Genomic DNA, 115,343 nt, shown 5'->3' on the forward strand with positions numbered 1-115,343 from the left:
TTTCACAGTTGTAGAACCAACATCGATTCCTGCTCTTAAAGTCATAGGTTTGCGCTCCTTAAATTTCTTATCCTTTTATTTCACAACACTTTGTTGATTATACTACGAAGTGTCTGATATAATACTTATGTATATTTTAGAAAGATTCTAATTTAATTGCAACAGGCAAAACGCCCTAATTTGTGAGATAAGCAACAAACTTTTTAAAACTGTTGATTATTTCGAAAGGAATTTTTTATGTCAAAGAAAACGGACCTTCGGGTAATGCGAACACGCAAAATGATTATCGAAGCTTTCTTTCACTTAGTGGAAGAAAAAGGATATGATGGTATAACGATCCAAGACATTGCAGATGAGGCAATGATCAATCGCGCGACTTTCTATGCTCATTTCAAAGACAAACAAGACCTTTATGAACAAATTTTTGATTTTGCGATCAATGCCTTTACTTCTGTGATCGATACGGAACAGATTATTGTCAGCAATCGAATCAAAGTCAAACAAATTGAATTTCTATTAACCAATATTTATATCAACATTCAAAAGAATAAAAATTTCTTTTTGACGATCATGGATGGCAGTTCAAATGAACTTTTGCGTAAGAAGCTGGCAGATATTATTTATGAAAAATACGCGGATATTTTTTCTAAGCTTAAAATCACAGAGAATGATATTGAAGTGCCAATTGATTTTATCATTGAGTATATGACGTCCATCTTTATAGGAACCCTTCATTGGTGGATCACAAGTGACACGGACATGTCTCCCAACCATTTAGCCAGACTTGTTATTAAACTTGTTGGAAACGGTCATTTGACTGTTCTAGGGCTTGAAATCGATAAATAATCCCTGTATAAATAAAAAAAGAACGTGTGACAAAACTGAAGATCAGTCTTGTTTCACGTTCTTAATTCGAATAAACGGCGAGAAAAAAGCAGCTCTTTTCTCGGAGCTAAACACTTTTGTCTCGGCCTCGTTCTTATTTATTAAATAATTTTAACGATTTTTCGCACGCCATTTCTTTGTATGCGCCGTATCTCTAGCTGTTACAACATGAATACCTTTTACTTTATCATCCGTGTCTTTTTTAGAAAAAAGATTCACTTTTACATCATATTTACCATCACGTGCTAAGTCATAAACTTTTTCAGCTGTTTCAGTTATTTTCTCTTTAATATTCATCCAATTCACTCCTCATGCTTTTTCATTCACTTTATCACATATTTCAAAAAAAGAGAACAAAAGTTACTATCGATATTTTAGTCAAAAAAAAGAACAACTCCATATGAGTTGCTCAAATTAAACTGGGGTAGCTGGATTCGAACCAACGCATGACAGGATCAAAACCTGTTGCCTTACCGCTTGGCTATACCCCAATAAGTTAAAAATGGAGGAAAGTGGATTCGAACCACTGAACCCTAAGGAACGGATTTACAGTCCGTCGCGTTTAGCCACTTCGCTATTCCTCCAAAAGGTTTTAGTAAAAAACCTGACTTAGTTATAATACAAAACTTTCGAGAAAAATGCAAGTCTTTTTCTAAAAAAAATTGTTATTTATTTTAATCGTTTAAATTCCATTGACGGATAATATATTCGATCGCTTCATCAAGCGTTTTCACAGTCGCTTCATTGCGACCATCAATTACTACAGCAAATTTTTTTGTGTCTTGTGCTAAGACTTGACCAATTTCCTTTTTGCCAATCATCAAGGTACTCACCGTGATCGTTTCACCATTTATTTTTTTTTCTGCTTCTTCTATTTTGACTTCTATATCTTTATTTTTTTTTGACATCTTCATCCCTCCAAAGCTATATGTTATCACGTTACGTAAAAAAAAGAAAGTGGGCAAAACTTGGTGAGGTTTGCGCCACTTTCCTTTTTTCTAATAAATGTAAGACTTTTTTATCAATTAAACACTAAATAGTCGTTTTCTCTTGACCTCGCTAAGTACGCTACAGAAAATGCCTACTATGATCGAAATCATACCAATAATAATAAACAACCATAAAAAACTCGACAAATAGGTTTGAATAAAATCATACATTGCTTTGGATTGAATACCGAGTTTCTTTAAAAAACCCTGCATTAAAATGATTGTAGGAACGACTATCATCATTAATCCACTGCCTGTCCAAATATATGACCAATACCTCAATAAACGATGGAAATAACCTCTCAATGAAGAATAGAGGGCAAAACTTAACAAAGCCCATAAAACACCGCAAATAACCATAAAAATGACTAATTTTGACTTATAGTTCATGACTTTCCGTCCATAAGAAACTAAAAAAGGCAGCTCGATATAGCCTTTGTAGACTGTTATAGCATTATCTGAAAGGCTTGTTACAGCTTTCTCAGATTCTGGTGTTATCTCGATATTTTTTTCACTCATATACTCTTTGATTGCTTTAGAGACAGCATCATGGATCTCTTTTTCGTTAGAGATCGAATATTTTGTCCCTGTATTGTACATTGCTTCGAAATATGCATCTACGTCTGTCTTCACTAATTCTTTCCTGACTGATCGATTCAAAACACCTTCTGGAATATTGCTTCCCAAAGCACTATTTTCAATTTGACGATTAATTTCTTTTGTTAATTCAGAATAATAATCTGCTTTTGCTGCTTGCTTTGCAATATAATTCTCACTAAAAAGAGTGAGTCTCAATGTCAATAAAATCAAAAATGCAAATAGAAATACAGAGGATAAAAAAGCAATAAAAAAGCGAGAGATTATTTTTACTAAATGACTGCGATTTTTCATCTGACTGATTCTCCTCCTTTATGACTTCTCATCAATGATTGGTCCAGATACATAATCAGCTGAAACAAAAACACGTTCTGGTGTTAAACCGATCGCATCTAATGGATAACAAGTATAAAGAATCAGTGATCTTTTAGAGCGGTCACCTAATTTTGTATTGATTGTTGAATCTTTGTAATCAGCAACTTTCACTTCGGTCACTTGATACAGATAGTCCCCATAATGGGTATTGATCGTCACTTCATCTCCAGGTTCTAGGTAATAAATTTTTCCAAAAGATGGCAAATTATGCCCACCAATCAACGTTGTTCCAAGATCTCCTGGAATCATACTACCGATATATTGTCCTGCGCCTAAACGTAAAATATCTTCACTATCGCCATAATATAATGGTTCATTAATTCCGACTTTGTCGATCACAACCTCACCAAATTGGTCTCCTCCAACTGGATAGACCATATTTGAAGAAGATAACTCGCCTTTTTCAGACACTTCCATCCCAGCTTTACCTGCATCAGTCGACTTTCCGTCTGAGGATGCTTGCTTTGTTTTATCCGTTCTTTTTTCGAAAAGGTTTGTCCCTTTTTGATCAAACGATGGAGCATCATTCAACGAGATCAATTCCACTGCTGAAGATGCGAAGTTAATGACAGGTGCACCAATTATATAAATTATGAAGTAGCCAAAAAACATAAAGAGAAGAGGCACGTAAATAAATGCCCCTACTCTTTTTAATTGTTTCATATTATGCTAATTTGCTCTTTCTGCTCATGAATACTGCACCTGCTGCAGCTACGATCAATGAGCCAAAAGTAATTCCGCTTAATGCGTAATTTGATCCTGTATTTTTAACTGGTGTTCCAGTTTTGTAGACAGGTGCACCTTTAGTGTCAGTAATCGTCACTGTAGAATACGTTCCACCCGCTCCAAACGTAATTTTCACGCCAACAGCATTTCCAGCAGCAACAACATAATTTTGTAATTGAGAAATTACGTTAGCTGGTAATAGCTTGATCGCAGCGCCAAGTGAATTAGCCCCTGAAGTATCAACAGATACCCCTCCGACTAAAGTACGGGCTGCTTGAATGTTTTTAACTGCTTCATCCGCTTGAGCTTGTGTTAAATCAACACGTTTCAAGTGATTAGAAGCTGCATTCATCTCAGCTGCACCGAAACTGAATTTTTTACCGCCGATTGTTACGCCAGCATTCAATTCATCAAGTACAGTCTGCTCAGTTGCTGAAATTGCTCCGTCAGCAGACGCTGATGTTGCAAAACTCAACACTGCTACAGTCGCAATGATAAATCCGATAACTTTTTTCATTTTTCATTCCTCCTACCTTAATATTTATAATCAATTACAAACTATTATGTAATAATTATACCAACAACAACCTCTATCGTTTAGAGGATACGACGTAAGAATATCAAAGGAGTAAAACACTCTACTATTCTAAGATGATTATAGATACAAATTCTTTACTATATAAAATTATCATACGCTCATCTAATAGTCAAACTGTTTTCAAAAAAAATATCTTCTATCTCTTGCTATTATTCACATTTTATAATTTTTTTGAAATAAATGTTGCTTCAAACACATCATATTCTGCTTCTTTCAATATTTTTCCAATTTGTTGCGTTTCGCGGCTTTCTATCTGCAACTCAATTACTGTTTCTAGCTCTTTGCGATTTACCACAACGGTTAAAATACTAAAATCATTGTCTGACAATAATTTTGTGATATCCGCTAAAATCCCCTTGTGGTCTTCTAGAATACGTAATTGAATTCTAGTACCGCCGTCATTGTAGCCGGTGATTTTTAAAAATGCATCGAAAATATCATTATTGGTTATAATGCCAACGAGCTTCTCATTTGCATCAACGACAGGCAATACACCTATATTGTTTTGACGCATTAAGAATATGCCATCTTCCAAAGAAGATTCTGGTTTGATTGTTCGAACTTCTTTTACCATCACGTCTGCCACTGTAGTCTTGTTTAATAAATAATTTGCTTCATAGACACTTAAACTTGTAGCTTTTGATGGCATTGCTGATTGGATCGTTCCTTCTGTGATCAAACCGATAACTTGCTCTTTTTTGACAACAGGCAAACGATGAATATTATTTTTTTTCATCAAATCTACAGCATCAAAGATTTTCATTTCTGGTTGAGCAACGACTAAATTTTTTGTCATAAAATCACTTACACTCATGTTGTTACCCTCCTAAATATGCTTTTTTAACTTCTTCACTTTCTAATAATTCCTTACCAGGACCAGTTAAAACAACTTCACCTGTTTCAAGCACATACCCTCGATCAGCAATTGACAACGCCATTTTTGCATTTTGTTCGATCAATAAAACAGTCGTTCCTTGTTTGTTGATTTCTTGGATGATATTAAATATTTCTTGAATAAAGATTGGCGCGAGTCCCATGGACGGCTCATCTAATAATAGTAATTTTGGTTTGGACATGAGTGCTCTGCCCATCGCCAGCATCTGTTGCTCTCCGCCGGATAAAGTTGACGCATCTTGATTTTTACGTTCCTTTAAAATTGGGAAGCGTTCAAAAATCATATCGTACTCTTTTTTTAAGTCTCTGTCTTTACGTAAAAATGCACCCATTTCTAAATTTTCTTGAACAGTCAAACCAGCAAAAACATGTCGCCCTTCTGGGACTTGACATAAACCGGAGGCTACAATTTTTTGCGGGACCATTTTGTGAATTTGTTGTCCTTCAAATGTAATTGTTCCCTTTGAGGGACGATTCAGACCTGAAATTGTTCTCAAAATCGTCGTTTTCCCAGCACCATTGGCTCCAATCAGCGAAACGATTTCTCCTTGTTCAACATTAAAACTTACATCCCGCACTGCTTGAATCACACCATAATGAACAGATAAATTTTCAATTGCGAGCACTATAGTTCACCTCCAAGATAAGCTTCGATCACACGAGGATCGTTTTTGATTGCTTCTGGTTTGCCTTCAGCAATAATTCTGCCATACTCTAAAACATAAATTCTTTGACAAACATCCATGACCAAACTCATATCATGTTCGATCAAAACGATCGTGATTTGAAATTCTTTTTGGATTTTTCTAATTAGTTCAGTTAAATCTGCTGTTTCCTGTGGGTTCATACCTGCTGCCGGCTCATCCAAAAATAATACTTTTGGCTGTGTCGCCAAAGCACGTACAATTTCCAAACGCCGTTGTTCACCATATGGGAGATTTTTCGCTACCGTTTGCACTTTTTCTTCTAAACCAAAGATTGCTAAAAGTTCAAGTACCTTCTTTTCCATCTCTTCTTCTTTTTTATAAAAAGTTGGTAAACGTAAGATACTAGCTAGAATTCCTTCTTTGTTTTTACTATTCATGGCAATCAACACGTTGTCCATCACCGTTAAATCTTTAAACAAACGAATATTTTGAAATGTTCTACTTAAGCCCATATCCGCAATTTTATAAGGTTTTAAGCCATTTAATACTTTTTCTTCACCTAAAACATCTAATGTCACAGTGCCTTCACTTGGCTCGTAAACCCCTGTTAAAAGGTTAAACAGAGTTGTTTTTCCAGCACCATTTGGCCCAATTAATCCAATCAATTCATTATTTTCTAATGAAAGATTGACATTGGAAACAGCTGCAAGTCCGCCGAAGTTTTTTGTTAAATTACTAACGTTTAATAGAGGCATTTGAGTTGTCCTCCTTTTTATTAAATAATTTTTTTACGGAAAATTCCCACGTTCCAAGTAATCCGCCTGGTTTAAAAATCATGATAATAATCAATGCTAATGCGTAGATGATCATTCTAAGTGCACCAGCATCTTGTAAGAACATATTCAATATCCCCAATACAATCGCTGAAATGAATGTTCCAGTAACACTCCCGATTCCGCCAAATACTACGATAATCAAAATATCGATTGACTTCATAAAACCAAAGTCTTTTGGCGCAATCGTTTGGACATAACTTGAATAAATTGCTCCTGCGACACTGGCTGTAACAGCACCGATAATAAATGCTGCAACTTTATACTTTGTCGTGTTCACGCCCATTGATTCAGCAGCGATCTCATCTTCTCTGATCGCCATTGTCGCACGTCCTGGACCACTATGAATAAAATTAACAATAATCAATGTTACAATAACCACAAAGCCAAAAACCATTGGCCAGCTGACCATTGGCGGAATACCAAAGATTCCTGCTGGACCATTTGTAATATCTTTCATATTGATAATAACAATTCGAATAATCTCAGAAATTCCGAGCGTTGCAATCGCTAAATAATCGCCTTTTAATCTCAAAGTTGGAATACCGACTAATAAGGCTACGAGTCCGGATAACACGATTCCCAGTAAAATCCCACTGAAAAAACCACCCATCGTCGGATACTTAACAAGCATGATCGCTGCACTATAAGCACCGATTGCCATAAATCCCGCGTGTCCTAAAGAAAACTGACCTGAAAAACCGATAATCAAATTCAACCCTAGTGCCAACATAATATTGATTCCGATCGTAATCAACGTATATTCAGTAAATGGCGTGATCACACCTGTTATATACAATACGTAAATAAAAGCATAAGCTAAAGCAGCAATCAGAAGCCAAACAACGTTGTATTTTAAATTCTTTTTCATGTTTGCCACCTACACTTTCTCTTTGATGTTCTTGCCGAGAATTCCAGCAGGACGAATCAATAAAATAATAATCAACAATGCATAGACCACCGCATCTTTATAATCTGAAAAACCAAGTGCAATCGTAATCGTCTCTAATAGACCGATCACAAAACCACCCAGTGCGGCACCCGGTATGATCCCAATCCCACCTAAAACAGCCGCAACGAACGATTTAAGTCCTGGAACTACGCCCATCATCGGATCAATGGAATTATAATAAAGTCCAATTAGCATACCAGCAGCTGCTGCTAAAGCAGAACCTAATGCAAACGTAAATGAAATTGTGCGATTGACATTGATCCCCATTAGTTGTGCAGCGTCCGCATCTACAGAAACAGCACGCATTGCTTTTCCCATTTTTGTCTTTTTGACAATCAGTTGTAACGCAATCATCAATACTAATGAGATAACTAAAATGAGAACTTGAATATTTGAGATTTGAATAAACCCTAATTGATAATTTTTAAATTCAATTGCTTGTGGAAATGATTTTTTTTCTGGTCCTAACCAATAAATCATTCCGTTTTGCAGTAAAAATGACACCCCTATTGCGGTGATCAAGGCTGCGATTCTTGTTGATTTTCTTAGAGGTCTGTATGCTAAAAATTCAATTACCACACCAATCACCGCAGCTCCTGCCATTGATAAAATCAGCGCTGGGAAAAACCCTAAGTTTAATTTGTTGATAAAGAAATACCCCATAAATCCGCCCAACATGTAGATTTCTCCATGGGCAAAGTTGATCAATTTGATAATGCCATAAACCATTGTATACCCTAAAGCTAATAGTGCATAAATACTCCCTAAAAAGAGCCCATTTACTAGTTGTTGGATTACTACTTCCATGATTATCACTTCCAATATTTTAGAATAATTGCTATTTCATTAAAGTAAAAAGAGGACGGACAAAACGTGGAACCTTGTCTCACCCTCTTTAAGTTACTTATACAGCTTACTTTTTAAGGATTTACCGCATCCGCAGATGTTTCTTTTCCTTCTGTTAATCCTAGTACTACAGCTGACTTTTCAGGATTGTGGTCTTTGTCCATCGTCATTTTTCCTGTAACACCAACAAAGTCTTTCAATGAAGCTAAGCCTTCTGTAATATCTTTTGAATCAGCTGAATCTTTGTCTTCCATCGCTTGTTTTAACATGTAAACTGAATCATAGCCTAAAGCATTAAACGCCGATGGTTGTTTATTGTATTTTTTCTTAAATGCTTCTACAAATGGTTTTACTTTGTCTGTAGCAGGTGCTTTTTCTGAGAAGTGTCCTGTGTAATAGACTTTAGAAACATTTTTTGCGCCAGCGATTTCAACTAATTTTTCATCACCGAATCCGTCAGCACCAAGAATTGGTTTGTCGATCCCCATCTCGCGTGCTTGCTTGATGATCAATCCTGCTTCTGCATAGTATCCTGGAATGTAGATTGCATCGTAATCAAGGTCTTTGATTTTCGTTAAGATTGCTTGGAAATCTTTATCACCAGCTGTAAAGGTTTCTTCTTTAACGATTTTTCCTTTAAACGTATCTTTAAATGACTTCGTCAACCCAATTGCGTAGTCACTCGAATTATCGCCGATGATCACAACATCTTCAGCTTTCAAATTATCTTGTGCAAAGTTTGCTAAGATAACTCCTTGGAACGTATCTTGGAAACACGCTCTGAAAATATATTCTTGTACTTTATCGTTTACAACAGTGATGCTATCATCTGTACCTGAAGGTGTGATCACAGGAACTGCTGCTTTTGTCATATTTGGAATTGTTGCTTTTGTTGCGCCTGATGTCGCTGGTCCAACGACTGCAACAACTTTATCTTTGGCTGTTAAATTAGCTGCTACTGATGTCGCTTCGCCATTTTCAGATTTGTTGTCTTTTTCGATCAATTCTAATTTTTTCCCTAACACACCACCAGCTTTGTTGATTTCTTCAACAGCTAAGGTAATTCCTTCTTTTTCAGCATTCCCATATGCTGAAACATCGCCGGAAAGTTCCATGTTCATCCCAATTTTGATCGTATCGCCTTCAACCTTATTTCCACCACCGCTTGCGCCTCCGCCAGCTTGTGGACCACACGCTGCTAGTAAAAATAGACTAGCAAATAAAAAGCTAAATTTTTTCATTTTTGTTTCCTCCCTAGTTTTAAAGCTGAACGAGTTCGTAAAGCCAGATAATTTTCTTTGTATATATAATTATTAAAGAAGTATGTATACAAATATAATCAATAACGAAAGAAATGTCAACGAATTTTCTGAAAATTCCTATAATTCAAATTATTAAACTTGATTTTCCTGATTTCACTACAGAATCTCTCCATATCAACTTGTAGAAAAAATTTAATAAAGGATCAACTTATCCCCTATTTTCTGCCATAATAAAACTGACGAAAGTGGCTTGTAAGTCGATCCATTATAATTTTATTCTGTTTCAAAAACAGTTAGCCTTCATGAGTATTTCTAAATTTTTCTCTCACTCAAAATCATTTACTGTCTTTTTGTTATATCAAGTTGACAGTTCTTATTGAGAAATACTAACAGGCTAGAGTAACATTTCAACACCTTGTTCATTTAGTAATGCTACTTCTACTTTATCTGTAACAGAAAGAATTTCCACGCCTAACAAGTTGAATGTACCATCTTCAGCCATTTTTACTGTTTCTTGACGTCTTCGATTGACGTACAAACGAACACTCTTTGCTGATTTCGCTGTCACTTTTCCTGTTACATACGGCGTATCCAACTTATAGATATCCAGTGTCATTTCCGCCTTAACTGGCTTGATATTCACCTTTTGGCGTGTGACTTCGGTACTATAACGATACCCAACAACTTCAACTTTATCACTTTCTTGTTTAATTAGACCATCTACATCAAATGTAAATTGTCGATTTGAGGTTAATAATTTCCGTTCAATTTCTTTTCCATCAATTTCCAAAATATTTTTTCATTCCTTTACCTCCTTCTTATTTTATAATTATTATTTATATATAATAAAAAAATAGTAATTATAACTTATTTAACAACTAAATATCAATTATATAATCTAAATAATAATAAATTATTTGTTTAAAGTTTTTCATTATTTACATAAAGAATTGAAATAAAAAAGAGGCTAGGGCATAACTCTACGAGTTATATCCTAGCCTTAAGGAATTCGAATAAATGGTTGGAACTGAAGCAACTCCTCTTCTTTCTAGGAGTTAAACGCTTTTGTCCCAACCTATGCCTTTCTTATTCACATGCTTTGCGTTTCTTTTCATTAGGTAAAACTTGACTAACGCAACGTTTCCCGTTGAATGTCAGAAAAATAGTATGAAACTCCAGCTATACCTAATAGATCTTAGCTATTTTTTTGGATCGTTACAAAATTAGCAGCTGCCCCAATCAGATTGGCATCATTTTTGTATTTACAGGTCACTAGTTGCGGGATGAAATCATTCAATTCAAAATACGCCAATTTTTCTTTCATTCGACGATTGATTTCCTCTAGTAAGCCTTTTTTAGCAGAAACGCCACCGCCTAAAACGATCATCTCTGGATCAAGAGAAAATTGAATACTAAACAAACCTTGTGTTAAATACTCATAGAAATTATTGACCTCTTCAATCGCTACTTCATCACCAGACTCTGCCAAAGCAAATACGTCTTCCCCAGAAAACGCTTCTTTTTCCAGACCTTTACGTTTACAATAACGCCAAGCCATTTGAACGGCGGTTCCAAGCTTACTAAAGGTCTGTCCACCACTTAGGTACATCAACCCAAATTCTCCGCCATAAAGGTGCGCTCCTTTAACGATTTCCCCCTTGCGGAAAATGGCGCCACCAATACCCGTTCCAATAACCACGAACGCTACTTCTTGTTTCCCTTTGGCAGCACCTTCGTATATTTCTGCCATTCCTGCACAATTCGCATCGTTTTCGATTGTTACTGGAAGATTAAATAGCTCTTCTAATTCTTTAAATATATTGAAGCCATGAATATATGGAATCGCTGAAATTCCATTGATCATTTGCTTTTCAACATCTACTACTCCTGGAGCACTTAAGGCGACACCTGCTAGTTTTTGATTGATCCCTTCAAAGACAGCGATTAATGACGCTTTCATTTCATCCCATGTTTTCGGTGTTTTAAATTGTCCTTTGTCCGTCATTTCTTGTCCGTTCCAAACCCCATATTTGACTGCTGAACCGCCAAAATCAAATGCTAAAATCTCCATCCAAAAGTCCACCTTCATCTATTTATTTTCTTTATTTCTTCTATAGTTATAGGGACCATGATATTCTTGATCCAGATTTCTTTTTAAGCTAAATTTCAAGGGTACATAGTCGATTCCACCCTTTGTCAGCGGATGGCAGCGTAAAAAGCGCGCCGTTCCCATCGTTACCCCTTTGATGCTGCCATGTGTCTGGATGGCATCGATCATATATTGTGAACACGTTGGATGATAGCGGCAACTAGCTGGCAGTCCAGGGGAAATAAAACGCTGATACCCACGAACCATTCCAATAAAAATATTTCCTGCCATTTCGTCCCTCTTTTCTCTATTCGAAGAAACTATACCTTTTTTTATAATTGAATGCAAGCTTACCAACCGAACATAAAAGTATTTTTATAAAAATTAGTAATAGTTGGAAAAGAAAACTATTCAAATTTCCAAAAGGATGCTAAACTAAAGAAAAGAAGTTGTACCACACAGCTTCTACTCAATCTAAAAAGAAATGGAGTAGATACACAATGGGCTTAAAATTTGAAAGTACCAATGACTTAGATAAATTATTCGATTCTTTTGCGTCAGATCCAAAAAAAGTGGAGATGCCAAAAGAAGAACTAGAAAAACAAGCAGCAAAAGCACAACAAAAAGAAGACAAGAAAAAAGAAAAATAAAAACTAGCATTGACAGCTCTCTAAAGGTTGTCAATGCTAGTTTTTATTAGGCTCTATACTTTTTGATGTTGGTGAACAATCACCGGCATCTTTTTTAATGCAAAATAATAGAAAAGACACCCTGATATCCTTTAGAATTAAGTCGTCTAAAACCAATCAAAAGGGGAAATCAAGATGTCCTATACAAATCTTACCAAAGAAACCTTAGATATTCTAGACTTAAACATTACTTTTAATGAAAATTCTTTAAAAAAAGAACGCATTAAAGGACGGATCTGCCAGGAATTTTCTGGTACGTTGGACTATTTAGCGCACTCCTGTCCTCATTGTGGTGCCCATGAAGACGGATCGATTATTCGTTGGAGCTTTACAACCTGTCTGATTTTACTGAATGATGTTTCTGAATACCAAACATACTTACGCTTGAAGAAACGTCGTTTCTTCTGTCATTCTTGTGATAGAACTTTTGTCGCTGAAACAAGTCTTATCGAAAAGTGTTGCTCGATCTCTAAGAAAGTTAAGCTTTCGATTGCCGAGCGTCTACGAAACACTTCGTCTATGACCGAAATTGCCCGTCAAAAGAAGGTCTCTGTTTCCTCTGTTTATCGCGTATTGAAACAGTTTTACGAACCCCAAAAAATCAATCGACTCATCTTGCCAGAAGTTCTTTGTTTTGATGAATTTAAATCAGTGAAACAAGTCGCTGCCTCTATGAGTTTCATTATGATGGATCGACAAACAACGCAATTACTCGATGTCGTTGAAAACCGCCAGTTGCCTTTTTTAGAACGCTATTTCTCACGATTTTCTTTATCTGTTCGTGAAGGTGTAAAATACATTGTTTGCGATATGTATGCGCCTTATTTTTCTTTAATTAAGAAACTATTTCCCAAGTCTCAGATTGTTCTTGATCGCTTTCATATTGTGCAACACATTGGGCGAACGTTCTTAAAACACCGCATTCAACGAATGAATACCTTTCTCCATCAAGGATCTGTAGAAGCAAAAAAATACCGTCACTTGAAGAAATACTGGAAACTACTTCAAAAGAATCAATCGAAGCTCCATTTTGAAAAACGCCAATGGCGTCCTTCCTTCCGTGCTTATTTAACAGAAACCGAACTCGTGGATCGATTACTTGCCTATGATGAAGAATTAAAAGCTGGCTATACCTGTTATCAGGATTTTCTCTATGCCATACAAACAAGAGATTACACACGGTTTCACGTGTTATTAGAACAAGATTATTCTAGGCTTCCAGCTTATTATCAAACAACAATTACTACCTTTAAAAAAGTTCAAACGGGCATTAAAAATGCGTTGGATTTGCCTTATTCCAACGGACCGTTAGAATGCTTGAATAACCATATCAAAGTATTAAAGAGAAATGCCTACGGCTTCCGTAACTTCTATAATTTTAAATTGAGAATTACTTTATGCTTTGGGTCTGTTCTTTTTCAACCAAATAGAAAAACCTAGAGGCATTTCCCTCTAGGCTTCATCATTGATTTAATTCTTTGGATTTTCTTCACCAACATTAGTTGACAAAGAGCCTTTTATTATAAATACTTCTCAATGGCTTGCCAGGCTTCCTCTTTTCCTTCTTTCGTTTGTGAAGAGAAGAGTATGAAGTCATCGGATTTATCAAAGTTCAGCGCTTTTTTGATGACACTTTCGTGCTTGTTCCATTTGCCTCTTGGGATTTTATCTTTTTTAGTTGCGACAACGATCACAGGGATTTCGTAGTATTTCAAAAATTCATACATTTGAATATCTTCTTGTGTTGGCGCATGACGTAAATCGACCAAAGAAACAACAGCTTTCAATTGCTCTCTTGTGGTCATATACGTTTCGATCATCTCGCCCCATTTAGCTCGTTCTGTCTTAGATACTTTTGCATAACCATATCCTGGAACATCAACAAAATGCAACGCATCTTCGATCAGATAAAAATTTAGTGTTTGAGTCTTACCTGGCTTGCCTGAGGTTCTAGCTAGATTCTTCCGATTGATCAATGTGTTGATAAATGAAGATTTACCCACATTTGAACGACCGGCTAAGGCGATTTCTGGAAGTTCTGTCTCAGGATATTGTTTGGGTGAAACCGCACTAATAATAATTTCTGCGTTATGAACATTCATATTTTGACCTCTAATCTTATTGATTTCACTAAAAAACAGTGGGACAAAAGCAGCGCCATCAGAAATAAGCTAAAATTAACAAAAAGTTGAAACGCTCTTTTCATCAATTCTCTCTTAACTCTCGGAGCTAAAGCTTCTGTCCCAACTTTAATTATCCAGCTTTTTTGTCTTTTTTATTATAAACAATCGCTGGTTTGCCTGTACCTTCCACAGCCATTTCAGTAATAATGACTTTTTCGATTGTCTCATCAGATGGTACATCGAACATTACATCCATCATGATTTCTTCGATGATTGAACGTAAGCCGCGAGCACCTGTATTACGTTCAATTGCTTTATCCGCAATCGCACGAAGCGCATCTGGTTCAAATTCTAATTCTGTATCATCTAAAGACAATAGTTTTTGATATTGTTTTACCAAAGCATTTTTTGGTTCAGTCAAGATACGAACCAAATCATCTGTCGTCAACTTCTCTAACGCGGCTGTCACTGGTAAGCGTCCGATGAACTCAGGAATCAGACCGAATTTCAACAAATCTTCTGGAATGATTTGTTGCATAATACTTTCTTCTTCGTTAAGTTTGCTATTTTTCGTACCGAAACCAATTGTTTTTTCGCCTAGGCGATTTTTGACAATGTTTTCGATTCCATCAAAAGCTCCACCCACAATAAATAGAACATTCGTTGTATCGATTTGGATAAATTCTTGATGTGGATGTTTGCGTCCGCCTTGCGGTGGCACACTGGCAACCGTTCCTTCTAAGATTTTAAGCAACGCTTGTTGGACACCTTCACCTGACACATCTCTTGTGATGGAAACATTTTCGCTTTTGCGTGCAATTTTATCGATTTCATCGATATAAATAATCCCTTTTTCAGCGCGTTCCACATTAAAATCAGCAGATTGTAGCAGCTTCAATAGAATATTCTCTACATCTTCCCCTACATATCCCGCTTCTGTCAAACTAGTCGCATCTGCAATTGCAAATGGGACATTCAGTGTTTTAGCTAATGTTTGGGCTAAAAAGGTTTTCCCAGAACCCGTTGATCCAATTAAACAAATATTGCTCTTTTGTAGTTCCACTTCTTCAGAGCTTGAATTTTCTGATTGATTTACACGTTTATAGTGATTATAGACCGCAACTGCTAATGAGCGCTTTGCCTGATCTTGTCCAATTACATATTCGTTTAGGGCTTCCAAAATTTCTTGGGGTTTTGGAACATCCGTTAATTCACGTACAGCTTCGTCGTAAAATTCTTCATCAATAATCTCTTTGCATAAGTCGATACATTCATTACAAATATAGACACCTGGTCCAGCAACGATTTTTTTCACTTCTTCTTGTGTTTTACCACAGAAAGAACAGCGAACTGCATCATTGTTGCTATTTGTGTTATCGTACATGCGTGTCACCCCTCTAAAATTAAAAATGACTGTCGTTACAGTCTTAAGATATGATAGCATATATCAAGTGAAAATGCGAACATTGGATTTATAAAGTTTTACTGATTCAATGAATTCTTATGGTATACTAAAAGAGTTAAATCAACTGCTGCTTCTTTTAAATCAGCAGTAAAAAATGGAGGGAATTTCATGCTAGAACAAATTTTATTAGGAACTTATACACGTAGAGAAAGTAAAGGAATCTATCAGATCGCACTAGATACTGAGAAAGAGACACTTACTGACGCAACGTTATTAGTAGAAGAAACTAGCCCAACATACTTAGCACTTAATCAAAAAGGTGACTTATTCAACGTTACTTCTGTTGATGGTGAGGGTGGAATGGCCGCTTATAAAAACAATGAACAGTTTGACTTGATCAATAAAGTAACAGAAGCCGGCGCTCCTCCATGTTATGTTGCTATTGACGAAGAGAAACAATTGGTTTTTGGTGCGAATTATCATCAAGGAATCATTCATGTGTATCGTATTTTGGCTGATGGCAGCTTAGAAGATACAGATAAAATCGTTCATGATGAAGCAACTGGTCCTCATGACAATCAAGACAATGCGCATGTTCATTATACTGATTTAACGCCTGATCGTCGTTTAGCTGTTTGTGATTTGGGTACGGACCGAGTTTACACCTATGATGTTAGTGCAGAGGGAAAATTATCTGAGGTGGCGCAATATGTTGCAGAACCTGGAACGGGTCCTCGTCATTTAGTTTTCCATCCAATGAATCAATTTGCTTACCTTTTTGGTGAATTAGATAGTACAGTTACTGTATTAGCTTATAATGAAAAAGATGGTTCATTTGAACAAGTTCAAAAAGTATCGACTTTACCTGATGGATTCAATGAATTTAACGGTGGTGCTGCGATCCGTATTTCAGCTGATGGCCGATTTGTCTATGCATCAAACCGTGGCCATGATTCAATTGCTGTTTTTGCAACAGCAGATGATGGCAGTAAAATAGAACGTGTGCAATTGATTTCTACAGAAGGTGAAATCCCAAGAGATTTTGATTTAGATCCAACAGGCAAATTTGTGGTTGCGGCAAATCAAAATACGGATAATCTCACTCTTTATCGTCGTGATGAAGAAACTGGACTTTTAGAAATGATCCAAAAAGATATTTATGCACCAGAATGCGTCTGTGTTTATTTTAAATAAACACTAAAGTGAGTGGTTCAAGGGTTTAAACATCTCACTGAACAGCCAAATAAATAGTATGATTTATCAAAAAACCGCACAATGCCTATAGCGCATTTGTGCGGTTTTTGATCCAATTTTTCATGCCTCTTTTAATTTTCATATTTCTTCACTTCAGCTTTTGACTCCTGGATTTTTTCGATGGTTTGATCAAAGTTTCTGGAGGCATAGGCATAGAATAAAACATCTACCACGATAAACTGATCATGTAATGAGGTAGTTGCTGCACTTCTTAGCACGGCTTCATTCGAACGAACAGTTTGCAGCGTATATTCGGCTTTGTTGGTCAGTGTATTATTGCCAAATTGTGAGAGCCCAATCGTTTTTAATTGGTGCTTTTGCGCTACATCAAGTAACCTCAACACTTCTTTCGTTTCACCTGAATGAGAGATACAGAAAAATACCGCCTCTTTCGGTGCAGATACTAAGATCGTTACTAAAACATGGGAATCCTGTACACAGACAACTGTTTTACCGATTCGATTCCATTTTTGTGCAATATTTTCTGCTACTAGATATGAGGCTCCGATACCAAACACATAAATAATCGGTGCTGCAACTAGCACATCTACGATCGTTTCAACTCGTTGATTGTTGAGTAGAGCAACTGTCTCTTGCATAGATTGGTAAGCATTGCCTAATAGTTTTTTCTTGATCTCATCCACTGATTCGTTTGCGGTAATATCTGAGTATCCTTCATGAACAGGTACTTCGATTTCAGCTGATAAACGAACTTTTAATTGTGTGAAACTTTGCACATCTATCCTTTTACAAAAACGAATCACCGTTGCCGGACTTGTACCTGCATAGGTCGACAGCTCTGATGCTGTCATTTCAATTACTATTGAAGGGTTATCCAAAATAACTTGACCGATCTTCCGCTCAGAATTTGGTAGCAGATCCAATATACTTATAATTCTTCCTTGAATATTTTCTCCGCTCATTGTTTCATCTCCATTTTTTTATTTCCCACTACTCTTAAACAAATCACATAAAGATAAACGTACCCAAAAGAGTAGTCAAAAGTAGTCATTTTGTAGAGTAAAGTACTGTTTTCTATAATCATAATACCATTCTCTACTCAATTTTCAAATACCTATAGATACTTTTAATGTGTTAAAACAATAAAATGTATACTCGTTATTCGTAATACGTAATACTTCCCAGTGGAACAGATTTTTTTGCTCCAGTCGCACTTGGAACATTGCCCGTACCGTGTTGCACTGTCTGATTGGCTAAAATCACCATTGCGATTGCTTCTTTCGCTTCAGATGAATAACCAATATCTTCTTGGATCATCACTTGAACGTCTGGCAGTTCAGCTTTGATCATCGAGGTCAAGGTTTGATTATAGCTGCCACCGCCTCCGATGATCAGCTCTGTTTTGCCTTGAATAAATGGTTTTACTGCAATAGCAATCGACTTAGCTGTAAACATCGTCGCCGTTGCCAACAGATTTTTGGGGTCTATGGCCCAATTTTCAATCAACATTTGTGTATACTGTTTGCCAAATTCTTCACGACCCGTTGTTTTTGGATATGGTTTTTTGATGTACGGATGTGCCATCATCTCAGCTAATAGCGCTGGATCAACCGTTCCTTGTTTAGCATATGCACCATTTTTATCATATTCTTCGTCAAAAAAGTGTAAACATATTTCGTTCATAATAACATTTCCTGGCCCAGTATCGAATGCCACCATGTCTTCTAATTTACTATTCTTTGGAATTACCGTTAAATTACCAATACCACCAATATTTTGTAAAATACGCGTTGTATCCTCACTTCGATAAATAACATATTCAGAATATGGAACAATCGGCGCACCTTGTCCACCAACAGCCATATCCCGTTCTCTAAAATTCGATACCACTGTTGTTTTTGTCCGCTCACAAATCACTGCTGGATCACCAATTTGGAGCGTCGATGCTGAAAATTCTTCTCTAGCAAATGGAATATGAAAAATTGTTTGGCCATGACTGCCGACAAAAGCTAACTCATCAGAAGAAATACCTGCTTTTTTACAAATTGCTAAAACGGCTTGTGCAAATGCTTCTCCTAATTCAACATTCAATGAACAAATTTTTTCTACATTGGAGGACTCAAGTGAAAGCGATTCTCGAATCCTACTCAACGTCTTTTTTGCTAAAGGGATCGTTACAAAATCAATCAACGTTACCGACGTTTTTTCGTCTTTGCCTGAAATATCGACTAACGCTGCATCGATACCATCTAAAGATGTACCAGACATTAATCCTACTGCGTATACCATAGTAATTCCTCCTTCTTGTCTTTATTTCTCCTGAAACTTATTTGACTTCGTTGAAAGCAAATTTTTGCCATGGTCGTAAATAAGGTAGTAAAATTCGATCTGCTTCAGTAATTTTCCCAACAACATTGGTTTTTCCTGAATTTTGCATTGGCAATAGTGCGATTTGCAGCTCTCCTGCGTAATGAGCATATAGTGACGTCTCTACAATAATATCTCCAACCGTCATGTCTGCCGTGTTAAAAGGTTCAAATTTGTGTCCTTTGTATTTTACCCGACTTTGTGTTGAACGAACAACGTAATCAGAAATGTCTCCACGGTTAAAGTGAAACTCCTCTAAAATAATCGTTCTTTCCAGTTCTGGCGTTGCTTCTTCAATTGTGCAGTCAAAGGTTAATTTGTATGGATCGATGTTACTCAATGCCTTTAATTCTTCTTCTGTTGCGAATGAATTTGCAATGATCACGTCATCAATCAAATCAGTGGCCCATAAATGTTTGGCTTGTGTTGTTATCGGCCACTCGCGATGCATTTCTAACGTACACAATCCTTCTTCAACTGGCCAAGGTCCAATAGAAGCGGATGGTGAACTTACAAAAGCTGCTGTATGGATGCCATTCTCTTTGTAAACTTTTGTTGTTTCGATAAAATGATCGTAACTTAATCCTGTGTAACGATGTGGATAAAAATTATGACAGCCTAATAACTTATCTGGATTTGCCTGATAACTCAAAATATTTTCTAAATAACGTGTTCCAGAGCTAATGTTTAATTCTATCGCTAAATCTTGCGGATTAAATGTCATAATCGATTCTTCATTTCCAGTAAACCCTAAGTCTAAACGAATCCCATCTGCGCCAATTTCTTTGAAAAAAGATAAGTCATTATAACTAATTTCTAACTCACCAAAGACTTTTGGGCTAACGTCTGCTATGACTTCCATTCCTAATGACTTTGCAAATGTAATAGTTTCGGTAAAATCTTTTACGATCTTTTCTTTTCCCTCTTCAACAGATAGCAGGCAAGTAAAGACTCTTTTAAAATTATATTTTGCCGCTAATGTCATATACTCCTTGATCTCTTCCACACTGCTATGGTTTGGATATACTGAAATACCTAATCTTCTCATTGGTTTGACTCTCCATTCTTTTTATAAAAATAATATGCTCCTTTTGCACTTGAATGTTCTTTTTCTACAATTTGTTCCTCAAATGAACAATGCCTCAAATAAGAGAAAAAAGAGCGCCGTACAACTTCGTTTTTTTCAATAACACTACCGTTCAACGCAATATTGACTGGTTGATTGTTTACGTGCATTTTCGTTACAACTTTTTCTACTTCTAGCGCAAGCTGCGTTCCAGCTTCTGTTAAAATAGTCGCAGCTATCGACTCTTTTTCCGATAATTCACTAACCATTTGGGCTAATCCAGCAATTTCGTCTTTTTTTGCTTGATACGCTTTTTTAACTAATTCAAGAACTGTAGAAACCTGAAAATAGGCAAATAATTCTTGTGTGAGTATGCTATATTGGCTTCCTAAATCATATTCTGAGAGTGCTTGTTGTATTGCACGTTTTCCGATATAATATGCGCTTCCTTCATCTCCAAATAAATGACCCCAGCCACCAACTCGATACCATTCGCTCATTTTCATGCCCAGACAAACCGAACCAGTGCCAGCAATGACTAACACTCCTGATTCTCCCTTAAGCATCGCATAATGAGCCAATTGGCCGTCATTCAATAAAACGATAGGAATATTAAATTCAGCTAATTCTTTTGTTAAGATATCTCGTAAATCTCCACTATCGATCCCGGCCAAACCTAATACTAATACTTGGCAATCTTCGGGCTTACGAGAATCGAATATGGTTTGAACTGCTGATTTTATATTGGAAAGTCCTTCATTATAATCAACCAACATATTACCAAAACCTGTAATGGTTTGTTGCAGTTCATTCCCCGCTAAATCATAAACAATTGCTTCTGTTTTTGTACCACCACTGTCGATACCAATAATATACTTCATGATTTAATTCGCTACTTTCTTTAGGTTTGCGTCTTGGTTACTTTGTCTATTTAATAAAATTAATAGCAAGTATCCATCCTCGATATTGTCATTCATCTTACATAAATTGAGGCTAGGACATAACTCGACGAGTTATACCCTAGCCTTAAGAAATCCGAATAAACGGTGAGAGCAGAAGCAATGTCTTCTTATTTCTCGGAGTGAAAGACTTCTGTCCCAACTTCTACAAAATAAAGGGTTTATTCAAATCCCTACTTTGGCTGATTTCTTTTCTCTAACTGTAGCCGACTACTTTCAAAAAATATAACGGATAAAACGCCACTAACTAAATAGAGGCCTTGTTTGATTGCCGGCGAAAGGTTTGGGAGCAGTAACAGTGGAATTAAAATAACTAAAAACACCAATAACCCAATTATCCAACGATTTGGTAATAAACACTTTTTTTTCAAATAATGAGTCAAGGCTATACCTGCTAGAAGAAATAGTATGCTAATCAATAAAAATTGAATTTTCATCATCGTTATCACCTTACCTTTTATTCTACAACTAGATTTTCTTTTTCCAATTCATTGTTGTCATAAATTTTTACAAATGGATAGTAGATGAACACTGAAATAATAATTAAAAGAATATTTAAAACAGCTGCTCTCCAATCTCCTCCAGTTGCTAGATACGCACCGATTGGACCAGGCAGTGTCCATGGAGCAGTAAAAATAACGCGATTCACTAAACCAAATTGTGTAGCAAACCATGCAATCGTTCCTGTAACCATTGGTGTTAAAATAAATGGAATGATCAAGATCGGATTCAAGACGATTGGTGTACCAAAAATAAGTGGTTCATTGATATTGAATATTGCTGGTGCCAATGTCGCTTTTCCTAATTTTGAAGCAAATTGAGATTTTGTGCTAAACGCTAACAAAAGAGCTAAACCAATTGTACAGCCTGAACCACCAATCCAAATGAACCATTGATAAAACGGTTCTGCCGCAATATTTGGTAATTCTTTTCCAGCTGCCATCGCCGCTGTATTTCCGTCTAATAATTGTAACCACAATGGTCGTGCTAATGAACCCACGATCGAAACTCCGTGAATCCCGAATGACCAAAAGAATGTAACTAAGAAAATCAATAACAACATACTTGGTAAACTATCTGCAGCACTAACTAGCGGGCTTACAACTTTAGAAACAGTTGAATGCCAGTCAAAACCGATAAAATAAGTCAGCGTAGATATTCCTAAAATAACAATCAAGGTTGGTGTTAATGTTTCAAACGATCTAGCAACTGCTGGCGGTACTTGATCTGGCATCGTAATTTTAAATTTTGATTTATCTGTAATACGATAGATTTCAACTGCTAGAATCGAAGTGATGATTCCAACAAACATTCCACCACCGCCTAAATTGGCCATCGGCAACACAAATCCTGCAGTTCCAGCAGCATCAAGCGCTTCCACTGGAATGTTGACAGGAACAAACGTTAATAAAAATGCAATCGTCGATAAAATACCGCCTGAAATGACATCTAAATTATATGTTTTCGATAAACTTGCCCCAATTCCAAATGTTGCGTAAAGTGTCATAATGTACATTGTCATACGGTATGGCATCAAAATAGTTGCAGCATTTGATGTTAAAAACTCTGTTATACCCCAATCAGCTGGAAGTGGCGGAAAAGCGATGATCAAGAAAAATGATCCAATAATAATCAATGGTAATGTTGCTATAATCCCATCTCTGATCGCTCGTAAATGGCATTGATTTGCTAATTTTGCCATTGGTCCAGCTAGATGTTCTTCAATAAATTCGGTAAACTTTTTCACTGTTTTTCATCTCCTAATTTTACATTCATAATTTTAACCGCTTTCAAAAAATAAGAAAATAAGTGCATCTTTGATGTTATAACTTTAATCATTTTATTGCGTTCTCCTTTTAAATCCTCCCCCGATATCCTATTTTCGTATTATTTATACATCAAAATGTCATTAAGAAAAAAAGCATCTCTCTTTGACATTCTTATAATACAACTAAAGAACTTTTTTTTCAACATTTTTTATTAAAAAAAGAAATAAAATTTCATTCAACTCAGAAAAGAAAGTGAAATTAAATTACGATAAAAATTATTTCAGTTTGAAATAATATTTCTTTAATGATATATTACTATTTATAAAATGATAACGTTTTATTTTGAAGGAGGAGTTTTGTTTCATGATGATGAAAAAGAGATTTGTACTTTTATTTTTATTGGGGTTATGTTTCATTAGCTTGTTTTTACGTCCATCGACTGGTTTAGCTCAAAACCAAACACTGTTTAAATTTGAACAAGGAATTGATGGTCGTCTTGGTTATAATTCTGAGCAACCTGTTCATTTTTATAATGGTTCTAACGAAATAGTCACCATTCCAACAGAATACAAACAACCCAAAAGTCAATTTCAAAGTGCTTGGGTTGCAACAATCAGTAACTTGAATATGGCAAAATCAGCATCAGAATCAGAATTTAAGGAAAATTATTTAAAAACACTCGGAACGTTCGAAGAATGGAATATGAATGCTATGATTTTTCAAGTTCGTCCATTGTTAGATGCTTGGTATCCCTCTGAATTAAATCCGTGGTCCGAATTTCTAAGTGGTACTCAAGGCAAAGATCCAGGGTATGATCCTCTAGCTTGGATGGTGGATGTCACACACCAAGCTGGTATGGAATACCACGCGTGGTTTAATCCTTATCGGGTATCAAACACAAAATATTCTGCCCAAAGTGTGTTAGATAAGACCAAACTTTCCAAAGAACAAATGCTAGACTTGTCGATTCCAGAACAAATCAAAGCTTTTTCTGATGCTGGAATTTTAGACTCGACTAATTATGCTGTAAAACATCCTGAACATGTTTTAATGTTTGATGAAAAATTCTTTTTAAATCCAGGCATTCCTGAGGTTCAAGCATACGTTATCGCTTCTATGAAAGAAGTGGTCGAAAATTATGATATTGATGCGATTCACTTTGATGACTATTTTTATCCTTATCGTCTATCTGAAACGAACTATTTTGGGATGAACAACGAAGACGAAGCAACGTTTAAAATATACGGCTCTGGCTATACTGATATTGAAGAATGGCGCCGAGACAACATTACTAATTTAGTCAGCGGCATAAAATCAATGCTGGACACACACAATCAAGAACATCAAAAAGCCGTTCAATTTGGCATCAGTCCTTTCGGTATTTGGGAGCACAAAGCGATTGATCCTCGTGGCTCTAATACACCATTGGGTTCTTCAAAATCCTATTCTAATAGTATTTTTGCTGATACTTATAAGTGGATGAAAGAGGGATTGATCGATTATGTTACCCCTCAAATATATTGGAGTTTTGATCAGGCCGCTGCGCCTTATGGTGAGTTGACACGTTGGTGGGATAATGTAGCTGAAGGGACAAATACGCAAGTCTATATTGGTCACGCAAACTATAAACATGTCAGTAACGGCGGCTGGGACGCTTCTTGGCTGAATCCTGAAGAAATTCCTAATCAAATGAAATTTAATCAACAATATGCAAATATCAAAGGAAGCACGTTGTTTAGTTATAATGATATTCTTCCTTCAAATATCAATAGTCTAGATCCTACTTTAAAAGAACGTCATCAAGCTAAAAATGATGCAATTGACTTATTGAAATCTGAGTATTTTAACACGCCAACTTTGATTCCAGAAAAACCATGGTTAAGTCAACAACCGATTCACGCACCGCTCTCATTAAGTCAGGTTTCTGAAAATTCTGGTACGACGCTTTCTTGGCAAGATACACGAGAAAATAGCACTCGTTATTTCGTTCTTTACAAAGGTACAGGTCCAAAAAATGAAATCATTGAGGATCCCAATAACATCGTCAAACGAATTTGGAAAGACCAAGAAAAAACAATATTCTCATACATTGATTCGCAGACTGCAAGAAATGAATCTGCTGAGACGAAGTATGTTGTAACCGCTATTGATGCAGCTGGAGTCGAATCTGAACCAACACAAGTAGAGGATGCACTTGAAACGCCAGGCAAATCTGTTACGGTCATCTATCAAACAAAAGACCAGCAGTCACTAAGCGAAAACGTTGTACTTGAAGGCGCTATTGGAGAAGCTTTTACAACTGAAGAAAAAGAATTTGAAGGGTATAAATTACTTGAGCGACCTACAAATAGTACGGGGACATTTACGGATCAACCACAAACCGTAACATACGTTTATGAATCCAGCACGTCTACGACTACTAGTGAAAGTGAAACAATCAATTCTTCTGACTCTTCACAAGACAGCTCAATAGAATCTAGCAGTACGACACATGAAACAAAAGCGACAGATTCCACGGTAAAACCAGTTGGGAAAAGCAATCTTCCTTCCGCAGGAGAATTTGTTTCTTATTCCGTTAGTATAATCGGTGTTTTACTGTTAGTCATGATTGGAAGATATGTCTTCTTACGTTATCGTTAATAGAAAATAAAACCACAGGGTCCAGCTCGATGTATGAGCTTTGGACTCTGTGGTTTTATTTTCATGATTTTTTCAAATGAATTTCTTCGATCATATCACGGAAAGCTAAATCAAAGTATGTCACGACTGGACCAAATAAAGTAACATCATCTGAGAACACTAAATCGGAAACCACTCTAAAATTATCCATTAAATATAATCTATCATAATATTTTTGTTTGATGTTTGCTATTTTATTACTTAACACGAATATCATATCCCTCTGATTTTATCTGCCGGTTTCGTATGATCTAACTCTGTTTCTTCCTGATGTTTTCTTTGCCTAGTACCCTTTTCAATTCGTCCATGTTATGTCTCGAAGGAATGATGCTCTCCATCTTCGTTTGCAACTTCATCTGCTTTTTCACTAACTTTTGCAACACGTTCGTTAGGAGATAAATCAACGATTTCTTTTTGCATCTCTGCCTTTCTAATCGTATCAAATTTCTTCTGTCGTTTATCCCAAGCCCTATCTATCGGCTTTGTCCAAGACAAATTCATCCGTGACAACTCAAATGTTCCTACAGCTGGATTCCAAGCCGCACCTCTTTCTACTTCCGCCAATCCTACATCAAAATTAGCTAATTGTGCTTCAAATTCCGCAAATAAACTGGGTGAACTTGCATTAAACTCATACAATTTCTGCAGTTTTTCTTCATTCTTTTGAATCGTGCTTTGTACGCCCAGATAACGTTGTTCCATTCGTGGATTGCGTTCTTTTTCTTTATCCATCGTGCGTGCCATATTTTGCAACAGCGCTTGTCCTTGGGCGATCTCCGCTTTTACTTGTTCTTCGATCACATCACAAGTGTCTACAGATGACTGAAATTCTTCAGGAAATTGATCATGCGCTTCAACTAGAGCCTCACATGCTAGTATAAATCCACTTGCCAAAGATGGATAAACTACTGAGAAATAAAGTTTCGCTGAATCATACGTTTTACTAGAAAGCGGCGCATTCATAAAGGCATTCACGCTATCTTTTAGCGTGCCGCAAAACTGAGTATATTCAGTTGCCATTTGCTTAGCAGCGGCGCTTTGGGCTTTTACTTCACCTACATAAAAGTCAATAGCCATAAGAAGTGTCCTCCACTTCTTCCACAAATAATTGCTTGCGTGCATGATATAGCTCTTCTTCTTTATTTTGTAATTGGACTTCTTCACTGACTAAACGTTCGGCTATCTCTTCTAAACGTTGGCGGTCATATTGGTGTAACCGATTGGCTTCTTCTTCTAATTCCATAAACTGTCCGACATAGTGCGATCCCTGATTATTCCCAATCAATTCTTGATAATAGCGTTGCTCTTGATGGTGGATCGAAAAATAATCCGCTTCCAATTCTTCTAATTCACGAATCTCACGAGATTTATCATCTTGCTCATGATTTATTTGTTGAAGTTGTTGATTGATTTTCAATTCTTTTGATTCTACACTCATCGTTTGATTCTTCCAAGTGAGGGAGAAAATAGTGGTAACTCAAAGTCTTTTTTGATTTTTTGGTCGATCAGACTAAATTCTTTGGCTACGGAATGGATTGCATTGCCATCTCGAGTGATTGCATTTGAGATCCGTTGTCCTCGACTATGAAGATTCGTTAGGCTGTTTTTGGCATTGTTATTGCCATTTACAGTCGTGCGTTCGGCTTTGCTGGTTTGATTTACGGATAAAAAACCACTTGCTGCCTGACTAAACTGCGCCGAAATACTCTCTGCCACGGATAGACTGCTTTTGATTCTTGTCATTTTATAAACCCCTTTTCCTTATGTTTACATTCTTATAACTTTAAACTCCTTAAGATTCTATTTTGACATATTTATTCATCTTATAGTTATCATAATTTTCTTTATGAAGTAAAAAATTTGCGAATTTGGAAATAAAAAAATTAATTAAAAAGAATTTCTGTGTATATAAATAAAAAGTATAATCAAAATTAAGTACGCTACCAATTAACTAAAGTTTAAATTTTACTTTGAGACGAAAATATCAAACTTTTTTTACTTTTAAACAAAAAACTACCGCTATTTCACGACAATTTTTTTCATTTCTTATGATTGCAAATAGATCACTTTATTTGACAGTTCATTTACTGAAAACTGATTCATTTCAAAAAAACCTTTGATTATTTTTTCGTTTTTTAGACGAATCACAATATGTGGTGACTTCCGAAAGGAGATAATACTTGTACTGGCAATCGTAAAATAGCGGATATCTGCATACATTAGTACCTGCTTTTTATTAAAATGAACTAGTGCTAAGCCATTTTCATACAAATACAATCCATCTTTTCTAAAAACAAATTCAATGATTGCTAATACTGTATAGAATATTCCACCAATTAACCCTATTTGCATGCCAAGTCGACCAACATCTGCAAAAATAATTAGTCCAAAACAAATTACTGCTGGTAGTATAAAAAATAATCCCAGCTTGATTCCTCTACGATAGGTATCGGAATGTAATTTTCCCAACTCCATTTTATTCTCCCTTTTTACATTATTTTACCCCTTTTATCGTATCATTTTTGAGTAGATAGAAAAAGAACGAAATTATTGACACACTTACCCTTCTATGAATTATCCTTATTTACTGAAAAAAGTAGTAGGGAAAAACTTAATACTAAGCTCTTCTCTGCTACTTTTTCATCAAGTTAATGACAATAGTTAATGTTTATCTTTTTTTCTTTGTTCTAACTTTCTCAACATAACTATCACTAACATGGCCAATCCAATAAATACGGCTGAATTCGATAATGCTTCTCCCGCCTTTGGAAAATCTCGTTTTATCGGAACTTCCTTTTCAGGCACTACAGGAACTTCGGGTTTATCTGGCGGAACGATGTGGTCATCAACGATCGCTATATTCTTGATTTGTTGGCCTGTAACGGCTTCTTTATTGATTTTAGCTTTAAAAATGATTGTACGAATTTTCGTGTCACTGATTGTTGAGTATTCAGCGATCACTTTTCCATTTTTTACGGTCAAACTTGTTGGTTTGGGATCATCACCTTCATTTTTTAGACTATTTTCTACATAAGTCAATTCTTTTGGTAGATCATCGGTGACTGTTACTTGATTCAACAGGCTATTTTCTATTGTATTGCGGAAACTGATACGGTATTCAACTTCTTCACCGATTTTAACTGTCTTTTTATTGACTGTTTTCTCGCTTTCTAGTTTTCCTACAGGTTGTTTTGGTGTGACCGGGACTTCTGGTTCGTCTGGCGGATTTGTATGATCATCGATTTTCGCTTTATTGATGATTGCTTGTCCAGAGACGGCTTCTTTGTTGATTTTAACTTTGAATATGATCGAACGGATTTTGGTGTCGCTGATTTTGGGATATTCTGCGATTAGTTTGCCATTTTCCATCGTTAAATTTGTTGGTTTCGGATCGTCCCCTTCGCTAGTTAAACTATCATCCACATAGGTTACCTCTTTTGGTAAAACATCGGTTACGGTAACTTGGTTTAAAGTCCCTTTCGAAATTTTGTTACGGAACGTGATACGGTATTCGATCTCTTCATCAATTTTTGGTGCTTGGTTATTGACTGTTTTCGTACTTTCCAGCTCTCCCAGTGTTTCTACTGGTATCGCTGGGACTTCTGGTTCATCGGGCGGATTTGTATGATCATCGATTTTGGCTTTATTGATGATTGGCTGTCCGATAACAGCTTCTTCGTTGACGATCACTTTGAATACGATCGAACGAATTTTAGTGTCGATGATTTTCGGGTATTCTGCGACCAACTGACCATTTTCCATGGTTAAGCTTGTTGGTTTGGGATCATCGCCTTCACTGGTTAAGCTGCCTTCTACGTACATTATCCCTTTTGGTAGAGTATCTGTGACTGTGACTTGGTTTAAGACACCATTTGGAATTTTATTGTTGAAATTGATTCGATATTCGATTTCATCCCCGATTTTTGGTGCTTGATTGTTCACCGTTTTTGTACTTTCTAGTTCGCCTGGTGTTTCGACTGGTCTTACAGGTACTTCTGGTTCATTTGGTGGATTCGTATGATCGTCGATCTTGGCTTTGTTTACGATTAGTTCGCCGACTTTTGCCTCTTCGTTTACTTTGACTTTAAAGACAATCGAACGGATTTTGTTGTCACTGATTTTGGGATATTCAGCGACTAGTTTGCAATTTTCCATCGTTAAACTTGTTGGTTTTGGCTCATCACCTTCGCTTGTCATACTGCCTTCTACGTACGTTACCCCTTTTGGTAGGGTATCTGTGACTGTGACTTGATTTAAGACACCATTTGTAACGTTGTTGCGGAAAGTAATGCGGTATTCAATTTCATCCCCGATTTTTGGTGCTTGATCGTTTACTGATTTTGTCACGTCCAATTGTCCAGGTGTTTCAACTGGGACCACTGGGATTTCAGGCTCATCTGGCGGATTGACATGATCATCCACGGTGATTTTATTCACGATTTTTTGCCTGACGATGGCTTCTTCGTTGACTTTGACTTTAAAGACAATCGTTCGTACTGTTGTGTCTTGGATTTTCGGGTATTCCGCAATGACTTTGCCATTCGTCATTGTTAAACTCGTTGGCTGCGGATCAGCACCTTCGCTAGTTAAGCTGCCTTCTACATAGGTCATGCCTTTTGGTAAATTATCGGTCACTGTGACTTGATTTAAGACACCATTCGGAATTTTATTACGGAAAGACAAACGATATTCGACTTCGTCCCCGATTTTTGGTGATTGGTTATTAACCGATTTAGTGCTTTCTAATTCACCGGGCGTTTCGACTGGTGTGACGGGCACTTCTGGTTCATCTGGTGGATTGGTGTGATCATCGATGATCGCTTTATTGACGATTGGTTGTCCGACTACCGCTTCATCGTTCACACGGACTTTAAACATAACAGAGCGGACGGTATTGTCGTCGATTTTTGGGTATTCAGCGGTCATTTTGCCGTTTTCCATGATCAAGCTCGTTGGCTTCGGATCAGCGCCTTCACTTGTTAGACTGCCTTCTACATAGGTCAACCCTTTTGGTAAGGTGTCGGTCACAGTGACTTGATTGATCACACCATTTGTGACTTTATTACGGAAACTAATACGGTATTCGATTTCATCCCCGATTTTTGGTGCTTGATGATTGACCGATTTCGTTACGTCTAATTGTCCCGGTGTTACAACGGGTGTGACTGGCACTTCTGGTTCGTCGGGCGGATTGGTATGATCATCGATTTTCGCTTTATTGACGATCGGTTGTCCGACTACCGCTTCCGCATTTACGGTGACTTTGAAAATGATCGTTCGTATGGTTGTATCCTTGATTTCAGGATATTCAGCGACAAGTTGGCCATTTTCCATGGTTAAGTTTGTAGGTTGTGGATCAGCACCTTCACTGGTCAAACTTCCGTCTACATAGGTTAAGCCTTTTGGTAAGGTGTCGGTCACGGTGACTTGGTTTAGGACACCGTTTGTGATTTTATTACGGAACGTGATGCGATACTCGATTTCGTCACCGATTTTCGGTGCTTGATTATTCACTGATTTGCTACTTTCCAATTCGCCTGGTGTGATGACTGGCACGATCGGCACTTCTGGTTCATCTGGCGGATTGGTGTGATCATCGATTTTGGCTTTATTGACGATTGCTTCGCCAATTTTTGCTTCATCGTTGACCTTAACTTTGAAAATGATCGAACGGACTTTAGTGTCATTGATCATACCGTATTCAGCAGTCAATTGGCCGTTTTCCATGGTTAAGCTTGTTGGCTTTGGATCGTCTCCTTCACTGGTTAAGCTACCTTCTACGTAGGTTACGTCTTTGGGCAAAGTATCCGTTACGGTAATTTGGTTTAAAACACCGTTCGTGATTTTATTTCTGAAGGTAATCCGGTATTCAACCTCATCACCAATTTTTGGTGATTGATCATTGACTGATTTTGTGACGTCTAAGCGACCAGGTGTTTCAACAGGTGTTACTGGAATTTCTGGTTCATCGGGCGGGTTGACATGATCATCCACAGTTATCTTGTTTACAATTTTTTGCCCAACAATAGCTTCTTCATTGACTTTGACTTTAAAGACAATGGTTCGTACTGTTGTATCTTGAATTTTTGGGTATTCTGCAACGACTTTACCGTCCGTCATAGTTAAGCTTGTTGGTTGAGGGTCAGCCCCTTCGCTGGTTAGGCTACCTTCTACATAGGTCATTCCTTTTGGTAAATTATCTGTCACGGTGACTTGGTTTAAGACACCATTCGGAATTTTATTACGGAAAGACAAACGATATTCCACTTCGTCGCCAATTTTTGGTGATTGGTTGTTGACGGATTTGGTACTTTCTAATTCTCCCGGTGTTTCTATTGGTGTCACTGGGACTTCTGGTTCATCGGGCGGATTCGTGTGATCATCGATCGTTGCTTTATTGATGATCGGTTGTCCGACTACTGCTTCTTCATTGACACGAACTTTAAAAGAAATGGTGCGCGTTTCTGTATCGGCGATTTTCGGGTATTCAGCGGTTACTTGACCATTTACAACCGTTAATGTGGTTGGTTTAGGATCTGGCCCTGTGCTTGTGACACTGTTTTCGATATAGGTTAGCCCTTTTGGTAAAGTATCGGTCACGGTCACTTGATTTAAAATACCCTTTGGTACGGTGTTTTTAAATTGAATCGTGTATTCTATTTCGTCGCCGATTTTTGGCGATTGAGTGTTGACTGTTTTCGAGCTTTCTAGTTTGCCGACCAGTTCTTCTGGGGCGATTTTTACCTCTACGATATTGGATGTGTTCTCGATCATCGTATTTGTGGCAGAATCTACGCCTTGGAATGTGGCACTATTTGGAATCAGTTCTTCTGCTTTGGCTGTATCGTTGATTTTTGCTTGAAATTCGTAGACTGTTTCCGCGGTCGTTCCTTTGTAGCTACCGCCTTGTGTGCCGTTGGCGCCCTCTCCTACACGAAACGTGATCGCACGATCGACTGCTGTGTATTCCCCTTGGTCATCGCCTGTGGCATCTGTTTTATTGCCAGCATTTGGACCACTTACGATGGATAAGCTGCCGGGTACATAATCTAGACGGCTATCTAATTTATCTTTTGAAAGACTATTGACCGCTTCTGTGTTTTCTTTGGTATTTTTGAGATGGACACGATAGGTTACGGTATCCCCGATTTTATACGTTTCTTTTGGATTTATAATTTCTTTGGTAACTTCAAGTTCGGGTGTTTCCGCATTGATTGAAAAACCGATCGCGTTGGTTGAGTAATCATCTCCGCTACTGGTTGTTTTAAAGTTGATTTGCTTCTGACTGTTTGTGATGATCCCTTCTGGTAAGGATAAACGATCGACATCGATATCTAAAAAGTTGGGAAAGCCCGGATTAAATTGACCCGGATATTTATCCACCATGTGTTGATCGTTGTCTGAAACGGTTCCGTTCATAACGTTATTGAATGGATTGATCGTATTGGTGATATTGACCCAAGTTCCTGCACTATTTTGGATTTGGGCATTGTCACCTGTGAAAAATTTGTCTCCTTGAACGGTAAACCACGTCACGATTGGGTTTAATTTTCCTTGTTTAGAGGTTAAAAAGTCTTTCATGACAAATTCATTGTTGGTTCCCGCTTTATTTCCTCTAGCACCATAATAGACATTGAAGGCACGGGATTGTTTGGCTTGGTCTTTGGTCACAACAAATAGACTCCAACCACTAAAGTTGAAACTTTGAAATTTGCCTTGCAGAAAATCGGTCATTGGAATATCTGCTAATGTGTATGCGCCAGTCGCACTTTTATCGCCTTGAAGAATCGATGTCACATCTGCAAAGTTAGAAAAGCCAGTATTATTAAAGCCAAATCCTTGCCCAGGATTGGTACTGTCTTGGTCGATTCGAGTATATTTTTGCGGTGCAACGCGAGTCACAGTTCCATTTGGCGTGGTTAATTGAACGGGTGCGCTGATTTCATCATCAGTCATATTTGTAGCAGTTGCTGGACCTTTAAAACGGGAAGCACTCCAAAATAAGCCTGCCCATGCAATTTCTTTGGCACCATCTAAATCGATGTAGGCTTTACTTGAGTTATAGGTCGTTGGGTCGCCATCAACATCCGCAAATTTTAATTGGAAATTATTGACTGCTTGACCGCTACTTGGCGTTCTGGTATTCAAAAAAGCGCTCGCTGTCGCTTCGTTTACAGGGGTTAAGTTGGTATTTCCTGTAGAAAATAATTCTCCTTTGTGGATGCTTTTATAAATTGGCTTATCAAAGCCACGGCCTGGTGTTGGCGCAATTCTTGGTCCGATTGCTTGGGCTCTCGGCGCGGCTTGATTGTTTTCTTCTGAAGTCGTTGCTGCTGATTCTTCTGGTGCAGCAGCAGTTGTTGACTCTTCTGATTGAGATTCTGCTACTTCTGTGTCAGCTTCTTTTTCTTGTAATGATGTACTGCTCGTTTCTTGTTCGTTCTTTGGCAGTGTTAGGGTGATAGCTCCCACTTTTTCATCTGCCTGATTTATTTCAACAGCAAACTGATGGATTGATTCATCTGTTTGCTCGGCACTTATTGTCAGATGTTTAGTGGTATGAGGTTGGATCGTGGCGATGGTTAGTTCTGTCCCCTCATCTTGATTTTCTTTTTGGTCAAACTGGATCGTTTGATCGTCGGGCGCCACCAATTGGTCGTCGCTTTTTAGGGTTGTTGCGTCGAATTTTACTGGTGAGTCATTTTGGTTCTTTTGTTTCAGGACTACGTGATCGATTGGTTGATCGCTTTTGTTGGTTACTTCGTAGTTTACGTCGATTAATTTGTTGTTCGTTTCATTTTTCTTGGTGTCTGCTTTGATGTATAAGGATTCTGAGTCGAATGTATTTTCATCTGGTTTGGTCAATCCTTCGGCAAACACACTGACGGCGGGTAACAAGTTGGCAATCACCAACATTAAAACGGCTAAATAATTCAGGGAAATTCTGTGCACTTTATTCATTTATATCTTACCTCCTATACTTTTACTATAGTATGGCTAAATAAATAATTCAAAAATATCGGGCTGAACTATTAGTTTTTTCTCATAGCTAGAATTCGGACTTTTTTGGGTGAATATTGGTTGAAGAGGAAAAAGTTTTTTTGTTATTTTATCTTATATATAAGGGCGCTGTTTTTGGTGTTATTTAATGAGTGGAAATGCCGAATTTCGTTGCGGTAGGTGGTGTCTTTCGGTATAATAAATTGTGTAGGATAGAAATAAGGATCGTTGATCGTTTGAGGTCAATGGATTTAAAAAGATAAATAAAAATTGGCACTTCAATCGTTCGGCGGCAACCTTACGATCGAAGCCTTGTAAAGACTTTAAGAGCAAGTCCAAACAAGTTGCCAATAGTGCTAGCAACATGTACTAGCTTCTTTATTGTACCTAAAATAGGTTGGGATTTCTAGGGAATCTTTGCTTTTTCTGGGTCTGATTGGTTGTTGTGTATATGGGATTAGACTATTGTCGACGGTATTGGGCATCTGCTCAATGCCGTTTTTTTCTGTTCTACGAGTACGTTTGAAGGGAGGGACGTTTTAAGAATCGATGAAAAACTGGATAAAACAAAAAGGCACTTCACCGTTTGGCGGCAACCGAACGATGAAGCCTTGCATAGAAAGTTAAGAGCCAATCTATACAAGTTGCCAATTTGCTAGCACCGAAGCACTAGCTTCTTTATTGTACCTAATTTTCTTTTGAAATTCTAGTTGGTTTTGTTAATTTCTTGGGAATAAGGGTGGTTTAGGAGTGAATTGTGGGGTTGGTTTGGCTGATTGATGACGATATTGACAGGTTCGGTATCGTTTTTTGTTTTACTCTGGAGGAAGGCGTTATGAATACTGCAAGGCTTGAAACGTCTTTTGTAGCGCTGGTTATAGGTTTGCCTCGTCAATGTGCATATGGAAGAGTCGCTGAAGCCAGAAATTCAGTGAAAAAATTGGTGGGAGAAGTTGGATTTGGGCTTGGGTTTCGTTTGGCGCTTATCGGCTTTTCTCCGCCTTATTTGAAGGAGATCAGGAGAATGGATAAACAAGGACAGAATTTAAAGGCGGTTACGTATCAGGATATTATTGAGTTACGGGATTTTATGGAAAAGATGGCTTCTTGGCAGGAGCCTTTGGCGATTTTGGATCATTTTTTTCAGTTTCGGTCTGGGCCGATTAATAAGAAACGGATTGTGAAGGAGTATTATGCTCGGGCGCAGATGTTTCATGCTTTTTATGAGGATTATAATCGGTTGATTGAGTTGGGGGATGAATTGGTGATGGAGATGGTTAGGGCTGAGAAGGTTGCGACTGGATTTGAGGGGAAGAAAATGGATTTGGAGTAGATTGCGTATGTTATAAAAGAGGATGGAGATGATCCATCCTCTGAATGTTGCTTTACTCTCTATTTAAAATAGTTGCTACTTCACTGTCGCTATATTCTTTTTTATCATTTTTTATTATTTCTCGGTTATCCATTCCTTTAGGAACAAATCTGAATACGGTAAATATTGCTTCGGTATTTTGAAGATTTAGGATTCTGTGTAGACTGTTATTCATGCGAATTACATCACCTTTTTGACAATCTTTATGGGATTTTTTACCGTCGACTATTGTTTCAACTCTGATTTGTCCAGCGGTTATTACTAGTATTTCTTCAATGCTCTGGTGGGTATGCCATCCTTGGGTGGTATTTCCTGGGACTGAGTTTAGATGGATTTCGAATTCTGGAAAGATGTAGTAATTTACGTTTGTTCCGTCTTCTTTTTTGGCGAAAATGGAGTCGTTTGTTGTCATTATTTCTATGAGGTTTTTTAGCATTATGATTCAGTCCTTTCAGTGGGAATAATTTAAATATGTTGTTATTATCTAGTTAAATTGCGTATATTATTAAGAGGATGAGAACATGTCACACCCTCTAAGATTTATTTTTGTTTGATAAAATCATAAGTTTCTAATGGAACAGCTTTTTCTAACGCCATTTCCATACTTACGATATTTGTGTCTTTTCCATTCTTATCTTGTTTGACTAATTCTTTTGCTGTTTCTAGTTTTGGAAAAGCTCTTCCTAGATAAATAAACTCAGGATCTCCACCAGATTCTTTTTGGACGAAAACATGAATAGCTAAATTTGTTTCGCTGTAGTTCATGATTTCTACAACTTCTTTACTAGAAAAGTTTAATTTAGGGCGTGTATACCATAATAATGTATGTTGATCGATTAATTCGTCTTCATATTTTACATCGTTTGAGATTGTATCATCCTTATGGTAATTTACGAAAATTGGACAAGTATTGTATTTGATTCGATAACCATACATCGTGCCCGTTTCGTTATTTTCCCAATTCAGCAAACGACAAACATCTTTACGTCCGTAAACCTCATTGTATGTTAATGGTTCACTTAATACATAACGTTTACTACGTTCAAAAGATGTCTTAATAATATCTTCTACACATTCAGCAAACCATTGATTTTGCTGAAGACTCTTTTGAAATGATTTTTCTAGAGAAAATGTATCATTAGAACAAATTACAATTGCAGTATTACCATATTTTTCTCGTTCGTTTTGAGTAAAGAAGTCTAACGATAAAATACGTTCTACAGATTTTATTGTTTGTTCATCATAAACATAACCTTGCTCTTTTAAATACGATTGATAATTTTCAGTTGATACTTTTTCCTTATCGATTAACATTAATAAAAGTAGTAACTCATGATTCCTTTCACCATTCAAAAGTTCATTGGATAAAAAAGTTAAAATTTTTATTTCCTGACTGTTTAATGCCGGAGTTTCTTCATTTACCCAATTTAAAAACGCAGGATAATTTCCCTTATATTTCGTAATAATCACTGGATCAACTGATTGTTGTTTAATAAAATCAATTAATTTTGGTATACGACCTAATCGATTTTTCAAATTTTGATAGGCTTCTCGATAATTTTTTGCATTGTTCAATTTAGTTGATTCAATTGATTGGAAAATTCTATTTTTAGTAATTTCGTCAAACATAATTGTCGACATTCCTTGAAGATACTTTGTTGCCATCGTTTTTTTGCGTAGATTATTCTTGTTCAAGGAATTGTCTTCTGTTAAAGCGATTGGAATCAAATAGTTATTGTCATAGTTACCAATAAAATCGATGATTGTCACAAAGTCCTTATTCTTGGCTTTTCTTAATCCACGACCTAATTGTTGTGTGAAAATTATACTAGATTCTGTTTTTCGTAACATTACAACTTGATTGACGCTTGGAATATCAATTCCTTCATTGAAAATATCAACTGTGATAATGTAATCAAGTTTTCCAGCTTCTAATTGAGCAATTACTCGATCACGTTCGTCAATCTTGTGATCACCAGTTAACGCTTTAGTATGGAATCCACGATTATTAAATAGTTTTTCTAGTTCATGCGCTTCTTTTTTCGTTCCGCAAAAGATAAGTCCACGAACTTTATCACCGCAATGACCGTAATAATCGATTTTTTCTATTATATAATTGATTCGCTTGTCACTAACTAGTTGATTAAAAGAGGATTTATCATCAATTGTTTTTCCATCAACTTGTATATCCGTAATACCAAAATAGTGAAACGGGCACAGCATATTTTCTTTTAATGCCTCTTGTAACCTAATTTCATAGGCTACATTGTAATCGAACATTTCGTAGATATTATATCCGTCTGTTCTTTCTGGTGTCGCTGTCATTCCTAGAAGAAAATCGGGTTCAAAATAGTCGATTACTTTTTGATAGGTTTTCGCTCCTGCATGATGAACTTCATCGATTAGAATGTAATCGAATGTATCTTTGGCAAATTCTTTTAAAGTTTCATCTTTTGATAATGTTTGGATTGTCGCGAATATATATTTTTCATTGGTGATTTTACTGTTACCAGATAAGATACCAAATTTCTCTTCATCTTCTCCTAGTATTTTGATGAACTGATCTTTCGCTTTTTTTAAGATTTGTTCTTGATGAACGATAAAAAGAAATTTCTCTGGTTGATATGCCTTAACATCGAACGCTGATAGATACGTTTTCCCTGTTCCTGTTGCAGAAACTACCATTGCTTTTGGTTTTTCTAAGTCACGCATTTTTTGAATTTCTATTAGGGCTTTCTTTTGCATCTCGTTTGGCGTAATCTGTTTCGTTGCGTACTCAACTTCATCTACTATGAACTTAGGATCTATTTGCGTTGATGGGTCTTCCATTGTATCAACTTTTTGCACGTTTAAAATTGGTTTGTAGCCCATTTGATATTTTGTAATCCAAGAATTAGATAAGGACTTTGAAGCTTCCCACATATACTCAAAATTCTGTTTCATTGCTTGAATTAGGTCACCATTTGAAAATGAATTTAGCTTTAAGTTCCATTCACAATTTACTTTTAATGCTTTGATGGTTAGATTGGAACTCCCTATAATCATGGTTTCATAGTCATCATGTTTAAATGAATAACCTTTTGCATGAAAACCATCCATTTCTGTAATTCGGACATCTACGTTTTTTAGCTTTAAAAGTTCTTTGAACATTTTTGGCGAATTAAAATAGAGATAATTTGAGGTAATGATTCTTCCACGAATATTTTTTTTAGCTAAATCAGAAAGCACTGTTTTAATTGCTAACAAGCCACTTTCAGTGATAAACGCTACTGCAAAGAAAAATTCTGTACATGTTGCTAGTTCGTCTACTAAATCATTTAGAACCATTCTGCCCATTTCGTCAGGATTTACAAGTAGCTTTGCTTTGTAAAGTTCGTTTGACTCTTTTGATTGATCAATAAAGCTATGTTCAAGTGCTGATTGAAAATTCTCTAGAAGAGGATTCATGTTTATGCTCCTTTTACTAAGGCATCAATTGTTGGGATGTCAGCTGGTGCCCACTCTAAAGTGCTTAATTCGGAAATTGGTAACCATTTGATACTTTCGTGTTCTGTTAGTTTTGGTTCGCCCTCTATTAATTCACAGAAGAATGTTGTTAATTCGACTATGCCAAAATCGTATTCATAACTTGCTGTGATGATTTTATTTTTGATTGAAACCTCGCATAGAAGTTCTTCTTTGATTTCACGTTCCAACGCTTGTTGAGGAGTTTCATTTTGTTCGATTTTTCCTCCTGGGAATTCCCATAAACCTGCTAAGGATTTATCTTGACCTCTTTGGGCGCAGAGGATTTTTCCATTTTTTTCTATTACGGCTCCGACTACTTTAATTTGTTTTTTCACATTATCTATCCTTACATAAATTAGTTTGTGGTAACATTATACCTGATTCTTTATTAAAGATAAATTTATACTGAATTAATGAATGTTACTATTTTGACTAAGTAAAATATTCGTTAAAAATACACGCAATTCTTTTTCTTCTTCACTTCCGTTTGTTGAAAATCTTTTTATATCTATACCTAATTTCTTTAAGATCGAATCTTTACTTTCATCTTTTTCTTTTTGTTTGGGCATACAATGATACTTGTGACCATCAACTTCAACTGCAGATATAGGCTCATTACCTGATTTATAGTAAAAAACAAAATCTAATCGAGCACCATTCTTTACATACTTCTGCTCTTCTATCGACAACACAGAAAAGTCTCTAGTTAATTTACGAATTTCATATTCAGGTTTACACACAAAGTCACTAAAAGCTTCATCTTGCAGTATCGTATCAATTAAATCCATCATTAAATTTTCAGACGCATATTTTGAATGTTTTTTTCTAAAAGTTAATTCCTTTTTTCTAAGTTCTTCTTTAAAATCACTTGTCAGTAAATCAAATATTGAACGGACTGAACTTTTACTATTTAAACTATAATCTCCATGGTATTCAATATACCTAATTAAGCTAGCAATTGTTCCATTTTTCTTTTTAAATTCTTTAACAGAACTATTTAAGACGAATAATTTCTCAGCTCTAGACACAGCAACATTAACCAATGAATCCAATTCTACAAATTCATAATGTTTCTTACTCCCTTTATTATCAAGAACTGTGGAGAAAAAAATGCCTTCACACTCTCTACCTTGAAACTTATGCACTGTGTCAGCTTCTATATCTTGTTGTCTTATTTTTATTGTGTGAATGGCTTTATCTGCTTGACGCCTAAAAGGAGTAGCATACCCCAATGTTTTTAACTCTGTAAGTTCTGGGACAAGATTTCTGATTTCATCTGATAAAGCTGAATCGATCTCCCTTTGATTAAAAACTTTTTTATCAAAGTCAAATTTCATATGATTTCCATCTGACGTTTCTACTAAAACAAGTGGCTTTTTGACTACTGTATCATCTGTCATAATAACCAATTCATCATCATAAAATTGTTTATTACAAAAATTTATAATCATTGGGTGGCATCGGTAATGTTCTTTTAATAAAGTAGTAGGCAATTTTTGACCATATACTAATTCGAGAGATGAGAGTATATTCTGTTTAAAGTAATCATATTCTGGTTCTACAACAATTTGCTCATTCATTTCTTCCTCTGAAAAAGTAATGTTCTTTAATTGTTTTTGATCTCCAACAACTATTATATTTTTTGCTACGCTAAATGGATAAATACTTGGAATTATACTTCCCATTGAAGCTTCATCAATTATCACATAATCAAAATAAAATCCCTCAGCTATACAGTCATTAATTGCATCACAGGTACTCAGAGTAACAGGATATTCATTGGAGAAACTCACATATTTAGTTTTAAAGTCATTTAAATTATATTTTTGTTTTACTATTGCCGAGTATTTTTCTGATAATTTCGCTTTAAAAAGTAATTCTGATTTTCTTTGAACTTCTTCTAACATTTTTTTATAACTATTCTTACTCAAAAATAGCTCTAATTGTGTGATTTCATATTGAATATTCGTAATTTTATTTGTATAGTAATCTTTTTCTAAGTTTGAAAGTAACTCTTTTAACTTTTCGTTATTTGTAAAAGAATCAAATTTGTAAATTCCATATTTAAAAAAGTATTTCAACTTTTTAAAAAACCTTATCTGTTTTGCATCTAAAAAAGTCATTTCTGTAAGTAACTCTAATTGCTTACTTTCCGAAAATGAGTTTATCGAAAGTCTTTTTAAGCTAGTGTTAATTTCAAAATATTGAAGCTCACTGCTAGAAAAATAACTATCAAAATACTTTTTCTCTTGCTTCCATTCTCTTAATTGTTGCTCTAATTGAGCTATTTTATTTTTAGTTTCCAGCAATTTTTCTAAATTTTCAGTATCTTGTTTTAATAATTGCTTAGTCTCTTCATACTGAGACAGTTCGATTTTCCATTCTTTACATACTAAAGGTACCTCAATTTCTTTATTAAAAAAATTTTCTCTATTTTTTTTATTACCTAATTCTGCAACACAAAATTCATATCCATTCTTGTTTAGCTTATCGTATACGTTTTTTGTCGCTGCATTATTTGGTGAAACTACAGCTACAGTCTCTTCGTTCATAATGGCATTTGCTACAATATTTAGAATTGTTTGAGTTTTTCCTGTACCTGGAGGGCCTTGGATTACACTAATCTGATTTGAAAAACTCATGTTAATTGCTGAAAGTTGACTTTCGTTTAATCCAAACGGATAGATTTTTACTTGTTCATTTACCCTTTCTTCATTTTTCCCATTAAGATATGAGTAAAGTGCACTTTCTGTATTGTTAAAATCAATTCCTCTTGTTTTATTAGCATAAAAATTATTTGGATCATACTTTACCTTATCCTCTTCATCTTTTGCTTTATAAGAAGATATCTTGAAAAAATATTCTTTTAAATCCTTCATTGCATTTGTGTAAACTATTCTTTTTTTATACTCTTCTTTTTCTATCTTAAACACTCCTAATTTTCTTTATATGTAAATTTAAAAAAACCTTTATAACCAGTATATTATTTATTTCGTAAAAGTCACGAATTATTTCACTTTTCTAAGATATAACAATTTTTACTTACTACTAACAACAAAGATAATATTTTTAATTGTTCAATTAAAACTTTAATATCAATCCTTTAACTAGTAATTTATATATTAAAATAGACTATCTAGAAAAACTTTTCTAAATAGTCTATCCAAAGATACTACTAATTTTTTTACTTGTGCTCACTGTTTAGTACTCAGCCATTGATCAATAATTTTATACAGGATTTACAATGAAAGTCATTTGATAATAGAATTATTATGATGCACAAGGATATATTACTTTATACTTTATTATCTAATACTTCATTTTTCTCAATACATCTATAAGCCGTTATCCTCTTAACTGGTGAAACAACACCTATAAAAAAATGAACAGTGTAGTGAAAAAAATTGAAGCAAGAAGCAACAATAGCGAATATTCCTTAAAATAAATTGGAAGCAACGAGAGTACTACCATAACAAAAAGAAAAATAATCAGTAGAAAATTCTTCCTCATTTGTTTTCTTCCTTTAACAAGAAACGCTTTTAGTTCATCTTCGCTAATGTTAGTTAAATAATTCAGCTTATTTTTATCACTATTAGCAATCTTATTTATTAACAAATTAAAGAAAGTACCACCAAAACCACCAATAAATAAAATTAGTGCCATTAAAGCAAAAGGACTTAAAGAAGACTTAAAAAGTACATGTCCAAATACATAGTAAATAGTCACTCCTAAAAATCCTAAAAATATAGTCGATTTATAAGAAGTCGTCTCAATTTCAACTACTACTAATTTTTTTGTTACTGTATCCAAAAATAGACTCTTTTCTCCTGCTTTACCATTATATACAGCAACATATCGTTTCCACATTTTAGCTTCTCACCCCTTATCTCGAAAATATTCTCTAAATGCGACAAATATGTCTATCAATGACTATTCAACGATTATCTCTTTTAATATATTTTGTATTCCCTGTATTTATTGATAGATGATTATTCAATAGAAATAATAAAAACAACATCATAAAACATAAAGAAATAATCCAATAGCCTTTGGGGTTTGATTATTTTTTGCCATTCCTGAAGAGCTACTTCTTATCTTACGAAATTTTAATCAGCTTCAGAAATACGAAGATAGGCTAAATGCAAAACAATCAAACTCCTTGTTAAATTCTATTTAATCCCCCTATCTAAGAATGCACTCATTATGCAGAAAAAGCGCTGTTTTGTCAGCGTTTATCCAAATGGTCTATTTGTTTCCTAAGCGTCTACTTCTGAGAACTGTTATCGTACAAAAAAAATTAAGTAGTACTGTCAATCACTCTATAAGTATTAAGTTAGTAAATTATAGTATTTTCTCTAAAAGGTAATATTTTTGTGATTACTTACATCCTTTTTTTTCACAAGTAACAGATTGTGTTGTTGTTACCCAATCTTGTGGGTTGTCATCTATCCGAGCACCACATGCTGTATGATTTCCGTTTCTAGTATGGATCTTTCCTTTTTCTGATTTCTTAGTATCGTTTCCAATATATTTCACATTTGCCATAATCGTTCCTCCAACAAAATTTGTATTTTTACTAACCATTTGCCTTAAAGAGTATATTGACAATACTACCTAATTTTTTTTATAATAATCATTTAAATTTATTGTTGACACAATAAACTATTATGCCAAGTACCAGTAACCCAAACGATTCCATCAGCTGCGCATTGCTATTGCCTGCAACAGTCGTTTGGGTATCTTTTGTGATCGTTGTCCCTTGATTTAGGAAGCTCACGGATGATGCTATAGAAGTAGCGACAGCTTGTGCTACTGCGGCATTACTGTTTATATCCTTTGGCATCCTTTTTCCTCCTATGATTAAAAAGTAAACGTCTGACTACTTAGTTTTTATAATAGTATATATACTTAATTGTAATTCGTAAACAACTCAATATAAATATATAATTCTCAAATGTTTTGTTTGCTTACTTAAAAGGAAATTATAAAATACATCGATCAATCTAGTACAAGTTACATTTTTAGTTTTAAATCGTATATAAAAAATAAGTAATCTTGAAATTTTATTTTTCAAACTTCCTATTTTGACGATTGCTTCTTATTTTTTTTGTTCATTAATCAACCCCAACACATCTCTAAAATTCCTTAGATATTCATTTTTTTAAGGTATTCTAGTCTCTCTGTTGGGAAGTTTTTTTTTCTATATTTTCATCCAAAGATTTATTGAGTATTTTTTTTATTATCCAGAGTTACCTTTCTGTTATCAACATACCTAACATATTTCCTAATTATAAACAGTTTAACCTATTTAGTTATTGTCCATTATCAATTTAGCTAAACCTACATTAAATAAAAATGAAAAAACAGTAAGAAAAACATTTGAAAATAAAACAACCTTATGGTATTATTTTTATAACAAAAAGAAAGGAAATGATATTATGGAAAGTAAAAAGTTGGTTTGTTTATTTTCTACGTTGGTTATGGTTAGCACCCCTTTAATGATTGGTGGTTCGTCTGTTTATGCGTCCCAGATTCAAGAAGAAAAACCTACTAGTGAAGTGAATGAAATTGTGCTTGAAAAGTTAAATGATAGCGAATTCATTACAGAAGCATTGGCCTATGCAGATAGTATCGGAATCAAAAAAGTTAATGACACAATCTATGTTAATGATAATCAAATGGCTAATTTTTTAGAGTATCTTGGATATGATTTAAGTCCATATAAAATTGACAATCCCATATTACGAGCAAATGGTGTTACAAAGATTGTTACGAAAAAAGGGGCTGGATCATGGGATGTTTATCTTAGCGGTACTTTTTTAAGAGGATATTACGGAGGTGCAACTATTTTAGGCGGGGCACTAACCGTAGCAATTGGCATACTTTCAGGAGGATTATTACTTGCTGTATCTGCAAGTATAGCAACAGGTATTGCAAATCATATTAAAGGTGAAATCAAGCATGGAGTTATTGTGAGAGTTAGAAATTGGCGTATTTCTTCCATTTCAAATCAATAAAAATAATGGATGGGTGCTATAGCACCCATCCATTCAATATTTCTACGATGGCTATGATTATTAAAACAAATTTATAATACTTTAGTAACTCACTACTATTTTTTTGAGGAAAAAATCTATCTAAAAAAAGTGATAGAAGGGCTATTACAAGTACAATCGTTGACATAATAATCTTCCTCTCTGCGAGATAATTATTCTATAAATATATACTAACAAAAAGATATAAATATGTACATATCTTTTACAAACTTTACTTAAATTTTACTCTATACATTCTTCATTGCTATCCTTTATAAACGAAGAGTCAACAACCATAAAGTTATTGACCCTTATTTCTTCTAATCTCCTAGTCTTTTATACGAAAACGACTACCATAGGGAAACAGATAACTTCTATTCATAAATATAAAAATAAGTACACTTAAAATAAAAACTACAATGAAATCAAACAGATAAACAATCGTTATATAGATTATCCCTACTGCAATCATAACTATCAAAATCAATCGAATCATACTATGCTTCTTGTAATATGTAGAAATACTCTCTTTCTCAATCTCAATTGTTACATTGTAACCTACTCCAAATAATACTTTTCTAAGTTTATGCTTATTGTAGAACATAGTGATTGATCTAAAAATAAGTAAACATGCAAATGTTATCAGTAAATAGATTGCACGTTTATCTAGTTCAAAAGTAACATCAAGCTCTTGAAAAAAAATAGTCGATAGCTTGTAAACTGGTCTTCCAATCAACATCGATAGAACAACACTAGCCATAATACCCTATTCTTTTTGAGCATTGGATACCAGTTTATTCAATATTCCTTTATCTATCTCAACTGTTCTAAAAAGATAAAACGATTCATCTTTTTAAAAATGATCCATTGTTTGTTTTTGTTGCTCAAACACTTCTGTCACTTTTTTACCGAATTGTCCTTTTACCGACTCTTGAAACGTGCTTCCTGTCGTCCCTATCATCGCAGCTGCCTCTTTTAGTTCGGTTTCTCCTTTTGTTTTTATTGATTCTTTATCTTTGTTTTTTTGTTCATTCGTACTTTTTCCAAGCCCTTTTATTGCGAGTCGTTGACTCTCTTTTCGGAACGCTTTTTCTCGTTCTTTTCGTTCTTTTTCATCTTTTACCAACAACTTTTTCCTCCTATTATGTTAATTCTTGACGTTTCTTTCGATAAAATTGTTCGACTTCTTCTAGTTGCAGCATAAGCGCTTTGCGCTCCTGTCCTAATTCTTCTAAATAACGGTCTTCATTTCGCTGTAATTCTCGTTGAGTTTCCATTATCGACTCCATAGAAGTGCTTCTTTTCCCTATTATCTGACGTACTTGAACAAAGATTTCTTGGGTGTAATCCTGTCCTTTTCGCATATATCGTTTCACTGTATCTTCTTGTTCTTCTAATTCTGCCCTATTTCTTTGATAATCTCTTAATAATTCTTCTTCTGCTTTCATTTTTTTCTCCTATTATTTACGACACAAGTCCTTTTAATTGTTTTGCTAATTCTTGGTCTCGTTGTACTAATTCGGTAATCTTACCTCTTATTTCTTTTGCTAATTGATTGAATTTTCCATCCATTTTTTTGGCTTTATTTATCTTTTCTTTATACTCATTCACGGGTTCTATCACAATACTTTGTTCTGTACAACCACTTTCTGCTAGGGCAGATTTGATTTCTCCTTCAGATAAATCAGTCCCAATCGATCGAGCATCTGTTAATGTTTCTGTCCATAATTTTTCTGCGTTTTGTATGCCTTTTTGATACACCATCACAACTGATAACATCGCGGTTTTAAATTCTGAGGAAGCATGACTCACAACCGCTAAGGCTTGACTATCATCTAAATAAATTTGTTCACCAGACGACAGCCCCCCACCACTTGCCGTGAATTTCTTCTTTAATTGTTCTAAGTTCTTCACTTGCTCACGCATAATCAACATATTATATGCATGTTTGGCTTGTTGAAATTGTACTAACGATTCCTTCGTTAGTTGTAAATTTCCATTTTTAAACTGATACCCACCCCACATATGTTGGTCAATCATTCCTTTTTTCTTTGAATCAATAAAAATAAGCATTCCTACATGTGACAATTTAATGTTCCAATCTGTATGTCTATAGCCAATAGGCACAATATCTTTTTCATCTATGAAATTAAAGATACGATCTTTTAACTGAGCTACTCGTTTTCGTTGCTTTTCTGTCATCATACAATACGCATTCGGCCCTTGATAAAGAAATGCACCATTCACTCGATTTAACTTATCTTTTGAATCCAATGCTCCTAAAGCATATTGGGCATTTGAAGAAGCTTGAGAATGACCATATACATCAAAGCGAGCATTGGAATATTTGTCCATCGCATTATTTAGCGTTTTAGCAGAAGATTTCATTTGTTTGGTCGGATCGAATATAGTATTAGGATTCTTGTAACTTTTCTCAATATTATTTAAGATTTGCTTGTTGTTGTCCCAACAATCCCGCTTCACTTCTCCAGCTTGACTGCCTATTTGCTCTGGACTTGTAGAGCCTTGATACAGCACCGTTACGTTATTCACTTCAGACGGTTTTTGTACTTTCGGATCTCCGTCAGTGATGATAAAAGCTTGTTCTCCTGTTTTTTTATCATTCACTACTTTTGATACGTAGCCTATTGTTTTTTTACTGTCCCCTTTTCCAATAGTAACAGTATCTCCAACTTCATATTGGTCATACTCTTGTTTAGCGAGTTCAACATTTTCTTTATCTGTTTTCACCATCGACCTTAATCTCCTTGTCTAATAATTCTCTTAAATCTTCAGATACTCCACCACCACTTTCTTCTAATTCGTTATTAGAATTCTTTGACAAAGTAACACGTACATAGAGCTTTTCATTTTTATTGATAATAAGTTTATTCATAATACCACCCATCGGATTATGTTCAATGCTATTATAATCCACTTCGTAAGATTGAATGATTCCATCTGTTGTTAATGCTTTCGAATCTAAATTTTTTAACCCTTCTTCAAAAACTTTTTTTGCCTGACCACTATTCACCACATTGACCATTTCATCTTTAAATCGTTTGTTATCCATATACACTTTTCCTCCTATTACAATAACAATCAATAAACATATTCCTAAAATAGAATAAAACGTCCTTATTTTGATTTTTTTTACCTCAGAGAGTGCTCGTTCCTTCTCTTTTTTATCATTTTTCATCTAAAACACCTCAAAATCATTTTTCATAAGTAAACTATAACATACTTGTCATTTGTTTGGTCGGATCGAATATAGTATTCGGTTTTTTTATAACTTTTCTCGACATTATTTAAGATTTGTTTGTTGTCCCACCAATCACGCTTCACTTCTCCAGCTTGACTGCCTATTTTCTCTGGGCTTGTAGAACCTTGATACAGCACCGTTACGTTATTCACTTCAGACGGTTTTTGTACTTTGGGATCGTCATCTGTGATAATATAGGCTTGTTCTCCAGTTTTTTTATTATTTACTACTTTTGATACATAGCCTATTGATGTTTTTCCATCATTGATAGTTACTTTCGTATTAATTTTTAAATCTTTATATTCTCTTTCTGCAATTTCTACTCTTTGTTCATCTGTAAAATTAGGCATATTTATTCCTCCTTAATTTCTTAACATATCACTTAATTTTTCTGATAAATCCAATCCACCATTTTTCAGTACGCCTGTTCGTTTATTCAAATAATAGCTAACCAGTAACTCTTTATCATTATTAATAATCACATCAAACATAATAGAGCCCATAGGATTGTGTTCTATACTCTCATAATCTATTTCATAAGATCTAATGATTCCTTCAGGTGTTAATGCTTTCGAATCTAATTCTTTTAATTCATCTTCAATTATTTGTTTTGCCTGACCACTCTTTACCACATTCACCATTTCATCATTGAATCGTTTGTTATCCATATACACTTTTCCTCCGATTCCTATAACAATCAATAAAAATAGTCCTAAAATAGAATAAAACGTCCTTGTTTTGATTTTTTTTACCTCAGAGAGTGCTCGTTCATTCTCTTTTTTATCACTTTTCATCTATGACACCTCAAAATCATTTTTCATAAGTAAACTATAACATACTTTTAATTTGTTTTTTCGGAATGAATATAATATTCGGTTTCTCAATATTATTTAGATTTATTTGTCGTTGTCCCACCAATCACGCTTCACTTCTCCAGCTTGACTGCCTATTTTCTCTGGATTTGTAGAGCCTTGATACAGTAATACAGTAACGTTATTCACTTCAGATGGTTTTTGGACTTTCGGATCTCCGTCAGTGATGATAAAAGCTTGTTCTCCTGTTTTTTTATCATTCACTACTTTTGATACATAGCCTATTGTAGTACCATTATTATTTATTTTAACTGGGTCGCCCTCTTTATATGAACGATACTCCATTTGCGCTATATCGACATTTTCTTTATCAGAATATCCCATACTAATTCCCTCCTTTTTTAACAACTCTTCTAATTCCGCTGTATTTCCACCACCAGAATTTTCTAAAGTGCCATCTTCTGTATTTTTATTTAAAAGATTATACACTCTAAGTTTTTCATCATCATTTATAATTACGTCAAACATAATTCCTCCCATAGGATTGTGTTCTATACTCTCATAATCTATTTCATAAGATTTGATAATTCCCTCTGGCGTTAAAGCTTTTGAATCCAAGTTTTTTAACCCTATTTCTATCTCCCTTTTTGCTTGACCGCTTTTTACCACGTTTACCATTTCATCATTGAATCGTTTGTTATCCATATACACTTTTCCTCCGATACCTAGAATAATAACTAAAACTATTCCTACTCCTATTACTATAAATTTTCTTTTAGTCATCCCTTACTCCTCATCATTAATAAGTAAACTATAATATACTTGCAATTTGTTTGGTCGGATCGAACATAGTATTCGGTTTCTTATAACTTTTCTCGATATTATTTAATATTTGTTTGTTGTTGTCCCACCAATCTCGCTTCACTTCTCCAGCTTGACTACCTATTTGTTCTGGATTTGTAGAGCCTTGATACAGCACCGTTACATTGTTCACTTCATACGGTTTTTGTACTTTCGGATCGCCATCTGTGATAATATAGGCTTGTTCTCCAGTTTTTTTATTATTTACTACTTTTGATACATAGCCTATTTTTGTATTTCTATCGTCAATGTATACAGCTTCGCCTTCTTTATAGTCGTCATATTCATTTTTAGCAATATCAACTCGTTGCTTATCTGAGTAATTAGTCATTATTCATATTCCCTTTCTCTAACATATTTTCCAAGGGCAGTGACCCTCCACCAGAACTGTTAGTTAATCTCCCATTTTCTTCTTGATCTAAAGTCACTCGAATATACAATTGATTATCATCATTGATAATCAATTTAAGCATTATTCCTCCCATAGGATTATGTTCCACACTATCATAATCCACTTTATATGATTTAATTATTCCATCTGAAGTTAAAGCTTTTGAATCTGCATTTTTTAATGTTTTTTCATAAACTTGTTTTGCCTGACCACTATTTACCACATTTAACATCTCATCTTTAAATCGTTTGTTATCCATGTACACTTTTCCTCCGATACCTAGAATAATAACTAAAACTATTCCTATTACTATAAATTTTCTTTTAGTCATCCCTTACACCTCGTCATTAATTTGTTTTGTCCGATCAAATATAGTATTAAGCTTCTTAAAACTTTTCTCAATATTATTTAAGATTTGTTTGTTGTTGTCCCACCAATCACGCTTCACTTTTCCAGCTTGACTGCCTATTTTCTCTGGACTTGTAGAGCCTTGATACAGTACAGTTACATTGTTCACTTCAGACGGTTTTTGTACTTTCGGATTGCCGTCAGTGATGATAAAAGCCTGTTCCCCTGTTTTTTTATCGTTCACTACTTTTGATACATAGCCTATAGATTTTTTCCCTTTATTAATCGTTACTTCATCATTAACCGTCCAATTTTTGTATTCTTGTTCTGCAATGAGTTTACGTTCTTCATCTGTAAAATTAGTCATATTCTACTCCTTTAACTAAATCTGATAAATTTTCTGACAAACCAATACCGCCAACCTCCACAATATTTGAATGATTATTTAAATCAAATTTAGCAACAAGCTTATCATCTTTATTAATAATCACATCAAACATAATAGCACCCATAGGATTATGTTCAATACTTTCATAATCTATTTCGTACGACCTGATTACTCCTTTTGGCGTTAAAGCCTTTGAATCTAAATTCTTTAACCCCATTTCTATTTCCTTTTTTGCTTGTCCACTTTTCACCACATTGACCATTTCATCATGAAACCTCTTGTTATCCATATACACTTTTCCTCCTATTCCTATAACAATCAATAAACATATTCCTAAAATAGAATAAAACGTCCTTTTTTTTATTTTTTTCACCTCAGAGAGTGCTAGTTCCTTCTCTTTTGTATCATTTTTCATCTAAGACACCTCAAAATCATTTTTATTAAGTAAACTATAACATACTTGTCATTTGGTTGACGGATAAAATAGGGGATTAATTTTTCTCGCTGTTACGTAAGATTGGCTTATTGTTATCCCACCAATCACGCTTCACTTCTCCAACTTGACTGCCTATTTTCTCTGGAATTGTAGAGCCTTGATACAACGCAGTTAGGTTATTCACTTCAGAATGATAAAATTGTACAAAAAAAAGGATGGAACATCTCCATCCTTTTTGTACTATATTCCCACTCTAAAAACTCTTCATCTCACCAAACGGCAAAAGCTGCATCGTCACTTTCCCAATTACATTCTCTTGTACAATCAAACCATAATGCCGACTATCCGTCGCATACGGTCGATTATCCCCTAAAACTAAATAGTACCCCTTAGGAATCGCAACAGCAGAGGTCAACGTTCGATTCGTGAAATCTTCTGTATAATTTTTACCGTTGCGTTGGCTTTCATTGATTTCATCCATAATAAATTTTTCGTCTACTGGCTGGTCATTCACGAAAAGTGTATCATCCGTGTACGCAATTTTTTCTTCTGGCAGACCAATGATTCGTCTAATTTGCGTGTTCCCATTGCCACTTTTAAACGTAACTAAATCAAACCGTTTGAAGTCAGTTGTTTTTTGAACAAGAACCTGATCTTTTTCTCGTAACGTTGGGATCATACTAAAACCGTGAACCGTTACGATCGTCAGGAAAAAGGAGCTGATGACAAGTATCAATACGACACTCAAACTTATAGCAACGATAAGTTCTTTTAGATAGTTTTTAACGGGTTGTTTTTTACGTTTGGTCTTTTTATTATGGTGTTGTCTTTTTTTGTTTCCTGTCTTTTTTGCTGGTACTTTTTGAGAAGGGCGTTTTTTTCTTGTAGTTGACGGTTTCTTTTTTCTTATGCGCTTTGATTCTTTCTCCATCGAAAATCACTCACTTGGATTACTTTTCTTCTTTAAAAGCAGCTTCATTCACTTTGTAATAATCAAAGGTTTCTTTTTCATAGACTTGCGCTTTCTTGATATCGGCTAAAAAACTATCTACCAATTCTTGGTTGCCGAAAAAGTTTTTGGTTTGCGTACTGGCATTCATCCCTAATTGTTTAACTGAATTATAGTACCGATTCAAGGTAATTTGTCCTTCTTCTGAATTGACGTCACTTGCTTTTTTCGTCCCATAGCTTGCCATAGAGGTGGCTAAGTAGCGAAGGTTTTTTTGTAATTTTTCTTCCTCATCACTTTTATCACGAGCTATAATCAGCTGGTCTTCAAAATCTCGCAATAAGTAATAGCCCTTCACAACAGAATCTGAATCTCCTGTTGTTAAATTCATCGACTGGTAATAAGAAAGATACGACATGCCACCCGCTAAAACAACTGTCACAAAGGACATTATCCAAAATAAGCGTATGCTCGTTTTTTTCTGGTTTATCAACTGCCGTTTTTTTCGTGCGATTTTTCTATTTTTCTTTTTATTTTTAAATTTCTTATTTGGAAGTTTTTTTAACAGACTACGTTTATGAAAAAATTGTACTAAAAAATAGCCTGACCCTAGGAGCGCAACAATTGACAGTGCTATCCCTATGATGAAAATCCAATCTAAAACAGACATACACTACAGCTCCTATACTTTCCTAATCCTTTTTCTTACTGATTTTCCCATTAGATGAACCTTGTTGTTTCTTCTTTTTACGTTCTTTTTTTAAGACTAATTCTTTTTCTTGTTTTTTCTTATTACGTATACGAATAATCACGAAAATAAGAATGATTAAGGCTAAAATACCTACAACGATCAGGGCGATCAATTTCCAGTCTAGTCCTTTTTCTTGCACTAAACCAACATCTCGCTCGTTAAATTTGTTGGCATCTTTATCTGAAATATTGAAGTCTTTGGTCCATTTCCATTTTTTATCACCAGAGGTCACGAGAATGTTCGCTACATAATTTCCTGCAACCATCCGCTCACCATTCATACTGACAGGAAAGTCAATAAAAGAATTTGGTGCCATTCTCATTGCGGTTTGTTTACGCTCATATAAAACAGTCTCTTTACCTTTCTCTGTGATTTGAACTTCAGCTGTCAAATTATCTAAATATGCTGCCATCACATTAGAGTAATTCACAAAAATAGCATTGCGATAATTGCTTTGACCCGCTTTCACACTATTCAATTCTAAATCTGGGGCAATAGTTTTTTCTGATTCTTGTAGCACAACACCAATCACATAAGCATATTGATTAACGATTTTTGAGCCTCCTTCATTAGGAGAGGTGCCATTTTGATTTGCTCTCATCAACTGGATACCACCAGCAATCACCCCATCAAAACTTGTTTCCGGCATTTGAATGGTCAAATCAAGATTTTTTGTTTCTCCCGGTGCTAACTCAACTGATTCTGGTCCAGTGACAATATCGGTAAAATCAAATTGTAAGGATGGATCGTTTTTAATTGTTGATTCACCGTATTCAATCACACCGTTTTGGTTCGTCTTTGCCCCATTCAATTTAACGTCGATCGTCACTTTTTCAGTACCAGGATTGCTTAATGTGATAGAAATCTGTTGGTTTTTACCTGGGTCCATTTTTAATTTAAAGTAGCCTAAATCTTTTTTTACTTGGTTATCAGGGAACGTAATACTGTAAGTAAACCCTGTAACACCTGCTGGATTCTTATCAGCGGAATAACTAGGAACTGCTTTTAAAAAAAAGAGCCCAATAACCACGATACTCAAAAAAATACTTACCCATTGCTTTATAGATCCTATATGTGATTTCATAACTAACCTCGTTTATTCTAAAGTATTTTTTCTATGTACGCAGAGGAACAAGTTAAACTTGTTCCTCTGCAAAATTCGAAGATCGTGCTTATGCTTCTGGATTTTCTTCTTCAGCAGGTGCAGCAGTAATTTTCCAAGTTACAGTAGCAGTGTAATCCGCTACAGCCATATTTGAAGCAGTTGCTGCAGGAACAGTTAATTTAACAGATTCTGCATCTGTTCCTGGCGTTCCATTTTGTGACGTTGAACTTTGGCCAAATTCTAAGATGTGACGGCCTTTTCCTTCTTTTTTATCTTTGTCAGCTACAACGACCGTTTTTGCATCGTTTGCAGCTTCTGTTAATTGGAAACCAGTTTGAACGTTTGAAGGAACAGCATTTGTGTTATCTCCTTGCGCTGCAGCAAGTCCATTGCTAAAGTCAATTGTTGAACCAGTCAACACATTTGTTCCTGAAGTGAATTGTTGTGTTAATTGCGCTGTGATTGTATAACCGAATACGCCTCCGGCACGAACGTCAGCCCATTGTACATAAGCACCACGTTTTGTTGTTCCACCGTTAAATGTCATTGGTTTTGCAAAGCTAGTTACAGCATTGGCAGATGTTTCAATAGAGCCAAAATCTAAATCAGTTGTTTTTTCAATAACTAATGATCCTTGTTCTGTGTTTGTATTTTCATCTGGTGATTCTGGATCTGGCGTTGGTAATACCTCACCTGGATTTTCTGGATCGATTGTTTCAGATTCGCCACCACCAGCAGTACCTTCTGTAACTGTTACTTTACCTTCTGAAGTTAATTCAGTTGGTGCTGCGAATGCAGGTGTTGCCGCTCCTAGAACTGTTACTCCTAAAATTGCTACTAATGTTGATGCACAAAGACTTCTTGCTTTCATATTGTTGTTCCTCCTAATTGTTTGTGTGTTATTTATTAAGGCAACTTAGCTAAAATCCAAGTTATCTCCGTTTGGTATTCTACCGGATGAATCTTCGTTGCTTCCGGTATACTTAGTGTGATTGCTGAATTGCTATACACTGGTTTATTATAAATACTGTCTATCACTGGTTTTCCTGCTTGATCTACGACAGGTGTCAGTGTTACAGGTTGCTTGCTAGAATTCGTATCCGATGCGCCAAAGGCAATGGTCCAAACACCTTTACCGCTGCCTGCTCTGGCAGTTGCAACTTCGTATGCTGACCCAATCGAATTTAAGGCAATCGTTTCTCGCATTACGGTAGGAGCTTCACTAGTCCCACTGGAATTGGCCCAGCCTTTATCAAGCGAAAGAACTGCGCCTTTTAAATCCTGCTCACTCGTTTCTTGAATAATAGGATTCGTAAACTGATAGTTTTGTTTGACTTGTAACGTCCAACCAGACGATTCTGCTTGTTGATCGGTAATTTGAATGTAACTGCCTCTAGGGCCTGTTTCACCCAAAAACTGCTGCGCAAGCGCGTGATAGTTACGTCCATTTTTAGAAATTTTACTTTCACCAAAATCAAGAGCAGAAACATAGTCAATACGAAGGGGGCCTTTGGTTGAAGGACTATCCCCTGGATCAACAACATCACCTGGGTTTTCAGGATCAACAGGATTGGTCACCACACTTCCTTTGATACTGACTGAGCCTGATTGATCAAGCATCTCAGGAGCAGCTTGTGCAATGATGCCTGATTCAATGGCTAGAAACAAACTAGCGATTGATAACGACCAGATACCGACTTGTTTTAACTTCATTTTTGCTCCCCCTTTCTACGTTTTCGTAAAAAGAGAAGTAGTATCAATAGAAGTAAAATACCTATGCCGAAAATGCCGTAGTTTTTTATCAGCTCACCCATACTAGGAAGAATTTTCCCAGCTGGTTTCACTGTTGTACTCGGAGTTGTCGTTGTGGATGAACTTGGTTCAGTACTGGTAGATGAGTCAGATGGTTCTGTCGATTCTTCGTAAAACGAAATCTTACCGCCTCGATTGACTTGCCCACCTGTTCCTTCATTCGCACTTGCACTGCTTGAGTAGCTAAAGATGCCAATCAACACAACCAGAGAGCAGACGATTAATTTTATTGTTTTATGTTTCATTTTCCACTCTCCTTTATGGTTGTCCGGCCATGACTTTCCACATAATTACGCCGACATAATCTCCCGTATAAACCGTATCAGATGAATTAAATTGTAATTTTATACCGTCAGTATTTGCTGTTTTTCCCCAACTGTCACTGACATCAAAACTACCTGCTGTGCCCTTACTATTGCTGTAAACAACTTGTGCATTATCATTTAAAATTGTTTCTTTACCGCTTGTAACATAGCGTAGGGCATTGACTAATTCTTGACCGCTATTGTTTTTCATAGGTGTTGTCAATGTAGCCGTTAAGCGCCAACCATTTTTGGCATCTGCCCGAGTATCCGTGACCACTAGTTTCTGATCAAATTCTGGATCTTCTACTCGTTTAGTTGTCGCATTATAGGTTAGTGCCCCAAAGTCTAAAGAACTTGGTACTGAGGTCAAACTCAATACTCCTTGCAACTTGTATTGGACTTTTAGTGCAGTATTATTCACTTTCACCGCAGTTTCATTCGTTGGTCGTTCCGCAATGTCATATCCTGCATTCGTTACATTCGTAAGTTGTGTAGTAACACTCTCTTCTTTTGTTAAGTCAATCGTGTCCCCGACTTGCGTATTTAGTTTAACGGTATAGCCAGATAACACTTGATTTGCTTCATTTAAGAATTCAACTGATAATACGGCATCTACATCGACTACTGTCACTTGGATCGTCGTTGTAATGTCTGTAGGCAATCCTGAATCAGCTGCTTTTACTGTTAAAGTGACAGGGTATGCTTTTGGTTGAAGTTCGCTCACATTATTTAAGCCGCCAAAGTCCGTTACCGTCACAAATGAAGTCAGATCTGTTTTGGTTCCATTTGCTAGTTTATAGGCTTCTGGCTTGCTATTCTGTAGGATATAATTCTTTAATTCTGTTTCTGATAGATTTCGAATATCTACATACGATGCCTCAAAATCAGAGCCTGAAACACCTGAAGCTTGGTCATAGACAACGAGCGTTGACTCAACTACTTTGGTATTCGGCGCTGGATTTCCATCAGCATCAACCGCCTGATCTGATACATTGATCTGTACCGTGTGAGTTCCTGGCGTATTAGCTGCTGTTTGTGCTGCCGTAGGATCTGTATAGGCATAATCAAAACCAGTATTGACAGGACTTGTATCACTAACATCTTTCACCATTTCCTTTGGTGCAGGTAAAGTATCACCTTTCGTCATGTAATAGGTCACCGGTGAAGCAGTAGGCGGTGTTTTATCCAAGACTGTTTGCGTGACTTCTTCGGCTTTTAAATTCGCAAATCCATAAGCATGAATGACACTTCCAGCGGTAAAATAATGACCTGCTGGTACGGTTACTGACCAATTGCCTGCCGCATCTGATTTCGTTGTAAAATTCGCACGATATTCAGCTGGTGTAGACATATCTTCTACGGGCGATTTTATGTTGTCGGTTGATGGATCAAACGCTGCCGTGATCGAGTTATTGACTGGTACATCCCAAATACGGATATAGGCATTTGGAATCGCATAGCCAGATACCGTTGTCGAACTGTTATTGCCACGATTATCGGTTGCAATACTATGAATCGCAATATTTGGATCTGGTACTCGAGTAAAGAGAACCCGTTGTTGTCCTCTCGTTGTAAAATTCGCGTTGAATCTAGTTAACGTTTCATTTGTCATCGCATTAGATGCTGTGATCGTAGGATTAAAGCCACTTCCATAAGCTAATCGCATATTACTCATCGGAATATACTCATACGTATAACCACTATCGCCATCAGCTCCGCCAGCCACATTATTCAGTGACCATTGGAAGACATTTTGAACCGACATATCTAAGTTTCCTTGAGACCAAATCAACCCATTATTGGCAGATGTACCACTGGTTAATGCGCTATTTTTTTGAAGATTCACGCGTTTAGCATCTGAGAATTTAAACGTTGATGATGCTCCACCCATTCGTAATAAATATTGCGTGATAGATGTGCTATCGCTTTGAATATCAAAAGAAGCATTCGGTTGAACGATAAAGGTTGAGTTATTTGCAACATAGAATAGATCAGTCGTGCTGGCACCCATGTTTACACCCTTAACATTTAAATTCCCTGAAACGTTGATCGACCCGCCATTCATATAGATTGGGTTATAGTTTATATTGTTGTTGCCCGTTCCAGAATAAGCATCTGTTTGAATATTCACCGTCGCATCTTTTCCAATATTTAACTCAGATGAAGCTGATCCTAGGTAGACTGCACCGCCATATGTCGCATGATGGTTTAAGATATCAACGGTGGAACCTTCTCCTACGGATAATGATCCACCTGAAATGTTCAAGTTGGTATTGTAGTATTCAGCTGCGGTTGTTTGATTGCCACGTTCCAGTTTAAGTTTGACATTTTTACCAATAGCAAAACTGCCGGATGGAATATACAGCACGTTCGAACCTAGAGAAGAAATGTAAACATCCGCATTATCTTCTACAAAAGCTGTCGAAATGGCTAGACTTCCTTGTTGGTAGTTATTCACATTCCACGTACGAATTGTTGTACCATCTTTTTTTACAGAAGTCCATGTACGTTGTTGTTCCAAATGAACTTTGTTTTTCAACGTCAACGTAGTTTGTTGTGATTCTAAAAACTGTGTTCCATACCCAGTATAATTATCCATGGTCATTTTTCCGCCATTGGCACCATTGTTAAAAATCATCGCACCCCAGTAGTTACCATGATAAACCGTCATATTGCTAAATTGGATATCCCACGCTTTTGAACCATAATTATTGTAGGCTTGGAACGAAAAACAGAGCGAACCAAAATCGAGTGTGTAGTTGTTCCCATTGACTTTAACGGTCCTCGCATTTCCTTGTAATTGGAAATACATATGGGATTCTGCACCAGAAGCAATTCCAATCGATGTCGCCGTTGTCACATTTTGTGAGTAACGTAAATACGGACTATAAATAAAATAACTAGACGAATAGGTTGGGGCGTTTGTGTAGATATCATTTAATAAGTCTACATTCGTTACCCAAGGATCATTTAGACCAATCGTGTATCCTAAAAAGTCTGTTACATTTCTCGTATTGGTAGCTGAATTGAGATCATAAGAAATATTCGCATTACTTCTAATTGTCCCCGTTAATCCATTCGTTGCACTTTCAGATGCCGTATACGATGATATATAAAATGGTCCAGAATAGTTTGAAGAACTCATATTAATATTTTGGAATTTTAAATCCCAATAGCCAAAAATAGTTCCAGAATTTCCAGATACATAACTCGTTTGATTTAGAAAACCTATCGCTAAGTTACCAAAATTAAAGTCATGACCATTTCCATCTATTGTTAGTGAACGTGCAGTTGCATTTTTATTGATATACAAATAGACATTTTGAGCACTAGTTAAATCAACAGAACTGGTACTAAATAAATCATTATAGTTATTTAAGGTACCCGATAATGTAATATCATTTTGTATTGAAATGGTATTCACTGTGTTGTCAGCTATTGCCTCAACAAAACTTTGCCAATCTGTCACTTCTGCTGTACCGGCGGCTCGAGTGCTTAATGCCCTCGGTTGAGCGGAATCTACGCTATCAGGACTTTGGCTGTTGTTCATAGCCTTTTTCGATTCTTTTACCGAAAGTTTTAGCTCTTGTTGCGCAAAACTACCTACTTCATCTGTCAATATCAGTGAATAGTCGCCACTTTTTTCTGCTAATAATGCTAACTTTAGGGAAGATTGATCACTATTCACTGTGATTGTTAATGTCCGTGCTTCTTCATTCCAATTAAAAACAGGAAACTCTGCTTTTGGGTCTTCCTTTAAAAGCGTGGCTCTTTCTTCTGCTTCGTCAAATTTTATTCCTTCTGGTAGACGAACTTGCCACTCTTTTTTTTGCTCACTTGAATCGGTTGATAGATTACGCTCATCAGACTTTTTCAGCTCGTTTTCAGCCCTTGTATCAGAAATTTGTAAATGAAAAAATTCATTTGTATAGTGTTCATCTTCAATAGCCGTCAGCGAGATCGGTGATTTAGCAAAAATTTTAGTTGACGAAGAATACATCTGCGAAAACATAGCTAAAATAAGAATCGAAAGAATGGCTATGCTCATTCCAATTAATTGAAATTTTCTTTTCTTAATCATTTCATTCATTTTCCCTCCTGCCCCTTTAGTTTAAAAGAATGTTCTTAGCTTCTTCACCTCCTTCAAGCTTTATTCATACCAAGACGGTTTACTTGTTGATCTAGCGCCAGCTTGTATCCAATCGTTCGAACCGTTTTGATAAATTTAGGCGTGGTAGGATCTTCTTCTATTTTTCCTCTTAAATGGAACATGATATTACTCACTCGATACTCTTTTTTCTCAGCACTTTCATTTGACCAAATATGTTGGTATATTTCTTCATAAGTCAATGCTTTGTCATGTTTATCAATAAGGAGTTCCAGTACTTTAAATTCCAATTTAGTTAAGCTGATTTCGACTTTTCCTTCTCTTAAAACACTAAGATTTTCAGGAAGTAATTCTAGTAATGGCGCAGTTGATGAAGTAGTCTGCGAGTGTGTAGGATATTCCTTGTTTTCAATCCGTTTTAGGATATTTGAAAATTGTAAAACAAATTCTTCTTCATAAACAGAAACACCATCTGCATCTAGTTGTAGATAAATTTTCTTTTTTGTTTTTGCTTCTTCATCATTATCAATTAACAGCACCCAGATTAATTTATTTGATCTCATTCTTAATTCCAGAATATTTTTGCAAATACAAGCTAGATCAGTTACAGCTGATTCTTCAATAATAAATGCATCCATATTTGTTAGCTCAGAATCTACTTCTCCCACTTGTAAAAGTGTAACCTCATGACCTAAGCGCACAAATTTTTTGGTATAATCCAATACAGGTTGAGACGAATCTCGAAAAATACCGATAGTATACATTACAGGTACCTCCTACTAAATTTATATCCAGAACTAAACACTTCTCGTAGTGTGCATTCAAAAGTAAAATACTATTGAAAACTTTTTGATCTGAAATTTGTACTTGTCACGCTAATAGTAAAAATCGAAAAAATGAATATCTTGAAAGAATTAAGTTCAAGATATTTTTTCAATTCAACCAATTATTGCTCGTTTCCTGAAATGATTTGACGATTTTTGTGACGGCTAAAAAAGACACTCAGCATTTTGCTGAATGTCTTTCATACATTCATTATAAAGTTGTCTTTTCATCATAATTAAGCTGTTGATCAATCAACATCATTGCCGAGCGTCTAGTTTCCCACAAAGAATCCGTATAGATATCGAGTGTCATTTTGGTTGATGCATGTCCTAAGATTTTACTCAATGTAGCAATATCAATACCTGATTCAACACATCTAGTTGCAAAAGTATGACGCAATGCGTGAAAGTGAATTGGACCTATTTTAGATTCTTCCACTAATTTTTTAAAACGGTAATTAATGATACGTGGCTCTGTAAAACTGTTTTTACAGGAAATAACGAATAAACTGTTACTTTTTTGTTTTTTATTCATTAAATACCTTTTTAGATTTTTAGATATTGGTATGATACGTTCTCCATTAACTGACTTCGGTTTTCCTATAATAATCTCGGTCTTATGTGTTTCTGTTACTGAAGGAATTCTAGAAATTGTTCTTTTCACAAAAATTTTATTGTTTTTAAAATCGATATCCTCCCATTTTAACCCACTGATCTCTCCGATTCTCATCCCAGTATACAGGGCAATAATTTCTGCTGAGCACTCTTTTTTATATAAGGCAATTTGTTCTAATTTTTTTTGTTGATTTTTCTCTAAACTTTTTATTTCCGTTTTCGTTAATGCTGGTAAAAGTACTCCTTGGCAAGGGTTTTTTGAAATTTCGTTATCATTTACGGCTTTTTTTAGAGCACTTCTTAGCATGCTAACAATACTACGAATGGTGTTGGAAGAAAGTTCTGATAGATATAACGAATAAATAAATCTGTCTATATCAGCTGTTTTTAACTCAGATAATTGCTTATTTTTAAAAAATGGAGCAAGATGCCGTTTAATTCGTCCTCTATAATTTGAATAAGTAGAAGGCTTGATTCTATTTTTCATTAAAATAGTTAGCCAATAGTGTAGCCATTCATCTACCATCATTCCTTCTTGTACAGATGTTTCTCCATATATAAAATAGTCTGCATTTTTTTTTGATAATTTTTCTTTTGCTTCATTATATTGTTTTCCATAAACATATCCATAAATAATTCTACCTTCTTTATTCCGACCTTTCCTATAACGACCTTCCCAGCGTCCATCCTTTCGCTTATAGATATTTTCTCCTCTTTTTGACATTTTTTTCCTCCTAAATCATTTAAATTTGACGGTTTTTGACGGCTAAAAAATGAATTATACATATAAACATCTCTTTTCTAAACTAGATTTAATCAATAAAACAATTAAATATTATCAAATTTTTCTTTTTTTAAATAAAAATTTGATAATAAAAATATATTTTTCTACTAGACTAATTAAAAATAATAGAATATAATTATATAAGTAATTAATTCCACTCTTTTGATTGCATATAATAAAGAATAAAAATATCTTGAACTTAATTCTTTCAAGATATTTAAAAAATACATAAAAAGTTAAATGTATGAACATTAGCTATATATAAAAAGTTAAATGTATGAACATTAGCTATATATAAAAAGTTAAATGTATGAACATTAGCTATATATAAAAAAAGGTAGTTTGAAAAATAAAATTTTTCAAACTACCTTTTGTGTTGATGTAAATTTACTTACTTCTGTACTATTATAAAAATTCAATTTTTCTTTGTTATTTTTTACATTCACACTAACTACCCATAGGTTTTCTACTATATTCGAAGTCAACGTTTTACCTTTTCATTTAAATAGTTAAGTTGAATAATAATTGAATACCATATATCATTAGTAGTTCTATTTTCTTTTTTCCCTTAGTGTTCTTTTAGTTATATCTACATTTTCACAGCAATTATCCTTAACCTACGATAATCCGCTTCCCAATGATCTTCTTTCCACAAACTGGGGGTCAAATCTCGCTCCATATTCTCAAGTATCCTTTCTTTCTGATTTCTAGACAATTCCCCCAACTCTTCAGTATAAAACTGTTCCATCCACTCTCTCAAACCAGCTTTACCACCTTTAAGTGTTGTCGGCCGTTCATATTCTAAAATCTCTATAACTTCAAAATGATTTTTTTCAAGCAACATCCGATAATCCGAAAGCGAAGTAAAACAAAACGGCTCCTCAAAAGATGCACCTAAGGCATTTAATTCACGCCCAAAAGCTTCTCTAATCAGCTGAACATTCCCAACTGCACCAAACTCACAAATCAACTGACCATTTTCATTTAAATGCTCATTGATATTTTTCAATAACAAATTTTGATCAGGAATCCAATGAAAAACGGCATTTGAAAAAGCTACATCATACATTTCAATTTGATCAGTTGGATATAATATATCTTCCTGTAAAAATGTCAAATCAGGATAGCTTTCTCTTGCTTGATTGATCATATTTACTGATTGGTCGATCCCTGTCACTTCATGCCCAAGTTGTGCAATTTGATTCGTCAATTCTCCCGTTCCACACCCAATATCCAAGACTTTACTTTGTTCTTTAGGCAGTAATTTCAACAAACCAGCACCATATTTAAAAACAAAATCATGTGTCGTATTATATTTTTTCGCATTCCATTCCATAGATTTCACTCTCCTAGCGATATAATGAAAAGAAGCTACACCGAAATCATTCATCGATGCAGCACTCTTAGGATTTCTTATTGCCAATAAGCTGGAATCTTCGCTTCATAAGCCGCGATCTCATCATCATGCGTCAAACTAATGGCAATGTCATCCAACCCATTCACCAATTTATGCTTCCATGTGCTATCAATTTCAAAAGAATACGTCCCATTCGGCGTGATAACTTGTTGTTCAGGCAAATCGATCGTAATTGTCTCATCCGCCCTAAGATTTGACAGTGCATCCAACTCATCATAGTTCAATACAATCGGTAATAGTCCATTTTTCGTGGCATTCATATAAAAAATATCACTAAAACTTCCAGCAATAACAGCTCTAAATCCATAATCATCCAGCGCCCAAGCTGCATGCTCTCTCGACGAACCTGAACCAAAGTTATCACCAGAAATCAAAATGGTCGCCTCTTTATATTGCGGTTCATTCAAGACAAATTCTGGATTGGGTGTACGGTCTGGCAAATAACGCCATTCGTCAAATAAAAACTCGCCAAAACCTGTTTTTTCAATTCGTTTTAGGAATGATTTTGGAATGATCTGATCGGTATCGATATTGTCATTCATTAGTGGGACTGTGGTCCCTGTATGTTGTGTAAATGCCTCCATTATGCCAAAAGCTCCTCTCTAATGTCTCTAAATGTCCCTTCAATCGCAGCAGTTGCTGCCATCGCTGGGCTGCAAAGATGGGTTCTTGCCCCTTTGCCTTGACGTCCTTCAAAATTTCGGTTAGATGTTGAAGCACAATGAACCCCTGCTGGAACTTGATCTGGGTTCATGCCCAGACACATCGAACAACCTGGTTCACGCCATTCAAATCCTGCTTCAGTGAAGATTTTATCCAAACCAATTTTTTCAGCTGCTTTTCTTACAGGTCTTGAACCTGGCACTACGATTGCGGTGATGCCATCTTTGACTTTTTTGCCCTTTACGATGCGCGCCGCTTCTTCTAAATCAGATAGACGGCCGTTGGTACATGAGCCGATAAAAACGTAGCCGATTTCGATATCTGAAGGACGTTGTCCTGGTTTTAGATCCATGTAGTTATAAGCACGTTCGTCGTTCATATCTTTGATTTCAGGGAATGTTCCTGTGATCGGAATACCCATCTCTGGATTTGTGCCCCATGTAATGAAGGGAACCAATTCTTCCGCGTTCAATTCTAGGTCTACATCATAGGTTGCATCTGGGTCGCTTGGTAGTTTTTTCCAATCAGCGATTGCCGCAGCCATATCTTCTGGTGCATATTCTCTGCCGCGAACGTATTCAAAGGTTTTTTCATCTGGCGCCATCATGCCCATTTTTGCACCGCCTTCGATGGCCATATTACAGATGGTCATGCGTTCTTCCATCGTTAGGTTTTCAATCGTTTCACCGTAAAATTCAACCGCATGTCCGACCCCAAAATCAACACCATATTTTGCGATCAACGCTAGAATAATATCTTTAGCATATACGCCTTTCGCTAGTTTTCCAGTGATTTTAACCCCCATTGATTTTGGTTTATTTTGCCAAATACATTGTGTAGCAAAAACATGTTCCACTTCACTTGTACCAATTCCAAATGCCAACGCTCCAAATGCGCCATGTGTAGCCGTATGTGAATCCCCACAAACGATAATTTTCCCTGGCTGTGTCAATCCTGTTTCGGGTCCTACCATATGCACGATTCCTTGACGGTCACTGCCGTTATCACAAAGGGTCACGCCGAATTCTTCACAGTTTTTCTGCAACGCTTCGATTTGTTTTTTTGCTACTAAATCTGTGATATTAAAAATATCTTGGGTCGGAACATTATGATCCATCGTGCCGAAGGTTCTGTCTGGTCGGCGGACTTTTCTACCAGCTTCTCTTAGTCCTTCAAATGCTTGTGGTGAAGTTACTTCATGAATCAGATGAAGATTGACGTATAATAGTTGTGGTTCGCCAGCGACGCCTGATACCACATGTTGTTCCCATAGTTTATCAAATAGTGTTTTTCCCATGTTACGCACCTCTCAATTCTGTTATTACAGCTTCTGTAAAATCTGTTGTTGTCGCTTTACCACCTAAATCTGTCGTTAGAATGCCTTGATTCATGACACAATCACAAGCCTCTTCAATTTTCTTCGCTGCACTTTCCAAGCCAAACGATTGACGTAACATCATCGCAGCCGATAAGATCATTGACATTGGATTTGCGATATTTTGATTCGCGATGTCTGGTGCTGAACCGTGGATCGGTTCGTATAGTGATGGACCCGATTCACTGTGACTAGCACTTGGCATCATGCCGAGTGATCCTGGAATCACTGACGCTTCGTCACTTAGGATATCGCCAAATAGATTTTCTGTGACGATCACATCAAAGGCTTTTGGTTTTTGGATCATGACCATCGCTGCGGAATCGACTAATTGGTGTTCTAAGGTACAATCTGGAAATTCTTGTGCAACTTCTTCCGCAGTTTGACGCCATAATTTGCTTGTAGCTAGTACATTGGCTTTATCAACTGAGGTAACTTTTTTATTTCTAGTACGAGCGATTTCAAAAGCTTTTCTGATAATGCGTTGGATTTCAGCTTTTGAATAGGTACATAGATCTGAGGCTTCTGTTTGCCCTAGTTTTTTTTCACCAAAGTAGATACCGCCTGTTAGTTCACGAACGACCACAAAATCAACACCTCGAACGTTTTCTTCTTTTAATGGAGATAAATGAACCACTGCATCAGGCACTGAAATCGGGCGGATATTCGCAAAAAGTCCTAAGGCTTTTCTTAAACCAAGTAAGCCTTGTTCGGGACGTTTTGGAGCATTATCCCATTTTGGACCACCGATTGCACCAAGTAAGATCGCGTCAGCTTTTTCGCAAGCTTTTAAGGTTTTTTCAGGTAAGGGATCCCCTTGTTCGTCGATACCCGCACCGCCAAAGGCAAAACGTTCAATATCAAAATCAAGATTATCCTGCACCATGATTTCAGCTAAAATTTTTAGTGCGCTATCCATGATTTCGGCTCCGATGCCGTCCCCTGGTAATGCTACGATTCGTTTGCTCATCATACGTTCCCCACTTCTTTTTGAAATTGTTCACTGGCTCTTACATAAGCTTTTGCAGAGGCTTGTAAGACATCAAAATCGATGCCGATACCATTGAATTGTTTGTTATTTTCGGTATCTGCTAAGGTCACATGAACTTCTGCTTGGGCATCTTCACCACCTGTGATGGCTTTGATGTAATACTCTTGCAGCTCTGGTTTTTGGACAAATATTTTATCGATTGAGTTATAGATTGCTTGGATACTGCCAGAGCCGATCGCTGATTCTGTTTTACTTTCATCTGTTCCTGTATTGATAGAAACGATCGCTCCTTGGCTACCATCAGAAACGTATTGTAATTGAACACGTTCTAAGCGATAATCTTCACTACATTCTTGGGATTGTCCTACCATCAGTGCAATCAAATCTTCTTCTGTCACTTGTTTCTTTTTGTCTGCTAGTGATTTGAAGCGTTTGAAGGCATCTTTTAGTTCTTCTTCCGTTAATTGGTAGCCAAGCGTCTCCATTTTAGTCGCGAACGCATGTCGACCAGAAAGTTTTCCTAATGGCAATGAGTTTTCATTTACTCCAACAAGTGATGGTGTGATGATTTCGTAGGTATCTGGATTTTTCAGCACGCCATCTTGATGGATACCGGATTCATGAGCGTATGCATTCGCTCCAATAATTGCTTTGTTTCTTGGAATTGCAACACCTGATAAACGGCTGACGAGATCGCTCGTTCTTTTAGTTTCGTTTAAGGTAATATTGCTTTTAGCTTCGTAAAAATCTTTTCTGATATAGAGTGCCAAGGCAACTTCTTCGAGTGCGGTATTGCCTGCTCGTTCGCCGATACCGTTGATCGTTCCTTCTACTCGGCGAGCGCCATTCTCAATAGCTGCTAAGGCATTGGCCGTCGCCATTCCTAGGTCATCATGACAATGAGAAGAGAAAATGATTTCTTGGTCGCTTTGAATATTTTCAATCAAAAATTTGAATAATACGCCGTATTCTGTTGGATTGGAATAACCTACTGTATCAGGAACATTAATAATCGTTGCCCCCGCGTCAATGGCGGTTTGGACTGCTTTTAGTAGAAATTGTTTGTCTGTTCTGGTTGCATCTTCTGGTGAAAACTGGACCTTCTCGAATTTGCTTTTAGCGTAGCTAACGTGTTCTTTAATAGAAGCAATCACTTCATCTGGTGTCATTTTTAGTTTGAATTCCATGTGAACCGGGCTTGTTGCTAGGAAGACATGGATTTGTGGGTGCTTGGCGTTTTGCAAGGCTTCATACGCACGATCAATGTCGGCTTTTTGACAACGTGCCAGACCTGCGACGGTCATTTTTTCAGCATTTTCTGCGATTGCTTTGACTGCTTCAAAGTCACCAACAGATGCGATCGGAAATCCTGCTTCGATCGTATCGATGCCCCATTTTTCTAGTTGTTTGGCGATTTGAACTTTTTCTTTGGTATTGAAATTTACGCCTGGTGTTTGTTCACCGTCCCTTAGTGTCGTGTCAAAGAATTGGATATTTTTCATTTTTCATACGTCCCTTCAAATTCTTCATTTTTTAATGATTAGGTTAAATAATACGAATAAGACTTCTCTCTTCGTTCGCCAAGTATTGCGCAACATCAGCTCTGCACGCAGTCGCTGTGTTTTGCAACAAAAAAGCACCCCACGATATGGGATGCTTCGTCATCCCGTTCATGCAATGCGAAAACAGGACTCTCAACGTCTGATAAGAAAAAGCTGTGTCTCAGCTAGTTTCTAGAAATCAGTGTGATGAGTCCTTCGATAATAATAAGAATGTAATTGTCGTTGTCTGCTTGTTCATCATCTTCAACATCCTTTATTGTCAGAATTTTTGAATAATTCAAACTATAGTGTTAAAGATACAGAACTTTTTAATTAAAGTCAATAGTTTTATGAGATTTTTTTAAGAAAAAGGGTGAGAAAGGTCTGTTTACTTCCTAGAGATTTCAGTTTTTTTCTGAAGGAATTGCTTCTGTTCTCACCCTTTGTTTCTTTATCTACTATTTTTTATAGTTTATCCAATGCTTGTTCTAAGTCAGCTAAGATATCCGTGATGTTCTCGATCCCGATCGATAAACGAATCAATTCTGGCGCTGTTCCTGAGGCTTTTAGTTCTTCTTCACTCAACTGTGAATGCGTGGTGGATGCTGGATGAATGATCAATGATTTTGCATCACCGACATTTGCTAATAATGAAAATAATTCTACATGATCGATCAAAGTCTTCCCTGCTTCAGCTCCGCCTTTTACGCCAAAAGTAAAAACTGAACCAGCTCCTTTTGGTAAATATTTTTCTGCTAATCCATGGTATTTATTGTCAGGTAAACCTGGATAATTGATCCATTCGACTTTCGGGTGCTTATTTAAAAATTCCGCTACAGCCTTTGCATTTTCTACATGTCGTTCTAAACGTAAAGACAACGTCTCTAAACCTAAAATCAATAAGAAACTATTGAATGGCGAAATCGCCGCACCTGTATCTCTTAATAAAGAAACCCGTAAACGCGTAATATAAGCTGCCGCGCCAATATCTTTAGTATAGGATAATCCATGATAACTAGGATCTGGATCAACTAATTTGGGGAATTTACCATTGGCCCAATTGAACTTGCCTGAATCAATGATGACTCCACCTAAAGCAACGCCATGCCCTCCAATAAATTTGGTTGCAGAATACACAACGATATCAGCGCCAAAGTCAAACGGACGGTTTAAATATGCTGTTGCAAAGGTATTATCAACGATCAATGGCAGTTCATGTTTATGTGCGATTTCAGCGATGGCTTCTAAATCTGCCACATTGGTGATTGGGTTCCCAATTGTTTCTACAAAAATCGCTTTGGTATTTCCTTTGATGGCTTCTTCAAAATTACTTAACTGATCTGGATCAACAAAAGTTGTCGTGATCCCGAACTCTGGTAATGTATGAGCGAATAAATTGAAAGTTCCGCCGTACAACGTAGAAGCTGAAACGATATGATCCCCACTACTTGCGAGATTCTGGATCGCATATGTAACAGCCGCCGTACCTGAAGCGACCGCAACCGCTCCAACCCCACCTTCCAATTCGTTCAAGCGATCTTCTAACACTGCTGTAGTGGGATTGGTGATACGAGTATAGATATTTCCAGATTTGGCTAATGCGAATTTTTCTGCTGCGTCTTGTGTATCGTCAAAAGTGTAGGATGTTGTTTGGTAAATGGGTACTGCTCTAGAATTAGTCTCTTTATCTGGTTTATGTCCGCCGTGAATTTGGATCGTTTCAAATTGATAGTTCGTGTTTGTCATTATGCTTCATTCCTTTTCTATTTTTTATTCTATTTATCTTTTTTACGTTTTCGATGCACATGTCCCCTTCGTGCATAATGACCACCTCCTTGGATTATTCTCATTAAAAAGAAACTAAAAAAGCCGCCCCCTACCAGCATTATGCTAGTAAAGGGCGACTATCGCGGTACCACCTTTATTGGAAATTATTTCCATCTCGATCCAAACGCTGAATTTCTTCTTGATTCGGTGCCTGGCTAACGGTGGCTGCCGTAAAAATCAACTTGACTTTTCCTCTCCAAGATCATTTTCCACAAGTGTTCACTACTTTCTTTCACCGAACGAAAGCTCTCTAGTTCTAGCTAAAAACTTCATATAATCAGCTAGTTTACAATGTCTGCTTGTGTACTCTTCTTTTCAATGAGTTTTATTATTGAAACTAATATTAGATTATACTCATTTATTTGTCAACATTTTTTTCTTTTATTCTAATTTTTTACAAATATTTCTTATTAACGGAGTGTCCTATTTCTCTTTCTAGTCTTTTTTTATTATAATTAGGAAAATTGGAGGTCGATTTAATGTCAACAAATAATAAAAAAGTGGAAATACTCTTATCTTATCTCTCGGAAATCCACACTAAAAGTTTATCTTTATATGATCTAGTTACTAGCCGCCCGCGTCCTGAAGATACTCGTATTCTTTTGAATATCAACGAAGTATTTACTTACTATCATAGCGTGCGCGTTTTTTACTACAGTAACAGTGAACTGGCTGGTTCAGACGTACATCCTTTTTTTAAAGCGTTTGAAGATTTTTATTTTGAGTTAAAACAAGTCTTTTTTCTTGAAGATGAAGATAGCATCCTACTCTATAGTAAATTAACTGCGATGAAAGATTGTTTTGAGCAGTTGACGAATGATTTTAATGTTTTATAATAGAGTAGACAACAGGTAAAGAAGGTGCCCAAATGGATCAAAGCGAAGTTGTAGATCGCTTGCGCGAAGAGTTGGATATTCCATTTTTTAATGGAACAATCAAAGAACGTGAATACACAGAAGTCGAATACCAAAAGATCAAAGCAGATCTTATACAGTATTTTGATGATTATGTTCGTAATGTAGAAAATTAATACGAATCATTGTGGTGAGGTTTTTTTAAGTCTAAAGTAGAACATAACTGTTCTATTTTAGACTTATTTTTATAGTGCTAAGTTGATTATCTCTTTCTATTTATATAGTAATAAAATAACTTCAATTATTTAAAAATATAAATAATTATCATATAGTAATAAAATGATATTATAAATCAAAATGAAAAAAACCATCGGCTGAAAAGGCCGATGGAAAAGGAGTATTACTCAATAAGAGTAAAATGAAAAATAAAAAGGTTGTTGTTGGTATGAATATATAATACAATACCTTTTTTTATTTGTCTACTAAAAATAACGTTAAAATGAAATGAAATATCACTTTTTTTTGTCATTTTTTCTATTTATTTTTTTATTTTTTCAATAAAAGATTACTCATTCGCGTAATTGCAAATGAAATATCATCTGTTGCTTTGTCTTGCTTTTCTTCAGAGTTGTTAAATGACTCAACATCTATTCCTTTTTCTGGATCTAATGATAAAATCATTTCATTACATCCAGCTAAATATTCGATATATGAACGTTCGAATTTTTTATGGATTCCCATTACACGAGCCGGTGGACGTAATTGTGTTACTTTTTCAAGCATTAATGTGTATTCTTTGGTTCCATCTTGAAAGACATTTTTTATTTCTATGATTCTTTCTGGTGCTAACTCAGAAGCCTTGCCTTCATCGATTGCTTTACGTACTTCTTCATAATAGTCGTTCATCTTTTCGCCAACTTCTTCTGTCTCTTTTACAATATCATTGATTTTTTGAACATAATAGCCTAAATTTGGTTTCACTATCTTTCCTACTTTCTTTTAGTAATCACTCAATTTTACACTTTTTCATAGGTGCATGACAAGAGGAATCTACAAAAGTATGTTTTTCTACTAATTTTTCGATAAAAAAAGATGAGGCTAGAACATAACTTGCAGCGTTATGTTCTAGCCTTAAAGAATCTGAATAAATGGTAGAAGCAAAAGCAACTCCTTCGGAAATAAGTTGACAGTCACAAAAATTTGAAGAGACTTTCCATGAACTCCTGCTTATTTCTTGGGCTTAAATGCCTCTGTCTTATACTTATTTACACCTTAGTTGATTTCGTCACTTGTATTAATGATTTTAGAAACCATGCCATAATCTTTTGCTTCGTCAGCAGACATCCAGAAATTACGGTCTGTATCTTTTGCGATTTTTTCGTAAGTTTGACCTGTCGCTTCAGCAATCAGACGATTCACACGTTCACGCATGCGGATGATTTCTTTTGCTTCTATTTGGATCTCTGTGCTTTGTCCTTGGACGCCGCCTGCTGGTTGATGAATCATATAGCGAGTATTTGGTAAGCTATATCTATTCTTCGCTTCAGCCGCTAAGTAAATCGTAATGCCTGCACTTGCGACCCAACCTGTTCCGATCACGATCACTTCTGGTTTTACAAATTTGATCATATCATGGATTGTGTCGCCAGCTTCAACGTGACCACCTTGACTATTAATGAAAATCTTGATTGGTTCATCTCCCATAGCTGCAAGTAAAAGTAATTGAGAAGTTACTTCACGAGCCAAGTCTTGATTGATTTCACCGTAAATCAAAATTGTCCGTTCTTCGAACAATTTTTTCATAAACGCATTTGGTTGTTGTTTGTCTTCTGTTTCTTCGTTTTCATCTAAATAGTTCATATCTGATAACCTCCATATTTTAAAGCTAAATCTCTCTATTAATAATACCGCAATCTGAGAATTTGTCCACTTTTTTGACTTGTTTTGACCTTAAAAAATAGGCATATCTTTTGCATCTAAAAAATATTCCCTTTACCATTTGATTAAGCTCTTCGTTGTATGAGCAATTTAAAGTAGAAAGAGGCGATTCGATGACAGAAAAAGTAGCAGTACTAGTAACTGATATGGTAGAAGATGTAGAATTAACCTCTCCTAAAAAAGCCTTGGAAAAAGCGGGTTATGAGGTCGTTCTCATTGAAAAAGAAGCGGGTAAACTAATCACAGGTAAAAAAGGAACTACCTTTACGATTGATGTTGCTATTGAAGATGTAACACCTGATGATTTTGTTGCCTTACTGATTCCTGGCGGCTTTTCTCCAGATCAACTTCGCGCAGATCAACGTTTTGTTGATTTCACTAAATATTTTTTAGAAAATGATTTACCACTTTTTGCGATTTGCCACGGACCACAATTATTTATTCAAACTGGTTTAACTGAGGGACGGACCTTGACTTCCTACATTACTGTTCAACCAGACTTAGCTTATGCAGGTGGTACTATCAAGGATGAATCTGTTGTAATTGATAAGAATCTTATCACTAGCCGTACTCCGGATGATCTACCGGATTTTGAAAAAGCGATTGTTACCCATTTAACTGCTTAAATTTATTCTTTTTCAAAAAAAGCACAAGTGAGCGCCTATTAAGATGCTCACTTGTGCTTTTTATACCTTAAAATTTGTTTTAGCTTTTACCCATTCTACGTTGAATGAACTTCACGATTTCAACGATCGGAATAATCGCAAATGATGTTCCAGCAACGATCGCCCATTGGTAACTATCTAAAGAAGTTACGCTAAACAAGTCGTTGAATCCTGGTATTAGAATCGTTGCTGCTAATAATAGGAACGAAACTAATATTGCCCAGTTGAATGATTTATTTCTGAATAGTCCAACTTTAAAGATTGACTGATAAATAGATTTCACGTTGAAAGCATGGAACAATTGAATCAAACCTAATGTTGCAAATGCCATTGTTAAGGCATCCCCATGTTGTAAATCGTATAATGCTGCTGCAGATAAGTTTGGCATATTTGCCGCCGTGTGTGCAGGGAACTCAATCGCCATTTTATATACGATCAAAGTCAACGCACCTTGTGTGATCCCTTGGTAAATCACACTGCTCAAGACACCGCCAGAGAAGAAGTTGGATTTCTTGCCACGAGGTGCATGGCTCATTACGTCACGTTCAGCAGGTTCTACACCCAAAGCGATTGCTGGGAATGTATCCGTTACTAAGTTGATCCATAATAAGTGAACAGGTAATAATGTATCCCATGCTAACATTGTTGCGATAAACAAGGTCAATACTTCCCCTAAGTTGGCAGAAAGCAGATATTGAATCGTTTTTTGGATATTTGAGAAAACTTTACGTCCTTCTTCAACAGCTACGATAATTGTCGAGAAGTTATCATCTGCCAAGACCATATCAGAAGCCCCTTTTGATACTTCTGTACCCGTAATCCCCATCCCAATACCGATATCAGCTGCTTTCAAAGCGGGTGCATCATTCACGCCGTCACCTGTCATGGCTACAACTTTACCTTCTTGCTGCCAAGCTTTAACGATACGAACTTTGTGCTCTGGCGAAACACGTGCATAAACCGAATAATGTTCAACAACTTTTGCAAATGCTTCATCAGATAATTCATTTAATTCTGCACCAGTGATCACTGCGTCGTCGTCACCTTCTTTGATGATGCCAAGACGAGCTGCGATTGCTTCTGCTGTATCTCTGTGATCACCTGTGATCATGATTGGACGAATACCAGCTTCTCTCGCTACTTTCACAGCTTCTGCTGCTTCTTTACGTTCTGGATCGATCATGCCGACAAGACCTGCAAAGACTAAATCTTTTTCCACTAAATCAGAATCCATTTCAGCTGGAACTGCGTCAACAAGTTTATAAGCCATTCCTAAAACACGTAGCGCTTGTTTTGCCATTTTTGTATTATTTGTTAAAATATCTTGGCGTCCTGATTCATCTAACGTCGTTGTTTGACCATTTAATAGGACTTCATTACAACGTTTTAGTAATTCATCTGGTGCTCCTTTTACTGCCACTAGGAACTTACCATCCGCCAATTGGTGAACAGTTGTCATCAATTTACGATCTGAATCAAATGGAATTTCTGCTACACGAGGTTCAGCTATAACTTTTTCTGTTACGTTGAAATCATGATCTAAACCATACTGTACAAGAGCCGTTTCAGTTGGATCACCGATCAAAGAACCATCTTGCGCAATTTTTGTATCATTTGTATAGGTCATGATTTTTAAGGCCATATTATCCATTGAGACAGCGTCCGTTGCAGGTGCTACTTTGTTGTCTGTGTAAAGAGCTTCGACCGTCATTTGGTTTAATGTTAGCGTCCCAGTTTTATCTGAACAGATAATATCTGTGCTACCCAATGTTTCAACTGCAGGTAGTTTACGGACGATCGCATTTTTCTTCGCCATTTTTTGCGTACCTAACGCTAAAATGATCGTCACGATTGCTGGTAAGCCTTCTGGAATTGCTGCTACGGCTAATGAGATGGATGTCAATAACATATCGATCCATGTGCGGCCATTCATCATACCGACAACGAACATTACCGCTGCGATCACTAATATGGCGATCGTCAACATTTTACCTAATTGGTTTAAGTTTTGTTTTAATGGTGTTTCTGTTTCTTTTTCGTTCGCTAACATGCCCGCGATTTTACCAACTTCTGTATTCATACCCGTTCCAACTACCACACCGATCCCACGGCCGTAAGTAACGTTACTGTTGGAATATGCCATATTGATTCTATCACCGATACCGATATCTTCAGCGGTACCTTCTAAAATAATTGCTTCTTTTTCAACAGGCACTGATTCACCTGTTAGAGCTGCTTCTTCGATTTTTAGACTTGCTGCTTCTAATAAACGTAAATCTGCTGGAACAACATCTCCAGCTTCTAATAACACGATATCACCTGGTACTAATTCATCACTTTTGACAGTGATCACATGACCATCACGACGAATATTTGCGTTTGGTGACGACATTTCTTTTAATGCTTCGATGGCTTGCTCTGCTTTGGCTTCTTGGATCACACCGAAGATTGCATTCAAAATGACTACAAGTAAAATAATGATGGAATCAACAAAATCACCTGAAAAAACTGCTGAAATCACTGCAGCAAATAGCAACACGATGATCATAAAATCTTTGAACTGTTCAAAGAATTTAACAACGATCGATTTCTTTTTTCCTTCATCTAATGCATTGGCACCATAACTTTCCAATCTTTTTTTAGCTTCTTGATCCGTTAATCCTTCGACTGTCGTATCAAACTTTTGTAAGACCTCTTCATCTGACTGCGTGTAAAATGCTTCAGATAGTTGAACCTTTTTTTCTTCTGACATGTTCTTCCTCCTCTGTAATTTGCAGCTACTTAAATCTATTTTACTTCATTATGACGAAACGAACACCTTTTTGAACTTATTGGTTCGTTAGCAAAACGAAAAAAAATAGACCTCTGTATGCTAAATAGAACATACATAAGTCTCACCGTTTAAGACAACACCAGAAATTTCTTTCGGAGTTGGTGATGTTGCCGCAGCTTGTGCCGCCAGTTACTCCCTCATGAAATAATAGATTGGCGACAGATTACTTGTCCTTCACCAGTTATTATTGATAAATTGATTATACCTGTTCTTTTAGTGTTTTTCAAATAAAATCGTATTGATTTTCTGAAAATCTCTTGTTTAGCAAAAAAGAGTGGTTTTGTTAAATATGGTTTCTTTGAATTTTTTATGATCTATAATGACTTCTGACTTTTTACACCTCTAACTGATCCTTTATGATATAAATTGTTTCACACTCAGTTGGCTTAATAATCTCAGAAATTTTCATTTTGGTCTAATGTGTCTAACAAAAAATTAGTAGATTTTATTCATGAATGATTTGAAAGCTAAACAACCAACATTTTTCACACTATTTCTTCAACAGTCATTAATCCTTCTATAAGATCGGTATATTGTTTTCTATTTTTTTATGTAGTAATGAATTTTTTACATCCACTTTGTATAATACATCTCCTGTAAAATCAAATAAGGGTGTGGGACAAAAGGATGATTCACTTTTGTTTCACTCCCTAAGTGCGAATAAAAAATAGAAATAACCCCTTTGAAAGTAAGCTTGAATTCATAAAAAAATGAAAAGTAATTTTCGCAAAGCTCTTCTTACTTTCTCGGGCTTAAAAGCGATCATCCCATCCTTTCTCTACATTAAAATACTTTGATTTCATTGAACGGAAACAGTTGTGTGGTCACCTTACCAATGAAGCGATTTTTTGCAATCAATCCGTAATGTCGGCTATCTGTCGCATATGGGCGGTTATCTCCTAATACAAAATAATATCCCTCTGGAATAACGACTGGCTGTTGCTCAAAGTCTTCCGTATAGTCACGCCCGTTTTTTTGACTTTCATTGATTTCATCTACCAAAAATTTTTCGTCCACTGGCTGCTCATTCACAAACAACGTATCTTGCGTATATCGGATCGTCTCTCCTGGTAATCCGATGATTCGTCGAATCTGCGGGTCTCCATCACCAACAGTATATGCAGCTAAATCAAATCTGCGTAACATGCTGTTTTTTTGAATCAGTACCTTGTCTCCTTCACGCAACGTCGGAACCATGCTATAGCCGTGGACCGTTATGAGACTGACAAAGAAAACACTCAACCCCATGGTTATCATACTGCCCAAAATCAAGGCTACAAAAAATTCTTTTATCTGCCACTTGTGTCTTCGACACTTTTTTTTAGATCTTCGCTTTCTCTTTGGGAGACTGCGTTTTTTCCCATTAGATGGTGTATGAGCGTGGCTTCTAACTTTGATCGTTCTCTTTTTTTTAGGTGTTGGCCTTTGTTTCCTTTTTTTGTGCAGTGTCTGCTTTCGTGCGTCGGATGTCGGTCGTTGTTTCATCGTTTCTCACTCCACTTATTTCTCTTGTGAGAAGGCAGACTCATCTACATTATAGTAAGCGAATGCTGCTTTTTCATACGTCTGTGCCTTTTTGATATCCTCTAAAAAATCATCTACGACAGCATCATTTCCGTAAAAATTTTTAGTTTGAGTACTGGCATTCATCCCTACTTGCTTGACTGCATTATAATATCGATTCAATGTCAATTGTCCTTCTTGCGAATTGGACGTACTTGCTGTTTTCGAGCCGTAACTTGCCATTGCTGTGGCAAGATATCGAATATTTTTTTGCATTTTTTCTTCGTCATCGCCCTTTTCTTTGGCAATGGTAATCTGTTGTTCAAAATCCCGCAATAGATAGTACCCTTTAACCACAGAATCTGAGTCATCTGTTGTCAGATTCATTGATTGATAGTAGGAAAGATAACCAGATGCTCCACCAAATAAAACAGTCACTACCAATAGAATAAGACAATTCCGAAGGCTTCGTTTCCTCTTATTTGTCAGTTGTTGACGTTTGCGCGCGATAACACGTCGTTTTTTCTTATTTTTTATTCGTTTAACTGGTAGCCGGCGAATCTGTTGCCATGTTCGTAAGACCTGTACCAAAAAATAGGCGGATCCTAGGAGTGCAACGATCGTTAGTGCGATACCTGTAACGAAAATCCAATCTACGATAGACACTCTCTTCAGCTCCTATACTCCATTAATTCTTTGGCTTCTTTCGTTTATTACTTGTTGGTTCAGTTACTTGTTTTTTCTTTTGTTGGCGTACTTTTTTCGCTATATCCTCTTTGGTTTGTTTCTTTTTTCGAAGAAAACGTAGAAAAAGAAAAACTAGAATGATAAAGAACAAAAAGGCTGCTACTATTAGTAAAATCAATTTCCAATCTAATCCTTTTTCTTGAACCAAACCTACATCCCGTTCATTAAATTTGTTGGCATCTTCGTCTTTGATTTTAAAGTCTTCTTTCCATGCCCATTTTTTTTCTCCTGAAGTAACTAGGATGTCAGCTTCATAATCTCCTGGAACCATGCGCTCTCCATTCATACTGACAGGAAAATCAATAAATGAATTTGGCGCCATCCGCATCGCTGTTTGTTTGCGTTCGTATAAAACCGTCCCCTTTCCTTTTTCTGTAATTTGTACTTCAACAGTCATATCATTTAAATACGCAGCTGTCACATTAGAAAAATTGATGAAAATGGCATTACGATAATTGCTTTGGCCAGCTTTGACATTATTTAGAGACAAATCTGGAACTATCTCTGTCTCTGTTTCTTGTAAAACCATCCCAATAACATAGGCATATTGATTGATGATTTTTGAGCCTCCACCGTCTGTTGTGGCGTCTGTTTGTCCAGCACGCATCAACTGAATACCTCCGGCTATGACGCCATCATAACCGGTTTCTGGCATAGCCACCATCAACTCTAAGTTTTTGGTTTCTCCTGGCGCTAGTTCAACAGATTCTGGTGCTTTTACCAAGTCTGTAAAGTCAAATTTTAACGATGGGTCATTTTTGATCGTAGACTCTCCATATTCAATGACACCATTTTGATTGGTCTTTGCTCCATTGATTTTCACATCAATAGTCACTTTTTCATTACTGGGATTGCTTAACGCAATCGCTAAATTTTGGTGCTGTCCTGGCGTCATTTTTAATTGATAATAGCCTAATTCTTTGTCTACTTGATTGTCTGGAAACGTAATATTGTACGTAAAACCTGTTGCACCTGCCGGGTTCTTATCCGCAGCATAATTAGGAACTGGTTTTAAAAAGAAGACGCCGACAACCATGAAACTCAATAAGATACTCATCCATTGTTTTGTAGAAACTATATGTGTTTTCATAACCAACCTCGTTTATTCTAGATTTTTTCTATGTACGCAGAGCAACAAGTAAACCTGTTGCTCTGCAAAACTAAAAATTTATCTTATACTTCTGCACCAGGTGCAGCAGTAATTTTCCATGTCACTGTTGCTGTGTAATCTGTTACTGCCATATTTGATGCTGTTGCTGCTGGTACAGTCAATTTCACTGAATTCGCATCCGTACCTTTCGTACCTGTAGGTGAGTCTTCACTTTGACCAAATTCCATTATGAAACGACCTTTTCCTTCTTTTTGATCTTTACTTGCCGTTACAATTGTTTTTGCATCATTTGCAGCTTCTGTTAATTGGAAAGCTGTTTGTGCGCTTGATGGGATTGGATTTGTATTATCACTTTGTGCTGCAATCATTCCATTGCTGAAATCGATAGTTGATCCTGTTAATACATTTGTTCCAGTACTATCTTTAAACTGACTTGATAATTGAGCCGTTACTGTATATCCGTAAGTACCTCCTGCACGAACATCTGCCCATTGTACATAAGCACCACGTGTTTTCGCACCAGTTTCAAAACTCATTGGTTTCGCAAAACTTGTCACAGTGTTTGCTGATGACTTAATTGTTCCAAAATCTAAATTTGTTGTTTTTTCAATTACTAAAGAACCAGTATCTGGATTTGTATTTTCTCCTGGAGAGTCTGGATCAGGTGTTGGTAAAGTTTGATCTGGATTTTCTGGATCGATTGTTCCTTGCTCACCACCACCGGCAGTTCCTTCTTCCACAGTTACATTTCCTGTTGAATCCAATTCTGTTGGTGCAGCAGACACTGGGGATGCAGTTCCTACTACTGTTACTCCTAAAATTGCTACTAATGTTGTTGCACAAAGACTTCTTGCTTTCATATTGTTTTTCCTCCTAAAAATGTGTGTGATTTATTAAGGCAACTTGGCTAGTATCCAAGTTATCTCCGTTTGGTATTCGACCGGATGAATAACAGTCGTTTCTGGTACAGTTAAAGTGATTGCTGAATTACTATAGACTGGTTTGTTGTATGTGTGGTCTATCACTGGTTTGCCTGACGCATCTACTATAGGAGTTAAGGTGTGAGGCTGATCATTCGTATTGGTTTGTGATGCCCCAAATGCAATTGTCCAGACTCCTTTTCCACTGCCTGCTCGTGCTGTAGCTACTTCATATGCTGAACCAATAGAATTCAACGCAATTGTTTCACGGGTCACCGTTGGCGCTTCGCTGGTGCCGCTGGAATTCGCCCAGCCTTTGTCTAATGACAGGACAGCTCCCTTTAATTCTTGTTCCCCGTTTTCTTGAATGATTGGGTTGGTAAACTGAGTCTCTTGTTTGACTTGCAGCATCCAACCTGAGGAATCTGCCTGTTGATCCGTAATTTGGATATAACTCCCTCTAGGACCTGTTTCTCCAAAAAACTGCTGCGCTAATGCATTGTACTTGCGCGTACCTTTACTGATTTCGCTTTCGCCAAAATCCAGAGCTGATGCATAGTCGATACGCAGTGGCCCTTCCGTAGACGGACCAGGTCCTGGATCAACGGGTATTCCAGGATTTTCAGGGTCGATTGGATTTGTCACGACGCTTCCTTCAACTGAAACAGCGCCAGATTGGTTCAACGACTCAGGTGCTGCATGAGCAGTCAAACCGAGAGTAGTGCTGAAAAGCACGGTAATTATTATGCTGCTGAATAAAAAAGTTTGTTGTGTCACTCTCATTCCTGTTCCTCCTTTCTACGCTTCCGTAAAAAGAGTAAGAGGAGGAATAAGAGGAGCACGCTGCCCAAAATCAAACTGTACGTTCGAATTTGTTCCCCAGTACTAGGAAATTTCCCAATGGGTTTAGTCGGCTTCGCTGTGCTTGGTTCCGTGGAAACAGAGCTGCTAGGTTCAGTCACTTCTTCATAAAATGAAATCTTGCCTGTCGTACTGACTTGACCACCGGTCCCTTCACTTGCTTGGACAATGGGTCCTGAAATGATTGCGCCCAGCCATAGAAGCAGAGAACAGCCGAACAAGATAATGCGTGAATGGTTCATATTTCTCTCTCCTTTTATGGTTGTCCTGCCATGACCTTCCACGTGATAGTCCCTGTATACGTACCTGTATAGATAGTGTCATCTGAATCAATTTTAAGTTTCACACCATCAGTATTAGCAGTTGTTCCCCAATCATCACTGACAGCGTAGCTACCAGAATTTTCAACAGTATTTACATATACTACTTGGGCATCCGAATTTAATATCTTTTCTTCTCCCTTTGTTACATACCGCAGTACATTTACTAATTCTTGATTTTTACCATTTTTCATTGGGGAAGTTAATGTAGCTGTCAAATACCAGCCATCACTTTGGTCTGTTCTTGTATCCGTGACAACAAGTGGTTGAGTATATTTTGGATCATCTACTTGAACATGCTTTGCCGTATACTCTATCTTTCCAAAATCAAATGACATCGGTACAGATTGTAATATCAGTGATCCTTCAAACTCATAAGATACCTGTTGCTTTTTATCGGTAATCTTGACTTTTGTTTCGTTCAATGGACGACTTATTAATGTATATCCTTTGTCTATAATTGAAGAGATTATTTGATCAATACCATATGTTGCATCTGTCAAATCAATTGTATCTCCTCCAACAGTAGTATTGATTTTTATTGCAGTAGCCAATGGCTCATTTGATGGCGTGACAAAATTAACGGTTAATTCTCCGTTTTCGCCTTGTATAAGAATGGTAACAGTCACTTCTGTTTCAATTCCTTGTTTTGAAGTCAACGTCAACGGTACAGTCACAGTACTTCCAGGTTCTAATGTACTTGTATCTGGTGCTTTCCCACCTTTATAGGCAACACTCACTGGTTCGTCTAATGGACTACTCGTATCTGTACCGTAGCTTTCTAATAAATCTTCTGGTTGAGCATATACTTCTGTAATTTGTTTTCCAGCGGAGATTATTAGTCCTGTTTTAGGTTGTCCGTATGGCATACCTTCATATTTGATTTGAGATTGACTAGTGGGCTCTACTTTACTGCTGGACAATGTTTTCGTTGTTCCTTTGTAAGTAGATAGCCATTCTGCAGTTGGCGTCTCAACACCCTCTGTGGCAGGTAATAAATCATTCATCCCCATTTCAATATGCATATACCCATCTTCTTTATTGTAGCCATAATCAGCTAACTTAAATTGAGCATTAGGAGTGGCTGTAACCTCAAATAAATAGGTTTGGTCTACGAAATCTTCTGATGTACTATCTACTGCTGAAAATTCCCATGTTTGATTATCTACTTTATTGGGTGAACTAAATACGTTTGCTGCTGACGTGCCGTCCTCTTTTTTAGGTTCAACAGATTTAATATCAAATCCCTTTGGCACTTTCAGTCTGATCATATCTTTTTCATCTCTTGCTCCCTGATAGTTCGGTGGGATTTGTTGTTTCACACTAAATAGAAGATTTTTATATTTTGCATCTTCATGAGTTGCATCATTCTTTTCCCCTATAACCTCAGGTGCAATCTGATTATAACGAACAAGGTCACTTTGTTTAAATGGATAATGGTTTATTATCGGGCTAGTACTAGTAGCTCCAGATTGTAAAATCCAAGAATTAGCCACTTTAAATCGAAACTTACTCGTATTCTTAAATTCCATTCCCAGAGAATTCTTTGGACTCGTTGAATCTGCTGAACTTGCAGCTGCTGGTGATGTGAATTCATACGTAAGTGGGTTTGTTGAAATAGTTCTTTCCCACACATTTGTATCATTTCTAACGTAAAAATTAGAGAAGTCACTTGCACTTGCTGTGTACTGTCTTGCAAAGTGCATTCTTCCCATAGAGTATATCCCATTAGCAGCTATTTCTTCTCCTGTTTCATGATCAAATAAAGTGACATCTATAGCTACGCCAGTATTGTATCCAGAAACAAACAGCCAAAATCCCATAAAGGTTGTGCTCATTGTTTTACCATAAAAAGAATTTGTAAATTCGTTATCTTTTTGATCATACCTAGGTGCCCAAAAGATTATTTGTGCTTGAGTTCCAGCAGGAGTAGCATCCCAGTTTTTATTAGGTATACTATACATTATGTCTATTTTTTTCCCAAAGTAAGTTCCTGCGTTATTTATCCTAAAGTAGGCATTTGATAATGCACTACTTTTTTCATAGTAATAAGAAGCAGGTGTTGTGAGGCTGCCACGTGAAACTGTCATATTACTATCATATGAAGTCTCTTCATTAAGTTTGAATTGCACTTGTGTTAAATAGTCAATTTCTTTGGGATTATTAGGATCAACAAATGTAAAATTCTCAGCACCAGTCATCGCTGGACTTACTTTTGTGAGTTCTTGATTTTTCCATTGTTGTGAGGTCACATCCACTGGTTCACCAGGAGCATGATTAGATCCTACTATTGCTTCTGCTTTATCAGAATAGAAAATAGTGAAACTTACTAGCATGCTGACAAATAATAAAAAACTTATCATGGATTGTCTCTTATAAAAATTCATTAATAACATTCACCTCCTTTCCAATTTGTGTAAACGTCATATATAAAAAATTTTTAAATTCAGTAAATATGTTTGATTCAGACAGATAGATATTTTAGTTGTATGTTTGATATAAAAACTAATTAATGTTTTGAAAATACTACTTAAAAAAATAGATGTACACGTCGTCATTGATCTGCTTGACTCGTTTTGAGTTTTAACATATACCCTTTAGAACGTATTGTTTTTATCTCGAAATCATTACTTCCATTCACTTTATTTCGTAAATGAAAGACGGTATTCGCTATCAAGAAATTATTTTCTTTTGGCTGATTTGTCCATAATTTTTCAATCAGTTCTTCATATGGTAATGTTGTACCTCTATGTTCATATAACAGTGAAAATATCTGATATTCTTTTCTTGTTAATGCTTGTTCAACACCATTAACTAAAACAGTTTGATTTTTCTCATTGATTATTTGATTCGTAGATTGTTTTTCTATTTTTATATTTGAATTTTCTAACCGACTAAATGTATTATTAACTAAGTGTGTCAAATAATGCATTTTTTCTTTGGTCATCACAACAGCATTGACTCCAAGAGCGAATAAAATATTTTCTTCATAATCAAGTGGAATAGTTGAAAAAATCCAAACAAATACGCTAGGTGATTTTTGGCAAATTAACAACCAATCAATCACAAGATTCATTTGCTCTTTTTTATCTATGGAAAGAATTAATCCATCTATCTGGTTCAATTGCTCTTTTTCTTCTACTTTGACAACTCGATATGTTTGGGATTCAAATTGCTGTTCTAGTAATTGATACATTGATGGATTAATTCCTAATATGCCTAAAGTTAACATTGTAATTTAATTCCTCCTCTCCCTATATAACGATAACATTTGGGATATATTCTTTAAAAAATGTTATTAAACTATCTTGGAATGTTTAATACCAAGTTCTATCTTAGAAATCCTAATAAATCAATCTTATTACTGGGTATGTGACGATGAATGACGGCGCAAAAAAATTAAGTTAAATATTTTTCTTAAATAAATAGACGGAAATTTAAGATTTTTTTATATCAACAGTCACGAAAAGATAGCGCTTTCATTTGGTTTTTTTAAAAGAAAGAAGTAGCTTTAACTATTATAAAAACAAGTGTTTTATTATATCTTCTCCTTTTTTTCTTCCATTTGTTGAATCACTCGTTGACGACTTTCTACTAACGAATCGGTATATACATCTAGTGTTGTTTGTGTTGACGCATGGCCTAATAGTTTACTAACAGATGCAATATCACCATTTGCTTCAATACAACGTGTCGCAAATGTATGGCGTAAATGATGAAAATGAGTAGAGGGAATACCACACATTTTTCGAATTCTATGAAAATAATAGGTCAATAAACGAGGTTCGCTAGGTGTTATCTTATTTGAACAAACAAAGGTTCCTGGTGCTTTCTTTTTCCATTTTTTAAGATACTTATAAAGGCTAAACGTCATTGGAACTACGCGTATTGATTGATCTGTCTTTGAACTGTCTAAGACAAGTTGTGTTTTTGTTTTGGAACCAGCAATTGGTAATCGTTGGTAGGTTTTTTTCACATAAATCATTCGATTGTTTAGATCAATATCTTCCCAACGTAGAGCAGAAATTTCCCCTATTCGTAGACCTGCGTCCAATGCCAACAAGACGGGAAGTCCCTTGTATGGAGGTAACGCTTTGGCCTTTTTTTCTAATTGTTGTTGTTCCAAAGTAGATAATGCCTTCACTGTAGGTTTCTTTTTCTTTGGTAATCGGATTTGTTGGCAAGGCAGTGTAAGAATCTGTTGTTGCTCATGTGCATCTTTCAATGATTTTTTCATGATCTGATACAATACTTGAATCGTACTCGGTTGTAACAGTTGTTCTTGCCACGTATCAATAACGGTTTGAATCGTTTGCTTCGTTATTTGGTTAAGAGCCGTTGTTCCTATAATAGGAAAGACATAGCGAGTTAATTTGTATAAATAGGCGCTATAGGTGGATGGTTTAGTAGTAAATTGTTGTTGTTTCAACCATATTCTTCCCCACTCTTCATACGTAAGGGCGCATTCTCCTTGAAGTTGAATAAGGGTTTGATACTTTACTTTGAACACATATAACCGTTCTTTCACTTCACCATAGGTTTTTCCATAGATATATCCATACTTTAATTGACCATTACTTTTACGCCCTTTTTTATAACGTCCCTCCCAACGATTATCTTTTCTCTTATAAATATTTTCGCCTCTTCTAGACATATGACTCTTCCTTTCTTTTTGACGGCTTATTTGACGGCACATATATAAAAAGCTGTTTTTATCATTTTTTTTAGAAAAAATTCAAAAAAATGATAAATAATAACCTTGTATTTATAATTTATATTGATTATAATTACTACATAAATACGGATTTTTTCTTTTGTTTACTTGGTATTAAACATTCCAAGACACTTATAATAATACTTAAAAAAAAATTATATAAATCGTTTATCTATGACCGTTCATGCGACAATTTCCTTAAATACTCGTCTTATTATTGTGAAAATAGAAAAACACCCACTTATTAGAAGAAAGGGTGTTTTTCTATTTTTTATTACATATTTTTTATAGTAAACAATCCAGAAAAAAAGACAAGAATAAATTCATTTTGTCTTTTTATATTATTACTTAAATGAATTTTGATGCCAAATAAATTACTTTTAGACATGCAGTAAGTAGATCGTCTTCATTGATAGAAAATAATATCTAATACTGCTTCGCATTTCTATAGGATCTCAAAAAAGTTACATTTCTAAAAATTTTTATCACTTTTGTGATTATTGCAATCAATCTCTTGCTAGCCTATTGCCATTTCTACTTCATTTTGATCAGCTTAAATGAATAAACGAAAATTTAGATAACATTAACCAAATCTGTCAAGAGATGCAAAACCATAAAGCCATCAACTCAATTGTTATGATATTTAAATAAGTGTATAAGTTTTATAAAAGTAATTAAATTAGATGATGGGCTTTTCCAGTTCTTTATTCGTTCTTTTTTATCTAATACGATTCTATTCAATTACTTCTTTAAAATGATAATTAATGTACATATAATTAAATTTTTATACATATTTTTTCTCATTATATGTTTTTGTAAGAATTGTTTTTTCATAAAAATCATTTTATTTAATATATTTTGTGATATATTAAGTATAATCTTAATTAGAAAGGCTGAAATTAATGCAAAAATTATCTACTATTATCCTAATCAGTTTTTTGCTACTAAGTAATAGCATAGAAGTCATAGCAAGAGACGCTGATCAAGAAGATAAAATGATTCAAGTATCTACTCAATCTACCCTAGAAACAACGACTTCCACTGAAAATTCTAACGATATAGAAAGAATTGAAACTAGTGAAGAGACAAATGATCCGTATGTTTTAAAAAATGACCAATCCTCAAAAGAAAATATTAGTGATGATTCGTCTTCATCAGAGAAAAATGATTCACAAAGTGAACATAATCCTTTAGAGGAGATAGATAAATCTAGTCGCAAACTGGGGGGCAATACGGGGAGATGGTTTGTTATAAATGGAGAAAATATGTTTTTCAATCCTAACATTACTATCAAAAAAGACAGTCTTGATCCAATTGTATTTTCTAAAATAATCTCTCAAAATTCAGGTTCAAGTACAAATTTTTCTGAAACAATTTTGTTTTCAGATGCTATAGTTCTAAAGTCTTTACCTGAAGTAATCGCTCCTTCAAATACTACATATACTATTGAATATTCTGTAGATAAAATAAATTTTGACAGCGTACCTCCTAACGATGTTGCGCAATTGAAAGGAATCAAAGTCGTATTTTCTAGCATGGTGTCTTCACAACGAGTTGAAATAAAAAATACAGCTACGATTGCTTGGGGCAATACACACTCAGGAATAAATGAATTCGCACAATTTTTTGAAGATGATCGTTTAAATGGCACAGTCTCATTTGATAGTTATCGTATGGTCACAGCGGCTTATGTAGATGAATTTGGTAGTAATCTCATAGATCCTAAGATATTTTATGGAGAGTTGGGACAGGAATATACTACTTCTGAATTAGATATTCCAAATTATAAATTAATATCCGTACCTAAAAATGCAACAGGTAAGTTTTTAGATGAAGATCAGCTTGTGACGTATGTATATGAACGAAGAGAAGGATCACCTGTTCATGTTGATTATACGGATACTGCTGGGAGAGAGCTAGTTCCAAGTGACACCTTGACTGGCAAAGTAGGATTGCCTTATGAAACTGCTGCTAAGGATATTCCAGGTTGGACATTAACTGAGACTCCAACAAATGCTAATGGAATTTTTAGCGATGAAGCACAGACTGTTTCTTATGTGTATGATCGAGTAGAAGCAACTCCTATTACTGTTCAGTATCTTGATACTGAGGGGCATACGTTAGTTTCAAGCGAAACCTTGACTGGCAAAGTAGGATTGCCTTATGAAACTGCTGCTAAGGATATTCCAGGTTGGACATTAACTGAGACTCCAGCAAACGCTAATGGAATTTTTAGCGATGAAGCACAGACTGTTTCCTATGTGTATGATCGAGTAGAAGCAACTCCTGTAACTGTTCAGTATCTTGATACTGAGGGGCATACGTTAGCTTCAAGCGAAACCTTGACTGGCAAAGTAGGATTGCCTTATGAAACTGTTGCTAAGGATATTCCAGGTTGGACATTAACTGAGACTCCAACAAATGCTAATGGAACTTTTAGCGATGAAGCACAGACTGTTTCTTATGTGTATGATCGAGTAGAAGCAACTCCTGTAACTGTTCAGTATCTTGATACTGAGGGGCATACGTTAGCTTCAAGCGAAACCTTGACTGGCAAAGTAGGGTTGCCTTATGAAACTGCTGCTAAGGATATTCCAGGTTGGACATTAACTGAGACTCCAACAAATGCTAATGGAACTTTTAGCGATGAAACACAGACTGTTTCTTATGTGTATACGAAAGTTTTAATCGAGGAATCTACAAAAACGCCTAATAATCATTTTTCAACTAAAAATAAATCATCTGGAAATTCAAGTAACTCATCTGTTCAACATAACTATAATAAACGTCAACTACCAGATACAGGTGAAAAAACAACCTTTTATTTGAATATAGCAGGAGTGACTGGGTTAGCATTATTCTCCGTTTTGTATTTTTATAAGAGAAAATCAAATAGATAAAAATTACATCACATACAAATAGAGACTGGGACAGGCGTATTTAAACCTTAAAAATAAGAAGGAAGTTATAAAGATGCAGCTTCTGTTTTCACCATTTATTCGCATTTAGTGTGTGACAAAAGTGAAGTTTACTTTTGTCATACACTTATTTGAGTTTATCATGTTGTTATGTTGAACATAATCGGAATAATAACAAGCCACTTTTTGAGCTAACAGCTCATTTCAATTTATCTTAGTTTGAGTCAACTAATGAGTAGCAGTCATTAAACAGCCATTTTATCAATCATTTAGAGGTTGGGATCTAAGTACAAAAAAACAAAAAATTAGAAGGCTGAAAATCATCAAAAAGATTGTAGTGATTCTTAAAAAGTTAGACTTTTTATGGGATCAACTTAACTTAAAACTATCATCGATCAGTTCAGCTACTTGACCAAAATTATCGATAGCAGAAAGATCTATTGTGATCCAATGTTCTTTATTCATATGATAAGCTCGGTGATATCCTTTTTTATTTCTAAATATCTCACCTAACTCTGAATTTATTTTTAAATCAATACTATCAATTTTCGTATCTTCATTGCCATAGAGTTTATTCTTAGAAATGGTCATTATAATTCCAAACCATTTTTTGTTTCGTTTATATCTGAATATTTTATTGAGCATGATAAAAGGTATATTTACTGTCTATTACTAGAAGAAGATAGATATTATATTGAAATAAGTCATGATCTAGGAAAATGATTCTTGCAACTTCAATGTAGTAATAGAAATTCTGCGTTAGATACAAAAAGATATAAACCTATAAAAAATTTTATTTATCCAAGAATTGGGCAGTGCAAGTTATTGTTGTCATAACAGCGCTCTAAAATTGTTCAATTACCTATACTCTATTGTGGTTTCACTATATATTTTTATCTTACTATTTAATCAGGGGAAGATTAATACAAAAAAGCTTTCATTATCATTTGGATATAAATTAACTAAACCGTTGAATAATCATAACTGTTTCCAAAAAAACTGCTACAATTCTTATTTACGGACTCTCAAAGCGGCTATTTTGATTTTTTTCTTTTTTATGTTGCCTATTGACAAACTTTTCTGCTTTTACGCGAAGCTCATCTGTTATTTCTAATGATTTATCCTTATCTAATTCTTCAGCAATATATTGAACATAATCATACACTTCATAAGGTACTTCAGAAATATTGTTTTCTTCTTGATATTTCTCTACATAATGAATATACTCATTCACTTCTTCTGTCATTGCTCGGTTTATCTGAATGGGGGCATTTGGGTCATCTTCAAAGTTTTCCTCTTCCGTCATTTCTCTTTAGAGATTAGGGTGCCTCAGTTCACCCGTTCCATTTAAAATATGATCTTTTTAATATACTCAATTATTTATTTGTTTTGAACCTCAAAATAGCCAACTTCTTTGACTATCGTTCCGTATATATCTGATTCATCAATCTTAACTTTATAAGTTGATATCTTATCCAAAGCACTTAAATCCAGTTCGATCTCTAGCTTTTCCTGATCTAATTGCTTGAAATTAATATTAGAATTAGAAATCTCTACTCCATTTTTATACACTGTAATCTCTGGGGAATTCGGATACTCTATTGGAGCATTAAATGTGATTGTTGTCTGTAGTGCATCACTTTTAGATACAATATTTGTAACATTATTTGAAGCAAGAACCTTTGTGTCAGCTGTTTGATTTAGTGGTAGATAATCAATATCAAAACTCCAATCTCCAGTATATTCCAAAGAGGGGGCCACACTAAATGGGATAGGATTATCGGAATCAGCTAACGCCCTAGATTTCGCTGCTTCATACTCGTCGCGATCCATCCAAGCTAATCTATAGATATGAAGATTTAGCTCTGCGTTTTCAGGAATACTTTCTGTATCAAAAGTCGATATCACCGATCCATAAAAAATATCTCCTTCGAATCTAAATGTTGAATAGGAATGTACACCTTGAAATAAATCTTTGGTACTTCCCTTAACAAAGAGTCCAAGTTGAATGTCTTGGTGATCTGATTTAGCTGCTATGTTCTTTTTTAGTAACATTTTTAACTTTTCATCATCAACCTTAAATTGATAATCAAAAGCAAATTTTTTCTTTGTAGAAACAAATTTAGTCAACTTTATCTCTCGATTATTTTGAGTACTTGTTAAATTAAGTTTAGTTGGTATCGCATTTTTCTCTACTGTCTCCACTCCAGAATCTCTCCCAATCCCCAATGCATCCTCTAGTGCTATTCCTATTGGCGTTTTGGTTATTATTATTAAAATTGCTATAGCAGCAACTAACACTGCAATCACACTGTTTTTAGAAAGTACTTTAAAGTTTTTCTCTTGCTTAATCTTTTTATTCAGAATATCTTCTCTGCTAGATTCTAGCTTAATTAGTATTTCATCTGGAATTTTTCTTTCATTTTTAATTTTATCGATTATCTTTTTATCCATCGTTTGATTCCTCCAATAAAATTTTCAATTTCAGTTTTCCTCTTGCTAGTCTCGTCTTTACAGTATTTACAGATATTTTCAATTGTTCGGATATTTCTTTGATACTAAATCCGGCATAATAATATAGTATAAGTGGAATTCTGTAGTTTTCTTCCAGCCTGTTCAACTCTTGGTCTATATCAAAAGTATTATACGTCTCTATTTTATCAGACATATACCTTTCTTCAGATTCTGCATTTGCTGTTCTTTTTTTTAAAATATCTTTTGCAATATTAGTCATTATTTGGAAAATCCAAGAATTAAATGCTTCTTCCTTTTTTAATTTAGTTATTTTCTGCCATGCACGAATTTCTGTTTCTTGCATACAGTCAGCCACATCCTCGTCATTCAAAAGTATTTTATATGCTGAGTTATATAAAATATCTTGATACGCAATGCATAGTTCAAGAAAAGCTTGAGAGTTCCCTTTTTTAGCTTTTTTAACTAAGTGTACATCTACATTTTTTTGCACGAATATTCCTCCCCTCATAATATAAGACTGTAAATCTTCCTTAAAAGTTTCATTGAAAATATTTTTTTATTTTATATGTACTTTGTTTATCAGCAAAAAGACCAGAATATACATTGTGAAATATTCTGGTCTTTCCTATTAATAATTTAAATCACTTTTCATGTAATGAAAACGAACATGATTAGTATTATAGTATCGACTACCTTTGACAGGATTGTATGTTGCAAAATACCCTTGTAATTTTGCTGATCCACTTTTTGAAGGAAAATATACCCAGTCTCTATTAGCATCAACTACATTTCTACGTAAAAAGCTATTATTGCCCGGTATCACAGTATAAAAATAGAAAGAGTCTTTTTTAGCTCTTACACCAAACATCGGATTTACATTGTAATTTTTAAACTTAAATTGAGATCCGCTGTATCTCCAACCTGATCCAGAAAATTCTGCTGAATTATATGGAATCCATGCAGTTTGATTATCTCTAGGTGCCGCGGCAGCAAATGGCATGATTGAAGGCAAAGTTTTTTCAGTGGTTTCTATTACTTCTACATTTTTTACTGAACTAAAGGCTTCATCATACATTTTTTGAGTAGGTTCTTCAATATTTAAGTCTTGTCTTTCTTCTTCAATTGCTTCAATTACTTCAAGTGAACCCTCTTGGGCCATTATTCCGTCTAACTCTGGGTTATAAATTAATCCATTTCCCTCTTCAACATTCTTTTTCATACTTTCAAATGAAGCTGCTTCAGAAGTACGTGTACCCAAAATTAATCCCATACACCCAACAGTGCTAAGTAACAGTGTTTTTGTTAATAATTTTTTCATTATTTTTTCCCCTTTATTTTTTTTGCAAACACATGTATTAATATCGATCCTTATGCTCGTTATTAATAATATATTATAATGTATTTCGATTTAAAAGATAAATTTTATCAAATATATGTATTTAGTAGATTCTTTTGCACAGGTTAAAAATGAAGAAATTATTCTTAAAAATACAATTACTTAAGCAGAAATTCTCAGCAACACCTTAATTTCTATGCATACTGAAAAGCCGAAGAGAGTTCCTTCTTTTCGATCTTTCTTATATATTTCTCGAATTGTTTCCATGCCTTTTATCGTCGTAATAAGTAGTTTATTGATCTTCATTCAAAATCGAATGAATACTAACGATTGACTTCATTTGTTTTGCTTCAATTACTAATCGGTAAAAAATACTTCGCATTATATTCAATTTCAGTAAAGTAAAATTCTTTAAGTTTATCTGATAGTAACATATTCAAAACTTTCCTTACCTATCACAAAAACTGTCATATTGCTACTTAATACACACTGCATTCCTGTTAGGTTTAAAACGAAAAGATCTATATATTTTAATTGCTATTGGATTGTCTATACTTAATTCGTAAAGTTTTATGTTTTGAGATTTTTGCAAATTTGAGACTGTCTACAAAGACTAACGTTTGATAACCTCTTTTTCTAAATTCTGGTACTGTGTAAACATTACATATATAAACAACCACTCCAGTAATGTCATTAACTTGAGGTAAATTGTCTATTAATTGTAAGTAGCAAACACTAACTATTCTCCCTTTAATACAGTACCCGAATCCGTAAATATTTCTATCTAACTGATTTTCCAAAAAGGTTACTGTTACCTGGATAAAAGAAGTATCCTCTTCAGAATATTTTACTCTTCAATCCTCTTTCTGCTGATCTCTACGTAGCGCAATAATTGTTTCTACCTGATTTTTGCCCAATCTAATAATATAGAAAAACCTAGAGTATATTTCCTCTAGGTATCATAATAATTGTTTTAATTATTTGAATTTTCTTTCCCAGCATTAATTGATAAAGATGAGTTTAAAGAGCTACATTATTCAAAATATGCCCATGTTATTTCAGTTTCTTTCGAGAATGAAATAGTTGTTTGTTCTGATTTTAAAAAGACTCTGAAACTAAAAACACGTTCTCCTTTATTTAAATACACTTCGATAAAACTATTATCAACGAATAGATCAACTATGATATTATTTGCTAATTCAGCTATTTCACAAGTTCGTTTCATTCCATAATCATGATCGATTTTTTTAGTCAAATGGCCACGATCAATCGTGACTGTCTGTTTTTTTTCATCTAAATTCAATTGCCAAAAATCATCGTTTGTACCAAAACAGATAGTCGAATCTTGTCCTTTGTTCAATTCAAATTGAAGATGATAATACGGTTGTTCTAAAGTCAGTTTTTCTGCTTTTATGGTTTGTTTTTCGGTGAAATATTCTTGTAGTTCTTGTGATGGAAAACGGACTAATTTTCCATCTACTAATCTCATTTCTTGCGCAGTCGTCAGTCCATGTTTCCACCCTTCGTCATCGATTGGATATACTTGCTCCCCACAGCCAAACCAACCAAAGGTTAATGGTAATTGGTTTTTCCCGTAAAATGATTGTGGTGCATAATAATCAAAACCAGCATCCAATTCATCCATGTGATCCATTACAAACGTTCGTGTTTCAACATCTAGTTGTCCTACTAAATAAATGGAAGCAAAACGATTTTGGTAACGATATCTTTCTTTTTCATACCCCATTGGTGATAAAAATAAGACATCTTTTCCATCAATCGTTACAAGGCTCGGGCATTCTAACATATAGCCTTTTTCAATTGGTAAATCAATCGTTCCTTGATAAGTCCAATCAAATAAATTAGCGCTCTTATATAAAAGCAGTTCACCAATATCGCCGAATCCTGATCTTTCTGTATCAAGAAAACGCCCTCCGCCAAGCAACATGTAAAAAGAGCCGTTACGTTCAAACACAAAAGGATCTCTTAATTCTTGGCTAAATCCTTCTGGTGCACCAGTGATGATTGGATTCTTTTGATATTTAGTAATAGTTCCTTTTTTATCCATGATTGCCAAAGCTTGCTTTGCTAGTTTGCTTGTATCTGTTTTATAGTTTGCTGTATAAAATAAATAGAGTTCGTCATTGTATTCCAAAGCATTACCAGAATAAGAACCATTTTTTTCATATTCTTCATTTGGAATAAGCGCAAAACCTTCATCTTTGAATTTAACTAAATCTTCAGAAGTTGCATGTCCCCAATGTTTCATCCCATGAAAAGAATCAAATGGAAACCATTGGTAAAACACATGATATTTTCCATTAAAGTAGCTCAAACCATTAGGATCGTTCATCAAGCCCGTTTTAGGATATAGATGATACTTTGGGAGATAGTTGCTTTTTTTTATCTTTTCTTCTAATTCACTTAAATGTCCTTGCCATTCCGCCGTATAATACGTATATTTTTCAACTTTTTTATTCATCAATTGTTTTCAGACGTCCCTTCTTTTTATAAGGTACTACCTTTACCGATTTCTGCTCCTTTTACACCTTTAACACGATTCCATACGATTAAAATAATAATCGGCAAAATAAAGGCTAATACGTTTCCGATGATATAAAATATTAATCTAGGTGGATATACGATCGTCAATCCTGGTAAGCCTGTTAAGGCAAAACTTGTTGCTTTTACATCAAATATTTTCATAAACGCACCACCGATTCCTGCTGAAAAGGAAGCAGCAAGAAAAGGAATAATCGAGTCACGTAAATTTACTGCAAAAATTGCTGGTTCTGAAATACCAAATAGTGTCGGTACAAAGCTAGACATCGCAGTTTCGCGACGTTTTGAATTTTTCTTAGCCAGGAAAAACATCCCTAATGCTGCACCACCTTGTGCGATGATCGAAACGGACCATAATGGTTGAATATAATTAAATCCTGTGGCTACAACTAATTGTGCTTCTATTGCCTGAATCGCATGTTGTGTTCCAGTTACAACAAGAGGTTGAAGCAATGCCGCAAAAACAAAGGCACCTACAAATCCTGTTTTGTTATATAAAATATCAATGATCCAGCCTAATCCTGTACCGATCGCATTTCCGATAGGGCCAAATACTAAAAATAAAGCAAGAGCAGAGAATAAAATCGTGACTGTTGGTACTAAGATAAAACTTAATGCTTGGGGTGTTTTTTTCTTCGCAAATGCTTCTGTTTTGGATAAGAACCATGCAGTTAAAATTGCTGGAAATACGCCGCCTTGGAAGCCGACTTGAGGGATAGATAAACCAAATACATGCCAAGAAGACAACGTCTCATAATTACCCAAAACAAAATCATTGCGGTTCATCAAATCTGGGGTGATCATCACAAAACCTAATACTAAGCCTAAGATCGGGTTTCCACCAAATCGTTTCGTTGCAGAATACATGACTAAAACAGGCAGATACGCAAATGTTGTGGCAATAACGCCTAGGAAACTAGCCAAATCTTGCGCCCAAAGCCATTCCTCTGCCATTGAACCGCCTAAAAAGCCAAATTGTGTCGTTAATAATGATTTTAACCCTAGGATCATCGCTGCTCCAACAAAAGCTGGAATGATTGGGATAAATATATCAGAAAATACTTTAAATGCTTGTTGTAATTTATTTTGTTGCTTCGTTCCTGAAGCTTTTACATCTTGCAGTGAGGCTTCCTTTATACCTGAAACTTTTTGAAATGCAGCAAAAACCTTTTCCACCGTTCCTGTGCCAAAAATAATTTGTAATTGGCCACTATTAAAAAATACCCCTTTAACGCCTTCGATATTTTCCAATGTTTCTTTATTATAATGATTACTATCCTTCAATACTAAGCGTAAACGAGTGACACAATGAGCAGCACTTGCTATATTGTCTTTCCCCCCGATAGCTTCTAAGACTTCCTCAGCAATTTTTTTATAATCCAAAATTTTCATCTCCTTAATCGTTTTAGAAAAACTTTTTTGGAACGTTCCATATCTAAATAATATAATACTTGGAACGTTCCAAAATAGCAAGGGCTTTCACAAAAAAAATTGGATTTATTTTTCATCCAATTTTCTAGTCGTATTAAATGCCGTAAAGGTTACTGGCAATATATTTTTCTTTTGTGTAGCTAATGTAGCATCAAATTGCACCAACTCTTTTACACCTAAACGAGCGATTTCATGCACATCTTGTGTCATTGTTGAAATAGTCAAGGACTGATTCGAAAAACTTCTAGCGCCATCAAAACCGATTAATTGCACATCTTCTGGAATAGACCAAGGTAAGTGCGTAAATGTATTAAAAACAAATTCTGCATATCGATCCGTTACAGTAAAGATTCCATCAAAAGGGCAATCTTGCGAAAATTTTTCAGTTAAAAATATGTCGATTCTTTTAGGAAAATCGATTGAGTTGCCTTTGTCTAAATACACTTCATATTCCAATCCATTATGAGTACAATAATCAATAAAGCCATTCATTCGTTCAAAAATACCCAAATTATTTGGTAATTCTCTAAGAATCAACAGCAAACGGTTTGAACCTCGTTTGTGCAATTCTTCTGCTGCTTGTCTGGCGCCGCCAAAATTATCACTGGTTATAAACGGAATCGTACTATTGAAATAACGTTCAATTGAAACAATTGGGATTTTTGAAATAAGATAGGGTTCTATATCACTATATGAAATAGTTAAAATTCCTTTGACTTTTTGTTCTTGCGCCATCTTTATGTAGTCTAATTCTAAATTATAATCATTTTGAGAATTACACAATAACATTTTTAAATTATGACGTTGCAGCTCTAATTGGATATAATAGGCTAATTCAGAGAAAAATGGCGTCCATATCGTCGGTAATATAAATGCAATGATATCACTTTCTTGTTTTTTTAATGATCTAGCTGCTTGATTTGGTATATAATTCAACTCTTTGATTGCTCTTTCTACTCTAGCAGCTAATTTAGGATTAATTTTTACATGATTGATATAATTAGAAACTGTTCCTCTAGAAACGTTTGCCTTTTTTGCAACGTCATTCATATTGGCCATTTACTTTCACCTCATTTAATAATAGGCTCTTTTTTTATTTGTTTTCGCTTGTTCTGTTCTTATTTTTGTTAAACTTATCAGTCATGTTCTGTACTATTAAATTTACATACTTAGCTTTCTTATGGCTTCTATGGTAGAATCGTGTCTAATTAATAAAGGAATATTTTTAGTGATCCATTCAATCTCTCTGTCCCACCACGCAAGTTTTTCTAATTCATCGATAATATCAGCTGTAAATCTTTTGCGGATAAAGGTACCAGGATTCCCTCCAACGACAGCATATGCAGGGATATCTTTCGTTACGACCGTATTAGCTCCAATGATCACACCGTTTCCTACATTGACCCCTGGAAGAAATGTTACATTTTGGCCGATCCAAACATCATTTCCGATTTTAGTATTCCCTTTATTTGGAAATTGGTCTATATCTTGCTTATTTTTTTCCCAACCATTTCCAAATAGATCAAATGGATAAGTAGAAATACCTAGCATATTATGATTTGCTCCGTTCATTATAAATTCAACTCCAGAAGCTATTGAACAAAATTTTCCAATCGTCAGTCTATCTCCTATAAAATCGTAAAAATGTGTTACATGTTTCTCGAAATCATCGTCAGCATTAGCTCGATCATAATACGTATACTCGCCAATAACGATATTTTGTTTTTTTATACTTGCTTTTAAAAAGGTTCATTGTTTTACATTTTCATTTGGATAAAGGTTATTTGGATTTGGTCCCGTTCTCATAAATCTCTTTCTTGAGTTGTGCCAGTCTAGTCTATTATTTTACTAGAAAACAATCATGACCTATTCTAACATAGACATCTTTAATTCTGGTTTGAATCTTTTGGTTCAATTTAAATAACGCTTCGTCTCAAAAAATAGGTTGTAAGAGGACTTTATTTTCGAACAAACAATACACTTATTTTTTACTTAGACACCATTCTTGACGCTGTCCAAAAATTTTCTTTTTCTCCTTGTTCCATGCTCATAATAAATTTCTCTCTAATATCAGGATAATTTTGAGCTAAACCACTCACAAGGTGCTTGATTTCTTCTCGTTTTGTTTTTTTATCAACTGGACAAGGATTAAAAATGATGGGCAATTCTTCCCTTTTTACAAACTGAATAATCTGTTTTTCTTCAACATAAAGTAATGGACGAATCAATGTGATCTCTGTTTTGGATAAATAACTGATTGGGTCAAAGCTAGCCATTTGACCGTGGAATAGAAAATTCATAAAATAAGTTTCGATCGCATCATCTAAATGATGACCTAATGCAACTTTATTACATCCCATTTCTTTTGCTCGTTTGTATAAAATCCCTCGGCGTAATTTCGCACATAATGAGCATGGTGAACGCTCTTTTCGAATATCAAAAACAACTTGAGCAATCGTTGTTGGAACAACCTCTAACGCATAGCCCAAACTTTCCACAAATTCATTTAGCGGCGTAATATCCATATCAAATCCCATGGCTAACGTAATAGGGACGATCTCAAATTCGAACCCCAGCCGCTTTTGTTTACTGATCCTATCTAATAAATACAACAAACTCGTACTATCTTTCCCACCACTCATACCAATTGCTACTCTATCGCCTGGTTGAATCATTTGATGATTTAATACTGCTCGCCGGATTGGATTATAATAGGTCTGATTGTCCTTCTTTTTAAAACTCATTGTTTACTCCTTCTTGATCACCAAGATCATTTAAAAAAGTCAGTTTTTAAGCTATAGTTTTCACCAGAGACAATATCATATTGAATCAAACGATACTCTTCATATAACTCTTCTTGAGCTTTATTCAGTGATAATGTCTTACTCCATTTTTTGTCTTTATAATAGAAGCCTTTTTCAAATGCCGGCAGTTCTTCTTCTAATTCGCTCAACAATTGGTAAAATCCTGTCATTTGCATATCACTTTGATCAAATAACGTTGGTGCAAAGTAGAATGGACTACTAATAGCATCGTGGGTTTTTCTTTCTTTCAATTTTTCTTGATTGTCATACATTAGAAATTCTGTTTCATGCATCTGAACTTCATCGTTATCTGCTTTGATCTCATCTGAATAAATACTTGGTAAATGATCGCCCCAAAAAACCACTAATGTACGTCGTTTTACATTGTTCAACTCAGTTGTAAATTGTTTTAACGCTTCGCTACTATAGGCAACATCTTGCATATAACTATCGATAGCCTTTTTATTGCCCAAACTTTGTGATGAGTAATCTGATGCTGCATATTTATCGCTATAAGGCATATGTGTCTGCATCGTCACCAAATGAACAAATTGTGGATCATTTTCATTTTTTAGTAAATCCAGCACTTCTTTATAGGCTGATTCGTCAGAAATATACGGATTTTTTTCTATTTTTTCTTTATAATTCATTGTGTCTTCACTGATAAATTGATTAAAACCTAATGTTTTATAAACATCTTTGCGCTTATACATTGATGTATTATAGGGATGGATAGCCGTTGTTTGATAGTTTTGATCGTTTAAAAGAGACACGATCGACGGCATTTCTGTCATTTTTGGAATCAACATCGTATACGGTGTCGTCATTTGAGGGTTGAACAACTCCATTGAAAAACTAGTTAAGGCCTCAAATTCGATATTAGCTGTTCCACCACCATAGTTTTGGGATAACATTTTGCCGCTGTACGTCGTTTTAGCTATGTCATAATAATCTTTTAATGGGTCCTTATTAGCCGTTACACCTGTTAAATTTTGCGGATCAGAAAAACTTTCACTCATCACGAAAATAATATTTGGTTGCTCTTCTTGAGAATCACTATTTGTTTCTCGTGTTTTCTCCGTATATTTTTCGGTGATTTCTTTGATCGTTTTTTCAGAGTAGTTTTCTGGTTTATCCATTGCTTCTACTTTTAAATTATATAAAAAGCCGCCCATAAATCCTGTATTGTAATAGTTCATTTTTTGACTGTACGGAATCCAAAGTGCCGTTCGATCATAAGCTTTTCTTACTAAATTGTTTTGACTGTTAAAATTACTGATATAAAATAATAAAGCTAACGTTATCACTAAACTTGAAATACGGATAATTTGCATTTTCTTCGGTAATAATCGACTTTTGTAGATTGCTCTTCCAAAAAAGAACAAGCCTATCGCCGCAATTAGCAGGATGAACAGGAACGGAATTGTCCCGATCATTTCTCTTAATAATCCAAATTCAGTAATCATTTTTATATCATCAGGATAGATTGGTTCTGTTCGGTAAAACATTTTCTGATAATCGGCAAATCCTAAAATACCGATCGTGATTGCATAAAGGATACTTCCCAAAACAATCGAGCCTGCCAAACTACAAAGAAATAGTAAAAATATCAGTAAGACCAAGCTACCTAAAATAAACTTTTCTGTATGCCATGAAAAGGCAAATTTGAAGACTAAATCCATTGAAAGGTCATTTTGACACCATTGTAAATATAGATTGCTGATCAAAACTAACAGTACTAATCCAATCACGATCATTGAATACTTGACTGGTCTTTTGTTGAATATCTGTAATTTTTTTTTCACACTATTCTCCCTTTTCACTTTGCTGAATATATCTCTTAATATTTTATGCTTAGACGAAAAAAAAGTAAAGCTCCTACACTGAGAAGCTTTACTTTAAATTGGGATTCAATCACTTGTCTTTAAATTTAGCTTTTTGCTGCTTTAAATATTTCTTCGATCAGAACCATTACACGACGAACTTCATCATTTTTGACTACAGGTTCTGCCTGTTCTCGTACTACTTTATAAAAATTCTTATAGAAAGTGTCATATTCCGCGGTAGCATTCGGTAATGGTAAGATATCTGTTGCTTCTTCTGAAGGTGGTGCCATCGTTTTGGTCAATCCCACACCTGCTTGGATCGGTTTGGGTGCTTGGATATTTTCTTGACCAGAATCTACAACCATTTCACCAGAAAGATCCCAATCGTTGATAACAGCTGTTCCTTTGGTTCCTTTTAAATACCAACGAGGTAGTTTTGTATAGTTTGTAGTACCAACTTCGATAATTGCTCGGAGTCCATTTTCGAAAATAATGTACGTGATAAAACCGTCATCAACTTCATCACCGAGAATATAACTTAAATCAGCTGATACTTTTTTGATTGGGCTATCAACTAAAAATAATAGTTGATCTAATAAATGAACGCCCCAATCTAAAACCATTCCTCCTCCATGTTTTAATTCATGGCGCCAATCACCAGGGATTCCATTCGCTCCTTGAACCCGAGTTTCAATTTGGAATAATTCTCCGATTTGTTCATTTTTATACAGATCTCGAGTAATTAAAAAATCTGGGTCCCAACGTCGGTTTTGATGAACCATAAACGTTTTTCCTGTTTCTTTTGCGACTTTTAGTACGTCATCAAGTTCCGCTACGTTCATAGTAACAGGTTTCTCACACACAACATGTTTTCCTGCTTTTAGTGCTTGGATCGCTAGGTCTTTATGAGAATCATTCGGTGTAGCAATCAAAACTGCTTCGATGGCTTTATCTGTTAGGACTTCTTCCAATGAAGAGTACACTTTATGATTGTGTTGTTTAGAAATTTTTTGACGTTCGCCAGAAATATCATAGGTTCCGACAACGTGGATTCGCTCGTTTTCATTTGGCATAATGTTATGGATATGGTATGAACCCATACCGCCGTAACCGATTACGGCAAAATTGATTGCAGGCATTTTTTGTGTCCTTTCTATAGTAAAAGATGATTGATTTGAGCTAGTGAAAGAACGGATCAGAAACGGTCGCGTTCTTCTTTTTGATATTTAACCTCACGAACTAGCTGTTTCGACAAACAGATAAACGAGTTTCTTCAGCTTTGCCGTGAACCAAGTGGAACAAAATGAGTTGATATTGAACAGTGCAAGGCGATTATAACCAGCATTGTTTCCTTACAATTAAGCCCACCACATGTCCGCAGGTTGTTCCTTGATCATAATACTTTTTAAATTAGTAATTGCTCTATTCAAGCCTTCTTCTGTCGACATGATCGGATCTTCATGCTCGATACTTAATACGTAATCATATCCATAAATTCTAAGTGCACTAATAATATCTGACCAAACTTTTAAATCGTGACCACATCCTACCGAACGGAAAGTCCACGCACGAGTCTTCACATTTCCGTATGGCTGCATATCCGTTAGCCCATGCATATTGATATTGTCTTGATCTAGATAGGTATCTTTGGCATGGAAATGATGGATTGCACCCGCTTCACCTAAAATTTTCACTGCCGCAACAGGATCAATCCCTTGCCACCATAAATGGCTTGGATCTAAATTACAGCCAATAGCATTACCTGTTGCTTCACGGAGTTTCAGCATCGTATAAGGCGTGTGGCATAAGAAACCACCATGCAGTTCGATTCCGATTTTCACGCCAGCATCTTCTGCGATCGTATTGATATTTTTCCAATAAGGAATCAATTTCTTTTCCCATTGGTAATTGTAGTTATCATCATATTCTGTCGGCCAAGGCAGAACGGGCCAATTGACTTGTGTATCTGTAGGATTTCCTCCTGATATGCCAGAAAAACCATTGACTACTGATACGTTCATTAATGAAGCAAGTTTGATTGTTTTTTGTAATAATTCATCTGCTTCTTGCGCCGTTTCTTTTACTGGTGAAATCGGATTATTGTGACAGCTTAAAGCGCTGATCGTTAGCCCTTTGTCATTGAGTTTAGCTAAATAATCTTTTCTTTCTTCTGAACTAGCTAATAATTTATCAATATCTAAATGGGCATTCCCTGGTGAGCCTCCTGTTCCGATTTCAACTGCTTCCAATCCTGCTTTTGAAACGGTATCGATCATTTCTTCAAAGCTTAAGTTATTGAATAATGGAGTAAATACGCCTAATTTCATTGTTCATTTCCTTTCTCGTTCGTAATCGTTTCTAGAGGTTCATGATGCCCGTAATTTGGATACGTATTTTGTGTTGGCTGACACCAGCGAACACCGTTTTTGATAACTTTTTGGACCTCTTTATTATAATAAGAAGGATACGTTTCATGTCCGGGTTGGAAGTAAAAAATTTTACCATTGCCGCGATGATATGTGCAGCCGCTACGAAACACTTCGCCTCCAGGATACCAGCTGATAAAAATCAATTCATCCGGCGTCGGGATATCAAAATGTTCACCGTACATTTCTTCTTTTTCCAACTCAATATACTCACCGATTCCTTCGACGATTGGATGGCTAGGCGCAACAGTCCATATACGGCAATGTTCTTCCGCCTCTCGCCATTTTAAATCGCAAGATGTTCCCATTAGTTTCATAAAAATTTTCGACATATGACCTGAATGAAGTACGACTAACCCCATACCTCCAAGAACACATTGATAAACGCGTTGCACAATTTCATCCGAAACTTCCTGATGCGCAATATGTCCCCACCAAATCAAAACATCGGTATTTGCCAGAACTTCCTCTGTTAAACCATGTTCTGGTTCGTCTAAGGTAGCTGTTCGCACAGAAAAGTCATCCTCTTTTAAAAAACCAGCTATCTGTTGATGGATTCCTTCAGGGTAAACTTTTTTTACAGCTTCATCTGTTTTTTCATGACGGAATTCATTCCATACTGTGACTTGGATCATTATTTTTCCTCCTCAATTTAAAAGCGTAGCGGGCTCGTTTAGCTCTGACAGAAAAATAGGAAATTATGATTGAGGGGCTTTTTCCCTCTTTCATAATTTATCTTTTTTCCGAAGAGCTAGCCCGTGAAGCTAGATAAAAACAAAAGCGTAGCGGGCTCGTTTAGTCTCGACTGAAAAATAGGAAATTATGACTGAGGGGCTTTTTCCCTCTTTCATAATTTATCTTTTTTCCGAAGAGCTAGCCCGTGAAGCTAGATAAAAACAAAAGCGTAGCGGGCTCGTTTAGTCTCGACTGAAAAATAGAAAATTATGACTGAGGGGCTTTTTCCCTTTTTCATGATTTATCTTTTTTCCGAGAGACTAGCCTGTGAAGCTAAGTAAGTTTACTCAAAAAACACAGGCTGATTTGTTTCTGATGCTTTGTAGATAGCTTCCAGTATTTCGGTCACAACCAAGGCTTGTTCTGGTTTCACAACGGGTTCTGTGTCATTGATGATCGCATCGATCCAAGATTGTGCTTCTAACACCTCAGGTTTGTCACCAGCTCCATCATAAAAATCAACACCGCCAGGTTCTAATTCGATTTTTTTCTCGAAAAGCATGCTATGATCTTCCCCATTGATGGTTAATCCATCGTTCATATCTGCGCCACCTTTTGAACCGTGAAGAGTTGTTTTTGCTTCTTTTACATCTAAGCTATTCAACGCCCAACTAGATTCTAAAAAGATCGTTGCTCCATTTTCCATCATGATAAAGCCAAATGCTGAATCTTCAACGGTAAATTTTTCAGGATCCCAAGAACCCCAAGCATTTGCAGCATTCTTAGTTTCAGCCAGTTTATGATAAGCTTTTCCTACCACATATTTCGGTTTGTAATTGTCCATCATCCACAACGTCAGATCCAATGCATGTGTCCCAATATCGATCAACGGTCCACCACCTTGCGCTTTTTCATCAAGAAAAACACCCCAAGTAGGAACAGCACGTCGGCGAATCGCATGCGCTTTGGCAAAATATATTTCGCCCAGTTCACCTTCGTCACAGATTTCATGCAGATAAGTTGAATCTTTTCGGAAACGGTTTTGATACCCAATCGTTAATTTTTTACCTGTTTTTTTTGCGGCTTCAATCATACTACGTGCTTGTGCAGCTGTTTTTGCCATTGGTTTTTCACACATCACATGACAATCTGCCTCCATTGCTGCGATTGACAATTCTGCATGGGTACTGTTTGGTGTGCAAACGTGAACAACATCCAAGTCCATTTCTCCAAGCATTTCTTGATAGTTTGTAAATGTTTTTGCAGTCAATGTTCCATAATGCATTTTTGCCTCTTCGGCTCTTTCAATAATTAGGTCACAAAATGCCACTAGCTCCACTTCTTTAACTTGTGCAAGTGCTGGTAAATGTTTCCCGTTTGCAATCCCGCCACAACCAATGATCCCTACTTTCAACGTCATCAAAATACCTCCAGTAATCTACTCATATTATTTTTGTGGAAAATAGAACGCTTCCACTTCTACACTATTACTATACAAAACTTTGAAAGAGCTTTCTTCCTAGATTTTGGTTGAAAAATTCCCAGATATTGCTTTGCTGAGAAGTACTTTGTGTTTTTCGAAAAACAAAAGCGATACAGTCTAAACCAACAAAAAAAGCTCTTCCCTTCTATATTAAAAGGAAGAACTTTATTCTCTAATTCGATCAATGAGACACTTACCCAACATTACTAGAAGCCATCACCCGATGTCTTTGCTCCCGTTTGTATTGCTGAATAATTTTCAATGCTCGTTTTCTTGTTTTTCGATTCGTACACTTCAATCGTCTGCGTGCACTTGAAAGATCTTGTTTCTCCATCAAATCCCCCCTTTTCTTTTGCTTGTCAGTTGCTTGTTCTTAATGTTTACCAACTTGCTTTATGAACGCCGGGAATTTGTCCTTGATGTGCTAATGTTCTAAAATTGATTCGTGACATGCCGAATTTACGCATATAGGCTCTTGGTCGTCCATCGATTAAATCACGATTTTTCAAACGATTTGGATTTGAATCTTTTGGTAATTTTGCTAAAGCTTCGTAGTCGTTATGCGCTTTTAGTTCGATGCGACGTGCAGCATATTTTTCGATCAATGCTTGTTGCTTTTTGGCTTTGATGATTTTTGATTTTTTAGCCATGTTTTCTTTCACCTCTTTACAAATCGTAATCATTACTATTTAAGAGTGATAAGAATACCATTTAATTCCATAAAATGCAAGTCTTCTTTTTATTTTATATCCAACATATACCCTCTCGAGCGAACTGTTTTTATAAACCTCGGATTCGCTGTATTTGTTTCGATTTTATTGCGCAAATTAAACATAATATTGGCAATCCGATAGTTTTTATCCTCAACATTCATTTCAGAATTCCACAGTTCTTCTTTGAGTTCACGATAAGAAATGGTTTGTCCTGGACTATTGAATAATAGCTCTAGTGCATTATATTCTTTTTTGGTTAAAGAAACCTCTTTTTTCCCATCAATTAGCACACTTAAATTTCTAGGCATTAGCTCAATTGCTTTTTGCTTAGATGAGGTCGATGTCTTGGCGGATAGATGACTACTTTTATCTGAATGATGGCTAAATAAATTGGCTAGCGTATAATAAAGTTCTTCTGATTCCATCTTCATAGAAAAACAAGCTTCCGCTCCCAATTGCAGATAGACAATATTTGAACGAGACTCATCGATTACAGATAATAAATAAATAGGTACGTTCACATGTTTTTTTAGTTTCATCAACCAAAAACAAGCTTCAGACATTGTCTCTTCAAAAATGATGATTGCGTCCAAATTTTCTTGATCTGCAACTTCTTGCTCTTTCATCTTAATTTCGGTTAAAGTCCAGCCTTTATCTGTCAAAAAATTTAAATGAACATTTACTTCTTGTTTTTTTTCTATCAAGTATCCAACCGTATACATGATTTATCCTTCCTTTTCTAAAAAAATATATTTTTAATCTTAATAATTACGAAAAACAACCCAACAATATATTTTTTTTATTTAATAATTTTATTATATTTATATTACACTTAATTTTAGAGAAAAAAAACAACAAAGATGCGTTTTCGGGATACATTTACATTTTTATTATAAATTTCTAATTGAAAATGGCTGATATATGACTCTATTAGCTATACCCCAGCCTTAAGGTATCCGAATAAACGGTAGGAGCAAAAGTAACTCCTTCTTAAGTAAGTTGAAATTCACAAAAATTTGAAGAGTAATTTTCGTGATTTCCCTCTTATGTCTCAGAGTTAAATACTTCTGTTCTAACCTCATTTTTTAATCAAACTAAATGTGATAAACAAACGCAGCTCCTATTTGATTTTTGGACTTAGGTACTACAATTAGTTTCCAGTTGGGGCATCCATCATTTGCCACTCAAGTTTTCCTGTATAGGAATCTTTATAATTGGCAGTACTTGTTTGTTTATAAAATAACCCTTGATTGTCAGTCCATTCTTTTCCTAAATCAATTGTTTCTGAATTCGGATTACTCTTTCCACGTTCAACTAAAATGTTGTTATAGTTCCTACCAAGTGACTTAAACATGTTTTCATCATCCAACATTACCAAAGATAATGAGTCTGGAAAATATTTTTATATCCATCGTTTAAGTCCTGAGTAATATCAAAGTTTGCTTCTAATTTTGTTGTGTTTTGAGAACCGTTTGTTCGCGGTGGTACGTAGGAAATTTCTCCTGATATTTTAATAGAGTTTTTGAATATAATAGTATCCATGTGACAAAAAAATATTTGACGTATTTTTTGGCTTTATTGAACTTCGCTGTCATGTTAACTTCTTTTCTAAACATAAAAACTGAATGGACTAAAAAATAGCATGTTTTTATATAAACCATTCTTATTTGTTTATCAAGGAAATCATTCATAGTACAATTATCTAATAAAAAAACAAAAAGTAAACGCTACCAAAAAACGTTTTGCTCCATTACTTTTAAATGTTATTTTTATTAAATCGAAAATAACAAGTAAGCGCTTTCTTGTTACATATGCAGACTTTTTCATTTTTAATCTATGAAAACCTTTATTTTTCTATCATTATATTCTAAAATATATTTAAAATATTTTTTAATTTATTCATTAATTTTTAGGAGGAAAATAATGACCACTACAACAACGATTTATGTAGTTGAAGATGATACTCTTTATAGGGAACAAATTATTCATTATATAGAACATTATCATTCAAACACTTTTCGCTACAAATTATCTCCTTTGGATAATCATTTGCTTTTCATGGAAGAGATTCCTACATTAAATATCTCTGATAATGATATTTTCTTTCTAGATATTGATTTAAAAACGCGATATTCAGGTATCGATTTAGCAAGTCAGATTAGACAAATAAATTCAAAATGCAACATTATTTTTATGACTAGCTTTGAAGACAAAGCTGTTTCGATCATTAATAGCGGCATTTTCCCACTTGGCTATCTCGTAAAGAACCCAATCGACGCAACCGAGCCGAAAGCAACGATCGAAACTGTTCTTATGAAGGTTGAAAGTCTGACTAAATCAGCATGGAGAAGTGATTTAGATATCATAACTTTTGTAAATGGTTACGAGTCGATTTATGTTAATTGTAAAGAGGTTTTGTATATTGAATCGTTGAAAAGATTAAAGAATCGTGTGTTGATCAAAACGCTTACAGAAGAATCGGTAATAGAAGGAAAAATCGGGAAAATCAAAAAGACTTTGGAACAACCTTACTTATTCTTATCGCTTCAGTCTTACATAATCAATCTTGAAAACATCACGACTATCAATCGAAAAAACGGTACGATCACGTTTACAGATGATCAGGATCTTTTTGTAGGCACTAGAATCATCGATAAAGTAAAAAAAGGATTGCAGGACTATCAATATGCTTGATAGACCCTTTTTCGTTTCATTATTAGCATTAAATCTTTTACAATTGCTTTGGCTATTTGCTTATAAAAAGATTCTGTCTTTTCGGGAAACAATGATACTGAGTGCTGTTCTATCGGTTCAATTGATTATCGACATTTTTACAGATGATCATTTTATTATTCTTTTATTTATTCTTTTTTTTCTTCTACAATTTTTATTTCAAGTCAAAAAAGTTCAAAATTGGGTTGTTCCTACTTTATTTTTGAGTTTTGAAAATACGATTGTTTTAGTTTCATGGGTTGTAACATTGGATCTTTGGGATATTTTATTTCTCAATGATTGGATCTCTATTGAGACCTACTCAACCTATCTAGAGTTTTTTATTTTCTTACAGCAATTCGTTTTTTACTCCTTGTTACTCTTCGCGAATTATTTGAATAAACGCTTCAAAATAACAGCGACTATCCAGCTATTGCCTAAAAAATATCGGTTATTATCTGTTTTGTTTTTATTTTTCTTATTCATATCGGTTTGCCTGCAACAACTTAGTGTTTCAAAAGGGTATTCTGCTCCATTTTTTTATAGTACCTTTATCATTATCGGTTTCACCGTATTTTTAAGTTGGAATATTTTGCTGGTTGTTAAACGTCAAAATGTGCAACAATTTGTCGGTATACTTAATGAAAAATATGAACAAGAACGTGAAGAAATCAGCCGTTCTAATGAGTTTCGTCATGATTATAAGAATCTATTGATCAGTCTGACTTCCTATCTAGAACTCAATGATACCCAACAAGCACTTTATTTACTCCATACGATCATTGATTATTCAAACTCACTACTTACACCAAATATGTATAAAACAATTGCAGCAATTCATAATCCACCAATTCAAGGTCTTTTGACTAACTTTTTGAAACGTTGTTCAGGAACGGATATTCAGTTGAAGATTCAAGTAATCGAAAAACTGACAGATATCGATATTAATATCGTCGACTTCATTCGTTGCTTTTCAATTGTATTAGACAATGCCTATGAAGCTGTTCAAGAAACAGACCTTCAAGTGATTGAAATAGTAATTACTGGTGACGTCAATTTTGTAAAAATAGTCGTAAAAAATACCTACGCTATGAATGGAAACTTCTCACTTCAAGCCCTTTTACAAAATAATTTTTCTACCAAAAAAAACCATCAAGGAAAAGGTTTACATATTCTAGCAAAAATACTTGATAATTATAAAAAGGCGAGTTATCAGATTACTAAAAAGGATTCTTTTTTTATTGTTAGCTTTTTAGCACCAAAATCGTCAAAAAAACGGATTATATCTAAATAACAGTAGGTGCATTCGGACTCCTTAAGGCTAGGTTATGACTCTTAGAGTTATGTCCTAGCCTCTTATGTCTTCATCAACTGTTTCATTAGAAATTAGTCATCCGTAACGAGTTATAAATTGTGTCTTTCTAGACTTTTTGCAATGATGAAATAAATTGGCTTAATGCGACACAACGGCAAATGCTAGTCCCTTTTTCATTGCTTGGACAACAAATAAGTCCTTTTTTATTGATCTTTGTTGTGAAAAAAGTTGACAAAACGTATTCAATTAGCGATTCCATTTTACATACTCTCAAAAATTACAAGCTTCAATCAACCATTGCACTTTTTTTCTTATCCTTTTTTCTTTGCTTTAGCAATTGGCAGTACAGCATTTTTTTGTGGAATCATTCCTTTATCTAACGTTTTTATTGCTCACATTAAACTTGATTGTATACAAGACCGCTTATTCATAAGGAAGCGATTTCGCCCTACGATTTGATGAAGGAATTTTCTCAATGATACTTACACTGCAATGAACTATATTCTTAAAGAACAAACAGTAGACTAACATAACTTCATCTACTGTCTGTTTTCTTTTAATCTATAATCATCTTCTGATACTTCAAAGGTGAAATTCCCACCTGTTCTTTAAACACATGGTGGAACGTCTTCACGCTGGCAAATCCTGATTTTTCGGCTACTTCGATCATGGGAACTTTTTCATTAGCTAAAATAAATTTCGCTTGATTGATGCGGTATTCCGTTAAGAAGCTCATAAAGGTGGTCCCAGTATTCGCTTTAAAAAAGCGTGTAAAGTAATACGAGCTAAAGCCGCTGTATTTTGCAATCTCTTTCAATGTAATTGACTCTTCATAATGATTTTCCACATAAGTAAAGATTTTATCTAAATGCTCCAAGTTTTCTTTATATTTTATGGTAGAGGATTTGGCCCCTTTTCTTACTTCTATTTGTGTTTGAGGTAACCTTCTGTAAAATGTTGTAACTAGCTGAAACAATAAGCTAAACAAGGCATAATTTTTCCCTTGATTATTGTTTCCAGATTCCTCAAATAATTGCTGCAATAATTTTTTCATATCCAACGCTAAAGACTTTGACCATTTAGAACTGTGTTTTTCCCCTGTCTCAAATAATTCGATCAAGGAACAGTCATTTGCTGATTTTAAATTTATCTCATCAAATAAGTTTAAATCAAACTGATAAACAATCCGTTCACTATCAGGAGACGCTAAAAAGTAGTGCGGTTCTCCACTGGCAAAAAAATAGATTTCTCCTTCTGCTACATTCACAATTTCATCGCCTACACCGATATTGACGGTTCCTCGTATCGAGTAAATAATTTCGATTTCTTTATGCCAATGAGGATAAACGATCGTCATGCCATCATTGATAAATGCTCGAAAAAGAATATTTCCCTCAAATTCTGGTCGCTCTAAATATACACTCATTTTCTACCTCCGATTGTTTCTCTTCTCCTTTACTTTATCAAAGTTTTCGTTATTTACAACTGATTTTATTCAAAAAAAAACAATCCCTGATCTTAGCGGATTGCTTTTTTTACAAATTTGTTTTATCTGTTCATCCAAGGTGTCGCTGTTTCTTTTAACACACGATTTAAAGATTCGATATTTTCTTTGCCAACAGTTCTCATCCATTGTTGAGCCGCTGATTTTCCTTCTTTAGCAAAAGGGACTACACCTTCTTTCCAAGTTGCTCGACCACATAAAACGCCATTAAACCTCGAACCTGCCTCTTTTGCAAAATATAATGTTTCTTGAAATAATGTACTACTTACACCAGCACTTAAAAAAATGAACGGCAGATCTGTTGCTTCACTTTGTTCTTTAAATAATTGTTTGGCCATTTCTTTTGAATAGCAAACTTCTTCACCAAAACCTTCCACAAAAGTCATATTTACAGGAACTTCCACTTTCAATACATCAACGTTGTATCGAGGTTTACTGAATTCTTTCATCATTTCAATCACTTTATGCGGCTTGATTTTGGCGTATTCTTTACTTGTTCCATCTGTAATCTTTTCATCATAAGACACTAATTCCAGGAAAAATGGTAACCCTTCAGCAACACATTCTGAACCGATTCGTTCCATAAAAACATGTTTTTGTTCATTGATTTCCTTACTCTCGTCTACATCATAATACAGCAAAAATTTTACTGCATCCGCTCCTGCTTCTTTTAAACGCTTAACGGACCAGTCACTCAATAGATCTGGCAAACGTCCCGGCTCACTAGCATCATATCCGGTTTTTTCGTAGGCTACTAATAATCCTGCGTGTTGATCTCTAACTTTTGCTGCTGGCAATCCATATTCTGGATCTAAAAGGATCGCTGAAGCGTATGGTGTTAGTTCACGAGACACAATTTCTTTAAAGGTAATGATTGTTTCTTCGTCTACCTCTTGTCCACAAGATTTTTCAATCATTTTTTTCAATGATCCTCGTTGATCGATCGCAAGTGCGGCAATAATTCCATCTTGATTGCACATTTGGTTCATAGCAGTTAATTTAGATTCTGTCATTTTTTTCATAGTTATTGCTCACTCCTCAGTTAATTGTTGATTCACATATTCAGCGATTTCGACTGCTGATTCTAATAATTTCAACTGTGCTTTAAACTCGTCTTTCATCAATAAGCGTGCGACTTTGGATAATAATTTTAGATGGGTAGTTCCAACTTCTTGCTCAGGAATCAATAAAGCAATGATCACTTCTATTGGTTTACCATCCAAACTATCCCATTCAATTGAATTTTTCGTTTT

General features: G+C 35.4%; 106 protein-coding genes, 2 tRNA genes, 3 pseudogenes and 1 other annotated feature (2 of these 112 running past the window's edge). Of the genes and pseudogenes, 13 read left to right on the forward strand and 98 right to left on the reverse strand.

The window, feature by feature from the left end; genetic code table 11:
• On the reverse strand, positions 1–45 hold the 5' end (the start) of the coding sequence (locus IGI43_RS05045; RefSeq protein WP_438756735.1) for an acyl-CoA dehydratase activase-related protein. It extends 4,203 nt beyond the left edge of the window; 45 of the gene's 4,248 nt are visible here — the first part of the coding sequence; the start codon lies at positions 43–45; the stop codon falls past the left edge of the window.
• A gap of 192 nt (positions 46–237) precedes the next feature.
• Here IGI43_RS05045 and IGI43_RS05050 point away from each other — a divergent pair, with 192 nt between their 5' ends.
• Complete coding sequence (locus IGI43_RS05050) at positions 238–846, forward strand: TetR/AcrR family transcriptional regulator (protein WP_438756736.1); 609 nt, start codon at positions 238–240, stop codon at positions 844–846.
• Between the two features lie 150 nt (positions 847–996).
• On the opposite strand, the gene IGI43_RS05055 is transcribed toward IGI43_RS05050, so the two are convergent.
• The 16 genes from IGI43_RS05055 to yidD all read right to left on the reverse strand — a co-directional run bounded on the left by IGI43_RS05055 (position 997) and on the right by yidD (position 11,984).
• Entirely contained in the window at positions 997–1,182 is a 186-nt protein-coding gene (locus IGI43_RS05055; protein ID WP_438756737.1) for a hypothetical protein, read from the reverse strand.
• A gap of 122 nt (positions 1,183–1,304) precedes the next feature.
• Positions 1,305–1,376, reverse strand: a tRNA-Gln gene (locus IGI43_RS05060).
• 12 nt (positions 1,377–1,388) lie between these two features.
• Positions 1,389–1,469 (reverse strand) — tRNA-Tyr (locus IGI43_RS05065).
• Positions 1,470–1,559: 90 nt separating this feature from the next.
• On the reverse strand, positions 1,560–1,793 hold the full coding sequence (locus IGI43_RS05070) for a DUF2969 domain-containing protein (protein WP_438756738.1): 234 nt from the start codon (positions 1,791–1,793) through the stop codon (positions 1,560–1,562).
• Positions 1,794–1,910: 117 nt separating this feature from the next.
• Positions 1,911–2,765 carry a hypothetical protein gene (locus IGI43_RS05075; RefSeq protein WP_438756739.1) on the reverse strand — a complete coding sequence of 285 codons (855 nt, stop codon included), beginning with the start codon at positions 2,763–2,765 and terminating at the stop codon, positions 1,911–1,913.
• Positions 2,766–2,783: 18 nt separating this feature from the next.
• Positions 2,784–3,509: a class D sortase gene (locus IGI43_RS05080; RefSeq protein WP_438756740.1), complete on the reverse strand. Its 726-nt coding sequence runs from the start codon at positions 3,507–3,509 to the stop codon at positions 2,784–2,786.
• 1 nt (position 3,510) lies between these two features.
• A complete protein-coding gene (locus IGI43_RS05085; RefSeq protein WP_438756741.1) occupies positions 3,511–4,089 on the reverse strand; it encodes a hypothetical protein in 579 nt (192 codons plus the stop codon).
• A gap of 241 nt (positions 4,090–4,330) precedes the next feature.
• A complete protein-coding gene (locus IGI43_RS05090; protein WP_438756742.1) occupies positions 4,331–4,984 on the reverse strand; it encodes a CBS domain-containing protein in 654 nt (217 codons plus the stop codon).
• Between the two features lie 4 nt (positions 4,985–4,988).
• Positions 4,989–5,690, reverse strand: a complete 702-nt coding sequence (locus IGI43_RS05095) for an ABC transporter ATP-binding protein (protein WP_438756743.1) — start codon at positions 5,688–5,690, stop codon at positions 4,989–4,991.
• On the reverse strand, positions 5,690–6,466 hold the full coding sequence (locus IGI43_RS05100) for an ABC transporter ATP-binding protein (protein ID WP_438756744.1): 777 nt from the start codon (positions 6,464–6,466) through the stop codon (positions 5,690–5,692). The genes IGI43_RS05095 and IGI43_RS05100 overlap by 1 nt, the downstream gene beginning before the upstream one ends.
• Entirely contained in the window at positions 6,447–7,415 is a 969-nt protein-coding gene (locus tag IGI43_RS05105; RefSeq protein WP_438756745.1) for a branched-chain amino acid ABC transporter permease, read from the reverse strand. The genes IGI43_RS05100 and IGI43_RS05105 overlap by 20 nt, the downstream gene beginning before the upstream one ends.
• 9 nt (positions 7,416–7,424) lie before the next feature.
• On the reverse strand, positions 7,425–8,303 hold the full coding sequence (locus IGI43_RS05110) for a branched-chain amino acid ABC transporter permease (protein WP_207113833.1): 879 nt from the start codon (positions 8,301–8,303) through the stop codon (positions 7,425–7,427).
• A gap of 113 nt (positions 8,304–8,416) precedes the next feature.
• Entirely contained in the window at positions 8,417–9,583 is a 1,167-nt protein-coding gene (locus tag IGI43_RS05115) for an ABC transporter substrate-binding protein (protein ID WP_438756746.1), read from the reverse strand.
• Positions 9,584–9,998: 415 nt separating this feature from the next.
• The gene (locus IGI43_RS05120) at positions 9,999–10,394 is read right to left on the reverse strand and encodes an immunoglobulin-like domain-containing protein (RefSeq protein ID WP_438756747.1); all 396 of its coding nucleotides are present in this window, start codon (positions 10,392–10,394) and stop codon (positions 9,999–10,001) included.
• Between the two features lie 405 nt (positions 10,395–10,799).
• Entirely contained in the window at positions 10,800–11,675 is an 876-nt protein-coding gene (locus IGI43_RS05125; protein WP_438756748.1) for an ROK family protein, read from the reverse strand.
• An 18-nt stretch (positions 11,676–11,693) separates the two neighbouring features.
• The gene (gene yidD / locus IGI43_RS05130; RefSeq protein WP_438756749.1) at positions 11,694–11,984 is read right to left on the reverse strand and encodes a membrane protein insertion efficiency factor YidD; all 291 of its coding nucleotides are present in this window, start codon (positions 11,982–11,984) and stop codon (positions 11,694–11,696) included.
• A 209-nt stretch (positions 11,985–12,193) separates the two neighbouring features.
• Between yidD and IGI43_RS05135 the strand changes: the two genes are divergently transcribed.
• Both IGI43_RS05135 and IGI43_RS05140 read left to right on the forward strand, forming a co-directional pair.
• Positions 12,194–12,343, forward strand: a complete 150-nt coding sequence (locus IGI43_RS05135; RefSeq protein ID WP_438756751.1) for an SPJ_0845 family protein — start codon at positions 12,194–12,196, stop codon at positions 12,341–12,343.
• A gap of 174 nt (positions 12,344–12,517) precedes the next feature.
• Positions 12,518–13,822 (forward strand): ISL3 family transposase, encoded by a 1,305-nt coding sequence (locus tag IGI43_RS05140; protein ID WP_438756752.1) that lies wholly within the window; start codon positions 12,518–12,520, stop codon positions 13,820–13,822.
• A gap of 80 nt (positions 13,823–13,902) precedes the next feature.
• Here the strand turns inward: IGI43_RS05140 and yihA are convergent, their stop codons facing one another.
• Positions 13,903–14,484, reverse strand: a complete 582-nt coding sequence (gene yihA / locus IGI43_RS05145) for a ribosome biogenesis GTP-binding protein YihA/YsxC (protein ID WP_206843242.1) — start codon at positions 14,482–14,484, stop codon at positions 13,903–13,905.
• 151 nt (positions 14,485–14,635) lie between these two features.
• Entirely contained in the window at positions 14,636–15,889 is a 1,254-nt protein-coding gene (clpX, locus tag IGI43_RS05150) for an ATP-dependent Clp protease ATP-binding subunit ClpX (RefSeq protein ID WP_438756753.1), read from the reverse strand.
• A gap of 189 nt (positions 15,890–16,078) precedes the next feature.
• Here clpX and IGI43_RS05155 point away from each other — a divergent pair, with 189 nt between their 5' ends.
• A complete protein-coding gene (locus IGI43_RS05155) occupies positions 16,079–17,104 on the forward strand; it encodes a lactonase family protein (RefSeq protein ID WP_438756754.1) in 1,026 nt (341 codons plus the stop codon).
• Positions 17,105–17,235: 131 nt separating this feature from the next.
• Here IGI43_RS05155 and IGI43_RS05160 read toward each other — a convergent pair whose 3' ends face one another.
• From IGI43_RS05160 to IGI43_RS05180, 5 genes are all read right to left on the reverse strand, one after another.
• Entirely contained in the window at positions 17,236–18,087 is an 852-nt protein-coding gene (locus IGI43_RS05160; protein WP_438756755.1) for a MurR/RpiR family transcriptional regulator, read from the reverse strand.
• A gap of 196 nt (positions 18,088–18,283) precedes the next feature.
• Positions 18,284–19,414, reverse strand: coding sequence for an anhydro-N-acetylmuramic acid kinase AnmK (gene anmK, locus IGI43_RS05165; protein WP_438756756.1), 1,131 nt, complete (start codon positions 19,412–19,414; stop codon positions 18,284–18,286).
• Positions 19,415–19,451: 37 nt separating this feature from the next.
• On the reverse strand, positions 19,452–20,540 hold the full coding sequence (locus IGI43_RS05170) for a DUF871 domain-containing protein (protein WP_438756757.1): 1,089 nt from the start codon (positions 20,538–20,540) through the stop codon (positions 19,452–19,454).
• The gene (locus tag IGI43_RS05175) at positions 20,537–21,439 is read right to left on the reverse strand and encodes an N-acetylglucosamine kinase (protein WP_438756758.1); all 903 of its coding nucleotides are present in this window, start codon (positions 21,437–21,439) and stop codon (positions 20,537–20,539) included. The genes IGI43_RS05170 and IGI43_RS05175 overlap by 4 nt, the downstream gene beginning before the upstream one ends.
• 535 nt (positions 21,440–21,974) lie before the next feature.
• Positions 21,975–23,219 (reverse strand): PTS sugar transporter subunit IIC, encoded by a 1,245-nt coding sequence (locus IGI43_RS05180; protein WP_438758817.1) that lies wholly within the window; start codon positions 23,217–23,219, stop codon positions 21,975–21,977.
• 430 nt (positions 23,220–23,649) lie between these two features.
• On the opposite strand from IGI43_RS05180, the gene IGI43_RS05185 reads away from it, so the two are divergent.
• Positions 23,650–25,926, forward strand: coding sequence for a family 10 glycosylhydrolase (locus tag IGI43_RS05185; RefSeq protein WP_438756759.1), 2,277 nt, complete (start codon positions 23,650–23,652; stop codon positions 25,924–25,926).
• A gap of 61 nt (positions 25,927–25,987) precedes the next feature.
• On the opposite strand, the gene IGI43_RS05190 is transcribed toward IGI43_RS05185, so the two are convergent.
• The 6 genes from IGI43_RS05190 to IGI43_RS05215 form a co-directional block, all read right to left on the reverse strand.
• Entirely contained in the window at positions 25,988–26,116 is a 129-nt protein-coding gene (locus IGI43_RS05190; protein WP_438756760.1) for a hypothetical protein, read from the reverse strand.
• 158 nt (positions 26,117–26,274) lie between these two features.
• Positions 26,275–27,042: a hypothetical protein gene (locus IGI43_RS05195; protein ID WP_438756761.1), complete on the reverse strand. Its 768-nt coding sequence runs from the start codon at positions 27,040–27,042 to the stop codon at positions 26,275–26,277.
• Positions 27,032–27,403, reverse strand: a complete 372-nt coding sequence (locus IGI43_RS05200; protein WP_438756762.1) for a DUF3958 family protein — start codon at positions 27,401–27,403, stop codon at positions 27,032–27,034. Before IGI43_RS05200 ends, IGI43_RS05195 begins: the two co-directional genes overlap by 11 nt.
• A complete protein-coding gene (locus tag IGI43_RS05205) occupies positions 27,400–27,708 on the reverse strand; it encodes a TIGR04197 family type VII secretion effector (RefSeq protein ID WP_438756763.1) in 309 nt (102 codons plus the stop codon). Before IGI43_RS05205 ends, IGI43_RS05200 begins: the two co-directional genes overlap by 4 nt.
• A gap of 303 nt (positions 27,709–28,011) precedes the next feature.
• A complete protein-coding gene (locus tag IGI43_RS05210; RefSeq protein WP_438756764.1) occupies positions 28,012–28,440 on the reverse strand; it encodes a hypothetical protein in 429 nt (142 codons plus the stop codon).
• 186 nt (positions 28,441–28,626) lie between these two features.
• Positions 28,627–34,926 carry an isopeptide-forming domain-containing fimbrial protein gene (locus IGI43_RS05215; RefSeq protein WP_438756765.1) on the reverse strand — a complete coding sequence of 2,100 codons (6,300 nt, stop codon included), beginning with the start codon at positions 34,924–34,926 and terminating at the stop codon, positions 28,627–28,629.
• A gap of 796 nt (positions 34,927–35,722) precedes the next feature.
• Here IGI43_RS05215 and IGI43_RS05220 point away from each other — a divergent pair.
• Entirely contained in the window at positions 35,723–36,298 is a 576-nt protein-coding gene (locus IGI43_RS05220; RefSeq protein WP_438756766.1) for a hypothetical protein, read from the forward strand.
• A 52-nt stretch (positions 36,299–36,350) separates the two neighbouring features.
• Here IGI43_RS05220 and IGI43_RS05225 read toward each other — a convergent pair whose 3' ends face one another.
• The 7 genes from IGI43_RS05225 to IGI43_RS05255 all read right to left on the reverse strand — a co-directional run bounded on the left by IGI43_RS05225 (position 36,351) and on the right by IGI43_RS05255 (position 44,687).
• Positions 36,351–36,773: a cupin domain-containing protein gene (locus IGI43_RS05225; protein WP_438756767.1), complete on the reverse strand. Its 423-nt coding sequence runs from the start codon at positions 36,771–36,773 to the stop codon at positions 36,351–36,353.
• Between the two features lie 104 nt (positions 36,774–36,877).
• On the reverse strand, positions 36,878–39,784 hold the full coding sequence (locus IGI43_RS05230; protein ID WP_438756768.1) for a DEAD/DEAH box helicase: 2,907 nt from the start codon (positions 39,782–39,784) through the stop codon (positions 36,878–36,880).
• Between the two features lie 2 nt (positions 39,785–39,786).
• Positions 39,787–40,179 carry a (deoxy)nucleoside triphosphate pyrophosphohydrolase gene (locus IGI43_RS05235; RefSeq protein WP_438756769.1) on the reverse strand — a complete coding sequence of 131 codons (393 nt, stop codon included), beginning with the start codon at positions 40,177–40,179 and terminating at the stop codon, positions 39,787–39,789.
• 75 nt (positions 40,180–40,254) lie between these two features.
• On the reverse strand, positions 40,255–42,777 hold the full coding sequence (locus IGI43_RS05240) for an AAA domain-containing protein (protein WP_438756770.1): 2,523 nt from the start codon (positions 42,775–42,777) through the stop codon (positions 40,255–40,257).
• A 439-nt stretch (positions 42,778–43,216) separates the two neighbouring features.
• Positions 43,217–43,711, reverse strand: coding sequence for a hypothetical protein (locus tag IGI43_RS05245; RefSeq protein ID WP_438756771.1), 495 nt, complete (start codon positions 43,709–43,711; stop codon positions 43,217–43,219).
• A 510-nt stretch (positions 43,712–44,221) separates the two neighbouring features.
• Positions 44,222–44,389, reverse strand: a complete 168-nt coding sequence (locus tag IGI43_RS05250; RefSeq protein ID WP_167331071.1) for a hypothetical protein — start codon at positions 44,387–44,389, stop codon at positions 44,222–44,224.
• Positions 44,390–44,477: 88 nt separating this feature from the next.
• Positions 44,478–44,687 (reverse strand): TIGR04197 family type VII secretion effector, encoded by a 210-nt coding sequence (locus IGI43_RS05255; RefSeq protein WP_111247331.1) that lies wholly within the window; start codon positions 44,685–44,687, stop codon positions 44,478–44,480.
• Between the two features lie 595 nt (positions 44,688–45,282).
• On the opposite strand from IGI43_RS05255, the gene IGI43_RS05260 reads away from it, so the two are divergent.
• Entirely contained in the window at positions 45,283–45,861 is a 579-nt protein-coding gene (locus tag IGI43_RS05260) for a hypothetical protein (protein ID WP_438756772.1), read from the forward strand.
• Between the two features lie 871 nt (positions 45,862–46,732).
• Here IGI43_RS05260 and IGI43_RS05265 read toward each other — a convergent pair.
• The 26 genes and pseudogenes from IGI43_RS05265 to IGI43_RS05390 form a co-directional block, all read right to left on the reverse strand.
• Positions 46,733–47,008 carry a hypothetical protein gene (locus tag IGI43_RS05265; RefSeq protein ID WP_438756773.1) on the reverse strand — a complete coding sequence of 92 codons (276 nt, stop codon included), beginning with the start codon at positions 47,006–47,008 and terminating at the stop codon, positions 46,733–46,735.
• 13 nt (positions 47,009–47,021) lie between these two features.
• Entirely contained in the window at positions 47,022–47,327 is a 306-nt protein-coding gene (locus tag IGI43_RS05270; RefSeq protein ID WP_438756774.1) for a hypothetical protein, read from the reverse strand.
• A 16-nt stretch (positions 47,328–47,343) separates the two neighbouring features.
• The gene (locus IGI43_RS05275) at positions 47,344–48,633 is read right to left on the reverse strand and encodes a hypothetical protein (protein WP_438756775.1); all 1,290 of its coding nucleotides are present in this window, start codon (positions 48,631–48,633) and stop codon (positions 47,344–47,346) included.
• Positions 48,617–49,078: a DUF1310 family protein gene (locus tag IGI43_RS05280; RefSeq protein ID WP_438756776.1), complete on the reverse strand. Its 462-nt coding sequence runs from the start codon at positions 49,076–49,078 to the stop codon at positions 48,617–48,619. The genes IGI43_RS05275 and IGI43_RS05280 overlap by 17 nt, the downstream gene beginning before the upstream one ends.
• Positions 49,079–49,101: 23 nt before the next feature.
• Positions 49,102–49,491, reverse strand: coding sequence for a hypothetical protein (locus IGI43_RS05285; RefSeq protein ID WP_438756777.1), 390 nt, complete (start codon positions 49,489–49,491; stop codon positions 49,102–49,104).
• 12 nt (positions 49,492–49,503) lie between these two features.
• A complete protein-coding gene (locus tag IGI43_RS05290) occupies positions 49,504–49,935 on the reverse strand; it encodes a DUF1310 family protein (protein ID WP_438756778.1) in 432 nt (143 codons plus the stop codon).
• Between the two features lie 414 nt (positions 49,936–50,349).
• Positions 50,350–50,736 (reverse strand): annotated as a pseudogene (locus IGI43_RS05295) (DUF1310 family protein); the annotation flags it as partial.
• Positions 50,737–50,764: 28 nt separating this feature from the next.
• Positions 50,765–51,145, reverse strand: a complete 381-nt coding sequence (locus IGI43_RS05300; RefSeq protein WP_438756779.1) for a hypothetical protein — start codon at positions 51,143–51,145, stop codon at positions 50,765–50,767.
• On the reverse strand, positions 51,138–51,536 hold the full coding sequence (locus IGI43_RS05305; protein WP_438756780.1) for a DUF1310 family protein: 399 nt from the start codon (positions 51,534–51,536) through the stop codon (positions 51,138–51,140). Before IGI43_RS05305 ends, IGI43_RS05300 begins: the two co-directional genes overlap by 8 nt.
• Before the next feature lie 3 nt (positions 51,537–51,539).
• A complete protein-coding gene (locus tag IGI43_RS05310; RefSeq protein WP_438756781.1) occupies positions 51,540–51,920 on the reverse strand; it encodes a hypothetical protein in 381 nt (126 codons plus the stop codon).
• On the reverse strand, positions 51,913–52,356 hold the full coding sequence (locus IGI43_RS05315; protein ID WP_438756782.1) for a DUF1310 family protein: 444 nt from the start codon (positions 52,354–52,356) through the stop codon (positions 51,913–51,915). Before IGI43_RS05315 ends, IGI43_RS05310 begins: the two co-directional genes overlap by 8 nt.
• A gap of 274 nt (positions 52,357–52,630) precedes the next feature.
• Positions 52,631–53,308: a signal peptidase I gene (gene lepB / locus IGI43_RS05320; protein WP_438756783.1), complete on the reverse strand. Its 678-nt coding sequence runs from the start codon at positions 53,306–53,308 to the stop codon at positions 52,631–52,633.
• 19 nt (positions 53,309–53,327) lie between these two features.
• On the reverse strand, positions 53,328–53,768 hold the full coding sequence (locus tag IGI43_RS05325) for a hypothetical protein (RefSeq protein WP_438756784.1): 441 nt from the start codon (positions 53,766–53,768) through the stop codon (positions 53,328–53,330).
• Positions 53,769–54,018: 250 nt separating this feature from the next.
• Positions 54,019–55,161 carry a DUF916 and DUF3324 domain-containing protein gene (locus IGI43_RS05330; protein ID WP_438756785.1) on the reverse strand — a complete coding sequence of 381 codons (1,143 nt, stop codon included), beginning with the start codon at positions 55,159–55,161 and terminating at the stop codon, positions 54,019–54,021.
• Between the two features lie 88 nt (positions 55,162–55,249).
• Positions 55,250–56,053, reverse strand: a complete 804-nt coding sequence (locus IGI43_RS05335) for a WxL domain-containing protein (protein ID WP_438756786.1) — start codon at positions 56,051–56,053, stop codon at positions 55,250–55,252.
• A 35-nt stretch (positions 56,054–56,088) separates the two neighbouring features.
• On the reverse strand, positions 56,089–56,895 hold the full coding sequence (locus IGI43_RS05340; RefSeq protein WP_438756787.1) for a WxL domain-containing protein: 807 nt from the start codon (positions 56,893–56,895) through the stop codon (positions 56,089–56,091).
• Entirely contained in the window at positions 56,892–57,239 is a 348-nt protein-coding gene (locus IGI43_RS05345) for a hypothetical protein (protein WP_438756788.1), read from the reverse strand. Before IGI43_RS05345 ends, IGI43_RS05340 begins: the two co-directional genes overlap by 4 nt.
• Before the next feature lie 13 nt (positions 57,240–57,252).
• Entirely contained in the window at positions 57,253–61,389 is a 4,137-nt protein-coding gene (locus tag IGI43_RS05350; protein ID WP_438756789.1) for a pectate lyase-like adhesive domain-containing protein, read from the reverse strand.
• Positions 61,390–61,442: 53 nt separating this feature from the next.
• A complete protein-coding gene (locus IGI43_RS05355) occupies positions 61,443–62,171 on the reverse strand; it encodes a winged helix-turn-helix domain-containing protein (protein WP_438756790.1) in 729 nt (242 codons plus the stop codon).
• 271 nt (positions 62,172–62,442) lie between these two features.
• Positions 62,443–63,570: a tyrosine-type recombinase/integrase gene (locus IGI43_RS05360; RefSeq protein WP_438756791.1), complete on the reverse strand. Its 1,128-nt coding sequence runs from the start codon at positions 63,568–63,570 to the stop codon at positions 62,443–62,445.
• A 649-nt stretch (positions 63,571–64,219) separates the two neighbouring features.
• On the reverse strand, positions 64,220–64,966 hold the full coding sequence (locus IGI43_RS05365; protein ID WP_438756792.1) for a class I SAM-dependent methyltransferase: 747 nt from the start codon (positions 64,964–64,966) through the stop codon (positions 64,220–64,222).
• Positions 64,967–65,043: 77 nt separating this feature from the next.
• Positions 65,044–65,631, reverse strand: coding sequence for a 3-isopropylmalate dehydratase small subunit (leuD, locus tag IGI43_RS05370; protein ID WP_438756793.1), 588 nt, complete (start codon positions 65,629–65,631; stop codon positions 65,044–65,046).
• Positions 65,631–67,007 carry a 3-isopropylmalate dehydratase large subunit gene (gene leuC, locus IGI43_RS05375; RefSeq protein WP_438756794.1) on the reverse strand — a complete coding sequence of 459 codons (1,377 nt, stop codon included), beginning with the start codon at positions 67,005–67,007 and terminating at the stop codon, positions 65,631–65,633. The genes leuD and leuC overlap by 1 nt, the downstream gene beginning before the upstream one ends.
• Position 67,008: 1 nt before the next feature.
• On the reverse strand, positions 67,009–68,055 hold the full coding sequence (leuB, locus tag IGI43_RS05380; protein WP_438756795.1) for a 3-isopropylmalate dehydrogenase: 1,047 nt from the start codon (positions 68,053–68,055) through the stop codon (positions 67,009–67,011).
• Complete coding sequence (locus IGI43_RS05385; protein WP_438756796.1) at positions 68,055–69,578, reverse strand: 2-isopropylmalate synthase; 1,524 nt, start codon at positions 69,576–69,578, stop codon at positions 68,055–68,057. Before IGI43_RS05385 ends, leuB begins: the two co-directional genes overlap by 1 nt.
• A gap of 504 nt (positions 69,579–70,082) precedes the next feature.
• Entirely contained in the window at positions 70,083–71,363 is a 1,281-nt protein-coding gene (locus IGI43_RS05390) for an O-acetylhomoserine aminocarboxypropyltransferase/cysteine synthase family protein (RefSeq protein ID WP_438756797.1), read from the reverse strand.
• Between the two features lie 147 nt (positions 71,364–71,510).
• Positions 71,511–71,772 (reverse strand) — a binding site (T-box leader).
• A gap of 151 nt (positions 71,773–71,923) precedes the next feature.
• Here IGI43_RS05390 and IGI43_RS05395 point away from each other — a divergent pair.
• Both IGI43_RS05395 and IGI43_RS05400 read left to right on the forward strand, forming a co-directional pair.
• Positions 71,924–72,280, forward strand: coding sequence for a hypothetical protein (locus IGI43_RS05395; protein ID WP_438756798.1), 357 nt, complete (start codon positions 71,924–71,926; stop codon positions 72,278–72,280).
• Between the two features lie 32 nt (positions 72,281–72,312).
• Complete coding sequence (locus IGI43_RS05400) at positions 72,313–72,474, forward strand: hypothetical protein (protein WP_438756799.1); 162 nt, start codon at positions 72,313–72,315, stop codon at positions 72,472–72,474.
• 370 nt (positions 72,475–72,844) lie between these two features.
• Here the strand turns inward: IGI43_RS05400 and IGI43_RS05405 are convergent, their stop codons facing one another.
• Together IGI43_RS05405 and IGI43_RS05410 are read right to left on the reverse strand one after the other, a co-directional pair.
• The gene (locus IGI43_RS05405) at positions 72,845–73,279 is read right to left on the reverse strand and encodes a hypothetical protein (RefSeq protein WP_438756800.1); all 435 of its coding nucleotides are present in this window, start codon (positions 73,277–73,279) and stop codon (positions 72,845–72,847) included.
• A gap of 291 nt (positions 73,280–73,570) precedes the next feature.
• The gene (locus IGI43_RS05410) at positions 73,571–74,158 is read right to left on the reverse strand and encodes an ATP-dependent Clp protease proteolytic subunit (protein WP_438756801.1); all 588 of its coding nucleotides are present in this window, start codon (positions 74,156–74,158) and stop codon (positions 73,571–73,573) included.
• Between the two features lie 191 nt (positions 74,159–74,349).
• Between IGI43_RS05410 and IGI43_RS05415 the strand changes: the two genes are divergently transcribed.
• Positions 74,350–74,862 carry a type 1 glutamine amidotransferase domain-containing protein gene (locus tag IGI43_RS05415; RefSeq protein WP_438756802.1) on the forward strand — a complete coding sequence of 171 codons (513 nt, stop codon included), beginning with the start codon at positions 74,350–74,352 and terminating at the stop codon, positions 74,860–74,862.
• Between the two features lie 79 nt (positions 74,863–74,941).
• Here the strand turns inward: IGI43_RS05415 and IGI43_RS05420 are convergent, their stop codons facing one another.
• The 10 genes from IGI43_RS05420 to IGI43_RS05465 form a co-directional block, all read right to left on the reverse strand.
• Positions 74,942–77,653, reverse strand: coding sequence for a cation-translocating P-type ATPase (locus IGI43_RS05420; RefSeq protein WP_438756803.1), 2,712 nt, complete (start codon positions 77,651–77,653; stop codon positions 74,942–74,944).
• 864 nt (positions 77,654–78,517) lie between these two features.
• A complete protein-coding gene (lepB, locus tag IGI43_RS05425; RefSeq protein ID WP_438756804.1) occupies positions 78,518–79,219 on the reverse strand; it encodes a signal peptidase I in 702 nt (233 codons plus the stop codon).
• Between the two features lie 15 nt (positions 79,220–79,234).
• Positions 79,235–79,903, reverse strand: a complete 669-nt coding sequence (locus IGI43_RS05430) for a hypothetical protein (protein WP_438756805.1) — start codon at positions 79,901–79,903, stop codon at positions 79,235–79,237.
• Positions 79,904–79,925: 22 nt separating this feature from the next.
• A complete protein-coding gene (locus tag IGI43_RS05435; RefSeq protein WP_438756806.1) occupies positions 79,926–81,074 on the reverse strand; it encodes a DUF916 and DUF3324 domain-containing protein in 1,149 nt (382 codons plus the stop codon).
• Between the two features lie 83 nt (positions 81,075–81,157).
• Positions 81,158–81,955 (reverse strand): WxL domain-containing protein, encoded by a 798-nt coding sequence (locus IGI43_RS05440; RefSeq protein WP_438756807.1) that lies wholly within the window; start codon positions 81,953–81,955, stop codon positions 81,158–81,160.
• Between the two features lie 33 nt (positions 81,956–81,988).
• Positions 81,989–82,798, reverse strand: coding sequence for a WxL domain-containing protein (locus IGI43_RS05445; protein WP_438756808.1), 810 nt, complete (start codon positions 82,796–82,798; stop codon positions 81,989–81,991).
• Positions 82,795–83,118: an LPXTG cell wall anchor domain-containing protein gene (locus tag IGI43_RS05450; RefSeq protein ID WP_438756809.1), complete on the reverse strand. Its 324-nt coding sequence runs from the start codon at positions 83,116–83,118 to the stop codon at positions 82,795–82,797. The genes IGI43_RS05445 and IGI43_RS05450 overlap by 4 nt, the downstream gene beginning before the upstream one ends.
• 14 nt (positions 83,119–83,132) lie before the next feature.
• Positions 83,133–85,583, reverse strand: a complete 2,451-nt coding sequence (locus tag IGI43_RS05455) for a WxL domain-containing protein (RefSeq protein WP_438756810.1) — start codon at positions 85,581–85,583, stop codon at positions 83,133–83,135.
• Positions 85,584–85,750: 167 nt separating this feature from the next.
• On the reverse strand, positions 85,751–86,428 hold the full coding sequence (locus tag IGI43_RS05460) for a winged helix-turn-helix domain-containing protein (protein ID WP_438756811.1): 678 nt from the start codon (positions 86,426–86,428) through the stop codon (positions 85,751–85,753).
• 306 nt (positions 86,429–86,734) lie between these two features.
• Positions 86,735–87,850: a tyrosine-type recombinase/integrase gene (locus IGI43_RS05465; protein ID WP_438756812.1), complete on the reverse strand. Its 1,116-nt coding sequence runs from the start codon at positions 87,848–87,850 to the stop codon at positions 86,735–86,737.
• Between the two features lie 962 nt (positions 87,851–88,812).
• Between IGI43_RS05465 and IGI43_RS05470 the strand changes: the two genes are divergently transcribed.
• Complete coding sequence (locus IGI43_RS05470; protein ID WP_438756813.1) at positions 88,813–90,810, forward strand: MucBP domain-containing protein; 1,998 nt, start codon at positions 88,813–88,815, stop codon at positions 90,808–90,810.
• A 387-nt stretch (positions 90,811–91,197) separates the two neighbouring features.
• On the opposite strand, the gene IGI43_RS05475 is transcribed toward IGI43_RS05470, so the two are convergent.
• The 20 genes and pseudogenes from IGI43_RS05475 to IGI43_RS05570 all read right to left on the reverse strand — a co-directional run bounded on the left by IGI43_RS05475 (position 91,198) and on the right by IGI43_RS05570 (position 109,913).
• Positions 91,198–91,473: an MmcQ/YjbR family DNA-binding protein gene (locus IGI43_RS05475; protein ID WP_438756814.1), complete on the reverse strand. Its 276-nt coding sequence runs from the start codon at positions 91,471–91,473 to the stop codon at positions 91,198–91,200.
• A gap of 370 nt (positions 91,474–91,843) precedes the next feature.
• Entirely contained in the window at positions 91,844–92,134 is a 291-nt protein-coding gene (locus tag IGI43_RS05480) for a hypothetical protein (protein WP_438756815.1), read from the reverse strand.
• 74 nt (positions 92,135–92,208) lie between these two features.
• Positions 92,209–93,282: a hypothetical protein gene (locus IGI43_RS05485; RefSeq protein WP_438756816.1), complete on the reverse strand. Its 1,074-nt coding sequence runs from the start codon at positions 93,280–93,282 to the stop codon at positions 92,209–92,211.
• A complete protein-coding gene (locus tag IGI43_RS05490; RefSeq protein WP_438756817.1) occupies positions 93,275–93,793 on the reverse strand; it encodes an RNA polymerase sigma factor in 519 nt (172 codons plus the stop codon). The genes IGI43_RS05485 and IGI43_RS05490 overlap by 8 nt, the downstream gene beginning before the upstream one ends.
• A 138-nt stretch (positions 93,794–93,931) precedes the next feature.
• Positions 93,932–94,621 (reverse strand): hypothetical protein, encoded by a 690-nt coding sequence (locus tag IGI43_RS05495; RefSeq protein ID WP_438756818.1) that lies wholly within the window; start codon positions 94,619–94,621, stop codon positions 93,932–93,934.
• A 180-nt stretch (positions 94,622–94,801) separates the two neighbouring features.
• Positions 94,802–94,921: pseudogene (locus tag IGI43_RS05500) on the reverse strand (IS6 family transposase); the annotation flags it as partial.
• A gap of 751 nt (positions 94,922–95,672) precedes the next feature.
• On the reverse strand, positions 95,673–97,121 hold the full coding sequence (locus tag IGI43_RS05505) for a glycoside hydrolase family 32 protein (protein WP_438756819.1): 1,449 nt from the start codon (positions 97,119–97,121) through the stop codon (positions 95,673–95,675).
• Positions 97,122–97,147: 26 nt separating this feature from the next.
• Entirely contained in the window at positions 97,148–98,584 is a 1,437-nt protein-coding gene (locus tag IGI43_RS05510) for a PTS transporter subunit EIIC (RefSeq protein WP_438756820.1), read from the reverse strand.
• Positions 98,585–98,698: 114 nt separating this feature from the next.
• On the reverse strand, positions 98,699–99,691 hold the full coding sequence (locus IGI43_RS05515; RefSeq protein WP_438756821.1) for a LacI family DNA-binding transcriptional regulator: 993 nt from the start codon (positions 99,689–99,691) through the stop codon (positions 98,699–98,701).
• Positions 99,692–99,793: 102 nt separating this feature from the next.
• Positions 99,794–100,438 (reverse strand): annotated as a pseudogene (locus IGI43_RS05520) (CatB-related O-acetyltransferase).
• A gap of 182 nt (positions 100,439–100,620) precedes the next feature.
• Positions 100,621–101,376, reverse strand: coding sequence for a tRNA 2-thiocytidine biosynthesis TtcA family protein (locus tag IGI43_RS05525; protein ID WP_438756822.1), 756 nt, complete (start codon positions 101,374–101,376; stop codon positions 100,621–100,623).
• Positions 101,377–101,402: 26 nt separating this feature from the next.
• Positions 101,403–103,241: an LTA synthase family protein gene (locus IGI43_RS05530; protein WP_438756823.1), complete on the reverse strand. Its 1,839-nt coding sequence runs from the start codon at positions 103,239–103,241 to the stop codon at positions 101,403–101,405.
• Positions 103,242–103,366: 125 nt separating this feature from the next.
• A complete protein-coding gene (locus tag IGI43_RS05535) occupies positions 103,367–104,401 on the reverse strand; it encodes a Gfo/Idh/MocA family protein (RefSeq protein WP_438756824.1) in 1,035 nt (344 codons plus the stop codon).
• Positions 104,402–104,620: 219 nt separating this feature from the next.
• A complete protein-coding gene (locus tag IGI43_RS05540; protein ID WP_438756825.1) occupies positions 104,621–105,589 on the reverse strand; it encodes a sugar phosphate isomerase/epimerase family protein in 969 nt (322 codons plus the stop codon).
• On the reverse strand, positions 105,586–106,323 hold the full coding sequence (locus IGI43_RS05545; RefSeq protein WP_438756826.1) for a ThuA domain-containing protein: 738 nt from the start codon (positions 106,321–106,323) through the stop codon (positions 105,586–105,588). The genes IGI43_RS05540 and IGI43_RS05545 overlap by 4 nt, the downstream gene beginning before the upstream one ends.
• A 383-nt stretch (positions 106,324–106,706) precedes the next feature.
• A complete protein-coding gene (locus IGI43_RS05550) occupies positions 106,707–107,783 on the reverse strand; it encodes a Gfo/Idh/MocA family protein (RefSeq protein ID WP_438756827.1) in 1,077 nt (358 codons plus the stop codon).
• A gap of 256 nt (positions 107,784–108,039) precedes the next feature.
• On the reverse strand, positions 108,040–108,180 hold the full coding sequence (locus tag IGI43_RS05555; RefSeq protein WP_438756828.1) for a putative metal homeostasis protein: 141 nt from the start codon (positions 108,178–108,180) through the stop codon (positions 108,040–108,042).
• A 46-nt stretch (positions 108,181–108,226) separates the two neighbouring features.
• Entirely contained in the window at positions 108,227–108,496 is a 270-nt protein-coding gene (rpsN, locus tag IGI43_RS05560; protein WP_438756829.1) for a 30S ribosomal protein S14, read from the reverse strand.
• An 89-nt stretch (positions 108,497–108,585) separates the two neighbouring features.
• A complete protein-coding gene (locus tag IGI43_RS05565; RefSeq protein ID WP_438756830.1) occupies positions 108,586–109,281 on the reverse strand; it encodes a winged helix-turn-helix domain-containing protein in 696 nt (231 codons plus the stop codon).
• A 428-nt stretch (positions 109,282–109,709) separates the two neighbouring features.
• Complete coding sequence (locus IGI43_RS05570) at positions 109,710–109,913, reverse strand: hypothetical protein (protein WP_438756831.1); 204 nt, start codon at positions 109,911–109,913, stop codon at positions 109,710–109,712.
• Between the two features lie 569 nt (positions 109,914–110,482).
• Between IGI43_RS05570 and IGI43_RS05575 the strand changes: the two genes are divergently transcribed.
• Both IGI43_RS05575 and IGI43_RS05580 read left to right on the forward strand, forming a co-directional pair.
• Complete coding sequence (locus tag IGI43_RS05575; protein WP_438756832.1) at positions 110,483–111,253, forward strand: LytR/AlgR family response regulator transcription factor; 771 nt, start codon at positions 110,483–110,485, stop codon at positions 111,251–111,253.
• A complete protein-coding gene (locus IGI43_RS05580) occupies positions 111,246–112,565 on the forward strand; it encodes a sensor histidine kinase (protein WP_438756833.1) in 1,320 nt (439 codons plus the stop codon). Before IGI43_RS05575 ends, IGI43_RS05580 begins: the two co-directional genes overlap by 8 nt.
• A 577-nt stretch (positions 112,566–113,142) precedes the next feature.
• On the opposite strand, the gene IGI43_RS05585 is transcribed toward IGI43_RS05580, so the two are convergent.
• The 3 genes from IGI43_RS05585 to IGI43_RS05595 form a co-directional block, all read right to left on the reverse strand.
• The gene (locus tag IGI43_RS05585; protein WP_438756834.1) at positions 113,143–114,012 is read right to left on the reverse strand and encodes an AraC family transcriptional regulator; all 870 of its coding nucleotides are present in this window, start codon (positions 114,010–114,012) and stop codon (positions 113,143–113,145) included.
• 122 nt (positions 114,013–114,134) lie between these two features.
• Positions 114,135–115,112, reverse strand: a complete 978-nt coding sequence (gene lacD, locus IGI43_RS05590; protein ID WP_438756835.1) for a tagatose-bisphosphate aldolase — start codon at positions 115,110–115,112, stop codon at positions 114,135–114,137.
• 9 nt (positions 115,113–115,121) lie between these two features.
• On the reverse strand, positions 115,122–115,343 hold the 3' end of the coding sequence (locus tag IGI43_RS05595; RefSeq protein WP_438756836.1) for a fructose PTS transporter subunit IIA. It continues 234 nt past the right edge of the window; only the last 222 of its 456 coding nucleotides appear in the window; the start codon falls outside the window, past its right edge — the gene reads right to left on this strand; it ends in the stop codon at positions 115,122–115,124.

Origin of the sequence: Enterococcus sp. AZ126 (assembly GCF_051714545.1) — a bacterium.
GTDB lineage: Bacteria > Bacillota > Bacilli > Lactobacillales > Enterococcaceae > Enterococcus_L.

Excerpts from the sequence above, each read along its gene's own strand:
- IGI43_RS05050 (WP_438756736.1), top strand. The coding sequence starts at position 238 with ATGTCAAAGAAAACGGACCTTCGGGTAATGCGAACACGCAAAATGATT.
- IGI43_RS05055 (WP_438756737.1), bottom strand. The coding sequence starts at position 1,182 with ATGAATATTAAAGAGAAAATAACTGAAACAGCTGAAAAAGTTTATGAC.
- IGI43_RS05070 (WP_438756738.1), bottom strand. The coding sequence starts at position 1,793 with ATGTCAAAAAAAAATAAAGATATAGAAGTCAAAATAGAAGAAGCAGAA.
- IGI43_RS05075 (WP_438756739.1), bottom strand. The coding sequence starts at position 2,765 with ATGAAAAATCGCAGTCATTTAGTAAAAATAATCTCTCGCTTTTTTATT.
- IGI43_RS05080 (WP_438756740.1), bottom strand. The coding sequence starts at position 3,509 with ATGAAACAATTAAAAAGAGTAGGGGCATTTATTTACGTGCCTCTTCTC.
- IGI43_RS05085 (WP_438756741.1), bottom strand. The coding sequence starts at position 4,089 with ATGAAAAAAGTTATCGGATTTATCATTGCGACTGTAGCAGTGTTGAGT.
- IGI43_RS05090 (WP_438756742.1), bottom strand. The coding sequence starts at position 4,984 with ATGAGTGTAAGTGATTTTATGACAAAAAATTTAGTCGTTGCTCAACCA.
- IGI43_RS05100 (WP_438756744.1), bottom strand. The coding sequence starts at position 6,466 with ATGCCTCTATTAAACGTTAGTAATTTAACAAAAAACTTCGGCGGACTT.
- IGI43_RS05105 (WP_438756745.1), bottom strand. The coding sequence starts at position 7,415 with ATGAAAAAGAATTTAAAATACAACGTTGTTTGGCTTCTGATTGCTGCT.
- IGI43_RS05110 (WP_207113833.1), bottom strand. The coding sequence starts at position 8,303 with ATGGAAGTAGTAATCCAACAACTAGTAAATGGGCTCTTTTTAGGGAGT.
- IGI43_RS05115 (WP_438756746.1), bottom strand. The coding sequence starts at position 9,583 with ATGAAAAAATTTAGCTTTTTATTTGCTAGTCTATTTTTACTAGCAGCG.
- IGI43_RS05125 (WP_438756748.1), bottom strand. The coding sequence starts at position 11,675 with ATGGAGATTTTAGCATTTGATTTTGGCGGTTCAGCAGTCAAATATGGG.
- yidD (WP_438756749.1), bottom strand. The coding sequence starts at position 11,984 with ATGGCAGGAAATATTTTTATTGGAATGGTTCGTGGGTATCAGCGTTTT.
- IGI43_RS05135 (WP_438756751.1), top strand. The coding sequence starts at position 12,194 with ATGGGCTTAAAATTTGAAAGTACCAATGACTTAGATAAATTATTCGAT.
- IGI43_RS05140 (WP_438756752.1), top strand. The coding sequence starts at position 12,518 with ATGTCCTATACAAATCTTACCAAAGAAACCTTAGATATTCTAGACTTA.
- yihA (WP_206843242.1), bottom strand. The coding sequence starts at position 14,484 with ATGAATGTTCATAACGCAGAAATTATTATTAGTGCGGTTTCACCCAAA.
- clpX (WP_438756753.1), bottom strand. The coding sequence starts at position 15,889 with ATGTACGATAACACAAATAGCAACAATGATGCAGTTCGCTGTTCTTTC.
- IGI43_RS05155 (WP_438756754.1), top strand. The coding sequence starts at position 16,079 with ATGCTAGAACAAATTTTATTAGGAACTTATACACGTAGAGAAAGTAAA.
- IGI43_RS05160 (WP_438756755.1), bottom strand. The coding sequence starts at position 18,087 with ATGAGCGGAGAAAATATTCAAGGAAGAATTATAAGTATATTGGATCTG.
- anmK (WP_438756756.1), bottom strand. The coding sequence starts at position 19,414 with ATGGTATACGCAGTAGGATTAATGTCTGGTACATCTTTAGATGGTATC.
- IGI43_RS05170 (WP_438756757.1), bottom strand. The coding sequence starts at position 20,540 with ATGAGAAGATTAGGTATTTCAGTATATCCAAACCATAGCAGTGTGGAA.
- IGI43_RS05175 (WP_438756758.1), bottom strand. The coding sequence starts at position 21,439 with ATGAAGTATATTATTGGTATCGACAGTGGTGGTACAAAAACAGAAGCA.
- IGI43_RS05180 (WP_438758817.1), bottom strand. The coding sequence starts at position 23,219 with ATGGCAAAATTAGCAAATCAATGCCATTTACGAGCGATCAGAGATGGG.
- IGI43_RS05185 (WP_438756759.1), top strand. The coding sequence starts at position 23,650 with ATGATGATGAAAAAGAGATTTGTACTTTTATTTTTATTGGGGTTATGT.
- IGI43_RS05190 (WP_438756760.1), bottom strand. The coding sequence starts at position 26,116 with ATGGATAATTTTAGAGTGGTTTCCGATTTAGTGTTCTCAGATGATGTT.
- IGI43_RS05195 (WP_438756761.1), bottom strand. The coding sequence starts at position 27,042 with ATGGCTATTGACTTTTATGTAGGTGAAGTAAAAGCCCAAAGCGCCGCT.
- IGI43_RS05200 (WP_438756762.1), bottom strand. The coding sequence starts at position 27,403 with ATGAGTGTAGAATCAAAAGAATTGAAAATCAATCAACAACTTCAACAA.
- IGI43_RS05205 (WP_438756763.1), bottom strand. The coding sequence starts at position 27,708 with ATGACAAGAATCAAAAGCAGTCTATCCGTGGCAGAGAGTATTTCGGCG.
- IGI43_RS05210 (WP_438756764.1), bottom strand. The coding sequence starts at position 28,440 with ATGGAGTTGGGAAAATTACATTCCGATACCTATCGTAGAGGAATCAAG.
- IGI43_RS05215 (WP_438756765.1), bottom strand. The coding sequence starts at position 34,926 with ATGAATAAAGTGCACAGAATTTCCCTGAATTATTTAGCCGTTTTAATG.
- IGI43_RS05225 (WP_438756767.1), bottom strand. The coding sequence starts at position 36,773 with ATGCTAAAAAACCTCATAGAAATAATGACAACAAACGACTCCATTTTC.
- IGI43_RS05230 (WP_438756768.1), bottom strand. The coding sequence starts at position 39,784 with ATGAATCCTCTTCTAGAGAATTTTCAATCAGCACTTGAACATAGCTTT.
- IGI43_RS05245 (WP_438756771.1), bottom strand. The coding sequence starts at position 43,711 with ATGTGGAAACGATATGTTGCTGTATATAATGGTAAAGCAGGAGAAAAG.
- IGI43_RS05250 (WP_167331071.1), bottom strand. The coding sequence starts at position 44,389 with ATGGCAAATGTGAAATATATTGGAAACGATACTAAGAAATCAGAAAAA.
- IGI43_RS05255 (WP_111247331.1), bottom strand. The coding sequence starts at position 44,687 with ATGCCAAAGGATATAAACAGTAATGCCGCAGTAGCACAAGCTGTCGCT.
- IGI43_RS05260 (WP_438756772.1), top strand. The coding sequence starts at position 45,283 with ATGGAAAGTAAAAAGTTGGTTTGTTTATTTTCTACGTTGGTTATGGTT.
- IGI43_RS05270 (WP_438756774.1), bottom strand. The coding sequence starts at position 47,327 with ATGAAAGCAGAAGAAGAATTATTAAGAGATTATCAAAGAAATAGGGCA.
- IGI43_RS05275 (WP_438756775.1), bottom strand. The coding sequence starts at position 48,633 with ATGGTGAAAACAGATAAAGAAAATGTTGAACTCGCTAAACAAGAGTAT.
- IGI43_RS05280 (WP_438756776.1), bottom strand. The coding sequence starts at position 49,078 with ATGAAAAATGATAAAAAAGAGAAGGAACGAGCACTCTCTGAGGTAAAA.
- IGI43_RS05285 (WP_438756777.1), bottom strand. The coding sequence starts at position 49,491 with ATGCCTAATTTTACAGATGAACAAAGAGTAGAAATTGCAGAAAGAGAA.
- IGI43_RS05290 (WP_438756778.1), bottom strand. The coding sequence starts at position 49,935 with ATGAAAAGTGATAAAAAAGAGAATGAACGAGCACTCTCTGAGGTAAAA.
- IGI43_RS05300 (WP_438756779.1), bottom strand. The coding sequence starts at position 51,145 with ATGACTAATTACTCAGATAAGCAACGAGTTGATATTGCTAAAAATGAA.
- IGI43_RS05305 (WP_438756780.1), bottom strand. The coding sequence starts at position 51,536 with ATGACTAAAAGAAAATTTATAGTAATAGGAATAGTTTTAGTTATTATT.
- IGI43_RS05310 (WP_438756781.1), bottom strand. The coding sequence starts at position 51,920 with ATGACTAATTTTACAGATGAAGAACGTAAACTCATTGCAGAACAAGAA.
- IGI43_RS05315 (WP_438756782.1), bottom strand. The coding sequence starts at position 52,356 with ATGAAAAATGATACAAAAGAGAAGGAACTAGCACTCTCTGAGGTGAAA.
- lepB (WP_438756783.1), bottom strand. The coding sequence starts at position 53,308 with ATGGAGAAAGAATCAAAGCGCATAAGAAAAAAGAAACCGTCAACTACA.
- IGI43_RS05330 (WP_438756785.1), bottom strand. The coding sequence starts at position 55,161 with ATGAAATCACATATAGGATCTATAAAGCAATGGGTAAGTATTTTTTTG.
- IGI43_RS05335 (WP_438756786.1), bottom strand. The coding sequence starts at position 56,053 with ATGAAAGCAAGAAGTCTTTGTGCATCAACATTAGTAGCAATTTTAGGA.
- IGI43_RS05340 (WP_438756787.1), bottom strand. The coding sequence starts at position 56,895 with ATGAAGTTAAAACAAGTCGGTATCTGGTCGTTATCAATCGCTAGTTTG.
- IGI43_RS05345 (WP_438756788.1), bottom strand. The coding sequence starts at position 57,239 with ATGAAACATAAAACAATAAAATTAATCGTCTGCTCTCTGGTTGTGTTG.
- IGI43_RS05350 (WP_438756789.1), bottom strand. The coding sequence starts at position 61,389 with ATGAATGAAATGATTAAGAAAAGAAAATTTCAATTAATTGGAATGAGC.
- IGI43_RS05355 (WP_438756790.1), bottom strand. The coding sequence starts at position 62,171 with ATGTATACTATCGGTATTTTTCGAGATTCGTCTCAACCTGTATTGGAT.
- IGI43_RS05360 (WP_438756791.1), bottom strand. The coding sequence starts at position 63,570 with ATGTCAAAAAGAGGAGAAAATATCTATAAGCGAAAGGATGGACGCTGG.
- IGI43_RS05365 (WP_438756792.1), bottom strand. The coding sequence starts at position 64,966 with ATGGAATGGAATGCGAAAAAATATAATACGACACATGATTTTGTTTTT.
- leuD (WP_438756793.1), bottom strand. The coding sequence starts at position 65,631 with ATGGAGGCATTTACACAACATACAGGGACCACAGTCCCACTAATGAAT.
- leuC (WP_438756794.1), bottom strand. The coding sequence starts at position 67,007 with ATGGGAAAAACACTATTTGATAAACTATGGGAACAACATGTGGTATCA.
- leuB (WP_438756795.1), bottom strand. The coding sequence starts at position 68,055 with ATGAGCAAACGAATCGTAGCATTACCAGGGGACGGCATCGGAGCCGAA.
- IGI43_RS05385 (WP_438756796.1), bottom strand. The coding sequence starts at position 69,578 with ATGAAAAATATCCAATTCTTTGACACGACACTAAGGGACGGTGAACAA.
- IGI43_RS05390 (WP_438756797.1), bottom strand. The coding sequence starts at position 71,363 with ATGACAAACACGAACTATCAATTTGAAACGATCCAAATTCACGGCGGA.
- IGI43_RS05395 (WP_438756798.1), top strand. The coding sequence starts at position 71,924 with ATGTCAACAAATAATAAAAAAGTGGAAATACTCTTATCTTATCTCTCG.
- IGI43_RS05400 (WP_438756799.1), top strand. The coding sequence starts at position 72,313 with ATGGATCAAAGCGAAGTTGTAGATCGCTTGCGCGAAGAGTTGGATATT.
- IGI43_RS05410 (WP_438756801.1), bottom strand. The coding sequence starts at position 74,158 with ATGAACTATTTAGATGAAAACGAAGAAACAGAAGACAAACAACAACCA.
- IGI43_RS05415 (WP_438756802.1), top strand. The coding sequence starts at position 74,350 with ATGACAGAAAAAGTAGCAGTACTAGTAACTGATATGGTAGAAGATGTA.
- IGI43_RS05420 (WP_438756803.1), bottom strand. The coding sequence starts at position 77,653 with ATGTCAGAAGAAAAAAAGGTTCAACTATCTGAAGCATTTTACACGCAG.
- lepB (WP_438756804.1), bottom strand. The coding sequence starts at position 79,219 with ATGAAACAACGACCGACATCCGACGCACGAAAGCAGACACTGCACAAA.
- IGI43_RS05435 (WP_438756806.1), bottom strand. The coding sequence starts at position 81,074 with ATGAAAACACATATAGTTTCTACAAAACAATGGATGAGTATCTTATTG.
- IGI43_RS05440 (WP_438756807.1), bottom strand. The coding sequence starts at position 81,955 with ATGAAAGCAAGAAGTCTTTGTGCAACAACATTAGTAGCAATTTTAGGA.
- IGI43_RS05445 (WP_438756808.1), bottom strand. The coding sequence starts at position 82,798 with ATGAGAGTGACACAACAAACTTTTTTATTCAGCAGCATAATAATTACC.
- IGI43_RS05450 (WP_438756809.1), bottom strand. The coding sequence starts at position 83,118 with ATGAACCATTCACGCATTATCTTGTTCGGCTGTTCTCTGCTTCTATGG.
- IGI43_RS05455 (WP_438756810.1), bottom strand. The coding sequence starts at position 85,583 with ATGAATTTTTATAAGAGACAATCCATGATAAGTTTTTTATTATTTGTC.
- IGI43_RS05460 (WP_438756811.1), bottom strand. The coding sequence starts at position 86,428 with ATGTTAACTTTAGGCATATTAGGAATTAATCCATCAATGTATCAATTA.
- IGI43_RS05465 (WP_438756812.1), bottom strand. The coding sequence starts at position 87,850 with ATGTCTAGAAGAGGCGAAAATATTTATAAGAGAAAAGATAATCGTTGG.
- IGI43_RS05470 (WP_438756813.1), top strand. The coding sequence starts at position 88,813 with ATGCAAAAATTATCTACTATTATCCTAATCAGTTTTTTGCTACTAAGT.
- IGI43_RS05475 (WP_438756814.1), bottom strand. The coding sequence starts at position 91,473 with ATGCTCAATAAAATATTCAGATATAAACGAAACAAAAAATGGTTTGGA.
- IGI43_RS05480 (WP_438756815.1), bottom strand. The coding sequence starts at position 92,134 with ATGACGGAAGAGGAAAACTTTGAAGATGACCCAAATGCCCCCATTCAG.
- IGI43_RS05485 (WP_438756816.1), bottom strand. The coding sequence starts at position 93,282 with ATGGATAAAAAGATAATCGATAAAATTAAAAATGAAAGAAAAATTCCA.
- IGI43_RS05495 (WP_438756818.1), bottom strand. The coding sequence starts at position 94,621 with ATGAAAAAATTATTAACAAAAACACTGTTACTTAGCACTGTTGGGTGT.
- IGI43_RS05505 (WP_438756819.1), bottom strand. The coding sequence starts at position 97,121 with ATGAATAAAAAAGTTGAAAAATATACGTATTATACGGCGGAATGGCAA.
- IGI43_RS05515 (WP_438756821.1), bottom strand. The coding sequence starts at position 99,691 with ATGGCCAATATGAATGACGTTGCAAAAAAGGCAAACGTTTCTAGAGGA.
- IGI43_RS05525 (WP_438756822.1), bottom strand. The coding sequence starts at position 101,376 with ATGAGTTTTAAAAAGAAGGACAATCAGACCTATTATAATCCAATCCGG.
- IGI43_RS05535 (WP_438756824.1), bottom strand. The coding sequence starts at position 104,401 with ATGCCTGCAATCAATTTTGCCGTAATCGGTTACGGCGGTATGGGTTCA.
- IGI43_RS05540 (WP_438756825.1), bottom strand. The coding sequence starts at position 105,589 with ATGAAATTAGGCGTATTTACTCCATTATTCAATAACTTAAGCTTTGAA.
- IGI43_RS05545 (WP_438756826.1), bottom strand. The coding sequence starts at position 106,323 with ATGATCCAAGTCACAGTATGGAATGAATTCCGTCATGAAAAAACAGAT.
- IGI43_RS05550 (WP_438756827.1), bottom strand. The coding sequence starts at position 107,783 with ATGACGTTGAAAGTAGGGATCATTGGTTGTGGCGGGATTGCAAACGGG.
- IGI43_RS05555 (WP_438756828.1), bottom strand. The coding sequence starts at position 108,180 with ATGGAGAAACAAGATCTTTCAAGTGCACGCAGACGATTGAAGTGTACG.
- rpsN (WP_438756829.1), bottom strand. The coding sequence starts at position 108,496 with ATGGCTAAAAAATCAAAAATCATCAAAGCCAAAAAGCAACAAGCATTG.
- IGI43_RS05565 (WP_438756830.1), bottom strand. The coding sequence starts at position 109,281 with ATGTATACGGTTGGATACTTGATAGAAAAAAAACAAGAAGTAAATGTT.
- IGI43_RS05570 (WP_438756831.1), bottom strand. The coding sequence starts at position 109,913 with ATGTTTAAGTCACTTGGTAGGAACTATAACAACATTTTAGTTGAACGT.
- IGI43_RS05575 (WP_438756832.1), top strand. The coding sequence starts at position 110,483 with ATGACCACTACAACAACGATTTATGTAGTTGAAGATGATACTCTTTAT.
- IGI43_RS05580 (WP_438756833.1), top strand. The coding sequence starts at position 111,246 with ATGCTTGATAGACCCTTTTTCGTTTCATTATTAGCATTAAATCTTTTA.
- IGI43_RS05585 (WP_438756834.1), bottom strand. The coding sequence starts at position 114,012 with ATGAGTGTATATTTAGAGCGACCAGAATTTGAGGGAAATATTCTTTTT.
- lacD (WP_438756835.1), bottom strand. The coding sequence starts at position 115,112 with ATGAAAAAAATGACAGAATCTAAATTAACTGCTATGAACCAAATGTGC.